Origin of the sequence: Clostridioides sp. GD02377, from assembly GCF_045899875.1 — a bacterium.
Taxonomy (GTDB): domain Bacteria; phylum Bacillota; class Clostridia; order Peptostreptococcales; family Peptostreptococcaceae; genus Clostridioides; species Clostridioides difficile_A.
Window position 1 is genome coordinate 1 of record NZ_JBJODA010000020.1, and the last position, 85,124, is coordinate 85,124.

The following is an 85,124-nucleotide window of genomic DNA, read 5'->3' on the forward strand; positions in this document are numbered from 1 at the left end:
AGGCGGCGACATAGCCAAGTGGTAAGGCAGTGGACTGCAACTCCTTGATCCCCAGTTCGAATCTGGGTGTCGCCTCCAATAAAAATGCGCTCATAGCTCAACTGGATAGAGTGTCTGACTACGAATCAGAAGGTTAGGGGTTCGAGTCCCTTTGGGCGCACCATATAAACATCGAGGGATTATAGCTCAGCTGGGAGAGCACCTGCCTTACAAGCAGGGGGTCACAGGTTCGAGCCCTGTTAATCCCACCAGTGCAAACCTCTAGTAATTTTACTAGAGGTTTTATTTTTGATTAAAAAAGTTTTTATATTTTGGAGGTAAGGAACTTGTATATAATAATAGGAAATGAAATAGTTGATAGCGAAGAACTAAAAGTAACTATAGATAAAAATAGCAAATTTAAAGTTGAAAAAGATTTAAGTAAAAGTACAAAGAGGGAAGATGTAATTGCGTATCAGTTAAGTATAGATTTGAGTTACTTAGATACTATAATAAGTGAACAATATGATTCTGTTAACTTATCTGATGAAGAAAAATTTGATGAATATATGACTTTATCTGATGAACTTGCACTAGACTTAGAAGAATTTATGCCAAAATACACAATAATAAATGCTAGAGCATATAAATTAGATGAGGTAGATGGAGTCGTAAAAATAATATTGGCTATAGCTTATGCAGATTTAGGTTATTTAAAACTTTCAGATGTAGTGAAGAGGGTATCTAGACAAATAGATTAGGGTATGAACGATATTAAAAAAATATATAAAATCTTACGTAAAGATGAAAATAATTATGTAAACAGAAGAAAAAACAGTATAAAATCAAGTCAATTGTAGAAATTTTCACATAAATTTGCCTGAAATTCCATAAAAAATGCCTTAATTTTAGTGAGGTAAATTGAGTTTACACAGTCTAAAAATTACTTATATTTATAAATTTATCTTATTAATTAAGGAACTTGCTTAAACATCTTCAAAAATAAAGTATTTTAGTCTATAATCTTTAATATTACACAAACAATAAAGGAGAAGAATAGAGTATGCTTAAAAAGTTTAATAAAATACTAGTAGCTAATAGAGGCGAAATAGCTATAAGAATATTTAGAGCCTGTTCAGAATTGGGGATAAAAAGTGTTGGTATATATAGTAAAGAAGATAAATATGGATTATTTAGAACAAAAGCAGATGAATCATATCTGATAGGGGAAGGCAAAGGTCCAATAGATGCATATCTAGACATGGATGGAATAATTGACTTGGCGAAGAGAAAAAAAGTTGATGCGATACATCCAGGATATGGTTTTCTAGCAGAGAATGCAGAGTTTGCTCGTAAATGTGAAGAGAATGGAATTACTTTTATAGGACCATCATCTAAAGTAATGAATATGATGGGAGATAAGATAAATTCTAAGAAAATCGCAAAAGAAGTTAATGTTCAAACTATACCAGGTGTAGAAAAAGCAATAAAAAGTACTGAAGAAGCAAAAGAAGTTGCAAATAAAATAGGTTATCCTGTTATGATAAAAGCATCTAACGGTGGTGGCGGTAGAGGTATGAGAATTGTACACCGCGAAGAAGACTTAGAGATTGAATATGAGACTGCTTGTAGTGAATCAAGAAAAGCTTTTGGAGAAGATATCATATTTATAGAAAAATATATAGCTGATCCAAAACATATAGAAGTTCAAATATTAGGAGATAACTATGGAAATATAGTTCATTTATACGAAAGAGACTGTTCTGTTCAAAGAAGACACCAAAAAATAATAGAATATGCCCCAGCTTTTTCACTAGATGATAAAGTAAGACAAGAAATATGTGAAGATGCAGTTAAATTATCAAAACATGTTGGCTATTCTAATGCTGGTACATTAGAGTTCTTAGTAGATGCTAATGGTGGACATTATTTTATAGAAATGAACACAAGAGTACAAGTTGAACATACTGTAACAGAGATGGTTACAGGAATAGATATAGTTCAAAGTCAAATACTAATAGCTCAAGGTTATAGTTTAGATAGTGAAGAAATAAATATAAAATCACAAGATGATGTAGAAATAAGAGGGTATTCTATCCAATGTAGAATAACTACAGAAGACCCTAAGAATAAATTTATGCCTGATACAGGAAAAATTCAAGTTTATAGAACTGGTTCAGGATTTGGTATAAGACTAGATGGTGGAAATGGATTTACAGGTGCAAATATAAGTCCTCACTATGATAGTTTGTTAGTTAAAACAATTTCTTGGGATAGAACATTCCAAGGAGCTATAAATAAAACTATAAGATCAGTAAAAGAGCTTAGAGTTAGAGGAGTTAAAACTAATGTAGGATTCTTAGTTAATGTTTTAAATAATCCTATATTCTCAAATGGTAAATGTAGTACTAAGTTTATAGATGAAAATCCAGATTTATTTGAAATAACAGAAAGTAAAGATAGAGGTACAAAATTACTTCAATTTATAGGGGATGTAATTGTAAATGATAATGCTTGTAAAGAAAAACCACTATTTGATGCGTTACATGACCCAAGAATGGATAAAGATGGTTCAAAGGCAGAAGGAAGCAAAATACTTTTTGATAAGTTAGGTAAATCTGCATATATAGAAAAGATAAAAAATGATAAGAAATTATTGCTAACAGATACAACAATGAGAGATGCACATCAATCATTATTAGCAACAAGAATAAGAACATATGATTTATTAAAAGCTGCTCAGCCAACAGAAAAATATCAAAAAGATTTATTCTCACTTGAAATGTGGGGTGGAGCTACTTATGATGTTGCATATAGATTTTTAAAAGAATCACCTTGGCGTAGATTGCAAAAGCTAAGAGAGGAAATACCAAGTATAATGTTCCAAATGTTGCTTAGAGCATCAAATGGAGTTGGATATAAAAACTACCCAGATAATGTAATAGAAGAATTTACAAAAGAATCTGCTAGACAAGGTATAGATGTATTTAGAATATTTGACTCATTAAACTGGGTTGAAAATATGAAACCATCTATAAATACAGCTTTAGAAACTGGAAAAATTGTTGAAGCAACTATGTGTTATACAGGTGATATACTAGATAAGACTAAAACTAAGTATAATCTAGAATATTATATTAAGATGGCACAAGAATTAGAAAGTTTAGGAGCAGATATAATAGCAATAAAAGATATGTCAGGACTTCTTAAACCATATTCAGCTTACACTCTAGTTAAAGAGCTAAAGAAAAATATAAAAGCACCAATACATTTACACACTCATGATACAAGTGGAAATGGTGTAGCAACTTGTTTGATGGCATCAGAAGCTGGTGTAGATATAATTGATGCTGCATTAGAATCTATGGCAGGGCTTACAAGTCAACCGTCACTTAATGCGATAGTAGAAGCTCTTAAAAATACAGAAAGAGATACGGGTATAGATTTATTTGGATATGATGAGTTAGGTAAATATTATAAGGATTTAAGAAAAGTTTATAGCAAATTTGAAAGTGATTTAACTAACTCTTGCGCAGAAATATATAATTTTGAGATACCAGGTGGTCAATATACAAACTTAAAACCTCAAGCTGATAGTTTAGGATTAGTTAATAGATTTGACGAAGTTAAAGAAAAATATAAAGAAGCTAATGAAGTAGTAGGAGATATAATAAAAGTTACTCCATCTTCAAAGGTTGTAGGAGACTTAGCTATCTTTATGACTAAAAATAAATTAGATAAAGACAATATAATTGAAGAAGGTAAAAACTTATCATTCCCAGATTCTGTTGTGGACTACTGTAAAGGTATGATTGGTCAACCAGAAGGTGGAATACCAAAAGATTTACAAGAAGTAGTTTTAAAAGGCGAAGAAGCTATTACAGTAAGACCTGGTTCATTATTACCAGCAGAAGATTTTGATGAAATAGCTAAATATCTAGATGAGAAATATGATATAAATGCTAATATAAGAAATGTTATAAGTTACGCTTTATATCCAAAAGTTTATGAGGATTATATCAAGCATTTACAACACTATAATGATATATCTAAACTTGAAAGTGATGTATTCTTCTATGGTTTAAATAAAAATGAAGAATGTGAAGTAGAGATAGAAGAAGGTAAAGTATTAACAATAAGATTAGTTGAAATCGGTGAAGTTAAGGAAAATGGATTTAGAACTATAGGATTTGAATTGAATGGAATGGTTAGAGAAGTAGAAATAAAAGATAGAAACTTCTCTGGTAAAATTCATAATGTTGAGAAAGCGGATATGAATGACCCTCTTCAAATTGGAGCAAGTATACCAGGAAAAGTTATAAAAATAATGGTTAAAGAAGAGGATGAAGTAAAAGCTAATCAACCACTAATAGTTATAGAAGCTATGAAAATGGAGACTATAATAGTTGCTAAGACTGATGGAGTAATTAAGTCAATCAAAGTAAAAGAAGATGATATGGTTGAAGATAAACAATTATTAATGATAATGAAATAATTGAATTAAGATAATTAAAAAAACACTCTAGAACATTTAATAAAAAATGTTTTAGAGTGTTTTTATTTATTTAAATTAAATTTTTGTTAAAAAAAAGAGGAAAATTACATCCATATGTAGAAATAAAGCTAGTAAGGAAAATGTTATCTAAAAATTCTAAAAATAATAAACATTTTCTGGACTATTTCTTAGGAAATAACAGCTAAGAGAAAATACATAAATTTAAAAGGTGGGTGCTTATATGAAGGTTTATGATAGTAAAATGTTGAGAAATGTAGCGGTATTAGGACATAGCGGATGTGGAAAAACAAATCTAATCGAAACTATAGCTTACACAGCAAACACTAATAAGATACCTAAATTAACAGACAAGGTAAATATGACTTATAGTATGGGATTAATACCTATAGAGTATAATGATTATAAGTTTAACTTATTGGATACCCCAGGATATTTTGACTTTAGCGGAGACGTTGTATCATCTCTTAGAGCAAGTGATGCAGCAATAATAGTAATAGATGCAACAGCACCTATTCAAGTTGGTACAGAGAAATCATTGGAACTAACTGAGAGTATTCCTAAGATAATGTTTATAAATAAAATAGATAATGAAAAAGCAAGATATAAAGACGCAATAGCAATGTTAAGAGAAAAATACAACAATAAGATAGTTCCTATGATAAGTCCTATATATAAAGATAAAAACTTTGTAAAGTTACATAATGTATTTGAAAACATAGATGATTTAGAAGGTGAATTCAAGGAACAAGCTATGAGTGTTAAAGAAGCATTAATGGAACTTATAGCAGAGACAGATGACCAAATATTAGATAAATATTTTAATGGTGAAGAATTAACTACAGAAGAAATACAAAAAGGTATTGTTATAGGGATACAAAGAGGTGATATTATACCTGTAATATGTGGTTCAACTATAAATAATATAGGAACAAAAGAAATATTAGATACTATATCAAATTACCTAGAACCTATTTTTACAGAAGAAAGTAAACCATTTAGAGGATTAGTATTTAAGACTATGGTTGACCCATTTGTTGGTAAAATGTCATATATAAAAATTACTGAAGGTGTACTTTCTAAAGATAAAGATATCTTTAATATAAATAAAAATGTAAAGGAAAAGATAGCTAATATATATACATTGAAAAATAGTGAATTAGTGGAAGTAGAAAAAGCTAAAGCTGGAGATGTAGTAGTAGTAACTAAAATTAACTCTCTAAAAACAGGAGATACCATATCTATAGATAAAGATGCAGAAGCTTTGGAAAATATAGATTTCCCTAAGCCACAGATATACTATGCAGTAACTCCTAAGAATAAAGGTGATGAAGAAAAAGTAGCATCTGTATTAAATAAACTAGTAGAAGAAGACCCTACATTACATTCTTATAGAAATACAGAGACAAAACAAGCCCTTTTAGGAGGACAAGGAGAACTTCATATAAAAACAATTAAAAATAAAATGAAAGATAAATTTGGTGTTGATGTTGAACTAAATGACCTTAAAGTACCTTATAGAGAAACTATAAAAGGGACAGCAGATGTACAAGGAAAACATAAAAAACAATCAGGTGGTCATGGTCAATATGGAGATGTAAAAATAAGATTTGAAAGATGTGAATCTGATTTTGAATTTACAGAAGAGATATTTGGAGGTTCTGTACCAAAACAATATATACCTGCAGTTGAAAAAGGTCTAAAAGACTCTATGCAAAAAGGTGTATTAGCTGGTTATCCTGTTACAAATATAAAAGCTACACTTTATGATGGTTCATATCATGATGTAGACTCTTCTGAAATGGCCTTTAAAATGGCAGCAAGTGCAGCTTTTAAAAAGGGTATGGAAGAGGCTCACCCAATACTACTAGAACCTATAATGAAATTAAAGATAACTGTGCCAGAAGAATATATGGGAGATGTTATGGGTGATATAAATAAGAGAAGAGGAAAAATATTTGGAATGGAGCCAGATAATAAAGGTAAACAAATAATATTTGCAGAAGCACCACAGGCAGAAACATTTAAATATGCAATAGATTTAAGAGCAATGACACAAGGTAGAGGATACTTTGAAATGGAATTAGCAAAATATGGAGAAGTACCATCACAATTTGCAGAAAAAATAATTGGATTAGCTACTGCAAAATAATAAGCAAAATATAATAGTAAATAATTAATAGGATACTATTAAAAATATTTTTTGTATTTAAACTAGGTATAGGTTTTTTAGACAAACATATACCTAGTTTTTTATGTATTTTTAATGGATAAAAAATAAAAAGTACTTTCTTAAAAGGTTTAATAAAAAGAAAGTATTTTTTTATTATTATTTTTTAGAAATGTTTAATAATAAAAGTGAGAAGGTATATTTAAAATATAGAAGATATATAAAAGTATTGAGACCTAATAAAGCAAAAGTTTTAAATTTATTTATTATAAGTATAATAAATAAAACCTTACAATCAGTGAAGTCATAAACTCATATCTAGATTGTTATAAAAAATATAAAAATATATAATTTAGGGCTTTAAAAATTTAAATAATAGGTGTAAAATAATAGTCAAAGAAAGTCAAAATTAAAAAGGTGTGTGGTGATATTAATGGCAACTATGACAGATATAATTGAAAAATTTATTAAAGATTTGATGGAAGAAGATAATAGCATACAAATTCAAAGAAATGAACTAGCAAACTTGTTTAGTTGTGCACCATCACAAATAAATTATGTGTTAACAACAAGATTTACAATAGATAAAGGATATTATATTGAAAGCAAAAAAGGTGGCGGAGGATATGTTCAGATAGAAAAAATACGAAAAAGTAAAGATGGGCATATTAGAGAACTTTTAAATGAAAAGATAGGAAATCAAATATCATATAAAAAAGCAAAAGAATTATTGGAAAGTTTAAAAGAGTCAGGTCTAATTAGTGAAAGAGAATTAAAATTAATATTATATGCAATAGATGATAAATCATTATGTATGCCAATATATGAATTAAAAGAGAAGGTAAGGTCTAACATTCTAAAGAATATAATAATAGGGTTATTTAGTATAGAGGAGTGATAGTTTATGCTATGTCAAAAATGTAATAAGAATAAAGCATCCGTATATTATAATAAAATAGTCAATGGAGAAAAGACAGAAATGTACCTATGCAGTGAATGTGCAAAAGAGAATACAGAAATGAATTTTAATTTAGATATGCCTTTTTCAATGATGGATATATTCTCTAACTTAGGATTTCAACCAAAAAAAGAACTTGAAGAAAAGTTAGTTTGCCCAAACTGTAATATGACATACAGTGAATTTAAGAATAATGGAAGGTTTGGATGCAGTGAATGCTATAATGCATTTAGTAGTCAAGTAAATCCTATGCTTCAAAATATACATGGACATATAGAACATACAGGTAAGGCACCTAAAAAATCTTTTTATAAGATAAGTGTAGAAAATGAGATTAAGGAATTAAAAGAAGACTTAGATAGAGCTATAAAAAATGAGGAGTATGAATTGGCTGCTCAGTTTAGAGATAAAATTAAATATTTAAAAGGTTCTATTGACTAAGATTGGAGTGATATTATGAGAGAAAACATAGTCATGAAATCAAGAGTTAGGCTAGCTAGAAACTTAAATAATTATCCTTTTCCAAATAGATTAGATAAAGAAAGTGCTATGGAAATAATAGAAAAAGTAAAAAATGTATTTATGAATTCTAGTTTAGAACAAAAAGAAGAGTTTGATTTCTATAAAATTGAAGATTTAGATGAATCTAAAAAAATGCTTATGGTTGAAGAACATATAATAAGCCCTGATTTAGTGGAAAATGATAAAAGTGCAGTTATAGTAAAGAAAGATAAAACTGTAAGTATAATGATAAATGAAGAGGACCACATAAGAATACAAACTATGTGTGATGATTTAAATTTAGAATATGCATATAACATAGCAAATGAGATAGATGATTTGTTAGAATCAAGTTTAGAATACGCATTTAGTACAAAGTTAGGTTATCTTACATCTTGCCCAACTAATACAGGTACAGGAATGAGAGCTTCTGTAATGATGCATTTACCAGCATTAAGTCAACTAGGTTATATGGATGAACTTTATAAAATATCCTCACAAATAGGGATAGCTATAAGAGGTATATATGGAGAACGAACAGAAGCATTAGGAAACATATATCAAATATCCAATCAACTTACACTTGGAAGAACAGAATCTAACATCATAGAGAATGTAAGTGGTCTTACAAAAGATGCAATTTCAAAAGAAATAAAATCAAGAGAAATATTGCAAAAAAAATTAGGTATAAAATTAGAAGATAAAATATTTAGGTCAATAGGTATTCTTGAAAATTCAAGAGTAATGAGTAGCTCAGAGGCTATGAGTCATCTATCAAATATAAAAATGGGCATAGAAATGAATTATATAGATAAATTAGATTTAAAAGCTATAGAACAACTTATGATAGGTATACAACCAGCACATCAGTCAATAATGTATAAGAGTGATGATGTTGAGAATAGAGATATAAATAGAGCAACATACATTAGAGAGACTTTGGAAAAATTAAGAGGAGGGATAAATTATGAACTTCAATAGATTTACACAAAGAGCTAAGAAGGCAATAGATTTAGCATTTGAATCAGCTAAAACCTTAGGACATAATATTGTTGGAAGTGAACATATACTTCTAGGTCTTTTAAGAGAAGAAGAAGGTATAGCTGCTAAGGTTCTAAGTAAAGTTGGATTTACAGAGGCTTATTTAGAGGGTAAAATAATTGATATGGAAGGCAAAGGAGACGGGATTCCAGAGGATATAGTATTAAGTCCAAGAAGTAAACAAATACTAGAACTATCAGGAATGTTTGCAAATAAATTAAAAACAAATTATATTGGAACTGAACATATACTATTATCTATCATTCAAGAAGGTGAAGGAATAGCTAATAAGATTTTAAATTATGCAGGAGTAAATGATAGAACTCTTGCCCAATTAACAATTGATATGATGGGAATTAGTGATAAAAATCAATATAAAGCAGAAAATAGTTACACGAGCAACCAAAATCAAGTGGAGTCTAAGGTACTTGATAAGTATGGAAGAAACCTTACTCTATATGCAAAACAGAATAAAATAGACCCAGTAATAGGTAGAGAAAAAGAAATACAAAGGGTAATACAAATATTAAGTAGAAGAACAAAAAATAATCCAGTGTTAATAGGAGACCCAGGAGTGGGTAAAACAGCTATAGCGGAAGGTTTAGCAACAAATATAGCTCTGGGAAATGTACCAGAAACATTAAAAAATAAAACATTATACTCTTTAGAAATGGGTTCTTTATTAGCAGGTGCTAAATATAGAGGAGAATTTGAAGAGAGAATCAAAGAAGTTGTAGATGAAGTTGTTAAAAATGGAAATATAATTTTATTTATAGATGAAATGCATACTATAATAGGAGCTGGGTCTACAGGAGAAGGCTCTATAGATGCATCGAATATATTAAAGCCAGCTTTAGCAAGAGGGGAAATACAAGTTATAGGTGCAACTACAATTGATGAATATAGAAAGCATGTTGAAAAAGATTCTGCACTAGAAAGAAGATTCCAACCAGTTATGGTAGATGAACCAAGTAAAGAAGATTCAATAAAAATATTAGAAGGATTAAGGGATAAATATGAAGCTCATCATAAAGTTAAGATAACTGACGATGCTATAAAGTCAGCTGTAGAATTATCAACTAGATATATATCAGATAGATATCTACCAGATAAAGCTATAGACTTGATTGATGAAGCCGCATCAAAAGTAAGATTAAAGGAAAACACACCTCCTTCAGAAATAAAAAAATTAGAACTAGAAATAGAAAATATAGATAAAGAAAAAGAAGAAGCTGTAAGATGCCAAGATTTTGAAAAAGCAGCAAAAATAAGAGATGAACAAGGTCTACTTAAAAAACAATTAGAAGATGTAAGAGAAAGATGGAATAAATCATCTAAACATTCTGATTTAGTTGATGGAGAAGTTATTGCTGAAGTAGTTGGCTTATGGACAGGAATACCTGTTAATAAAATTCTTGAAGAAGAAGCTGATAGACTTCTAAGACTTGAAGAAATCTTACACAATAGAGTCATAGGTCAAGAGCAAGCAGTAAAAGCTATCTCAAAGGCAATTAGAAGGTCAAGAGCAGGTCTTAAAGACCCTAATAGACCAATTGGTTCGTTTTTATTTTTAGGTCCTACAGGAGTAGGTAAAACGGAGTTATCTAAGGCATTAGCAGAGGTACAGTTTGGAGATGAAAATCAAACAATAAGAATAGATATGTCTGAATATATGGAAAAACATGCTGTATCAAGAATGATAGGTTCACCTCCAGGTTATGTTGGCCATGATGAAGGTGGGCAATTAACTGAAAAGGTAAGAAGAAATCCATATTCAGTTATTTTATTTGATGAGATAGAAAAAGCTCATCCAGATGTATTTAATATTCTATTACAAATCTTAGATGATGGTAGATTGACTGATTCAAAAGGAAGAACTGTAGATTTCAAAAATACTATCATAATAATGACATCAAATGTTGGGGCATCTACGATTGGAAGACAAAAAACTTTAGGTTTTAGTATAGCTAAAGGAGATGAAGAAGAAAAGTCTCAATATGAAAAAATGAAAGAAAATATAATGGGTGAATTAAAACAGAGATTCAGACCTGAGTTTTTGAACAGAATAGATGATATAATTGTTTTCCATTCATTAAATGAAAACCACATATCAAAAATAATACTTTTAATGGTGGCTAAGTTACAAGAAAGACTAAAAGAAATGGATATAAAATTAGAAATGAGTGACGAAGCCGTTAAATTAATTTCTAAATCTGGATTTGATTTAGAATATGGAGCAAGACCTCTTAAAAGAGCTTTACAAAAAGAGTTAGAAGATGAATTATCTGAAGCAATATTAAAAGGTGATGTGAAAAAGGGAAGTAATGTAGTAGCAAAAGTAAAAGATGAAAAAATAGTTTTTGAAACTAAATAATTTAATAGAGTTGCATTTTAAAATCTTGTAGATACAAGTTTTATAACTTAAACAAAATTTTAAGGGCAATGAATCTATAATAATTCATTGCCCTTAATTATTTTATTTAATCTTTACATATTGTCTTTCACATATGCTAAAATTATAGTATATAATAATAAATTAAGGATGATAAAAGTATGGCAAAAATAAAAACAAAATATGTATGTCAATCTTGTGGATATGAAACAGCTAAATGGCTTGGAAAATGTCCTGAATGTACAAAGTGGAATACATTTGTAGAAGAAGTAGACCAAAAAAGCACAAAAAAAGAGGTCTTTATAATAGATAAATCTTCATCTAAACCAGTTAGTATAAATTCAATAGAAAGCAAAGAAGAAGAAAGATTTACAACCGATATAAATGAACTGGATAGAGTACTTGGAGGAGGTATAGTTAAAGGTTCCTTAGTACTTGTTGGTGGAGACCCTGGTATAGGTAAGTCGACACTCTTAATTCAAGTTTCTAGTAACGTTGCTAATTTGGGAAAAACTGTTTTATATATAACTGGAGAAGAATCAGAATCTCAAATAAAAATGAGAGCTAAAAGATTAGGAATTAACTCAGAAAATCTGTATATATTTGCTGAAAATAATTTAAGCATAATTGAATCTTATTTAGAAAGTGTAAATCCAGAATTAATAATTCTAGACTCAATTCAAACTGTCTTTAGTCCAGAAATATCCTCGGCACCAGGAACTGTCAGCCAAATTAAAGAAGGTACTTCAAAATTTATGAAAATTTCTAAAAAAATGGGTATTTCAACATTTATAGTTGGTCATGTGACAAAAGAAGGCTCACTAGCAGGGCCAAAATTATTAGAGCATATGGTTGATACTGTTCTATATTTTGAAGGTGAAAGATATAATACTTATAGATTAGTGAGAGCTGTCAAAAATAGATTTGGCTCAACGAACGAACTTGGAGTATTTGAAATGAGAGATTTAGGATTAGTAGAACTTGATAATCCATCTAAAATTTTAATATCTGAGAAACCTAAAGATGTGGCAGGGTCAGTAATAATATCTACTGTAGAAGGTACAAGACCGATGTTACTTGAATTACAGGCATTAGTTTCACCTACAAGTTTTGGTATACCAAAGAGAACATCTACAGGTGTAGATTATAATAGAGTAGGTATGTTATTAGCAGTATTAGAAAAACGTGTAGGATTGCAAATACAAAATCAAGATGTCTATATAAACATAGTTGGAGGGATAAAAATAAATGAACCTTCAATTGATTTAGGAATAGCTATTTCTGTAGCATCTAGTTTTAGAAATATACCTATAGATGAAGATATAGCTGTTACAGGAGAAGTGGGTCTTACAGGAGAAGTTAGAGCAGTAAGTTTTATAGAAAAGAGAATAGCTGAATGTAAAAAACTTGGATTTAAAAAGATAGTAGTTCCTAGAAGTAATTATGAGGTTGTAAAAGACACCAAAGGTATAGAAATATGGCCAGTAGATAACTTAAGACAAGCCATAAATATAGTGCTTGGGAGGAATCAATAAATATGGAGAACTTTCTAGATAATAAAAATATGTTATATGCATTAAAAATGATATCTCCTGGAACTCCACTTAGATTAGGTCTAAACAATGTACTAAGAGCTAAGACAGGTGGCTTAATTGTAATTGCAACTAACGAAGATGTAATGAAAATAGTAGATGGTGGATTTGCTATAAATGCAGAATATTCGCCATCATATTTATATGAATTAGCTAAAATGGATGGAGCAATAGTTTTAAGTGGTGATATAAAGAAAATACTATTTGCTAATGCACAACTTATACCAGATTATTTTATAGAGACATCAGAAACTGGAACAAGACATAGAACAGCTGAAAGAGTAGCAAAACAGACTGGTGCTATAGTCATAGGAATATCACAAAGAAGAAATGTTATAACAGTTTATAGAGGAAATGAGAAGTATGTGGTCGAAGATATATCTAAGATATTTACTAAGGCAAATCAGGCTATACAAACTCTAGAAAAATATAAGACCGTATTAGATCAAGCTATAACAAATTTAAACGCTTTAGAGTTTAATGATTTGGTAACTATTTATGATGTTGCATTAGTCATGCAAAAAATGGAAATGGTAATGAGAGTTACAAGTATAATTGAAAAATATGTGATAGAATTGGGTGATGAGGGAACTTTAGTAAGTATGCAATTAGAAGAATTAATGGGTACAACTAGAATAGATCAGAAATTAATATTCAAAGATTATAATAAAGAAAATACAGAAATAAAGGAACTTATGAAAAAAGTTAAAAATTTAAATTCAGAAGAACTAATAGAATTGGTTAATATGGCAAAACTATTAGGGTATAGTGGTTTTTCAGAAAGTATGGATATGCCTATAAAAACAAGAGGCTATCGAATTCTTAGTAAAATACATAGACTACCAACAGCAATAATAGAAAACTTAGTAAATTATTTTGAAAACTTCCAGCAAATATTAGATGCGTCTATTGAAGAATTAGACGAAGTTGAAGGAATAGGTGAAATAAGAGCAACATATATAAAAAATGGACTCATAAAAATGAAACAATTAGTATTATTAGATAGACACATATGATGAATTTTAAATGAATTTTACTACTTTTTTCTTGAATATAATATACACTTTGGTCTATAATAGATAAGTATAACTAGGGGGTGAAGCATTGATAAGGAAAGTAACAAGGATATTGTTTATTTTACTTGGATTTACGATAGGTATAACGACCTATTTAACATTAATGAAAGATTTTGAAATATTAACATTTGGGAAAGAAACATATGGTTATATCGCAGCTGTAGTAGCAGGTATAATAATAGCCATTTTAGGATATCTTATAGAACCATGGGTTGTAAATAGAGTAAAAGAAATTGCTAAAATAGTGGATAAAGAATTATCAAAATATCCTCAAACTGATATATTGTTAGGGTCTATGGGGCTTATAGTAGGATTTGTGATTGCATATTTATTAAGTGGATTAGTAAATAGAATACCAATAGTAGGTGGGATACTATCTTTACTATTATATTTATTCCTAGGATATCTTGGAATGAAAGTTGCGCTTAAAAGTAAAAATGATTTATTTAATATTGGAAAATTAGGAAGATTAGCAAATCCTATTAAAGATAAAGATAAGGACAAAGAAAATAAAAAAGATATAAAAGCAATTCCTCCAAAAGTATTAGACACAAGTGTAATAATTGATGGAAGGATAGCAGATATTTGTAAAACAGGATTTATAGAGGGAAAACTTATTATTCCTGCTTTTGTTTTGGAGGAACTAAGACACATTGCAGATTCTTCAGATGATTTAAAAAGAGTAAGAGGTAGAAGAGGTCTGGATATATTAAATATAATTCAGAAAGAATTAAATATAGAAGTTGAAATAAGTGAGAGAGACTTTGACGAAATAGCTGAAGTTGATAGCAAATTACTAAAGCTTGCTCAAGTTTTAAATGGAAAAGTTGTTACTAACGATTATAACTTAAATAAAGTTGCTCAATTCCAAGGTGTTGAAGTATTAAATATAAATGAGTTAGCTAATGCCATAAAACCAGTTGCGATACCAGGTGAAGATATGGTTGTTCAAGTGGTTAAAGAAGGAAAAGAGGCTCAACAAGGTGTTGCATATCTAGATGATGGAACTATGATAGTTGTTGATGGAGGAAGAAAGCATATGAATGAGACTATAAAGGTGCTTGTGACATCTGTTCTTCAAACTCCTGCAGGTAGAATGATATTTGCAAAACCTAAAAATTAATATATTCAAATAAACCAATAGTTTGGGCTGTTTATTTTAAATAGATGGTCCAAATTTATTTATTTATAACGACAATGTTTAATGTATTCTTAAAGGTGAGGATTTAAATCAGAAAGCAGGGAGAATTTATGAGAAAAAAAATTATATCTTTCTTAGCAACATTTATCATAATATTAACATCGATGAGTCAATATAGTTTTGCAGATGATATGCCAACATATGGAAAAGTAGTATTTATAGATATGAATAGAACTAGTATGAGCAATATGTTGAGAATAAAATCATTGAGAGAAGAACTAGATAATAGAGGATATATCGGTCTAATGAACATAAGAGGCGATAAGGGTAGTGATGACAGACGGTCATATGCTAGCATGGGTGCTGGTGGAAGAGCTAATGTAGCTAATGAAGAAGATATTAATTTTGAGAGCTCAAGTAAAGATAGGGACATAGTTTTTAAAGCAGCTACAGGAAAAAATGCAAAAGGTATAAATAACTTAACCATAAATAAGTCTATAAATGAAAATTTAAATTTTGGGGAGTATGGTTCTGTACTAGGGTCATTAGGTCAAAGTTTATCTGATAATGGACTAAAAACATCTGTGTTGGGAAATGCAGATATAATTGAAAATGGTCAACTCATAAAAAATAGAAACTTATGCCTAGTTGCAATGGATGAGTATGGGAGAATTCCTAATGGAAATGTAGATAATATAAATAAGAAAGATTTATCTATGCCTTATGGAATATCAACTGATTATAATAAATTGATTACAGAGACTAGAGAAGCTTACAAAAACAATGATGTAGTTTTTGTAGAGCTTGGAGATACATATAGATTAGATTTATATAAACCAAATCTAACTGAAGAAACATATGCGAGCATAAAAAATAACATAGAAAAAAATATAGATGTATACTTAAAAAATGTATTTTCTATGATTGGAGAGAATGACACTGTTTATATATCAAGTGCATTTCCAAGTGACTTAGATTACAAAAATAAAAGAAGGCTTTCTCCAATAATAAAATTAAATGGTAATGGAAAAGGGATGTTATCATCTTCAACTACTAGAAGAGAAGGTATTGTGACTAATCTAGATGTTGGAGCTGAGATATTAAATAACTTTGATATAAAAAATCAAAATATGGTTGGAAAGAAGTATGAACTTATTAACAGAGATGATAATAAAGAATATTTGATGGATGAGTACCAAAAGATAGTATCTGTTTCAAGTATAAGGTCTATAATACTTAATGGATTTGTAAGTATAGTCTTCTTGTCGTGGATAGTTGCTATGATTCTAATTTTATTTAGAAAGCATATATCAAAAAATCACAAAGAAACAATATTTTTTATATTAAAAGAATTTCTAAAAATAGGAATAGTAATGCCATTATCATTTATGATAACTCCAATAATGAATTTTAAAACACCAGTAGCAATATCTTTAGGAATAATTATAATAACGCTTACTATATACTTAATAAGCAAAGTTTTAATAAAGAATGATTTAAAAAACATGTTATTCTTTACAGGTTTAACCATATTGATTATGGTTATTGATTCTGCATTTGGTTCATATTTAATGAAAAGTAATGTAATGAGTTATGATTGTATAATTGGAGCTAGATACTATGGAGTAGGTAATGAATATCAAGGAGTAGCAATAGGTAGTGCGATACTTACGTTTGCAGTTTTACTTACATATAAAAAGATACCAAAATGGTCTGTGATAGTTTTTTCTTTAGTTATATTAATTACAAGTGCATCTCCAATTATGGGAGCAAATGTTGGAAGTGCTATTTCTGAATGTGTTGCATTTTTACTATTTATACTATTGATATACAATGTAAGAATAGACTTTAAAAAAGTTGTGCTATTAGGTATAGCTGTATTGATTGTTTTAGGAATTTTTGTAGCTATAGATATGATTTCAGGAAGTAACTCACATTTAGGTATGTTTGTAAAAGAAATTTATACTAATGGACCAGGAGAAATAATACAAACATTTAGTAGAAAGATAGAGATGAACTTGAAGCTAGCTCAAACCAGTGCATGGGTAAATATACTACTAACTGGGATAGGAGTTATCTTAATTCTTATGATTAATCAGATTAGATATTTTAAACAATTAATTGATGAATACCCAATTGTATTTAAAGGCTTTATAGCGTCAATAGCAGGATGCTTTGTAACTCTTTTAGTAAATGATTCTGGAATTGTGTCATCAGCTACAGCTTTTATTTATGTAATTGTGGCTATGATTATATTAAGCATAAATCTGATAGTATTAAAAGAATAAGTTATATAGGCTCTATATGAATATTGATAATAGATTAATTTGAATTTATTTTGACTAAATAACTTTAAAGAAGAAATTTTATAAAAATTAATTATTACACAAAAATCCCAAGTTTATTTTAACTTGGGATTTTTGTGTAATAATTTTTTAGTTATGCAAAAAAACAGTTGACTTTTTATATGAATCCCTTCTATAATGTTACTGAAATTAAGTAAAATGATTGAACAAATGTAAAGATAATTAAAAAAGCTTGATTTTGGAGGAAAGCAAATGAAAAAAATTGGAGACCTAAGGTTAATGATGAAGTGTTGTTCACTTTATTATGAAGATAATTTAAATCAGCAAGAAATAGCAAATCAATTGGGAATATCAAGACCAACAATATCAAGAATATTAAAAGAAGCTTTTGAGCAAGGCATAGTAAAAATACAAATAGTTGATGTTTTGAAAAATGACTACCAAAAAATAGAGAGAAGTTTAGAAAGAAAATATAAATTAAAAGAAGTAATAGTAGTAGATGATAAACAGGATTCACTAACACAAAAACAAGAATTAGCAAGAGCTGTATCTGAATATTTAACCAGAGTAGTAAAGGAAAATGATATAATAGGAGTTTCAATAGGAACTACACTAAAAGAAATACCTAGATATGTGGAAAAAAATAACTGTAAGAATGTTACATTTATACCTCTATTAGGTGGGATTGGAGACAATGAAATAGATATTCACGCAAATCAAATAGCAGTAAGTTTAGCAAGGGCTTTTGGAGGAGATTTTAAACTATTACATGCTCCAGCTGTTATGTCTGATTTATCTACAAAAGAAAAACTTTGCAAAGACGAAAAAATTAAAGAAGTGCTAGATTTAATAGATAAAACGACTATAGCAATCGTAGGTATAGGAAATCCAATGAGCTTAAACTCAACAATAATGGCTTCTGGGTATATGAATGAGGCAGATATAGAAGATTTGAAAAAATATAATTCAATAGGTGCGATTTGTTTGCAAGCCTTTGATAAAGAAGGAAAAACTTCTATACTTGAATTTAATCAAAGAGTACTAGGAGTAAAGCTAGAAGATTTAAAAAAGATAAAAAGGACTATAGGTGTAGCTTCAGGAGATGAAAAAATAGAAGCAATAAAGGCATCATTAAAGGCAAAGTTTATAAATAGTTTAGCAATTAATCACAGTTTAGCAATTAAATTATTAGAAGATTGTGACTAATGGAAAGATAGATAAAAGTTAACAGGAGGGAATGTATATGTCAATATCAAAAGAAACATTACTTGAAATGTATAAGAGAATGAATCAGGCTAGAAAATTTGAAGAGAAAGTTAGTTGGTTTTTTGCAAGAGGTATGGTTCACGGAACAACTCATTTATCTGTAGGTCAAGAGGCATCAAGTGTGGCAGCTGTAATGGCTTTAGAAAAGGGAGACTTGGTATCATTGACTCATAGAGGACATAGTCAATTTATAGGAATGGGGATAGACCTAAACAAAATGATGGCTGAACTTATGGGCAAAGAAACTGGATTTTGTAAAGGAAAAGGAGGCTCAATGCATATAGCAGATATTGAGTCAGGTAATTTAGGAGCAAATGGAGTTGTAGGTGGAGGTCTTACAATAGCACCAGGAGCTGCACTTACACAACAATATAAAAAAACAGGCAAAATAGTTTTGTGTAGTTTTGGTGATGGAGCATCAAATGAAGGTACTTTTCATGAAGGAATAAATTTATCTTCAATATGGAAGTTGCCAATAATATTCTACTGTGAGAATAACTTATACGGAATGTCAACAAGCATAAAACGCCATATGAATATAGAAAGTATTGCTACTAGAGCAGCTTCTTATGGAATAGAGGGAATATCAATAGATGGGTATAATCCAATAGAAGTATATGAGACAGTACAAAAAGCTGCTGAAAAATGTAGAAGAGGAGAAGGTCCTGTATTGATTGAAAGTAGAACTTATAGATGGTTAGGTCACTCAAAGTCAGATGCAAATGTATATAGAACAAAAGAAGAAATAGAATCATGGAAAGCAAAGGACCCTATTGAATTTTTAAGAAATTATCTTATCGAAAAGAATATCTCTAATGAAAATGAATTAGATAAAATTCAAGAGTTTGCCAAACAATCAATAGAAGAGGCAGTGGAATTTGCTCAAAATAGTCCAAATCCAAAGATAGAATCTTTATTAGAGGATGTATATGCAGACTAAAAATGGTAAAGGAGGAAGAAAAAAATGAGTACAAGAGAATTAACATATGCACAAGCGATAAAGGAAGCAATGTCAGAAGAAATGAGAAGAGATGAAAATGTAATATTTATGGGAGAAGATATAGGAATATATGGAGGAGCATTTGGTGTATCAGTTGGAATGATAGATGAATTTGGACCAGAAAGAGTAAGGGATACTCCTATATCAGAAGCAGCTATAGCAGGAGCAGCAGCAGGAGCAGCAGCAACTGGTCTAAGACCTATTATGGAAGTAATGTTTATGGACTTTGTGACAATCTCTATGGATGCAATTGTAAATCAAGCAGCAAAAATGAGATATATGTTTGGTGGAAAAGCACAAGTTCCAATGGTTGTTAGATGTCCTGGTGGCTCTGGGACTGGTTCAGCAGAACAACATTCACAGAGTTTAGAAGCTTGGTTTTGCCATGTTCCAGGAGTAAAAGTAGTTGCACCTTCTACACCAGCAGATGCTAAAGGTTTATTAAAAGCAGCTATAAGAGATAATAATCCAGTTATATTTGTTGAAAATAAATTGTTATATAGAAAAAAAGGTATTGTACCAGAAGGCGATTATGTAATTGAAATTGGAAAGGCAGACATAAAAAGAGAAGGAACAGATGTTACAGTAATCACTTATGGAAGGATGTTACAAAGTGTTGAGGAAGCAGCAGAGACATTATCAAAAGAAAATATAAATGTAGAAATTATAGATTTAAGAACCTTATATCCATTGGATAAGGAGACTATAGTTAAAAGTGTATGTAAAACTGGAAGAGTTCTAATTTGTCATGAAGCAGCTAAGACTGGTGGACTAGGTGGAGAAATATCAGCCTTAATAACAGAAAGTGAATCATTCGATTATTTAGATGCACCAGTAAAAAGAATATGCGGAAAAGATGTGCCAATACCATATAATCCAGAGTTAGAAAAAGCAGTTGTCCCAAGAGTTGATGAAATAGAAGAAGCAATAAAATCTTTGATTGTTAGATAAGGAGGGATAGATATGGTGGCAAATAAAGTAAAGGCCACACCAGCAGCTAGAAACCAAGCTAGAAAAGACAACATAAAACTAGATAAGCTGATTGGAAGTGGAGAAAATGGAAGAATTCATTTAGTTGATGTGTTAAATTACTTAAAAGATAGTAAGGTAAATACTACCCCTTTAGCTAAAAGAATAGCGGAAGATTTAAATATAGATTTAGAAACTATTGTAGGTACTGGATATAATGGAAAAATAAGAAAGTATGATGTGGAAAGAGTAAATACACAAGAGGCTGTTGTGTCAACTAACATATCTAAAACTAATGATACAAAGGAGATAAACACGAGAAGTGAAAATTCAAGTATGTTTAATACAGTAGAAGGAGAGTTTGAAAAACCAAATCCAATGAGAGCTACTGTAGCAAAACGAATGTCAGAAAGTTACTTTAGTGCTCCTGTATTTACATTCAACATAGAGGTAGATGCTACAGAATTGAAGTCACTCAGAGCAAAATTAATAGATACAGTAAAAGAATCAGTTGGAGTAAAATTGACTATGACAGATTTAATAGTAATGGCAGTGTCTAGAATACTTCCAAAGCATAAAGCATTAAATTCTGCTTGGACAGATGAGGGAATATTTAGATACAAAGATATAAATATAGCTATTGCAGTTGGCCTAGATGAAGGTCTATATGTCCCAGTAGTAAAGAACGTAAATAAAAAATCTTTAAAAGAAATAGCAAAAGAAAGTAAAGAGCTTGCTGAAAAAGTAAAAACAGGGAAACTTCTACCAGCAGACCAAGAAGGGAATACATTTACTATAAGTAATGTCGGAATGTATGGTATAACTACATTTACACCTATAATAAATATGCCTTCAAGTGCAATATTAGGGGTAGGTGCTACACAAGATAAGTTTGTTCCAGTAAATGGAGAGGCTAAAATAAAACCTATAATGAACTTATCATTGACATCAGACCATAGAGTGATAGATGGAACAGTAGCAGCAAAATTCTTAAAAGAGTTAAAAGAATTGTTAGAAAATCCTTTATCAATGCTTGTATAGGTTTTGATGTTTCTTTATTGATATAATAGTTTGAATAGGTTACATAGTTATAATTATTTAGGTGAATTTAAAACCTTTATATATTTAGCATTATTTTTAAAGTGAACTATATGAATATAAATTGATTAATGAAAATATATGAAAATAAATAGGAGGAGAGCCTATGTCAGTAGAAGTTATAATGCCAAAAGCAGGAGTAGCTATGGAAGAAGGTACCATAGTATCTTGGCTAAAACAAGAAGGCGAAGAAGTAAAAATTGGAGAACCTATATTAGAAATAACAACAGATAAAGTAAATATGGAAATAGAATCAGAGGGAGAAGGTACACTGGCTGTAATCATACATAAAGAAGAAGGTGAAGTATTACCAGTATTTACAGTAATAGGTGTAATAGCAGAAAAAGGTGAAAATCAAGAAGAAGTAAAAGCTAAATATTTATCTGGAGATGTGCCAAAAGAAGATGCTATTGAAGAAAAGCAAAGCGTGGAGGATAAAGAAGAAAAAGTAAATAAAAAAGAGTGTAATCATGACTATGATGTAGTGGTAATAGGTGGAGGACCTGGGGGGTACTTAGCAGCATTAAAAGCAGCCCTGTTAGGAGGAAAAGTTGCATTAGTTGAAGAAAATGTATTAGGAGGAACTTGTTTAAATAGAGGTTGCATTCCTACAAAAACTTATATAAAAACAGCAGAAATATTAGAGGAGATTGACCAGTTATCAAAAAGAGGTGTAAAAGTAACTGTAGATAAAGAGCAAGACATCAAGAAGGCAATAAAATATAAAAATAGAGTAGTTAAAAAACTTACTGCTGGTGTTGGTGGTCTATTAAAAAGCAGAAATGTAGAAGTATTTAATCTTAAAGCTAGTGTTAAAGAAGAGCATAAAGTAATATTATCTGATGGAAAAGTTCTAGATACAGAAAATATAATAATTGCAACAGGCTCTAAAGTAAGGGTATTGCCTATAAAAGGAATAGAATCGAATTTGATAATAACTAGTACAGAGGCTTTAGACTTAGAGACAGTACCAGAAGAATTAGTAATAATCGGTGGTGGAGTGATAGGTTGCGAATTTGCAGAGATATTCAATTCAAGAGGCTCTAAGGTAACTATTGTAGAAATGGAAGATAGAATAATCCCAAGAATGGACAAGGAATTAAGTGAATCTTTGAATTATTCTCTTAATAAAAAAGGCATAAATGTATTAACTAAAAAGAAAGTTTCTGAGTTTAAAGAAGAAGGCAATAAAATATTAGTTTGTATTGAAGGTGAGGAGACAATAAAAGCAGATTTATGTCTATATGCTATAGGAAGACAAGCTAATCTTTCTGGTATAGAAGATTTAGACATTAAAATAGATAAAGGTTCTATATCTGTAAATAGCAAAATGGAAACAAGTATACCAAGTATATATGCAGTAGGTGATGTTACTGGAGGTGTAATGTTAGCTCATGCAGCATTTAAAATGGGAGAAGTAGCAGCTTCAAATGCTTTAGGTATGAATGAAGAAGTTGATTTAAGTGCATTACCTAGTTGTGTTTATACAATTCCAGAAGTAGCATCAGTTGGGCTTACAGAGGAAGATGCTAGAAAGAAACACAATGTAAATGTGGGTAAATTTAACTTTGCTGGGAATGGAAGAGCTTTAGCTTCTGGACAAGAGCAAGGATATGTAAAAGTGATAGCAGATGCTAAATATGGAGAAATTTTAGGTGTGCATATGTTTGGTTGTGGTGTAGCAGAACTTATAAATCATGCAGCATCATTTAAGGCATTAGAAATACCTGCTGATGAAGCTAGTGAGTTGATATTTGGTCATCCATGTACTTCAGAAGCTTTGATGGAAGCTTTGGCAGATGTAAGTGGAGAATGTTTACATTTACCTAAAAAATAAATTAGAAGAATAAAATATTAAAGTAAGTCTATTATTAATATAAATTTATTTTATAAAATATTAAAATGCTTATTTAGCCATACTCTTTCTTGTATAAATGCATGTATTTGTACAAGAAGGAGTATTTTTTATGGAAAAATACAGAATCGGAGTATTTGTAGTTTTTGTTGTACAAAAAAGATAGTAATATAAAATAACAATGCCATTTTAGATTGATTTTACTTGAAATTAGAAAAAAAGACTTTTTTGTTTTTTTTAAAGTATTATTTGTAAAATACCTAAAAAAATTTTCTTAATATTTTAATAAAAGAATAGCTTAATTTAAATGTTGTGGTTTTATGCACTAATAATAAACACAAAAAAAACAATATATGGCATATAAGTTGCTATATAAATAATAAGGAGGGAACAACTATAAATGAGGCAAAGAATAAAAACACTAATTGAAAATGAGGATAAGAAAAATCCTTTAACAGATGAAGCTATTTCAAACATGTTAAATGTTCGAAGAGAAGATGTTACCTTTTTAAGAAATGAGTTAAAAATAGAGGATTCAAGGCAAAGAAGAAAAATTGTTTTGATTAAAGCTATAAAAGATATTTTAAAAGAAGAAAAAAGCATAAATAAAAATGATATAACAAGAAGATTAAATAGCATTGGATTTACAGTATCAAGATTTACAGTTATACAATATTTAAAAGAGATTCAAGATTCTGATGAGTTAAAGGATGATAAAGAAGGTGATGATAAAAAAGAAGAGATAAACAATAATGGGGAAAATACAGATATAGCATTTGATAAATTAATAGGTAGTAGTGGTAGCTTAAGTACAATTATAAAACTATCTAAAGCAGCAATACTCTATCCACCTCATGGTCTTCATACTATTATTATGGGCCCAACCGGTGTTGGAAAAAGTGAGCTAGCAGAATGTATGTATAAATTTGCAGTAGAATCATCTAGATTCCCTAAGAATGCACCATTTATAATTTTTAATGCAGCAGACTATTCAGAAAATCCACAGCTTTTATTATCTCAATTATTTGGTCATGTCAAAGGTGCTTTTACAGGAGCTGATGAGACTAAAGAAGGACTAGTATCAAAAGCAGATGGAGGAATATTGTTTATAGATGAAATACATAGATTACCTCATGAAGGTCAAGAGATACTATTCCAACTGATTGATAAAGGTATGGTAAGAAAGTTAGGAGAGACTAGATTAACAAATAAAATAGATGTAATGATTATTTCAGCAACTTCTGAACCAGTAGATTCTCATCTACTTAACACATTTAAAAGGCGTATACCTGTAACAATTGAAATACCAGAATTAGTTGCAAGACCATTAAATGAAAGGTTTGATATTATAAATAACTTCTTCTTGATAGAAGCTCAAAGAATGGGAACAAGCATACATATAAAATCTGATGTATTAAAAGCTCTTATGCTTTATGATTGCATAGGAAATGTTGGTCAGCTTAGAAGTGATATTCAAGTAGCTTGTGCTAGGGGATTATTAAATCAACTTACCAGCAAACAGAAAGAAGTAAATATAAATATATCAGATGTACCTGGATATGTTAAACAAGGTCTTATGAAAATCAGAAATTGTAGAGATAAAATAGAAAATTATGTAGATGGAGACTTAATTATAGATTCAAATTTTCAAGGGGAGATAGAAAAGAAAAATGAAGATATATATACTTTTCCTGATGAAATATATAAGCTTACAGAAAGAAGACATATTGATTTGTTGGAGCAAGGTTTAGACTTCGATGTTATAAATAGAATTGTTGGAGGAGAGTTAGAAAGTTGTATTCAAAAATATATAAAGCAAGTTAAAAAAGTTTCTATTAATGATAATATTCCAGATATAAGTCCAATTGTTGGAAAATATATTGTAGAACTTACTTATGAAGTAATCAAAATAGCATCACAATATCTTACTTCATTAGAACCAAATCTACATTTATGCTTAGCAGTTCACTTAAAAGCAGCTTTTGAGAGATTAAAAGAAGGTAAAGTAATATCAAATGCTCATTTAAAAGAAATAATAGGAAATTATCCATTAGAGTATTCTGTAGCAGAAAAGGTAGCTCAATATCTAAAGGAAAGATATAATATAAATTTGCCAAAAGAAGAAATAGGTATAATAGCAATATATTTTAAAATGAGTAGTAGAAGAGATATATCTGAACAAAAAAAGATAGGTGTACTTCTTATGGCTCATGGAAGAGTGGCCTCATCTATATGTGAAGTTACAAATAAATTATTAGGAATTAACCATGCAAGATATTTAGATATGCCATTTGAAAAGAAACCAGAAGACATGATTGAAGAAGCTACTACAATAGTAAAAGATATCGATGAAGGTAGAGGAGTGATTATATTAGTTGATATGGGTTCGCTTTCATACTTTGGGGATATCATCTCTGGGAATACAGGGATTAATATAAGGACAATATGTAGATTTGATACTTTACTATCAATAGAAGTTATACGAAGAGCAGTTTTGCCAGATTTAACAATAGATGAAATAGTAGATGAAGTTAAAAGTATAGAACCACAAGTAAAGGAAAGAGCTAATAATTATAACAACACGAAATTGGATTCTAGAAAACCTATTATTTTAACATTATGTATCACTGGATTAGGGGGAGCTTGTAAGATAAAAGAAATCTTAGAAGAAAATATTAAAGGAATAGACGAAAAGATTGACATAAGACCTATAGGTATGATTGAATATCCAAGTCTTGATTTGGAGATAAAGCAAATAAGTAATGATAAGAATGTAATTGCTATAGTTGGAACAATTGACCCACAGATAGCAAACATCCCTTTTTTTAGCCTAGTAGACATAAATGATAAAACGAAATTAAATCAAGTAAATAATTTAATTGATACTAACCAAATTATTGAAACAAATAAAAAATATGAGTTATCAGATTTAATACATAAAGAAGATATATTTATAGATTTACAAGTTAAATCAAAAGAAGAAGCTTTAAAGTACATGAGTAAAAAACTTAGAGAGAAAGGTTATGTGACGAAAAATTTCTATAAAAAAGTAGTGGAAAGAGATAACCTGTTTCCAACTGAATTGTCAGATGGAATAGCAATACCTCATACAGATGGAATTGATGTGATTAGACCAGTTATAAGTATAGCTATTTTAAAAAATCCTATTATATGGAGTAAAAATAGAGTAAAAATAATACTTTTATTAGCTGTAGACCAAAAATGTTTTAATCCATTAAATACTCTACTTACATTTATAGAAACAGATGAATTTAAAGAGATAAAAAACATTAAAGATAGAGATTTTATTAGGGAGATGATATTAGATGGAGTCAATGCAAATAATTAGTAGCAATTTGATTTTTAAAGATATTGAGGTATCAAACAATGAAGATGCATTAAAATTTTTAGGACAACGTTTATTTGATAAACAGTATGTAAAAGAAAGTTACGTAGAAGCTGTTATAGCAAGAGAAAAAAAGTATGCTACAGGATTACCAACAGAAATCTATGGAGTGGCTATACCACATACAGACATAGTACATGTAAATGAGCCAGGTATAGCGATTGGTATACTGAATAAACCTGTAAAATTTATAATGATGGGTACAGAAGATACTGAAATTGATGTAAAAGTTGTATTTATGTTAGCAGTAAAAGAGCCAAAGGAGCAATTACAATTATTAGAAAAGCTTATGACTGTATTTCAAGATAAGAGTATGTTAAATAATATTGTCAACTTAAATGAAGAAAGCATGAGTGACTTATTAAACTCTAAACTGAAAAATTAAAGTTGTGAAAGGAATTAAAAATATAAAAATGCCATTGAAGATTTCTAACTATAGATATCTTTAAAATAAAATAATTTTAACGGGGGTGAATAATGTGGCTAAAAAAATATTAGTTGCATGTGGAACAGGAGTATGTACTTCAACAATTGCTATAAACAAATTAAAGAAAGCACTTCAAGACCTTGGTAAATTGGATATGGTCAACATTACACAATGTAAAGTAGTGGAAGTTGCATCAAAAGCACCTGATTATGATTTGATAATTTGTACTACACAAGTGTCTAGTAGCATAAAAACACCTGTAATAAATGGATTACCTTTTTTAACTGGTGTGGGAATGGGCAAATTAATTGAAGATGTATTGGAAAAATTAGAATTATAATTTGAACTTTTAAAAAATATAGTCTCTAAAATTATAAGTTTTAGAGACTGAAAATTAAATAATGGAGGGTCTTTAAATGGAGATATTAAATTTCATTGTTAGTTTAGGTGCACAAGTAATGATGCCAATAATAATATGTATTTTTGGTTTGATATTAGGTACAAAACTTGGAAAATCATTAAGAGCTGGTTTAACAGTGGGAGTTGGATTTATAGGTCTTAATACTATTATAGCTTTACTGACAGATAACTTAGGACCAGCAACGCAACAAATGGTTAAGAATTTAGGATTAAACTTATCTATAATAGATGTAGGATGGCCAGCAGCATCAGCTATAGCCTTCGCATCAACAGTAGGAGCTTTAATTATTCCAATAGGTCTTGTAGTAAATATAGTTATGCTAATTACTAATACTACCCAAACTGTTGATGTAGACATATGGGATTACTGGCATTTCGCTTTTACAGGTGCTTTAGTAGCAGGAGCTACACAAAGTGTGGCATGGGGAGTGTTTGCGGCAGTAGCAAATATGGTAATTGTATTGGTAATGGCAGATTTAACTGCTCCAGGTATAGAGAAATATTTGGGTATGCCAGGAATATCTCTTCCTCATGGATTTACACAGGCATTTGTTCCAATTGCTATAGTTGTAAATAAACTATTAGATTTAATACCAGGTATAAATAAGATTGAGATAAATGCTGACACATTACAGAAAAAATTTGGATTATTTGGAGAACCTTTAATAATGGGGTCTATAATAGGTATAATAATTGGTATTGCAGCGAAATATGATATAAAAGGTATATTACAGTTAGGTGTAACTATGGGAGCTGTATTGATATTAATTCCAAAGATGGCAGCATTATTGATGGAAGGATTATTACCAGTATCAGAAGCAGCGCAGGAATTTATTGAGAAGAGATTTAAAAATAGAGGAAAGATTTATATAGGTTTAGACTCAGCAGTAGGGATAGGTCATCCTGTCACATTATCAGTTGCATTAGTATTGGTACCTTTAACTATAGTTATAGCAGCTATATTGCCAGGAAATAAAGTTCTGCCATTTGCAGATTTAGCAGTAATTCCATTTGCACTTGTTTTAATTGTACCAATTACAAAAGGGAATGTGTTTAGGACATTAATAATAGGAATATTCATAATTACTTCTGGATTATTAATTGCAACTAATTTAGCTCCTCTATTTACTCAAATGGCTTTAAATGCTAGCTTCAAAATGCCAGAGGGAGCAACTATGATTTCAAGTATTTGTGATGGTGCAAATCCATTAAGTTGGATATTTGTAAAGATTATGAATTATAAAGTTATTGGAGGAGTGTTTTTTGGAGTTATAGCTTTAGGAATGGCTATTTACAATAGAAATAGAATAATAAAGGAAAATAAAAAATTATCTCTTGAAGAAGAAATCTAAAAATGATTTTATTGAGGAGTATATGAATTATGAAAAAATATAAATACGATTCTATAAGATACTCAATTAATGTGATAATACCAGGATTTTTTATGATTTTAATATTGCTTTACGCTCTGTTTAATAACTATGAAAATTTTAGTGTAAACATATATAGTTTGTTGATAATCATCTGTATATATGGGATATTCAATACTTTTATATCATCAAGTAATCCTAAAGAAATTATTATTGATAACAAATGTATACATTTTATCTCATTTATTACTACACATAATTATGAAATTAAAGATATCGAAAAAGTAAGAATACGAGAGTTTTATAATAAAAATCTTTATCTAAAAATTAATGACGGAAGCCTTCTTAAAGGTAGATATTGGATAAGAACAAATATGTTTAATAATGATTTAGAATTATATGATTATCTTATTGAGTTAGAGGAATCTTTATATCCAGAATCATTAAAATTTAGAAATGAAAGATTAGAAAATAAAGGTATATAAAGATAAAAAATTTAAAATAGAAGTAGAATAATTTCTATTGATAAAATGGAGATATACGCTTTACACTAAATTTTTTGAATTTTCAAATTAAGATTAAAGATAGTGTTTAGAAGATATGGTACTGCTAATATATATAAGATTATATCTATAATAGATAGGAGGATTTAACTAATGTTATTGGAAAAATTGAGAAAAGAAGTATTACAAGCATCTCTAAACCTTTTAAATTATAACTTGGTGACATTAACAGGTGGGAATGTGAGTGGGAGAGATGAAGAAACAGGATATATAGCAATTACCCCAAGTGGAATGGACTATAGAGACCTTATACCAAGTGATATTGTTATAGTAGATATAGATGGAAATGTTATAGATGGCAAATGGAAAGCATCTGTGGATTTACCAGACCATTTATATATATATAAACATAGAGAAGATATAAATAGCATAATACATACACATTCTACATACTCAAGCTGTTTTGCTATTTTGAATGAACCTATAGCATGTGCAAGTACAACTCTTGCAAATGAAGTAGGAGGTGAAGTACCTGTTGCAAAGTTTTCACCACCAACATCTAACAAAATGGGTAAATGTGTTATTGAAGCAATTGGAGATAAAAGAGCATGTCTTTTAGCAAACCATGGTGTAATAGCAGTTGGTCCTTCTGTAGGGCATGCTCTTACAGCTGCTGTAATGTTAGAGGATTCAGCAAAAGTATATTACTTGGCAAAATCAATTGGAACACCAGTATTATTACCAAACGAAGAAATTAAAAGAGCTAGAGATGTATTTTTTAATGTATATGGTCAGGATAAATAAACTAAACAAAACTTTTAAATTAATGTAGAAATATAGATATTCTATAATATTAGGGCGTTTTATAATGATATAATAAGTTTAATAGTTAAGAAATGAAAATAGAAAATCTAATAGTATATAAAATTGTCTGAGTCTAAAATAAGCAATAAGATAAAATAAAAAAGGAGTCTGTATTTCTATGTATTACTTATTAAACAAAAGCACAAATCCTTACTTTAATTTAGCATTAGAAGAATATCTGTTTTTAAATGAGAAATATAATGATGATATTATAATCATATGGAGGAATGAGGAATCTATTTTTATAGGTAAAAATCAAAACCCATATCAGGAAATACATCATGATGTTATTGAAAAGGGAGAAATTCCTATTTTAAGAAGAATATCTGGAGGAGGTACTGTTTATCATGATTTAGGAAATATCAATATGTCATTCATACAAAAAGATAGACAACTTCATGAAATAGATTTTTTGGAACATACTAAGTTTATGCAAGATATGCTATTAAGCTTAGGTCTAGATATATCTATAACTGAAAGAAAAGATTTATTTTTGAAAGGGAAAAAAATTTCAGGCTCTGCCCAGTCTATAAAAAGAAAAAATTCTCTTTATCATGGAACTCTTCTTTATGATTCGGATTTAAATAAATTAACTAAATATCTAAATTCAAATAAGTCAACTGAGTCAAAGGCTACGAAGTCTGTCTCAAGTAAAGTAACCAATATTAAATTCTTATTTGAAAAAGATATAGATTACTTTTTGGACTATTGTGTTAAGTATTTAGAATCCAAGATAAAGGATATAAAAGAACTTAAATTAGACAGTGATGATATCAAAAATGTATACAATCTAGTAGAAGATAAATATAAAAAGATGGAGTGGACATATAGTAAAACACCTAAATTTCAAATAGTACTTCCATTTAATGATGAAAGTGAAGTCAATATACATGTAAGTAAGTGGAAGGTATCAAAGTTTTTTATATCTTATAAAGATGATGTAATTAATATGGATAAGTTATTAAATGTGGACTTTTTTAAACGAGAAATAAGAGATAGTATTTTAGAAAATTACCCACATTATATAGATTTAATTAATTTAATATTTTAATATAAGGCCTCTTGTTTGATAAAATCTTATTATATCAAATTAGAGGCCTTGAATATTTTTTGCAAGTTTAGAAACTGTTACAAAGTTGTAAAATTAAAAACATCGCTATTGAAAAATCAATATATATAGAATTAAATATACATGTTTTTAACTGAAAAATAGATATTAACTGTTTATACAACTGAAAATTTAATATATAATTAATCAGATGGTTAAAATAAAAGAATATTAAGAGTTTTAATAAATTATGGTTAAAAATAAAATACGAGGTGATACCATGTATAGTGTTATAATTGTTGCTGCAGGAAGCGGAAGGAGAATGAACCTAGACATAAATAAACAGTTCATAAAATTAAGAGAAAAAGAAATTATTGCTCATACAATTCAAGTTTTTTATGAAAATATAAATATAGATGAAATTGTGGTATGTATAAAAAAAGAGGAAGAAGATTTTTTTAAGGAAAACATAATAAATAAGTATAATTTTAAAAATATAAAAATAGCATATGGTGGAAAAGAAAGACAGGATTCAATATATAATGGATTAAAAAAATTAGATGAAAATTGTAATATAGTACTCATTCATGATGGGGCAAGACCATTTGTAGACCATAGAATAATTAATGAATCCATAAAGGTGGCTAAAGAAAAAAAAGCTGTAGTTGTAGGTGTGCCAGTAAGTGATACTATAAAGATAGTGTCGGATGGAACAGTACAAGAAACTCCAGAGAGAAGTCTATTGTGGGCAGCTCAAACTCCTCAAACTTTTGAGTATAATCTCATAATAAATGCTTATGAACAAGCTTATAAGAATAATTATTATGGTACTGATGATTCAATGTTGGTTGAAAATATAGGGCAAAGCGTTACTATGGTGATGGGCTCTTATGAAAATATAAAGATAACTAGTCCAGAAGATTTAAATATAGCAGAACAGATATTAAATATGGAAAAAAGAGATGAAGTTAATAGCAGAAGGAGAATTATATGAGAATAGGATTAGGATATGATGTACACAAATTAACAGAGGATAGAAAACTTATAATCGGTGGGGTAGAGATACCACATGATAAAGGTTTATTAGGTCATTCAGATGCTGATGTATTAATACATGCAATAATGGACTCCATTTTAGGAGCCTTAGCTCTAGGTGATATAGGTAAGCATTTCCCAGATACAGATGAAAAATATAAGGGAGCAAATAGTATGAAATTATTAGAATATGTACATAATCTAATAACAAGCAAAGGGTATAAGATTGGGAACATAGACAGTACTATAATTGCTCAAAGCCCTAAGATGGCTCCACATATTGAAAGCATGAGAAAAAATATATCAAAAGTCTTAAATACAGATATTGATAATATAAACATAAAGGCAACTACTGAAGAAGGTCTTGGCTTTACAGGAGCAAAACAGGGTATAGCATCACAAAGTATTTGTTTATTATTGTTGACAAGTCAGAATAATTAATATATTATTAGTAATAAGTTTATTGGATATCAAAGAATAGGCCTATATAGAATATCTATAATATGTGAATTTAAGTGAAATTAATATAAATATAAAACTAGCTATGATAAAGAAATAGTAAAACTATGAAATCTTTACAGAGAGAAAACGTTGGTGAGAGTTTTCAAGAGGAAATGTTTGAACCTGTCTTTTAGCTTAAAGGTATAAAAATCTTTACGGTAGGAACCGTTACATTCCCAAAAGAGAGCTATTTACATAGCTAACTAGAGTGGTACCGCGGAAATTAAACCTTTCGTCTCTATACTTGTATAGAGATGAGAGGTTTTTTATATTTTCAAGAAATTAATATTCAGGAGGAATTTATTAATGAAAATGTCTAAAATGTTTATGCCGACATTAAAAGAAATCCCAGCAGATGCTGAGATTACAAGCCATCAATTAATGGTTAGGTCAGGAATGATAAAAAAAATGACTTCAGGGGTTTATAATCAATTACCGATGGGATTAAGAGTGTTCAAAAAGATTGAACAAATAATTAGAGAAGAACTAAATAAAAAAGATTGTCAAGAAATACTTTGTGCGGCTTTACTTCCTTCTGAATTATGGAAAGAGTCTGGAAGATGGACTGCTATGGGTGAAGAAATGTTTAGGCTTAAAGACAGAACAGAAAGAGAATACTGTCTTGGACCAACACATGAAGAAGCATTCACTGATATAATAAGACAAGAAATTACTTCATACAAACAATTGCCATTAAACTTATATCAGATACAAGTAAAATATAGAGATGAAAGAAGACCAAGATTTGGTGTTATGAGAACTAAGACTTTTACAATGAAGGATGCATACAGTTTTGATGTAGATAATGAAGGTCTGGATAAATCATATCAAGATATGTTTGATGCATATGTAAGTATATTTGACAGATGTGGACTAGAGAATAGTCCAGTGCAAGCAGATTCAGGAGCTATAGGAGGCTCTATATCAGCTGAGTTTATGGTTAAGTCAGAAGTTGGTGAAGATGAAGTTGTATTCTGTAGTGGATGTGATTATGCAGCCAATGTAGAAAGAGCAGAATCTTGTAATGTAGCATCAGAAAAAGAAGATATGAAAGACCTGGAAGAGGTTCACACACCAGGAGCAGCTACAATAAAAGAACTAGAGGAATTTTTAAAGATTTCTCCAGATAAATTTGCTAAAACTTTAGTATATGAGGCAGATGGGAAAACAGTTGTAGTTGTTGTAAGGGGAGATAGAGAAGTTAATGAAGTTAAAGTATCTAATGCTATAGGCTCTGTTATAGAATTTGCACTTGCTACAGATGATGTAGTTAGAAAAGTAACTAATGCAGAAGTAGGATTTGCTGGACCAATAGGTATAAATGCTGACTATGTATTTATAGATAAAGAAATTGTTGAACAAAGAAACATAGTTGTAGGGGCTAATAAAACTGAATATCATATAAAAAATGCTAACTATGGAAGAGATTTTGAAGGAATAGTTGGAGATTTTAGAAATGTTCAAGAAGGTGACAAGTGTATAGTATGTGGGAAACCACTTGAAATAGCTAGAGGTGTTGAAGTAGGTCACATATTCAAACTAGGAACTAAGTATTCAGAATCTATGAATGCGAATTTTATAGATAAAGATGGGAAATCAAAACCTATAGTAATGGGATGTTATGGAATAGGTGTTGAAAGAACAGCAGCAGCTATAATTGAACAGCATAATGACGAAAAAGGCATAATATGGCCTTTATCAGTAGCTCCATACCATGTTGTGATAGTTCCTGCAAACATGAAAAATGAGGAACAAGTATCAATAGCTGAAAAGATATATAATGATTTACAAGCTATGGGTGTAGAAGTTTTATTAGATGATAGAGATGAAAGAATAGGTGTTAAATTCAATGATTCAGAATTAATAGGAATACCTATGAGAATTACAGTAGGTAAAAATATTAGTGAAGGTAAAGTAGAGTTTAAATTTAGACATAAAGAAGATAAAGAAATAATTGACATAGAAGAAATAAATGAAAAAGTAAAGGCAGAGTTTATCAAAAATAATGTTAGATTAGGATAGTAACTTAAAAAACTATTGTATAGATAATCAGAGTTGTACTTTATAAACACCATTTTATCTATATATAAGGAGATAAAGTGGTGTTTTTTTATAAAAACATAATAAATTGAGGAGGTAGTTGAAATGGCAAAAAATGAAAAACAATTTGTTGAAGAAATAACAAAGATGGAAGATGATTTCCCACAATGGTATACAGATGTAATAACTAAGACTGACTTAGTTGATTATGCACCAGTCAAAGGTTTTATGGTTGTAAAGCCATATGGATATGCATTATGGGAAAAGATGCAAGAATTTATGGATAAAAGATTTAAAGAAACTGGACATAAAAACTGTTATTTCCCATTATTGATACCAGAAAGTTTATTAAATAAAGAAGCAGAACATGTAGAAGGTTTTGCTCCAGAAGTTGCATGGGTAACACATGGTGGAAATAAAAAATTAGAAGAGAGATTATGTGTAAGACCTACTTCTGAGACTATAATATGTACAATGTATGCTAAGTGGTTAAAATCATATAGAGAATTACCATATCTTTATAATCAATGGTGCTCAGTTGTTAGATGGGAAAAATCAACTAGACCTTTCTTAAGAACATCTGAGTTTTTATGGCAAGAAGGTCATACATTACATGAGACAGCAGAAGAAGCCCAAGAAGAAACAATACAACAATTAGAAATATATAAAGCTTTATGTGAAGAATTACTTGCAATGCCAGTTGTATCTGGTCAAAAAAGTGAAAGTGAGAAGTTTGCAGGTGGTGAAAGAACATATACTATAGAGGCTATGATGCATGATGGTAAAGCATTACAATCAGGTACAAGTCACTTCTTAGGTCAACACTTTACAAAAGCTTTTGATATTACTTTTGCAGATAGAGAAGGAAATTTAGCTAATCCATACCATACATCTTGGGGAGCATCTACAAGACTTATAGGTGGACTTATAATGACTCATAGTGATAACAGAGGTCTAGTATTACCACCAAGAGTAGCTCCAATACAAGCTGTTATAGTTCCTATAGCTGCTAAAAAAGGAAATGTAATGGAAACAGTTGATAAAATATATGCTGATTTAAAAGCTAAAGGAGTAACTGTTGAAGTTGATGATAGAGATAACTATACAACTGGATGGAAGTTTAATGAGTGGGAAATGAAAGGTGTTCCAGTAAGAATTGAGATTGGACCAAAAGATATAGAAAATAATCAAGCTATGATATTTAGAAGAGATACTTTAGAAAAGAGTTCTATGCCTTTAGAAGGATTAGCTGATGCTATATGTGATTTATTTGATGTTATACACAACGATATGTTCGAAAAAGCAAAAAAACATAGAGAAGACAATACATCTATAGTTGAAAATATGGATGAGTTTAAAAAGGCTTTAGAAGAAAAGCCAGGATTCATAAAAACTATGTGGTGTGGAGATGCAGAATGTGAAGCTAAGATTAAGGAAGAAACAGGAGCAACTATAAGATGCTTACCTTTTGAACAAGAAAACTTAGGTCACAAGTGTGTATATTGTGGAAAAGAAGCAGATAATATGGTAGTAATGGCAAAAGCTTACTAAAATAAGATGTTTAAATAAAAACTGGGGTGATGAGTATTTGATACTTTTCATCCCAATTTTATTTTAAGTTTTATTTCCTTATATATATTTATTATTAGTGTACATACTTACTTTGTAGAACAGTTACTATATAAATATTCCATAAAGTAACCAATAAATACAAATATAGCAATAGGGAGTGCTTTTAATTTTCAGCAAATAAATGGATTAAAAGAAAGATTTATGAAATTAAAACTAAGATTTTCTGCTATAATAAACATGTGTATTTTTAAATAAATAAGGATATTATTATTAGATTTGATAAAAGTTAGGACTTATGGTTCTTACATATGTTATTTAAAAATAGATATAAAAACCTTTAAAATACTTGTTTAAAAAAATTTACCTTGTTAATATTAGGATGGGTGGAAAAATCAGAAAATCAAGTAAAGTGAGGTGATAGTAGAGGAAAAAGCATATAAGTTTAGAATATATCCAAATAAAAAACAGCAAGAGCTAATTAACAAAACTTTTGGATGTTGTAGATTTGTATATAATAAATCAATTAGAATACAAGGCTAATTGGTATGGTAGACAAATTGTAAAGGTAGGTAAATTCTTTGCAAGTTCACACATATTTAATAAATGTGGATATAAAAACGAGGAAATGAAGAATTTAAATATAAGAGAATGGATTTGTCCTTGTTGTAATGAAGCTCACGATAGAGATATAAATGCGAGTATAAATATACTATAAGAAGGATTAAAACTAATAACAGTTTAAAATAGATAACGTATGTAAGAACCGTAGGAACTACGGGGATAGCCTGTGGAGAATTAGTAAGACATATTTTAGTATGCAAAATTCTATGAAACAGGAACCCTGTGACTTTAGTCATGGGAAGTTCAGTAAAAATAAACTTGCAAAACAATGTACTAGTTTAATATTATAGTTATATTGAATAAAATATCAGGAGGAAGTAAAAATGAATGTAAGAGTAAGATTTGCACCAAGTCCAACAGGATTTGTACATATAGGTAGTTTAAGAACTGCTTTATATAACTATTTATTTGCAAAAAAAATGGGCGGAGAATATATATTAAGAGTAGAGGACACGGACCAAAGTAGATTAGTAGAAGGTGCTATAGAGAATATGCTTAATGCTATGAAATGGGCTGGTGTCAATCATGATGAAGGTGTTATATTAGATGATACTGGAAAAGTAGTACAAAAAGGAGAATATGGTCCATATATTCAATCTCAGAGATTAGATATATACCAAGAATATATAAAACAACTTTTAGATAGTGGAAAGGCTTATTATTGTTTCTGTACAAAGGAAAGACTAGATGAAGTAAGAGATGCTCAAAGGGCAGCAGGAGAAACAGCTAAATATGATGGCCATTGTAAGAATCTTTCTAAAGAAGAAGTAGAAGCAAATATAAAAGCAGGAATACCATACGTTATAAGATTAAGATTACCAGAGAATCATACAATTAAGTTTACAGATTTAGTTAGAGGAGATATGGAATTTAATACCAATGATTTAGATGACCAGGTACTAATGAAAACAGATGGATTCCCAACTTATCACTTTGCTGTAGTTGTAGATGATTATTTAATGAAAATCACACATGTAATAAGAGGTGAAGAGTGGGTATCATCTACTCCAAAACATGTCTATTTATATGAAGCTTTTGGATGGGAAGCACCTGTATTTGTACATTTACCAAATATACTTAATAAAGAAAAGAAAAAATTAAGTAAGAGACAAGGTGATGTGGCAGTTGAAGACTTTAAGAAAAAAGGATATTTACCAGAAGGTTTAGTAAACTATGTAGCATTAGTTGGATGGTCTCCAGAAGATAATCAAGAATTGTTTACAATGGAAGAATTGGAAAAAGCATTTTCTGTAGAAAGAGTATCTAAAAGTGGTGGAGTATTTGATACTGAAAAGCTAAATTGGGTTAATCAACACTATATAAAAGATGGTGATGATACTTACTTAACAGATTTAGCAATACCATTCTTGATAGAAGATGGATTTATAACAGAAGAAGAAGCTACTAGTAAGTATGAGTTTTTAAAGAGTATGATATCAGTACTTAAAGAGAAATTACAATATGTAAAAGAAGTTACTGATCATGCAAGTATATTCTTTGGAGATAAAATAGAAGTAGAGACTGAAGAAGGAAGTGAATTCTTAAAGCTAGAACACATACCTACTTTAATAGATGCTCTACAAGAAAAAATAGAAAAAGCAGACTTATTAAATGCTGAATTTGTTCAAGCTATGCTTAAAGAAATTCAAAAAGAGTATAAAATAAAAGGAAAAAATTTATTTATGGGCTCAAGAATAATTTTGACAGGGCAAATGCATGGACCAGATTTACCAAAAGTAATGGAGGTTTTAGGAAAAGAAACTTGCTTAAATAGAATAGCTTATGTAAAAAATAATATATTATAGTCATAAAAGTCCGCTAATTTAGAAGCGGACTTTTTTTGTGTTAGTATTTGGTGAAAATATCTAGTTAAGAAAATGAAGGTATTTAGGGCAATAAATTTAATATATAAAAAGCAAAGCAAAAATATAAATAAAATATTAATAATAAACTAATAAAAATATTAAGCATAGAAGAAGGAAATCTATTATTTTAGTTTGATTTAATTATTAAGGGGGTAATTACTATGTATAGTAATATGGATGATGTTAAAAAGGAATTAAAGGAGCTATGCTTAGAATATGTTACAATTTTAGAAAAATTAAAAGATGAAAAAATGATTACAGAAGAAACTTTTGAAAAATGTTCTTCTCAAAAAAAGATATTTTTAGAAGAGCAATAGATAATAACATGGGTATTGTTATTATGTAGTTTATAAGGATAGTACTAAAAATGATAGTAGTACTATTATTTATTGCAATTTTCAACTATAATATAATATATAATGTTAAGAAAATAATTTATAAAAATATGGTGAGGTGATGAGTGTGAAAGTTTATAATACATTGACTAGAACAAAAGAAGAATTTGTTCCATTAGAAGAAGGAAAGGTAAAAATGTATGTGTGTGGTCCAACAGTCTATAACTATATACATATAGGTAATGCAAGACCATTTATAATATTTGATACTCTAAGAAGGTATCTAGAGTATAGAGGATATGATGTAACTTATGTACAAAACTTTACAGATGTTGATGACAAAATTATAAATAGAAGCCATGAAGAAGGAATATCTCCAGAAGAAGTTGCTACTAAGTATATAAAAGAATATTTTGTAGATTGTGATGGACTAGGAATTAAAAGAGCTACTGTTCATCCTCAAGTTACAGATAATATACAACAAATTATAGATTTTATAAAAGAATTAGAAGATAAGGGATATGCTTATGCAGTAAATGGTGATGTGTATTTTGATACAAACAAGTTTGAGGGATATGGGAAACTTTCAGGTCAAAAGCAAGAAGACTTAGAAGCTGGAGCTAGAATTGAAGTTAATGACCAAAAAAGACATCCTATGGACTTTGTTCTTTGGAAGGCTAAAAAAGAAGGTGAACCAGGATGGGATAGTCCTTGGGGAGAAGGTAGACCTGGATGGCATATAGAATGTTCTGTTATGTCTAAGAGATATTTGGGTGAGACGATTGATATACATGCAGGTGGTCAAGACTTAACATTCCCACACCATGAAAACGAGATAGCTCAAAGTGAAGCTAGAAGTGGAAAAACATTCTCAAAATATTGGATGCATAATGGATATATAAATATAAATGATGAAAAAATGAGTAAATCTAAAGGTAATTTCTTTACAGTAAGAGATATATCAAAATTATATGATTTAGAAATAGTAAGATTTTTCATGTTATCAGCACATTACAGAAATCCAGTGAACTTTAGTGATGAGATGCTAAATCAAGCTAAAGCTGGTCTTGAAAGACTATATAATACTAAAGAAAAATTAGAATTTACATTAAGTAATCTAAAAGAGTCTACTTTAACAGAAAAAGAAGTAGAACTTGTTAAAGAATTAGATAACTTCAGACAAAAATTTATCGATGCTATGGACGATGATGTCAATACAGCAGATGCAGTGAGTGTAATATTTGAGTTAGCTAAGTTAATAAATTCTAATGTAGATGAAAACTCTTCTCTAGAATTTGCTAAAAAGTGCTTAGATGAATTTAATGAGCTTACAAAGGTATTAAATATTGTAAATAAGAAGAAAGATACTGTACTAGATAAAGACATTGAAGAACTAATACAAAAAAGAACGGATGCAAAGAAAAATAAAGAGTTCCAATTAGCAGATGATATAAGACAACAATTATTAGATATGGGAATTGTATTAGAAGACACAAGACAAGGTGTTAAGTGGAAAAGGGTATAAAAAATGGAAAAAACTGAATTAGTTACTATGTCACCACTAGTTTTAGCATACTTAGGTGATACAGTGTATGAGACATATATAAGAGAACATTTAATTAGACAGAATACACAAAGAAAAGTTAATGATTTGCATAAATTAGCTATAAAGTATGTAAAAGCTAAAGCTCAGGCAACTATAATTCATGAAATTGAAACTGAATTAACTGAGGAAGAGAGCAAAATATACAAGAGGGGAAGAAATCAAAAATCAAATACTTCTCCTAAAAATGCAGATATTATAGACTATAAACATGCAACTGGATTTGAGGCCTTGGTTGGATATTTGTATTTAAATAATGAAATAGAGAGACTTCAATATATTATCAATAAAGGAATCAAAATTATTGAAAGAGATATGTAAATATTAGAGAGTGTTGTCTTAATAATAATCAATAAGGCAACACTTTTTTTATAACTAATGTATAATAAATATATAGAAATTAGTCATGAGAAAGGATAAAAATTTATGAAAGTAAAATTAATATCACATACACCTGAACCAGAAAAAGTAATAGCTATGGCAGCTAAGCTATGTTATTCACCAGTTGGGACAGACGAAATAGAAAAAGACTTAACAGATGAAAGTATAGAGAAGTTTTTAAATATGTTATTAAGTATAGGTCATGGGTCAATATTAGAACATGCTTCATTTACATTTTCAATAGAAGGGATATCAAGAGCTTGTTCACATCAAATTGTTAGACATCGTATAGCTAGTTTTTCACAACAGAGTCAAAGATATGTTAAATTAGAGCAATTTGAGTACATAATTCCTCCAGAAATAGAAAAAATAGAAAAAGCAAAAGAGTTATTTATAAATTCAATGAAAAAAGACCAAGAGGCTTATGATAACTTAGTAGAGATATTATTTGAAAATCATTATAATGAATTAATAAAAGATGGTAAAAATGAGAAAGCAGCAAAAAGACAAGCTGAAAAGAAAGCAATAGAAGATGCTAGGTATGTATTTCCAAATGCATGCGAAACAAAAATGGTATTTACTATAAATGCTAGAAGTTTATTTAATTTCTTTGAACATAGATGTTGTGAAAGAGCACAGTGGGAAATAAGAAATCTAGCTGTAGAAATGTTAAGAGAAGTTAAAAAGGTTGCTCCAATACTATTTAAAAAGACTGGACCAAGTTGTGTAAATGGTAGTTGTCCAGAAGGAACTATGACTTGTGGAGATATAGTTCAAGTTAGAGAAAAATTTAAGGCCTTGTAGGAGGTGAATCATTTGGCAAGTATAGAAGGAAGAAATCCAGTAATAGAAGCTATAAAAAGTGATAGAGAAATAGATAAAATATTAATTTCAAATTCAGCTAAAGAAGGTTCAATTAAAAAAATAATAGGAATGGCTAAAGAGAAGAACATAATTATACAATATGTTGATAAACATAAATTAGATGAGGTAAGTACAAGCCATTCACATCAAGGCGTAATAGCTTATGCAAGTGAATATAAGTATTACGAATTGGATGAGCTAATAGATTTAACAAAAAACAAAGATGAAGACCCATTTTTCATTATATTAGATGAGATAACAGATCCACATAATCTAGGTTCAATAATAAGGACAGCAGATGCAGTAGGAGCACATGGAGTTATTATTCCTAAAAGAAGGTCTGTACACATAACACCTGTAGTTGCTAAAGCGTCTGCAGGAGCAGTAGAGTATATGCCAGTTTGTAAGGTAACCAATATAGTTAATACAATAAAAAGATTAAAAGATGAAGGGCTGTGGATTGCAGCTGCTGATATGGATGGAGAAACTTTTTATAAACAAAATCTTACAGGTCCTCTTGGTGTGGTAATTGGAAGCGAAGGTTTTGGGATATCTAGATTGGTTAAACAAAACTGTGACTTTATAGTAAAAATGCCAATGATAGGTAATGTTACATCTTTAAATGCATCCGTGGCGGGTGGAATACTTTTATATGAGATATTCAGACAAAGACTGGATAAAAGTAAATAACCATGAAAAAAAATATAAATCATTACTTAATAATAGATGGCTACAATATTATAAATGCGTGGGATAATTTGAAAGAACTGGCTAAAGATGATTTAGAAGATTCTAGAGAAAAGCTTATTGATGATATTATAGAATTTTCTGAGTTTATGGGTTATAAGACTATAATAGTTTTTGATGCTTATAATGTTAAGAATTCACGAGAAAAAGTTGAGAAAAGAAAACACATAACGATAGTTTATACGAGAGAGCACCAAACAGCAGATAGTTATATAGAGAAATTTATAACTTCTTTATCAAAGTATGATGATGTAAAAGTAGCTACTAATGACTATGCAGAGCAACAAATGATTTTAGGAAAAGGTGCTACAAGAATGTCTGCAAGAGAATTAAAGTTAGAGTTAGATCGTTCCAAGAATAAAATGAAGGAAAAAAATATCGGTTTGAGGAAAAAAATTCAGCGAAATTGGTTGGAGGAAAGGTTAGATAAAGAAACATTGTCGAAACTTGAGAACATTCGTAGAAAGCGTTGAAATTACTAGCTTCTTTAGACTATAATATACCTATAAATTTGTTTTATATATGGGGGAGATTTACATGTTGGTAGCAAAAGAAAAAAGTTATGAGTTAATAGACAATTGTCAGCAGGATGAGTATAACATTGTATTAAGAGCAAGTGAAGGGGATAAAATAGCACTAGAGTACATTATTACCAAATACAGAAATTTTGTAAAGGCAAAGGCAAAATCCTATTTTTTAATTGGAGCAGATAAAGAAGACATAATACAAGAAGGAATGATAGGCCTTTATAAGGCAGTTAGAGATTTTGATGGAAGTAAGACAAATTCGTTTAAATGTTTTGCAGAGATATGTATAACAAGACAAATAATAACTGCTATAAAAACTGCAACAAGACAAAAACATATACCTTTAAATTCATATGTTTCTTTGAACAAACCAATATATGATGAAGAGTCAGACAGAACACTTTTAGATATTATAGCTACAAGTATAGTAACAGATCCAGAAGAACTTATAATTAGTAAAGAAGAGTTAAAAAATATAGAATCAAAGATGAACGAATTATTAAGTGACTTGGAATTAGAAGTCCTAGAATTATATTTAAATGGAAAGTCATACCAGTTTATAGCGGACAAGCTTAAAAGAGATGTAAAGTCAATAGATAACGCTTTACAAAGGGTTAAGAGAAAATTAGAAAAACATCTTGAAAACAGAAATGATTAATAGTAAAATACTTACCATAAGCTTATTGTGAGCAAAATTAATTTATATCGAAAGATAAGGGAGGAAATTCAAAATGGCTAAAGCTAAATACGAAAGAACAAAACCTCATGTTAATATAGGTACAATAGGACACGTTGACCACGGTAAAACTACATTAACAGCAGCAATAACAAAAACATTATATGACAGATATCAATTAGGAGAAGCAGTAGATTTCGCAAACATAGATAAAGCTCCAGAAGAAAGAGAAAGAGGAATCACAATATCAACAGCACACGTTGAGTATGAAACTCCAAACAGACACTACGCACACGTTGACTGCCCAGGACATGCTGACTACGTTAAGAACATGATAACAGGAGCAGCACAAATGGACGGAGCAATATTAGTTTGTTCAGCAACAGATGGACCAATGCCACAAACAAGAGAGCATATACTATTATCAAGACAAGTTGGTGTACCATATATAGTAGTATTCTTAAACAAATGTGACATGGTAGATGACGAAGAGTTATTAGAACTAGTAGAAATGGAAGTAAGAGATTTATTAACAGAATATGATTTCCCAGGAGATGATACTCCAATAATAAGAGGGTCAGCATTAATGGCATTAGAAGATCCAAAGAGCGAGTGGGGAAATAAGATAGTAGAATTATTCGAGCAAATAGATGAGTATATACCAGCTCCAGAGAGAGATACAGATAAACCATTCTTAATGCCAGTAGAGGACGTATTCTCAATCACAGGAAGAGGAACAGTTGCAACAGGAAGAGTAGAAAGAGGAGTACTAAAAGTACAAGACGAAGTAGAATTAGTAGGATTAACAGAAGCACCAAGAAAAGTAGTAGTAACAGGAGTAGAGATGTTCAGAAAATTATTAGACCAAGCACAAGCAGGGGATAATATAGGAGCATTATTAAGAGGAGTACAAAGAAGTGAGATAGAAAGAGGACAAGTACTAGCAAAAACTGGATCAGTAAAGGCACACACAAAGTTTACAGCAGAAGTATATGTACTTAAAAAAGAAGAGGGTGGAAGACATACACCATTCTTTGATGGATATAGACCACAATTCTATTTCAGAACAACAGACGTAACAGGAGCTTGTAAATTACCAGATGGAATAGAAATGGTAATGCCTGGAGATAACGTAACAATGGAAGTAGACTTAATAAACTCAATAGTTGTAGAAGAGGGACTAAGATTCTCAATAAGAGAAGGTGGAAGAACAGTAGCTTCAGGAGTTGTTGCTACTATAGTAGAGTAATCTTTTATTAAACTGATGGATTAAAAAGAATAATAAAAAGAGGGGTTATGCTCCTCTTTTTTTAACATAGAAATACAAAAACATTGACACAGCATAGGATTTTGTGATAACTTATACAAGGTAATGATTATAGGAAGTTAATAATATCTTGAATACTGTAGATTTTTAATAAATACATATTTTAAAGGTATTATATTCACATATATTAACAATATATATTATTGTATTACAAAGTTGGAGGTGTATCAGATGAGAGTTAAAGTAACTTTAGCATGTACAGAGTGTAAGCAAAGAAACTACAACACTACTAAGAATAAGAAAAATAATCCAGACAGAATAGAATTACAAAAATATTGTAGATTCTGTAAAAAGCATACAACTCATAAAGAAACAAAATAGTTTTTTATAAGGATGTGAGTATGGAATGGCTGCCCAAAAAAATGACGGTGCAAAAACTAAAAAAAGGTTTAGTTTATTTGGATATCTAAAAGAAACTAAGCAAGAATTAAAAAGAGTTACATGGCCGACAAAAAAGGAACTGTTTAAAAACACAAGTATAGTTTTAACTGTAGTTATTTCATGCACTATATTAGTATGGGGTATAGACACTATATTATCTGGTGCACTAGCGTTATTACTAAAATAGACGAAAAGAGGTAAGTTAAATGTCAGAATTACAAGAAGCAAGTTGGTATGTAGTTCATACCTATTCGGGACATGAAAATAAAGTTAAAGCTACAATTGAGAAAGCAGTTAAAACAAGAGGTATGGAAGACTGCATAAGACAAGTAGTTGTTCCAACAGAAGAGGTAGTGGAAACTACTAAAACTGGAAAAGAAAAAACTAGACAACGTAAAGTTTATCCAAGTTATGTCTTGGTTAAAATGATAATAACTGATGAATCTTGGTATGTAGTAAGAAATACTAAGGGAGTTACAGGTTTCGTTGGACCTGGTTCAAAACCAGTACCATTAAGTGAAGATGAAGTCAAAGCTATGGGGATAGATACAACAGACCCTAAAGTAGTAAATAGTGATATTGATTTTGAAATAGGAGACACAGTAAAAGTATCTCAAGGACCATTTAGTGGACAAATAGGTAACATAGAAGAAATTGACTTAGAAAATAGAGAAGTCAAAGTATGCATAAATGCATTTGGTAAAAGGACTCTATTTGTAATAGAGCTTGAAGGTATAGAAAAAATCTAATACTATTATTATAGAAAAATCTGAGGAGGTGCGCTCAAAATGGCTAAAAAAGTTATAGGTCAAATAAAATTACAAATACCTGCAGGAAAGGCTACTCCAGCGCCACCAGTTGGACCAGCATTAGGACAACATGGTGTTAATATAATGGGATTCACAAAAGAATTTAATGCTAAAACTGCAGATCAAGCTGGAATGATAATACCAGTTGTTATAACTGTATATCAAGATAGATCATTCAGTTTTATAACAAAAACTCCACCAGCTGCAGTTTTAATTAAAAAAGCATTAAACTTAAAATCAGGTTCTGGAGAACCAAACAAAAAGAAAGTTGCTAAAATAACTTCAGCTCAAGTAAGAGAAATAGCTGAGTTAAAAATGCCTGACTTAAATGCTGCATCAGTAGAAGCAGCTATGAGTATGATAGCGGGTACTGCTAGAAGCATGGGTGTTGTAGTAGAAGACTAATTAAAAGATACACTTTTTTTTATAAAGTGGGAGGCGAAAAGCCGAAATTAACCACGAGGAGGAAAATAAAATGGCTAAAAAAGGTAAAAGATATGCAGGTGCATTAGAAAAAGTAGATAGAACTAAATTTTATGATGCATCAGAAGCATTAACATTAGTTTCAGATATAGCTGGAGCTAAATTTGATGAGACAGTAGAAGCACACATTAAATTAGGTGTTGACTCAAGACATGCTGACCAACAAGTAAGAGGTGCAGTTGTATTACCTCACGGAACTGGTAAAACTAAAAGAGTTTTAGTTTTTGCTAAAGGTGAGAAAGCTAAAGAAGCTGAACAAGCTGGTGCTGACTTTGTAGGAGCTGAAGAATTAGTTCAAAAAATACAAGGTGAAAACTGGTTTGAATTTGATATAGTAGTTGCTACTCCAGATATGATGGGTGTAGTAGGTAGATTAGGTAGAGTATTAGGACCTAAAGGTTTAATGCCAAACCCTAAATCAGGAACAGTTACATTTGATGTAGCTAAAGCTATAGATGAAATAAAAGCTGGTAAAGTTGAATACAGATTAGACAAAACTAACATAATACACGTTCCAGTAGGAAAAGTATCATTTGGTGGAGAAAAATTAGCTGAAAACTTTGCTGCATTAATGGATGCTATAATAAAAGCTAAACCAGCTGCTGCTAAAGGACAATATTTAAGAAGTGTAACAGTAGCTTCTTCAATGGGACCTGGAGTTAAAATAAACCCAGCAAGAACAGCTGAATAATAAAACTGTTGACACAGGTTGACAAAAATGTTATTATATCACTTGTCAATGTAAAAAAGAATAGATTTGCCGTAGATAGTGGGTGCGAGAGCTTAATATCCCGCCGAGGTTTTAGATAAATTGAGATTACTAAAGCTTTTGATGTCTACTTTTGGCAACAAAAGCTTTTTATAATGTTGCGGTAAATACTAAGCCTATTTGGTGAAGGAGGTGCACATCTATATGAGAAAAGCTATAGAAATTAAATCAGAAGTTGTTTCTGAGATAGTTGAAAAGTTACAAAAATCTTCTGCTGCTGTTGTTGTAGATTACAAAGGATTAACAGTTGAAGAGGTAACTGAGTTAAGAAAACAAATGAGAGAAGCTGGTGTAGATTACAAAGTATATAAAAATACTTTAGTTAGAAGAGCAGCTAAAGAAGTTGGTATAGAGCAATTCAATGATGAATTATTAGTTGGAACTAATGCTATAGCATTTGGATATGATGATCCAGTTGCTCCAGCAAGAATATTAAAAGGATTCATGGATTCTCATCCAAAGATGAAATTAAAGATGGGTATTGTGGAAGGTGCATTCTACGATGAGTCTAAAATTGTTGAAATGGCTAACATACCATCAAGAGAAGTTCTTATCGCTAAATTACTTGGTAGCTTAAAAGCTCCAGTATCAAACTTTGCATATTTAATAGATGCAATAGCGAAAAAGGCAGAAGGTCAAGAAGAAGCTTAATAGCTTAATTAAAAAATTATAAATATTAATTTGAAATAAAATTCGGAGGTGCTAAAAATGACAATAGAACAAATATTAGAAGCTATAGAAAATATGAAAGTTTTAGAATTAAATGAATTAGTTAAAGCTGCTGAAGAAAAATTCGGTGTATCAGCTTCAGCTCCAGTAATGGTAGCTGGTGCAGCTGCTGGTGGACCAGCTGCTGAAGAAAAAACTGAATTTGATGTAGTATTAGCTGAAGTTGGTTCTTCAAAAGTTGGAGTTATAAAAGCAGTTAGAGAAATAACAGGATTAGGATTAAAAGAAGCTAAAGAAGTAGTTGATAACGCTCCTAAGACAGTTAAAGAAGGAGCTTCTAAAGAAGAAGCTGACCAAATAAAAGAAAAATTAGAAGCTGCTGGAGCTAAAGTAGAAGTTAAGTAGTTTCTTTAAAAAGATACCCTATGGGTATCTTTTTTATTTGCAAAAAATCATAGAATTTATCTAGAATTATAAAGAAAATATTTTTATAAAATGCAAAAAATATATATAATAGTATTAAATTAAGGGTATCATATAGTATGTAATGATATATTAATTTAATACTATTATTAAATTAATATATAAACAATTATTGTAATGTATATATATAGGCTATATAATTAAATGGAACTGTAAAAAATTACATATTATTTTAAAAAAATACATGAATAATTTAGAAATAAAATGTAATAAATAATTAATTAACAAATATAAATTTTAAAATGAACTAAGTATTAAAAAAATCGAAATTTGTAGACTTTGAAGGATGTATTTAAGGAGGAATTAATAATGGAAAAATTACAAGGAAAAATTGCAGTAGTTACTGCTGCAACAAAAGGTATTGGATTAGCTTCAGCAGAGATATTAGCAAAGAATGGAGCAATTGTATATTTAGCAGCTCGTTCAGAAGAATTAGCTAATGAAGTTATAAATAAAATAAGTGCAGAAGGTGGTTGTGCTAAGTTTGTTTACTTTAATGCTCGTGAAGAAGAAACTTTTACTTCAATGATAGAAGACGTAGTTAAAAAAGAAGGTAAGATAGATATACTTGTAAACAATTTTGGTTCAACAAACCCTTCTCTTGACAAAGACCTTGTAACTGGGGATACAGATAATTTCTTTGACACAGTAAATACTAATTTAAAAAGTGTGTATTTACCATGTAAAGCAGCAATTCCTCATATGATAAAGAATGGAAAAGGCAGTATAGTAAATATATCAAGTATAGGTTCAGTATTGCCTGATTTATCTAGAATAGCTTACTGTGTATCAAAAGCAGCAATCAATTCATTAACTCAAAACATAGCAACACAATATGCAAAAAATCATGTTAGATGTAATGCCGTACTTCCAGGACTTATTGCAACTAAGGCAGCATTAGATAATATGTCTCCAGAGTTCATAAAAGAGTTTTTAAAGCATGTTCCTTTAAATCGTATAGGGGAACCAGATGATATAGCAAAAGCCGTTCTATTCTATGCTAGTGATGACTCATCATTCATAACAGGGGATTTACTTGAAGTTGCAGGAGGATTTGGTTTACCTACTCCACAATTTGCAGATAACATATTAGGATAATCAATACACTAATATATAAAGAAAATTTATATATTAGTTATGTTAGAAATTCTATTTTTATAAAGACCATAGATATAATTTACATTGGAAAAAGTTTAAGACTAAAAATTCCAAGTTAAATTTATCTATGGTCTTTATTTTGTATATTTAATAAATTGTATATACTTGTATAAATCTAATTATTTACAACTATTTCATCATGGAATTATAATTAAATAGGGGAAGGGTATTTGTATAGAAGTTTATATAGAAAATTAGACCTATAAATGAAAAATATGGATTTTATATTAAGAAATTGTACATAATACATAATATATGCTAAAAATAATTTATAAAAAATCAAAAATAATGCATAGTTTACATATAAGATAAAAAATATATTGAAAAATACTTGACAATATGCTAAAATTATTAGATGCGTTAGAATGAACTATTGTTTTATTTTTAATTATTGAGAGGTGAAAAGTGAATGCCACATCCTGTCACGATAGGTAAAAGAACTAGAATGAGCTTTTCTAAAATTAAGGAAATAGCTGATGTGCCAAATCTTATAGAAATTCAAGTAGATTCCTATGAGTGGTTTTTAAAAGAAGGTTTAAAAGAAGTGTTTGATGATATTTCACCAATAGAAGATTATACTGGTAATCTTATATTGGAATTTGTTGACTATTCTTTAGACGATAAACCAAAGTACGATATAGAAGAGTGTAAAGAGAGAGATGCTACATATTGTGCACCTCTAAAAGTTAAGGTAAGACTTATAAATAAAGAAACAGGCGAGATAAAAGAACAAGAAGTATTTATGGGTGACTTCCCTTTAATGACAGAAAGAGGAACTTTCGTTATAAATGGAGCAGAAAGAGTTATAGTAAGTCAATTAGTTAGATCTCCTGGTGTTTACTATGCGGAAGAAAGAGATAAAACAGGTAAGAGATTGATTTCATCTACTGTAATTCCTAATAGAGGAGCATGGTTAGAATATGAGACAGATTCTAATGATGTAATTTCTGTAAGAGTTGATAGAACAAGAAAACAACCAGTTACAGTTTTACTTAGAGCTTTAGGGATAGGAACAGATGCAGAGATAATTGACCTTTTAGGAGAAGACGAAAGATTATCTGCTACATTAGAAAAGGATAATACTAAATCAGTAGAGGAAGGTCTTGTAGAGATATACAAAAAATTAAGACCAGGTGAACCTCCTACTGTAGAAAGTGCATCATCTTTATTAAATGCTTTATTCTTTGATCCAAAAAGATATGACTTAGCAAAAGTTGGTAGATATAAATTTAATAAGAAACTTGCTTTATGTTATAGAATAATGAATAAAATTTCAGCACAAGACATAATAAATCCAGAAACTGGGGAAGTATTTGTAAAAGCTGGAGAAAAAATAAGTTATGAGTTAGCTAAAGATATACAAAATGCAGGTATAAATGTAGTAAATCTACTAATGGATGATGATAAGAAAGTTAGAGTTATAGGAAATAATTTCGTAGATATTAAGTCTCACATTAATTTTGACATAGATGATTTAAACATAAAAGAAAAAGTACATTATCCGACTTTAAAAGAAATTTTAGATGGATATAGCGATGAAGAAGAAATAAAAGAAGCTATAAAATCAAGAATTAAAGAACTTATACCAAAACATATATTATTAGATGACATAATAGCTTCAATAAGTTATGAGTTCAATATATTCTATAATATAGGAAATATTGATGATATAGACCACCTAGGAAACAGAAGAATAAGATCTGTAGGTGAATTATTACAAAATCAAGTTAGAATTGGTCTTTCAAGAATGGAAAGAGTTATAAAAGAAAGAATGACAGTTCAAGATATGGAAGCTATAACGCCTCAAGCGTTAGTTAACATAAGACCAGTTTCTGCTGCAATAAAAGAATTCTTTGGTAGTTCTCAGTTATCTCAGTTCATGGACCAAACAAATCCACTATCTGAGTTAACACATAAGAGAAGATTATCAGCTCTTGGACCTGGAGGTCTTTCAAGAGAAAGAGCTGGATTCGAAGTGCGTGACGTTCACCATTCGCACTATGGTAGAATGTGTCCAATAGAGACTCCAGAGGGACCAAATATCGGTCTTATAAACTCTCTAGGAACTTATGCAAAGATAAATGAATTTGGATTTATAGAATCACCATATAGAAAATTTGACAAAGAAACAGCAACAGTTACTGATGAAATACATTATTTAACTGCTGATGAGGAAGACTTATTTGTAAGAGCTCAGGCAAATGAGCCATTAACAGATGATGGAAAGTTCGTAAACCATAGAGTTGTTTGTAGAACTGTAAATGGTGCTGTTGAAATGGTTCCTGAAAGCAGAGTAGATTACATGGATATATCTCCTAAGCAAGTTGTATCTGTTGCAACTGCTATGATACCTTTCCTAGAAAATGATGATGCCAACCGTGCTCTTATGGGAGCGAACATGCAGCGTCAGGCAGTGCCTCTAGTTAGAAGAGAAGCGCCAATTATAGGAACTGGTATAGAATATAGAGCTGCAAAAGACTCTGGAGCAGTTGTTGTTGCTAGAAATTCTGGTATAGCAGAAAGAGTAACAGCAGATGAAATAATTATAAAAAGAGAAGATGGAAACAGAGATAGATATAATCTACTTAAGTTTAAACGTTCAAACTCAGGTACTTGTATAAATCAAACACCTATAATAAGTAAAGGTGAAAAGATAGAGAGAGGCGATGTTATAGCAGATGGTCCAGCAACTGATTTAGGTGAAGTTGCACTTGGAAGAAACTGTCTTATAGCATTCATGACTTGGGAAGGTTATAACTACGAGGATGCCATATTAATAAATGAAAGATTAGTTAAAGAAGATAGATTATCAACAATTCATATAGAAGAATATGAATGTGAAGCTAGAGATACAAAACTAGGACCAGAGGAAATAACTAGAGATATACCTAATGTTGGAGATAGTGCAATCAAAAACTTAGATGATAGAGGTATAATAAGAATAGGTGCAGAGGTAGATTCAGGTGATATACTAGTTGGTAAGGTAACTCCAAAAGGAGAAACTGAACTTACTGCTGAGGAAAGATTACTTCGTGCAATATTTGGAGAAAAAGCTAGAGAAGTTAGAGATACTTCACTTAAAGTACCTCATGGTGAATCTGGTATAATAGTTGATGTAAAAGTATTTACTAGAGAAAATGGAGATGATTTATCTCCAGGAGTAAATGAATTAGTAAGATGTTATATAGCTAAAAAGAGAAAGATAAAAGTTGGAGATAAAATGGCTGGTCGTCATGGTAATAAGGGGGTTATCTCAAGAATATTACCAGAAGAAGATATGCCATTTATGGAAAATGGAACTCCTCTAGATATAATACTTAACCCACAAGGTATACCATCACGTATGAACATCGGTCAGGTTCTAGAAGTACATTTAGGACTAGCTGCTAAGACATTAGGATGGTATGTAGCAACATCAGTATTCGATGGTGCTAATGAGTACGATATAATGGATGCTCTTGAAGATGCTGGTTATCCTAGAGATGGTAAATTAACTTTATACGATGGTAGAACAGGTGAGACTTTTGACAACAGAATAACTGTTGGATATATGTATTACTTAAAACTACATCACTTAGTAGATGAAAAGCTACATGCAAGAAGTACTGGACCATACTCATTAGTTACTCAACAGCCACTAGGTGGTAAAGCACAATTTGGTGGACAAAGATTTGGAGAGATGGAGGTTTGGGCTCTAGAAGCATATGGAGCTGCTCACATACTTCAAGAAATACTTACTGTTAAGTCTGATGATGTTGTAGGACGTGTTAGAACTTACGAAGCTATAGTTAAAGGTGAAAACATACCTGAGCCAGGAATCCCAGAATCATTTAAGGTTCTTATAAAGGAACTTCAAAGTTTATGCTTAGATGTAAAAGTGTTGACAGATGAAGACCAAGAAATAGAAGTGAGAGAATCTGTAGATGAAGATGATACAATAGGTGAATTTGAGCTAGACGTTGTAAATCATATGGGAGAAGTTGAAGAAAGTAACATAATAGAAGAAATTGAAGATGATTTTGCTGAAAACGCAGAAGATGAGGATATAGAGAATTTAGAAGAATTCACTGAAGATGATTTATTTGAAGAAGAAATAGATTTTGAAAGTGATGACTTTGATATGTAAATTTAATTAATGTAAATCTCAAATAGAAGGGAGAGAACTCCTTGTTTGAATTAAACAATTTCGAGTCGATAAAAATAGCATTGGCTTCTCCAGAAAAAATAAGACAATGGTCTAGAGGAGAAGTTAAAAAGCCAGAAACTATAAATTACCGTACTTTAAAGCCAGAGAAAGATGGTCTTTTCTGTGAAAGAATATTTGGACCACAAAAAGACTGGGAGTGCCATTGTGGTAAATATAGAAGAGTTAGATATAAAGGTGTAGTTTGTGATAGATGTGGAGTAGAAGTAACTAAATCAAAGGTAAGAAGAGAGAGAATGGGACATATAGAGCTAGCAGCTCCTATGTCTCACATCTGGTACTTCAAAGGTATACCAAGTAGAATGGGACTTTTACTTGATATGTCACCAAGATCATTAGAAAAAATATTATACTTTGCTTCATATGTAGTAGTTGACCCTGGAGAAACTGGATTGAATGAAAAACAGTTACTTACAGAAAAAGAGTACAGAACTGCTCTTGAAAAGTATGGATATACTTTTACTGTAGGAATGGGTGCTGAAGCTGTAAAGATATTACTACAAAATATAAATTTGGAGCAACAAAGTAAAGACTTAAGAGCGGAATTAAAAGATAGTACAGGACAAAAGAAAGTTAGAACAATCAGAAGATTAGAAGTTGTAGAGGCATTTAAAAAGTCTGGAAATAAACCAGAATGGATGATTTTAGATGCAATACCAGTAATCCCACCAGATTTAAGACCAATGGTACAACTTGATGGTGGAAGATTTGCGACTTCAGACCTAAATGATTTATATAGAAGAGTTATAAATAGAAATAATAGACTTAAAAGACTATTAGAGCTTGGAGCTCCAGATATAATTGTAAGAAATGAAAAAAGAATGCTTCAAGAAGCAGTTGATGCATTAATAGACAATGGTAGAAGAGGTAGACCTGTAACAGGTCCTGGAAATAGACCACTTAAATCTTTATCAGATATGCTAAAAGGTAAGCAAGGTCGTTTCCGTCAAAACTTACTTGGTAAGCGTGTTGACTACTCAGGACGTTCTGTTATAGTTGTTGGACCAGAACTTAAATTCTATCAATGTGGACTTCCAAAGAAAATGGCGTTGGAATTATTCAAGCCGTTTGTTATGGATAAATTAGTTAAAGAAGGTTATGCACATAATATAAAGAGTGCGAAATCTATAGTAGAAAAAGTTAAGCCAGAAGTTTGGGATGTTTTAGAAGATGTTATAAAAAGTCATCCAGTTCTTCTTAACCGTGCACCGACTCTACATAGATTAGGTATACAAGCATTTGAACCAATCTTAGTTGAAGGTAAGGCTATAAAACTACATCCTCTTGTATGTACAGCTTATAATGCAGACTTCGATGGTGACCAAATGGCAGTCCATGTACCTTTATCAGTAGAAGCACAAGCAGAAGCAAGATTCTTAATGCTTTCTGTAAATAATATCCTTGCTCCTAAAGATGGTTCACCTATAACTACTCCATCTCAGGATATGGTTTTAGGTTGCTATTATCTAACAATAGAAGCACAAGATGGAGCTAAAGGAACAGGAATGGTATTTAAAGACTTTAATGAGCTATTACTTGCTTATTATAATAAATCAGTTCATCTACATGCTTTAGTAAAATTAAAGGTAACACTTGAAGATGGAAGCAGCTCATTAGTTGAAAGTACTGTTGGTAGATTTATATTTAATGAAAATATACCTCAAGATTTAGGTTTTGTAGATAGAAAAGAAAACCCATTTGCACTTGAAGTTGATTTCTTAGCAGATAAAAAATCTCTTGGTAAAATAATAGATAAATGTTTTAGAAAACATGGAAATACAGAAACAGCTGAATTATTAGATTATATAAAAGCTCTAGGATTTAAATATTCTACACTAGGTGGAATAACAGTTGCTGTTGATGATATGAGTGTACCAGAAGAAAAGAAAGTATTTATATCTGAAGCAGAAGCAAAAGTTGATAAATATGAAAAAGCGTACAGAAGAGGTCTAATATCTGATGAAGAGAGATATGAGAAAGTCATAGAGACATGGACAGAAACAACTGATAAAGTTACTGATGCTCTTATGGGTGGACTAGACAGATTAAATAATATATATATAATGGCACATTCAGGAGCCAGAGGTTCTAAAAACCAAATTAGACAGCTGGCAGGAATGCGTGGTCTTATGGCCAATGCGTCTGGTAAAACAGTTGAGATACCAGTTAAATCTAATTTCCGTGAAGGTCTATCAGTACTAGAATACTTTACATCTTCACATGGTGCCAGAAAAGGTCTTGCTGATACCGCTATACGTACAGCTGAATCTGGATACTTAACAAGAAGACTTGTTGATGTAAGTCAAGATGTTATCGTAAGAGAAATAGATTGTGGAACAGAGGATACTACAGAAATTTATGCTATAAAAGAAGGAAATGAAGTTATAGAAGAGATATATGATAGAATTGTAGGAAGATATACTATAGACCCTATATTAAATCCTGAAACTGGTGAGGTTATAGTTGAAGCTGATGCTATGATACAAGAAGATGAAGCAGAAACTATAGTAGATTTAGGGATTGAAAAAATTAGGATAAGAACAGTTCTTAACTGTAAAACTAATCATGGAGTTTGTTCTAAGTGCTATGGTAGAAACTTAGCTACAGGAAAAGAAGTTAATATAGGTGAAGCAGTTGGTATAATAGCAGCTCAATCTATCGGTGAGCCGGGTACTCAGCTTACAATGCGTACATTCCATACTGGAGGAGTTGCAGGAGCCGATATAACTCAAGGTCTTCCAAGGGTTGAAGAATTATTTGAGGCTAGAAAACCAAAAGGATTAGCCGTAATAACTGAAGTATCTGGTAGAGTTGAAATAGACGAAACTGGAAAGAGAAAAGAAGTAAATGTAATACCAGCAGAAGGCGAAACTCAAACATATGTGATACCATATGGTTCTAGATTAAAGGTTAAACAAGGTCAAATGTTAGAAGCTGGAGACCCATTAACACAAGGGTTTATAAATCCTCATGATATAGTAAGAGTAAATGGTGTTAAGGGAGTTCAAGAATATATAGTTAAAGAAGTTCAAAGAGTGTATAGACTTCAAGGGGTTGACGTTAACGATAAGCATATAGAAGTTATAGTAAGACAAATGCTATCTAAAGTTAAAGTTGAAGACCCAGGAGATACAGATTTATTACCAGGTGGATATGAAGATGTATTAACATTCAATGAATGTAATAAAGATGCTGTAGCCAAAGGTCTAAGACCAGCAGTTGCTAAAAGAGTTTTACTTGGTATAACTAAAGCGTCTCTTGCAACTGATTCATTCTTATCAGCAGCTTCATTCCAGGAGACAACAAGAGTATTAACAGAGGCAGCAATAAAAGGTAAAGAAGACCACTTAATAGGACTTAAAGAAAATGTTATATTAGGTAAATTAATACCAGCTGGAACAGGAATGAAGAAATATAGAAATATAGCTGTTGAAAAAATTGAAGATTAATGGCAGATAGAGTAAAGAAATCTTGACAACCATTATTTGTGGTGTTAAAATAGTAAAGTGTGTTGTTTAAAAGTGCACTAAGGGCTTGAATAAGCTCTTAGTGACTTTTAGATGGCAATAAATAAAAACTAAAAAGCATCAAGCTAGAAAAATGCTAATATCACATATTTATGTGTTATAGACATTAAATTGTAAGTAACGTATGTTACAATCAGTCAGTATGAATATTCATATTGATGTAGTTGGCGGTCACTGATAAGATCGAAAATTTGGAAGGAGGTGCAGATGATGCCAACAATTAACCAATTAGTTCGTAAAAGTAGAAAAGCGGTAGAGAAGAAATCTACTGCTCCAGCATTACAAAAAGGTTACAACTCTTTAAACAAGAAAGTAACTGACGCTAGTGCCCCACAAAAAAGAGGGGTTTGTACTTCAGTAAAAACAGTTACTCCTAAGAAACCTAACTCAGCTTTAAGAAAAGTTGCCAGAGTTAGATTAACTAATGGTATAGAAGTTTCTGCTTATATACCAGGAGAAGGACACAACTTACAAGAGCATAGTGTTGTTCTTATAAGAGGAGGAAGAGTAAAAGACCTTCCAGGGGTTAGATACCATATACTAAGAGGTACTTTAGATACAGCAGGTGTTGATAAGAGAAGACAATCAAGATCTAAGTACGGTGCGAAGAGACCTAAAGAAGCTAAAAAGTAAAAACAATTAATGATTGATTATAGTTCGGTGCTTTAAATATATATATTTATGGCATCACGGCATTAAGTGAATTATGTCGAGTACCTATGATTTAAGTTAAATAATTAAGGAGGGAAGCGAAATGCCAAGAAAAGGTAATGTTCCAAAAAGAGAAGTTTTACCAGATCCTATGTATGGGAGTAAGGTAGTTACTAAATTAATAAATAATCTAATGGTAGACGGAAAAAAAGGAAAGTCTCAAAGTATAGTTTATGATGCTTTCGCAGTTATTGCTGAAAAGACAGGAGAAGAAGCTTTAGAAGTATTTAATAAAGCAATGGACAATATAATGCCTGTTTTAGAAGTAAAAGCAAGAAGAGTTGGTGGAGCAAACTACCAAGTACCAATCGAAGTTAGACCTGAAAGAAGACAAACATTAGGTTTAAGATGGCTAGTAAAATACACTAGAGCTCGTGGAGAAAAAGGAATGGTTGATAAGCTTGCTAAAGAAATAATGGATGCAGCTAACAACACTGGAGCTTCAGTTAAGAAAAAAGAAGATACTCATAAAATGGCAGAGGCTAACAAAGCATTTGCTCATTACAGATGGTAGGATATATAGATATCTTATAAAATTGAGGATATCATAAGGAGGATAACCATGGCTAGAAAGTTTCCTTTGGAAAGAACTAGGAATATAGGAATCATGGCTCATATAGATGCAGGAAAAACTACTACTACAGAAAGAATTCTGTTTTATACTGGGCAAACTCATAAAATAGGAGAAACTCATGAAGGAGCTTCTCAAATGGACTGGATGGAGCAAGAAAAGGAAAGAGGTATAACAATAACTTCTGCCGCTACTACTGCTTCATGGAAAGACCATAGAATAAATATAATAGATACTCCTGGACACGTGGACTTCACAGTTGAAGTTGAAAGATCTCTAAGAGTTCTTGACGGTTCAGTTGCTGTATTCTGTGCAAAAGGTGGAGTTGAGCCTCAATCAGAAAATGTATGGAGACAAGCTGAAACTTATGGAGTACCTAGAATAGCTTTTGTAAATAAAATGGATATATTAGGTGCAGATTTCTACAATGTTGTAAGCATGATGAAATCTAGATTAAATTCTAATGCAGTTCCTATGCAATTACCAATAGGTAAAGAAGATTCATTCATAGGTATAATAGACTTATTAAAAATGGATGCTGTTATATACAAAGACGACCTAGGGGTTGAAATGGAAGAAACAGATATACCAGAAGACATGAAAGAATTAGCCACTGAGTGGAGAGAAAAATTAGTTGAATCAGTAGCTGAAACTGATGAAGAACTAATGATGAAATATCTTGAAGGTGAAGAGCCTACTATAGAAGAATTAAAAGTTGCTATAAGAAAAGCTACTATAGCTTGTGAAATGAACCCAGTTTTCTGTGGTACAGCTTATAGAAATAAAGGTGTTCAGTTAGTAATAGATGCAGTTTTAGATTACTTACCAGCACCAACAGATATAGCAGCTATAAAAGGTATATTAGAAGATGGAGAAGAAGCTGAAAGACATTCTTCTGATGAAGAGCCATTCTCTGCACTAGCATTCAAAATAATGACTGACCCATTCGTTGGAAAACTAGCGTTCTTCAGAGTTTACTCTGGAACATTAGAATCTGGTTCTTATGTTTTAAATGCAACTAAGAATAAGAGAGAAAGAATTGGTCGTATATTACAAATGCATGCCAATACAAGAGAAGAAATAACTAAAGTTTATGCTGGAGATATAGCAGCAGCAGTAGGATTAAAAGATACTACTACTGGAGACACATTATGTGACCCTGCTAATCCAATAATACTTGAATCTATGGAATTCCCTGAGCCAGTTATATCTGTTGCTATAGAGCCAAGCTCTAAAGCAGCTCAAGAAAAAATGGGTATAGCTCTTCAAAAATTAGCTGAAGAAGACCCAACTTTCACAGTTAAGACTGACCAAGAAACAGGACAAACTATAATATCTGGTATGGGTGAGTTACACTTAGAGATAATAGTAGATAGATTATTAAGAGAATTTAAAGTAGAAGCTAAAGTTGGTGCACCACAAGTTGCATATAGAGAAACTATAACTCAACCAGTTGATGTTGAATACAAGTACTCTAAGCAATCAGGTGGTAGAGGACAATACGGTCACGTTAAGATTAGAGTTGCTCCTCAAGAGCCAGGTGAAGGATACAAGTTCACAAACAAAACTGTTGGTGGATCTGTACCAAAAGAATATGTTGGTCCAGTTGACATGGGTATACAAGGAGCTATGCAATCTGGTATAGTTGCTGGTTATCCAGTTGTAGACGTTGCTGTTGAGTTATATGATGGTTCTTACCATGAGGTTGACTCTTCTGAGATGGCGTTTAAAATGGCTGGTTCAATGGCATTCAAAGATGCTATGAAGAAAGGTAATGCAGTTCTTTTAGAGCCTTACTTCAAAGTAGAAGTTGTTACTCCAGAAGATTACATGGGAGATGTTATGGGTGACTTAAACTCAAGAAGAGGATTAATCCAAGGTATGGAAGCTAGAAGTGGTGCACAAGTTATAAATGCATTCGTTCCACTTTCAGAAATGTTTGGATACTCAACAGACCTAAGATCTTCAACTCAAGGTCGTGCAACTTATACAATGATATTCGATCACTATGAGCAAGTTCCAGCTTCAGTTGCTAAGAAAATAGCTGAAGGAAAATAATTTAAAAATAATTAATAATATAAATATAAAAAATAATCAGCGATATGAGATATATCTCATATCGCACAAGATAAAGGGAGGAAATTCAAAATGGCTAAAGCTAAATACGAAAGAACAAAACCTCATGTTAATATAGGTACAATAGGACACGTTGACCACGGTAAAACTACATTAACAGCAGCAATAACAAAAACATTATATGACAGATATCAATTAGGAGAAGCAGTAGATTTCGCAAACATAGATAAAGCTCCAGAAGAAAGAGAAAGAGGAATCACAATATCAACAGCACACGTTGAGTATGAAACTCCAAACAGACACTACGCACACGTTGACTGCCCAGGACATGCTGACTACGTTAAGAACATGATAACAGGAGCAGCACAAATGGACGGAGCAATATTAGTTTGTTCAGCAACAGATGGACCAATGCCACAAACAAGAGAGCATATACTATTATCAAGACAAGTTGGTGTACCATATATAGTAGTATTCTTAAACAAATGTGACATGGTAGATGACGAAGAGTTATTAGAACTAGTAGAAATGGAAGTAAGAGATTTATTAACAGAATATGATTTCCCAGGAGATGATACTCCAATAATAAGAGGGTCAGCATTAATGGCATTAGAAGATCCAAAGAGCGAGTGGGGAAATAAGATAGTAGAATTATTCGAGCAAATAGATGAGTATATACCAGCTCCAGAGAGAGATACAGATAAACCATTCTTAATGCCAGTAGAGGACGTATTCTCAATCACAGGAAGAGGAACAGTTGCAACAGGAAGAGTAGAAAGAGGAGTACTAAAAGTACAAGACGAAGTAGAATTAGTAGGATTAACAGAAGCACCAAGAAAAGTAGTAGTAACAGGAGTAGAGATGTTCAGAAAATTATTAGACCAAGCACAAGCAGGGGATAATATAGGAGCATTATTAAGAGGAGTACAAAGAAGTGAGATAGAAAGAGGACAAGTACTAGCAAAAACTGGATCAGTAAAGGCACACACAAAGTTTACAGCAGAAGTATATGTACTTAAAAAAGAAGAGGGTGGAAGACATACACCATTCTTTGATGGATATAGACCACAATTCTATTTCAGAACAACAGACGTAACAGGAGCTTGTAAATTACCAGATGGAATAGAAATGGTAATGCCTGGAGATAACGTAACAATGGAAGTAGACTTAATAAACTCAATAGTTGTAGAAGAGGGACTAAGATTCTCAATAAGAGAAGGTGGAAGAACAGTAGCTTCAGGAGTTGTTGCTACTATAGTAGAGTAATCTTTTATTAAACTAATGGATTTAATATAGAAAAAGAGGGGATAACACCTCTCTTTTTTGTTTTTTGTTGACAAGTAGCACTAAAGCATATATACTAAACTAGTGCCTTGAGATAGATTAACAATCAAGTTTGAGGTTATGCTGTTGTAATAGAAAATAAAATTGAAAAAAATATAAAAAAAACTTGAAAAAATGTAACAGATGATATAAAATATAATAGTGTGCTTGAGAGATTAAGAAAATAAGAATTAAATCCTAGTGAAATACGAACTAATATCGATTTGAAAGTTACAACACACCCGGAGCAGTGTATCGGTATTGGTTGTACGCAACTTGAAAATTAAACACGTGATAAAGGAGGGAAAACAAAATGGCTAAGAATGAAAAAATAAGAATAAGATTAAAATCATATGATCACAAATTATTAGATTTTTCAGCAGGGAAAATAGTTGAAACTGCTAAAAAGGCTGGATCACAAGTTTCAGGACCTGTGCCTCTACCAACAGAAAAACAAATTGTAACTATATTAAGAGCTGTACATAAGTACAAAGACTCTAGAGAACAATTTGAAATAAGAACTCATAAAAGACTAATCGACATAGCTAATCCAACACCTAAAACAGTTGACTCATTAATGAGATTAGACTTACCAGCAGGTGTAGATATAGAAATAAAATTATAAGAACCCCTAAGATATTATCCTATAGATGATTATCTTAGAATGATTACTCTAAAAGATGTAATCCGCTGTAAGAATTATAGGAGGTGCTAATATGAAAGGAATATTAGGCAAAAAAGTTGGTATGACTCAAATATTCACTGATAAAGGTGTAGTTATACCTGTAACAGCTGTTGAAGCAGGACCTATGGTCGTTACTCAAATAAAAACAGTTGATAAAGATGGATACAATGCTATACAAATAGGTTTTGAAGATGCTAAAGAAAAAGCTTTAAACAAACCTAAAAAAGGACATTTAGCTGCTGCTAATGTTTTAAAGAAACATTTAAAAGAATTTAGAGTAGATTCTGTAGAAGGATACACAGTAGGACAAGAAATAAAAGCTGATGTATTTGAAGCAGGTGCAAAAATAGATGTTACTGGAATAAGTAAAGGTAAGGGATTCCAAGGTCCGATAAAAAGACATGGACAAAGTAGAGGTCCTGAAACTCACGGTTCTAGATACCACAGAAGACCAGGTTCAATGGGAGCTTGTTCTTACCCTGGTAGAGTATTTAAAAACAAAAAATTAGCTGGACACATGGGAAGCGTAAAGGTAACAGTTCAAAACTTAGAGGTTGTTAAAGTAGATGCTGATAAGAACCTTATATTAGTTAAGGGAGCTATACCAGGAGCTAAAGGTTCAGTAGTAACTATAAAAGAAGCTGTAAAGGTTTCTAAATAATGACTAACCTAGAGAAAGGAGGAATAACAATGCCAAAATTAAATGTACTAAATGTTAGTGGACAAAACGTTGGAGAAATAGAATTATCAGATTCTATATTTGGCGTAGAAGTTAATGGACATGTTTTATACGAAGTTGTAAAAAATCAATTAGCAAATAAGAGACAAGGAACTCAATCTGCTAAAACTAGAGCAGAAGTTAGAGGTGGCGGAAGAAAACCTTGGAAACAAAAAGGAACAGGTAGAGCAAGACAAGGTTCTACAAGATCTGTACAATGGGTAGGTGGAGGAGTTGCTTTTGCACCTAAGCCAAGAAGCTACAGATATACATTACCTAAGAAGGTAAGAAGATTAGCTATGAAGAGTGCTTTATCTTCAAAAGTACAAAATAGTGAAGTTATAGTATTAGATGCATTAAACATGGATGCTCCTAAAACTAAAGAATTTGCTCAAATATTAAATAATATAAATGCTGCTAAAAAAGCTTTAGTAGTTATAGCTGACAAAAACGATAACGTAATAAAATCAGCTAGAAATATAGAAGGTGTTCAAACTGCATTAGTTAATACTATGAACGTATATGATATATTAAAATATGATTCATTTATAATAACTACAGATGCTGTTAAAAAAGTGGAGGAGGTGTACGCATAATGACTAATCCACATGATGTAATAATAAGACCAGTTGTAACTGAGCACAGTATGGCTGAAATGGGTGAAAAAAAATACACTTTTGTTGTGGCTAAAGATGCGAACAAAACTGAAATAAAAAAAGCAGTAGAAAAAGTATTCGGAGTTAGTGTTGATAAAGTAAATACTTTAAACTACGATGGAAAAGTTAAAAGAATGGGTAGAACTCAAGGAAGAACATCAAGCTTTAAGAAAGCAGTAGTTAAATTAACTGCTGATAGTAAAGAAATAGAATTCTTCCAAGGAATGTAGTATTATAACAAACGAAGGAGGGAAAACAGATGGCTATAAAAAAGTTTAGACCAACTTCTCCTGCCTTAAGACAAATGACAGTTTTAGTTTCTGATGAAATAACATGTAATCAACCAGAGAAATCTCTTTTAGTTAACTTAAAGAAAAATGCTGGTAGAAACGTACATGGTAGAATAACTGTTCGTCATAGAGGTGGAGGACAAAAAAGAAAATATAGAATAATAGATTTTAAAAGAGATAAAGATGGTATACCTGCTAAGGTTGCTACTATAGAATATGATCCAAACAGAACTGCAAATATCGCATTATTAAACTATGCTGATGGTGAAAAAAGATATATATTAGCTCCAGTTGGAATTAATGTTGGAGATACTATATTATCAGGATTAGGTGCTGATATAAAGCCAGGAAACTGTTTAGCATTAAAAGATATGCCAGTTGGTACTATCATTCATAATATAGAATTAAAGCCAGGAAAAGGAGCTCAATTAGTTAGATCTGCTGGAGTTTCTGCACAATTAATGGCTAAAGAAGGAAAAAATGCTTTATTAAGATTACCATCAGGTGAGATGAGATTAGTAAGTATAAACTGTAAAGCTACTATAGGACAAGTTGGGAATATAGAGCACGGTAACGTAGTTATCGGTAAAGCAGGAAGAAAAAGACATATGGGAATAAGACCTACTGTAAGAGGTTCTGTAATGAACCCTAATGACCATCCACACGGTGGAGGGGAAGGTAGATCTCCAATAGGTAGACCATCTCCTGTTACTCCATGGGGTAAACCAGCTCTTGGATATAAAACTAGAAAGAAAAATAAAGCTTCAAATAAATTAATAGTATCAAGAAGAACTAAGTAGTAAATTTATTTTTGCTCGGAAAGGAGGAATATAAATGTCAAGATCAACTAAAAAAGGGCCTTTTGTCCATGCAAGACTTTTAAAGAAGATAGAAGCTATGAATGCTAGTGGAAGTAAAGAAGTTATAAAAACTTGGTCAAGATCTTCAACTGTATTTCCACAAATGGTAGAAAACACTATAGCTGTTCATGATGGAAGAAAACATGTTCCAGTATATATAACAGAAGATATGGTTGGACATAAATTAGGTGAGTTCGTTCCTACTAGAACTTTCAAAGGACATAAGGATGACGAAAAATCTAATAAGAGAAAATAATTAAATTATGACTAAGAAAGGAGGAATAACAATGGAAGCAAAAGCTACTGCTAAATACGTACGTGTATCACCAAGAAAAGCAGGCCAAATATGTGACCTTGTTAGAGGAAAGAATGTTGATGAAGCATTAGCAATATTAAAGTTTACTCCAAGAGGAGCAGCTTCAATAATAGCTAAGGTTGTAAAATCAGCTAAAGCTAACGCAGAAAACAATCACGAAATGGATACTGAAAAATTATATATAGCATCAATAGTTGCTAATCAAGGGCCAACAATGAAGAGATTCATGCCTAGAGCTATGGGTCGTGCAACTACAATAAGAAAAAGAACTTCTCATATAGAGGTTGTTGTTAAAGAGAAAAAATAATTAATAGATAGGAGGGAAAGTAATGGGTCAAAAGGTTAATCCACACGGCTTAAGAGTCGGTGTTATAAAAGATTGGGACTCAAGATGGTTCGCTACTGATAAAAAAGAGTTCGGAAACTTATTATTAGAAGACCATAATATACGTAAATTCTTAAAGAAAAGATTATACTCAGCTGGAGTTGCTAAGATAGAAATAGAAAGATCAGCTAATAAAATAAAAATGGACTTACACGTTGCTAAGCCAGGAGTAGTTATAGGAAGAGCTGGTGCAGGAATCGAAGCATTAAAAGTTGAATTAGAAAAAATGACAAAGAAAACTATAATAGTTAATATAGTAGAAGTAAGAAGTACAGATAAAAATGCTCAATTAGTAGCTGAAAATATAGCTTTAGCTATAGAGAGAAGAGTTGCTTTCAGAAGAGCAATGAAACAAGCTATACAAAGAGCAATGAAATCTGGTGCTAAAGGAATAAAAGTTTCTGCTTCTGGAAGATTAGGTGGAGCTGAGATGGCTAGAACTGAAGGTTATAGTGAAGGAAATGTGCCACTACAAACTTTAAGAGCAGATATAGATTATGGTTTCGCTGAAGCTGATACTACTTATGGAAAAATCGGTATAAAAGTTTGGATATGTAATGGTGAAGTTTTACCAACTAGAGACGGTGTAAATCCAAGAGAAGAAAGCAGAAAGAGCGATAGAAGAGACAATAAGAGAGATAACAGAAGAAACGATAGAAGAGGAAATGACAATAGAAACTATAGAGGAAATGATAATAGAGGAAATGATAACAGAGGAAACTACAGAGGACAAAGACCTCAAGGTGGATCAAGACCTCAAAGAACTGAAAACAAAGGAAATTAATAATAGTTAGGTTCAAGGAAGGAGGAAAAATACTCATGTTAATGCCAAAAAGAGTAAAGCGTCGTAGAGTTCATAGAGGAAGTATGGCTGGGCAAGCTCATAAAGGTAACAAAGTTACTTATGGTGAGTTTGGATTAGTAGCCTTAGAAGCTTCTTGGATAACTTCTAATCAAATAGAAGCTGCCAGAATCGCGATGACTAGATATATAAAAAGAGGGGGAAAGGTTTGGATAAAAATATTCCCTCATAAACCAGTAACAAGAAAACCAGCAGAAACTCGTATGGGTGCAGGGAAAGGTTCTCCAGAATATTGGGTAGCTGTAGTTAAGCCAGGAAGAGTTATGTTTGAATTAGCGGGTGTTTCTGAAGATAAGGCAAGAGAAGCTATGAGACTTGCTGCACATAAATTACCAATCAAATGTAAATTTGTGAAAAAAGAAGATTTAGAAGTAAAGGGTGGTGAATAGGATGAAAGCTAAAGAATTAAGAGATTTAACAAGCGAAGAGCTAATGAACAAATTAAACGACTTCAAAAGTGAATTATTTAGCTTAAGATTCCAATTAGCTACTGGTCAATTAGAAAATACAGCTAGAATAAAGTTTGTTAAGAAGGATATAGCAAAAGTTAAAACTGTTCTTGCTGAAAGAAAGTTATACGAAACTAGAGCTTAATTTGGAAAGGAGGCTTTTTAAACATGGAAAGAGGAAGAAGAAAAGTTAGAATAGGCCGTGTTGTTAGTGATAAGATGGATAAAACAATAGTAGTAGCTGTTGAAGAGTTTGTACGTCATCCACTATATAATAAACGTGTTAAGAGAACTAAAAAATTCAAGGCTCATGATGAAAAGAATATATGTAACATCGGAGATAGAGTTAAAATAATGGAAACTAGACCTTTATCAAAAGACAAGAGATTTAGACTAGTTGAAGTTGTTGAGAAAGTGAAATAGTTTTTGAAGAAGGAGGGATTACGATATGATACAACAAGAATCACGTCTAAGAGTTGCTGATAACTCAGGAGCTAAAGAAATTTTATGTATACGTGTTCTAGGCGGAAGTAAAAGAAGATATGGTAACATAGGTGACGTTATAGTTGCTACTGTTAAAAGTGCAACACCTGGTGGAGTTGTAAAAAAAGGTAAAGTTGTTAAAGCTGTTATAGTGAGAACTAAACAAGGCATGAGACGTAATGATGGAAGTTATATTTCTTTTGATGAGAATGCAGCTGTTATAATAAAAGACGATAAAACTCCAGTAGGGACTCGTATATTCGGGCCTGTTGCTAGAGAGTTAAGAGACAATGAATTCATGAAAATAGTTTCTCTTGCTCCAGAAGTACTATAATTAAGGAGGTGCAATAGGACATGATGCGTGTTAAAAAAGGTGACACTGTTGTAGTTATAGCAGGTAAAGATAAAGGTAAAAAAGGTTCAGTTTTAAAGGTATATCCTAAAGCTAGCAAAGTGTTAGTTGAAGGTGTAAATGTAATAACTAAACATCAAAAACCAAGTGCTATGAACCAACAAGGTGGAATAATAAATAAAGAAGCCCCAATACACATATCTAATGTAATGCCATTTGATCCTGAAACAGGAAAAGGCGTTAGAGTAAGATATGAAGTAAAAGATGGGAACAAAGTAAGAGTATCAGCAAAGAGCGGAAAAGAATTATAATAAATATTGCTTGAAAGGAGGGACCTTAAATGGCTTCTAGATTACAAGAAAAATACATGAAAGAAGTTGCTCCTGCTTTAATGGAGAAATTTGGATACAAAAACGTAATGGAGATACCTAAGTTAGATAAAATAGTTATTAACATGGGTATAGGTGACGCTAGAGAAAATCCAAAAGGATTAGAAAAAGGCGTTGAAGAATTAGAAATAATATCAGGACAAAAGCCTGTTATAACTAAAGCTAGAAAATCTGTTGCTAACTTCAAATTAAGAGAAGGAATGCCAATAGGAACAAAAGTTACATTAAGAGCTGACAAAATGTTCTACTTTATGGACAAACTAGTTTCTGTTTCTTTACCAAGAGTTAGAGACTTTAGAGGAGTTAACCCTAACGCTTTTGATGGTAGAGGAAACTATGCTTTAGGAGTTAAAGAACAATTAATATTCCCTGAAATAGAATATGATAAAATAGATAAAGTAAGAGGAATGGATATAATATTTGTTACTACAGCGAAAACTGACGAAGAAGCTCGTGAATTATTAAAATTATTAGGAATGCCATTTTCTAAGTAAGCAAAGGAGGGATTCCCGTGGCTAGAAAAGCGATGGTTGTTAAACAACAAAGAAAGCAAAAGTACGCTACTAGAGAATACACTAGATGTACTATATGCGGAAGACCGCATTCAGTTTTGAAAAAATTTGGTATATGCCGTATATGCTTTAGAGAATTAGCTTATAAAGGTCAAATACCTGGTGTTAGAAAAGCAAGCTGGTAGAAGCTTGATTAGAATGGAAGGAGGGCAACAAAATGACAATGACAGATCCAATTGCAGATATGCTTACTCGTATAAGAAATGCTAATGTTGTTAAGCATGAAACTGTAGATGTTCCAGCTTCTAATATTAAGAAAGAGTTAGCTAGAATCTTATTAGAAGAAGGTTTCATAAGAGGTTATGATGTTATAGAAGACGGAAAACAAGGTATCATAAGAATACAATTAAAGTACGGACAAGAAGGCGAAAGAGTTATAACAGGTCTTAAGAAAATATCTAAGCCTGGTATGAGAGTTTACGCTGCTAATCACGAGATACCAAAAGTATTAAACGGATTAGGAATATCAGTTATATCTACTTCAAAAGGAATATTAACTGACAAGCAAGCTAGAAAAGAAAATGTTGGTGGAGAAGTAATCTGCTACGTTTGGTAATTAATATGAACAATGTAAGGAGGTGCGACCATGTCAAGAATAGGTGTTAAGCCAATAATAATACCAGCAGGTGTTGAAGTTACTATAGCTGAAGGAAATTTAGTTACAGTAAAAGGTCCAAAAGGAACTTTAACTAAACAATTAAGTGCTGAGTTAAACATAAAAAAAGAAGAAAATACAATAATGGTTGAAAGACCAACTGATAATAAAAAACATAGATCTTTACACGGATTAACTAGAACTTTATTAGATAATATGGTTGTAGGTGTAAATACTGGTTTCGAAAAGAAATTAGAACTAAAAGGTGTTGGATATAGAGCTCAAAAACAAGGAAGTAAATTAGTTATGAACTTAGGTTTCTCTCATCCAGTTGAAATGGAAGATCCAGAAGGAATAACTGTTGAAGCTCCAAACCAAACAGAGTTAATAGTAAAAGGTATAGACAAGCAATTAGTAGGAAATTATGCTGCTAAGATAAGAGCTTGGAGAAAACCAGAGCCATACAAAGGTAAAGGTATAAAATACGTTGATGAAGTAATCAGACGTAAAGAAGGAAAAACTGGTAAAAAATAATACCAAAACTTAAACGCTAGAAAGGAGTGAGCTAGGTGTTAAAAAAAGCTGATAAAAATGCTAATAGACTTCAAAGACATAAGAGAGTTCGTAGAAAAATAAGCGGTACTTCTCAAAGACCAAGATTATGTGTATTTAGAAGTGCTAATAATATATATGCTCAAATAATAGATGACACAAACAGAGTAACTCTAGTTGCTGCATCTTCTTTAGAAGCAGAAGTTAAGAGTGCTGTCAATCATACAGGAAACAAGGAAGCAGCTAAGAAAGTTGGAGAATTAGTTGCTAAAAAAGCTGTTGAAAAAGGAATCACTGAAGTTGTATTTGACAGAGGTGGATACTTATATCATGGAAGAATTCAAGAATTAGCTGAAGGTGCTAGAGAAGCTGGTCTTAAGTTCTAATACGAAGGAGGGAAAAATACATGCTACGTCGTAAGCCGATAGATGCAGGACAACTTGACTTACAAGAAAAAGTTGTTGAAGTAAGACGTGTTACTAAGGTTGTAAAAGGTGGTAGAAACTTCAGATTTGCAGCGTTAGTAGTTGTTGGAGATGAAAACGGACACGTTGGTATAGGTGCTGGGAAGGCAATGGAAGTACCAGACGCTATAAAAAAAGCAGTTGAAGATGCTAAGAAAAATCTAATAGTAGTGCCAATAGTTGGGACTACAATTCCTCACGAAGTACGCGGACACTTTGGTGCTGGAAATATATTAATAATGCCTGCTGTAGAAGGTACAGGAGTAATAGCTGGGGGACCTGCTAGAGCCGTACTTGAGCTAGCTGGACTAAAAGACGTTAGAGCTAAGTCTTTAGGATCTAACAATCCAAGAAATATGGTAAATGCTACAATAGAAGGACTTAATTCTCTAAAAACAGTTGAAGATATAGCTAAACTTAGAGGTAAAAAAGTTGAAGAACTTCTAGGGTAAGGAGGTAGTGTAAAATGGCTAAATTACAAATAAAGTTAGTTAGAAGTGTTATAGGAACTACTCCTAACCAAAAAAAGAATGTTGAAGCGTTAGGATTAAGAAAAAGAGAACAAGTTGTTGTAAAAGAAGACAATGCTCAAACAAGAGGTATGATAAATAAAGTGAGTCACTTATTAGAAGTAACTGAAATAGCTGAATAATTTTTATAAAGTAGTGCAAGGAGGTGCAATCCATGAAGTTACATGAGTTAAAACCTGCTGAAGGTGCAGTAAGAGCTAAAAGAAGATTAGGTAGAGGTACTGCAACTGGACAAGGTAAAACTGCAGGACGTGGACAAAAAGGTCAATGGTCTCGTTCTGGTGGTGGAGTAAGAGTAGGATTTGAAGGTGGACAAATGCCACTAGCTAGAAGACTTCCTAAGAGAGGTTTCAATAACATATTTAAGAAAGTTTACACAGAAGTTAATGTGGAAGTTTTAAATAGATTTGAAAATGGAACAGAAATAACTGCAGAATTATTAAAATCTACTAAAACTATAAGCAAGATAGGTAAAGATGGAATCAAAATCTTAGGTGAAGGTAATTTAGAGAAAGCTTTAACTGTTAAAGCTGCTAAATTTACAGCTTCAGCTCAAGAAAAAATAGAAAAAGCTGGTGGAAAAGCAGAGTTAGTATAATAACCTGCTAATCTCCTAGCCAGTACAGGCGGGGTGAATTAGCGTGCTGTCAAAATTAAAACAAGCTTGGAAGATTAAAGCAGTAAGAAAAAAAGTAATGTATACACTTATGATGATCGTGATATTCAGAATAGGTACTACTATACCAGTTCCAGGCATAGACACTAGTATTATACAAAAGATGGTAGGCGGCAATAGTCTACTTTCTCTGTATAATATGTTTACTGGTGGAGCATTTAGTAACTTTTCACTATTTGCTTTAGGTATAAGTCCATATATTACTGCATCAATCATAATACAACTTCTAACAGTAGGTTTTGAGAGTCTAGCAGAACTTCAAAAATCTGGTGAAGAAGGAAAGAAAAAAATTAATAAGTACACTAAATATACAGCACTAGCTCTAGCAGTTGTACAAGCTTTGGGAATTACATTAGGAATTGTAAGAAGTGCTTTAATATCAAATAGTGTGTTTTTTATATCAACTGTTGTAATAACATTAGTTTCAGCAAGTATGTTAGTAATGTGGATTGGGGACAAAATTACTGAAAAAGGAATCGGTAATGGTAGTTCAGTGATAATATTTGCAGGTATAATATCAAGAATACCAACAGATGTTATTAAAATCGCGCAACAAGTTAAATCTGGTCAAGTTGCACCTTGGGTTATAATACTTCTAATTGTAGTTATATTACTTACAGTTACAGGAGTTACATTCATACAAGAAGCAACTAGAAAGATACCTGTACAATATGCTAAAAGAGTTGTTGGAAGAAAGATGTATGGAGGACAAAGTTCTCATATACCAATGAAAGTTAACCAATCAGGAGTTATGCCTATAATTTTTGCTAGTTCACTTTTAGCTTTTCCTCAAACAATAGCTATGTTTATGGGACCAAATGCTCAAGCTTTTGTTCAAAAATACTTAAGTATGGCAACAGAACAAGGATTTTGGACATATAGATCAATTGAGATTCTACTTATAATTTTCTTCTCATATTTTTATACAACTGTATCATTCAATACAGAAGATATATCTAAAAATATGAAAAACAATGGTGGATTTATACCAGGTATAAGACCAGGTGAACCTACTATGGATTATTTAAATAGAATTTTAACTAGATTAACTTTAGCTGGAGCAACTTTCTTAGCAATAATTGCTATGGTACCAGCTCTTACAACACATTATATGAAAGTAAATATGAGTCTAGCTGGGACTTCATTGCTAATCGTTGTTGGGGTTGCTTTGGAACTTAAGAGACAGTTAGAGTCAAACTTAGTTATGAGAAGCTATCAAGGTTTCTTAAAATAAAATGGAGATGGATAATATGAGAATAATATTACTTGGACCTCCAGGTGCTGGTAAAGGTACTCAGGCGGCAGGAATAGTAGAAAAATACAATATACCTCATATATCAACAGGAGATATATTCAGAAAGAATATAAAAGAGGGAACAGAACTTGGAAAAAAAGCTAAAGAATACATGGACCAAGGTTTATTAGTACCAGATGAGTTAACTGTAGGTTTAGTTACTGATAGAATATCTCAAGAAGACTGTAAAAATGGATTTATGTTAGATGGATTTCCAAGAAATGTAGCACAAGGAGAACACTTAGATGTATTCTTAAAAAATACTGGTATAGAACTAGATAAAGTTGTTAATATTGAAGTTGACAAGAGCATACTAGTATCTAGAGCAGTTGGTAGAAGAATATGTAAGTCTTGTGGAGCTACTTACCATGTTGAGTTTAATCCTCCTAAAGTAGAAGGTGTATGTGATGTATGCCAAGGAGAATTATATCAAAGAGCTGATGATAATGAAGAAACTGTATCTAAGAGAATACAAGTTTATCTAGATGAAACAAAACCTTTAGTAGACTATTATGGCAAGCAAGGTATAATAGCAGATATAAAAGGTGACCAAGCAATAGATAAAGTATTTGAAGATATTGTCTCAGCTTTAGGAAGTGGAAAATAAATGATTATATTGAAATCAAAAAAAGAAATAGAACTTCTAAGAGAAGCTGGAAAAATTGTTGCTGATACTCATGAAGTTTTAAGAAAAGCTATTTCTCCGGGAATATCTACTTTAGAATTAGATAAAATAGCTGAAGAGAATATAAGAAAATATAATGCAGAACCTTCTTTTAAAGGATATGGAGGTTTTCCAGGAAGTATATGTGCTTCTATCAATAGAGAAGTAGTACATGGGATTCCAGGAGAAACCATATTAAAAGAAGGAGACATTATAAGCTTAGATATAGGAGCCTATTATAAAGGATATCATGGTGATTCTGCGAAAACTCACGGAGTAGGCATGATATCTGAAGAAGATAGGAAATTGATAGAAGTAACTAGAGAAAGCTTCTATGAAGGAATAAAATTTGCTAAATTAGGATATAGACTTTCAGATATCTCACACGCAGTACAAACACACGTTGAGAAACATGGTTTCTCAGTAGTTAGAGATTTAGTGGGTCATGGAGTTGGAGCAAATCTTCATGAAGATCCACAAGTACCTAATTATGGACTCCCAGGAAAAGGACCAAGACTTAGAGAAGGAATGGTTATTGCTATAGAGCCAATGGTTAATGCAGGTCGTTATCATGTAAAGACTCTATCAGATGGGTGGACGACTGTTACAATAGATGGAAAAAAATCAGCTCATTATGAGCATACGATAGCAATTACTGAACATGAACCTTTGATATTGACAAAGTTGTAATTTAAAAAGTAGGTGAAAAAAGTGCTATCAGATAATTTAAGTATAGGTCAAGTTGTTAAAGTTTCATTAGGACGAGACAAAGGAAATTTATTTTTCGTAGTCAAAATAGTTAATAATGAATATGTATTAATAGCTGATGGAAAGAAAAGAAAACTTGACAAACCTAAGTTAAAGAAAGTGAAGCACTTAAAAAAATATAATTTTATTAATGATGAAGTTAGAAAAAGAGTAGTATCTGGACAAGAAATTACAGATTCTTTTTTAAGAGCTGAACTTACTAAGTTAAATTAGATGATTTAACTTATTGAAATGGAGGGCTGGTTAGTTAATGGCCAAAAAAGATGTTATAGAATTAGAAGGTACAGTTTCAGAAGCTTTACCTAATGCTATGTTCAAAGTTAAACTAGAAAATGGACATGAGATATTATGCCACATTTCTGGAAAGCTAAGAATGAACTTCATAAGAATTCTTGAAGGTGACAAGGTGAATGTTGAACTTTCTCCATATGACCTTACAAGAGGAAGAATTACTTGGCGTAAGAAGTAGACTATATTAATATTTAGTCTAAGGAGGGATTAATAATGAAGGTTAGACCATCAGTAAAACCAATATGTGAAAAATGTAAAGTAATAAAAAGAAAAGGAAAAGTAATGGTTATCTGTGAAAATCCAAAGCATAAGCAAAAGCAAGGATAAGAAATTATTACTAGTATTTTGTTAAAATTTATAGTATAATACTATATTGTGATGTTAACAAAAGAACGTTAAAATCGTTGAACAATCTGGCGTAGGATTGGTATATGATACGAAGTTTTAAACACTAAAAACTATGTGTAGGAGGTGCGATCATGGCAAGAATAGCTGGGGTAGATTTACCTAGAGAAAAAAGAGCGGAGATAGGCTTAACTTATATATATGGTATAGGTAAAGCAACTGCTAACGAAATATTAGCTAAGGCTGAGATAAATCCAGATACTAGAATAAAAGATTTATCAGAAGATCAAGTTAATGATTTAAGAAAAGTTATAGATGACGATTTCTTAGTTGAAGGTGACTTAAGAAGAGAAATTGCTTTAAACATAAAGAGATTAAGAGATATAAAATGTTATAGAGGAATAAGACACGCTAAAGGTCTTCCATTAAGAGGACAAAGAACTAAGACTAATGCTAGAACTAGAAAAGGTCCTAGAAAAACAGTATCTCGTAAAAAGAAAAAATAAATAAATAATAATTAGATGAAGGAGGGAAAAGGAAAATGGCTAAACCAAAAAAGAAAGTTACACGTATTAGAAGAAGAGAACGTAAAAATATAGAACGTGGTCATGCTCATATACAATCAACTTTCAATAATACAATAATAACTTTAACTGACGTTCATGGAAATGCTATATCTTGGGCAAGTTCTGGACAATTAGGATTCAAAGGATCAAGAAAATCAACTCCATTTGCATCTCAAATGGCTGCTGAAACAGCTGCAAAAGCTGCGATGGAACACGGACTAAAAAGTGTTGAGGTATTCGTAAAGGGGCCAGGTTCAGGAAGAGAAGCTGCAATAAGAGCTTTACAAGCAACTGGACTAGAAGTAACTATGATAAAAGACGTTACTCCAATCCCACATAACGGATGCAGACCACCAAAGAGAAGAAGAGTGTAATTAAGAAGAGTACAAATAGGAGGTGTAGATAAATGGCAAGATATACAGGTGCATCATGTAGACAATGCCGTAGAGAGGGAATGAAATTATTCCTTAAAGGTGATAGATGTTATACAGATAAATGTGCTATAGTAAAAAGAAACTATGCTCCAGGTCAACATGGCCAAGGGAGAAAGAAAGTTTCTAACTATGGATTACAATTAAGAGAAAAACAAAAAGTTAAAAGAATATATGGAGTTTTAGAAACTCAATTTAGAAACTTATATGAACGTGCTGAAAATATGCCTGGTAAAGCAGGTGAAAACTTATTAAGTTTATTAGAGAGAAGATTAGATAATGTAGTTTACAGAATGGGACTAGCATCTTCTAGAAAAGAAGCTAGACAATTAGTAGCTCATGGTCATTTCACTTTAAATGGAAATAAAGTAGACATACCTTCATTAGTAGTTAAAGTTGGGGATGTTATAGAAGTTAAAGAGAAATCAAGATCTTCTGCAAAATTCAAAAATTTAGTAGAAGTTAACTCAAGAATAGCTCCTAAATGGTTAGAAGCTAATGTAGAAGGAATGACAGCAAAAGTAGTTGGTGTTCCAACAAGAGAAGATATAGACCTTGAGATAGCTGAACACTTAATCATAGAACTTTACTCTAAATAATAAGCACACTTTTAAAAATTATTTTAAAATTTTGTTTACCCTCAGTGGATTACTGAATTTTAAGGAGGGTTTTGTCCATGATAGAAATAGAAAAGCCAAAAGTAGATATAGTTGAGCTTAGCGAAGACTATAGATATGGTAAGTTTGTTATAGAACCTCTAGAAAGAGGATATGGAATAACTATAGGTAACGCATTAAGAAGAATATTATTATCATCATTACCAGGTGTAGCAGTAAATGCTATAAAAATAGATGGAGTTCTTCATGAATTCTCTACAATACCTGGTGTTAAAGAAGATGTTACTGAGATAATATTAACTTTAAAAGAGCTTTCAGCAACTATAGATGGTGAAGGAAGTAGAACACTTAAAATAGAGGCTCAAGGACCATGCTCTATCACAGGTGCAGATATAATCTGTCCTCCAGATGTTGAAATATTAAGTAAAGATTTAGCAATAGCTACATTAGATGATAATGCTAAACTTAATATGGAGATATTTGTAGATAAAGGTAGAGGATATGTTTCTGCTGAAGAAAATAAAACAGAGAATGTTCCAATAGGTGTTTTACCTGTGGATTCAATATATACTCCTGTTGAGAAAGTTAGTTATCATGTGGAAAACACAAGAGTTGGTCAAAAAACAGATTATGATAAATTAGTGCTAGAAGTATGGACTAATGGTAGTATAAATCCTCAAGAGGGTATATCATTAGCTGCGAAAGTATTAGTTGAGCATTTAAATCTATTTATAGACTTAACTGAACATGTAAGTAGTGTTGAAATCATGGTAGAAAAAGAAGAAGATCAAAAAGAAAAAGTTCTTGAAATGACTATAGAAGAATTAGATTTATCAGTTAGATCATATAACTGTTTAAAGAGAGCGGGAATTAATACAGTTGAAGAATTAGCTAATAAATCTGAGGATGATATGATGAAGGTTAGAAACCTAGGTAAGAAGTCATTAGAAGAGGTAATACAAAAACTAGAGGAACTTGGACTAGGATTAAAACCAAGTGAAGAATAGCGAGCAAAGGAGGGATAAGAATGGCTAAGTACCGTAAATTAGGACGTGAAACAGCTCACAGAAACCTTATGTTAAGAAACTTAGTAACTTGCTTACTAAGAAGTGGAAGAATAGAAACTACAGTGACTAGAGCGAAAGAAACTCGTAGAATGGCTGAAAAGATGATAACTCTTGCTAAAAGAGGGGATCTTCATGCTAGAAGACAAGTTTTAGCTTATGTTATGGATGAAACAGTAGTTAATAACTTATTCACAGATTTAGCTCCAAAATATGCTGAGAGAAATGGTGGATACACTAGAATAATAAAAATAGGGCCAAGAAAAGGCGATGCTGCTGAAATGGCTTTTATAGAATTAGTATAGTAAGGAAAGGATTAGGCTTGATGGCTTAATCTTTTTTTTATTTTTTTGACTCAGGTGTGATATAATAATGTGTAAAATGATTTTTATAAGTTATTGCTTACTAAAAGGAGTATGAATTAATGGATAATATAGTAAAGGTAAATAATATTTCGTTTGAGTATATTACAGATGAAGCAAAACTTAAAGCAATAGATAATTTAAGCCTAGATGTTAAAAAAGGAGAATTTGTTGCGATAATAGGACATAATGGTTCTGGTAAGTCTACTTTATCTAAAAACTTAAATGCAATTCTTATGCCTACTGAGGGAAACATTCTTATTGATGGAATGGATACTAAGGAGGAAGAACGATTATGGGATATAAGACAAACTGCAGGCATGGTATTTCAAAACCCAGATAATCAAATAGTTGCTACAATAGTAGAAGAAGATGTTGCGTTTGGACCTGAAAACTTAGGTGTAGAGCCTAAAGAAATAAGGCGTATTGTAGAGGAATCTTTAAAGAGTGTAGGTATGTATGATTTAAGAGGTAGACAACCACACTTGTTATCAGGTGGTCAAAAACAAAGAGTTGCAATAGCGGGAATTATTGCTATGAGGCCTAAATGTATAATATTTGATGAAGCAACAGCAATGTTAGACCCATCTGGAAGAAAAGAAGTTATGAAAACAATAAAAAGACTTAATAAAGAAGAAAATATAACTGTTATACATATAACACACTTTATGGAAGAAGCAGTAGAGGCAGATAGAGTTGTGGTTATGGAAAAAGGGAAAAAAATCTTAGAGGGAACTCCTAGAGAAGTATTCAGTGAAATAAAGATGCTAAAGGAAATCGGTTTAGATGTACCTTGTATGACAGACTTATCTAGTTTATTAATAGAAGAAGGAATGAATATTAGTAGTGATATATTAACTGTGGATGAGATGGTGATGGAATTATGTCAATTATAGTAAAGAATTTAACACACATATATAATGAAGGGATGCCTTTTGCAAGTAAGGCACTTGATGATGTTTCTTTTGAGATTAAAGATAGAGATTTTGTTGGTCTCATAGGTCATACAGGTTCAGGAAAATCTACATTAATACAACATTTAAATGGATTATTAAAGCCTTCCTCAGGAGAAATATTTATAAATGATTTTAATATAACAGATAAAAACTTGAATTTAACTGAGATTAGAAAAAGGGTAGGTGTTGTATTTCAATATCCAGAATACCAATTGTTTGAAGAAACGATTGATAAAGACATAGCCTTTGGACCTGCTAATTTAGGCTTAGAGGAGTCTGAGATACATAATAGGGTAAAAGCATCAATGGAAGCTGTAGGACTTGATTATGAGGAATTTAAGGATAAATCTCCTTTTGAATTATCTGGTGGTCAAAAGCGTAGGGTAGCAATTGCTGGAGTTATAGCTATGAACCCAGAAATTCTTATACTGGATGAACCTACTGCTGGTCTTGATCCTGGAGGAAGAGATGAAATTTTTAATTTAATAAAGGATTTACATGAAAAAAACAATATGACTATAATACTGTCATCTCATAGTATGGATGATATGGCAAAACTAGCAAAGACTTTAATTGTTATGAATCATGGTAGAATAGAATTTATGGGAACTCCTAGAGAAGTATTTAAATCAAATGCTAGTAAATTGAAAGAGATAGGATTAGATATTCCACAAGTTTTAGAGCTTGCATTGAAATTGAGACAAAAAGGATTTAACATCAGAGAAGATATATTGACTTTAGAGGAAGCAAAACAAGAAATATTAAAAGTTGTGAGAGGACGAGGATTATGTTAAAAGATATAACTATAGGGCAATACTACCCAACAAGTTCTGCTATTCATAAATTAGATCCAAGGATAAAACTTGTAGCAACAATTGTATTTATGGTGTCTATATTTGTAGTAAATAAATTTTGGCCTTATATAGTAGTTTTATTATGTTTATTAGGTATGATAAAGTTAGCTAATATACCAGTTAAGTATATTATTAAAGGTGTAAAGCCTCTTAAATGGATTATTTTATTTACATTTCTTATAAATATTTTTTTCTTGCCAGGTGATGAAATATGGTCATTTGGATTTTTGGCAATAACAAAACAAGGTCTAAGACAAGCAATTTTTATGGCAATAAGACTTATATTTTTAGTGGTTGGGACATCTTTACTTACTCTAACTACTTCTCCAATAGAATTAACAGATGGTATAGAAAGATTGCTTAACCCATTTAAAAAAATTGGTTTACCAGTACATGAGCTTGCAATGATGATGACAATTGCTTTACGTTTTATTCCTACATTATTGGATGAAACAGATAAAATAATGAAAGCTCAAATGTCTAGAGGAGCAGATTTTGAAAGTAAAAACCTTATAAATAGAGCTAAGAACTTAGTGCCTCTTTTGGTGCCATTATTTGTGAGTGCGTTTAGAAGAGCTGATGAATTAGCTATGGCCATGGAAGCTAGATGTTATAGAGGTGGACACAATAGAACTAAAATGAGAGAGTCTGTCATAGCAAAGGGAGACTATATAGCATGTGTATTCCAAGTTGTTTATTTAGGCGTGATTATAGCTACTAGATTTATAGTAATTTAATAGAAACATAGATATAAACGAGGTAAAGTATGAGAAATATAAAAATTACAATCCAATATAATGGCAGTAATTATTGTGGATGGCAAAAACAACCTGATTCTTTAGGAATACAGGGTACAATAGAAAAGGCTATATATGATATAACAAGGGAAGAAGTTAAACTCATAGGGTCAGGTAGAACTGATTCAGGAGTTCATGCTATTGGTCAAATTGCAAATTTTAAAATTAATTCAGACATAAATGCAGAAAGTATACCAATGGCTTTAAATGCTAAGCTACCAAAGGATATATCAATTATAAAAGCATGTGAAGTTAAGGAAGATTTCCATTCAAGGTATAGTGCAAAAGGTAAAACATATAAATATTTAATATATAATAGCAAGTTTAGAAATCCGATACTTAGTGATATATCGTATCAAGTAAAATATGAACTTGATTTTGATAAAATGTGTTTAGAGTCAAAGAGTATTTTAGGAACACATGACTTTAAAGGTTTTATGAGTACTGGTTCATCTGTAAAAGATACAATTAGAACTATATATGATATTGATATCAATAAAAATGATGACTTAATTGTCATAGAAATTAGTGGAAATGGATTTTTATATAATATGGTAAGAATTATTGTTGGAACACTTATTGATATAGGTCGTGGTAGGATTAATGAGTCATTTTTAGATATAATAGAATCTAAAACTAGGTCAAAATGTGGACATACAGCTCCAGCACAAGGATTATTTCTTAAAAAAGTTCATTATTAACTTGACACACCAGGCTACATGTATTAAAATATATGAGAATGTGTTAATAAGTCCACTTGCCCCGGACTTGACATAAACGGTAAAAAATTTTATGAGAAATAGTTAAGGAGGGACAGTTATGAAAAGTTATATAGCTAAGCCAGCTGATGTACAAAGAAAATGGTACTTAGTTGACGCTGAAGGTAAAACACTAGGTCGTTTAGCAACAGAAATAGCGACAGTATTGAGAGGTAAACATAAACCAACATTTACTCCTCACGTTGATGGTGGAGATTTTGTTGTTGTAGTAAATGCAGGAAAGATAGTTTTAAGTGGTAAAAAATTAGATCAAAAATATTACAGATACCATACTGGTTATGTAGGTGGATTAAAAGAAATATCTTACAGAGATATGATGGATAAGAAACCAGAAGAAGTTATAGCACATGCTGTAAGTGGTATGTTACCTAAGAACAAATTAAGAAGCAGAATGATGACTAGATTAAGAGTATTCGCAGGTGCTGAACACACTCATGCAGCTCAAAATCCAGAAGTTTTAAACTTTAAGTAAGATTAATAGGTGAAAGGAGGAGTTTATAATGGCTAACGTTCAATATTATGGAACTGGAAGAAGAAAAAGTTCTGTTGCTAGAGTAAGACTAGTTGCAGGTGAAGGAAATATATTAGTAAATGGAAGAGCATTAGAAAATTATTTTAACTATGAAACACTAATAAGAGATGTTAAACAACCATTAGTTTTAACTGGAAATGAAAATAAATATGATGTTATAGTAAAAGTTGAAGGTGGAGGATTCACTGGACAAGCTGGAGCTATAAGACATGGTATATCTAGAGCTTTATTAAAAGCTGATTTAGATTTAAGACCTGCTTTAAAGAAAGAAGGTTTCTTAACTAGAGATGCAAGAATGAAGGAAAGAAAGAAATACGGATTAAAAGCAGCAAGAAGAGCTCCACAATTCTCAAAAAGATAATTACTTATTTTTTTGGAAAAACAAAATACTTTATATATTTTTATTTGAAAAGTATTTGTATGTTAAAAATGTTGGGTTTGAATTAAGAGTGATATACAATAAAATAATAAGATATTTTATTAGGATGTTTTTCTGTAGGGAAAGCATCCTTTTTTATTTATATAATGGAAAGACTATGCATTAGATTTATTTAATGCAATAGCATTATTAACAAAAGTAGTTTATATATTAATAATTAAAAATTTTATATACTATAATAACATAGTCTATGAATATACATTAGTATAATTCGTAGACTATGTTATTATAAATTATATGATTTGTTGTCAAAATAATAGTTATTCAATAGTAGATAAGAGTATTAAATTAAAGAGGTTAATAATATATAATATTGTAAAGCACATATATCGATATTGATAAATCAATATAATAAATGGAAATTGATAATTAGAAAAGGAGAATTTAAATGTTTGTACTAATATTTGGAATATTATAGTGTTTTTATAAGTATACATATACAGGGTGATGTTGTGAGAAAGTACATAAAACATATAATTTTTAGTTTTGTTATGGTGTGCCTAGTAATAGTGTCAATATTTGAAGTGAAAAATATATCTGAAGATGTTATTAAGTATATGCCAGTAACAAATAAAACAATAATTTTAGATGCTGGTCATGGGGGTATTGACCCAGGTGCGTTAAATAAGGATAAGAGCACATCTGAAAAGGATATTAACTTAGCTATAACACTTAAGCTTAGAGAGCTTATAGAATCAAGCGGAGGTCTTGTAATATTGACTAGAGAAGATGATAGTAGTCTTTACAAAGAGGGAAATAATAAAACAACAAGACAAAAGTATAATGAAAATTTGAAAAATAGGAAAGAAATGATATCCAATTCTAATGCTAACATGTTCGTCTCCATACATCTCAATGCATTTGAACAATCAAAATACTATGGAGCTCAAACTTTTTATCCTAAAGACAAACAAGATAGTAAAGAGCTATCAAAGTGTATTCAAGAAGAACTTAAAAGAGTAGTAGATAAAACAAATAATAGAGAAGTCAAGCCTAGAGATGATATATATCTTTTAAAAGAGAACAATATTCCATCAGTACTAATAGAGTGTGGTTTTTTATCGAATGAAAAAGAATGTAAACTTTTGACTGATGAAACATATCAAGAGAAGATAGCATGGGCGATATACATAGGAATACAAAAATATCTAAGTTAAAGTTACTATATAAATAAATCTGAATATGTAAATAGCTTGTATTAAAGCAGTTAAAATGCATTAATATAGGCTATTTTTGTTTTGACAAAAAATATTTAAAATAAAAGTTAAAAAAGCGTTGACTTGAAATCATATAGATGGTATTATATATGAGTGCCCAAAAGGAGCACAAAAATACGACAAAAGAACTTTGAAAATTAAACAGTAGGTTAATTTATAAA

Annotated in this window: 89 protein-coding genes, 3 tRNA genes, 2 pseudogenes and 2 other annotated features; all 94 genes and pseudogenes read left to right on the forward strand. The window is 31.0% G+C overall.

Annotation, left to right across the window (positions count from 1 at the left end; all coding sequences use genetic code 11):
* Positions 1-4: 4 nt before the first annotated feature.
* The 94 genes and pseudogenes from Q3304_RS16460 (at position 5) to cwlD (ending at position 84,903) form a co-directional block, all read left to right on the forward strand.
* Positions 5-78 (forward strand) — tRNA-Cys (locus Q3304_RS16460).
* Positions 79-86: 8 nt separating this feature from the next.
* A tRNA-Arg gene (locus Q3304_RS16465) sits at positions 87-163 on the forward strand.
* A 12-nt stretch (positions 164-175) separates the two neighbouring features.
* Positions 176-251, forward strand: a tRNA-Val gene (locus tag Q3304_RS16470).
* A gap of 75 nt (positions 252-326) precedes the next feature.
* Entirely contained in the window at positions 327-740 is a 414-nt protein-coding gene (locus Q3304_RS16475) for a hypothetical protein (RefSeq protein ID WP_407814742.1), read from the forward strand.
* Positions 741-1,042: 302 nt separating this feature from the next.
* The gene (locus Q3304_RS16480; RefSeq protein WP_054268640.1) at positions 1,043-4,474 is read left to right on the forward strand and encodes a pyruvate carboxylase; all 3,432 of its coding nucleotides are present in this window, start codon (positions 1,043-1,045) and stop codon (positions 4,472-4,474) included.
* Positions 4,475-4,715: 241 nt separating this feature from the next.
* Positions 4,716-6,644: a translation factor GTPase family protein gene (locus Q3304_RS16485; protein WP_054268641.1), complete on the forward strand. Its 1,929-nt coding sequence runs from the start codon at positions 4,716-4,718 to the stop codon at positions 6,642-6,644.
* A 451-nt stretch (positions 6,645-7,095) separates the two neighbouring features.
* The gene (locus Q3304_RS16490; protein WP_054268642.1) at positions 7,096-7,560 is read left to right on the forward strand and encodes a CtsR family transcriptional regulator; all 465 of its coding nucleotides are present in this window, start codon (positions 7,096-7,098) and stop codon (positions 7,558-7,560) included.
* Between the two features lie 6 nt (positions 7,561-7,566).
* On the forward strand, positions 7,567-8,061 hold the full coding sequence (locus Q3304_RS16495; protein WP_044211945.1) for a UvrB/UvrC motif-containing protein: 495 nt from the start codon (positions 7,567-7,569) through the stop codon (positions 8,059-8,061).
* Between the two features lie 15 nt (positions 8,062-8,076).
* Positions 8,077-9,102 (forward strand): protein arginine kinase, encoded by a 1,026-nt coding sequence (locus Q3304_RS16500; protein WP_407814741.1) that lies wholly within the window; start codon positions 8,077-8,079, stop codon positions 9,100-9,102.
* Complete coding sequence (locus Q3304_RS16505) at positions 9,089-11,536, forward strand: ATP-dependent Clp protease ATP-binding subunit (RefSeq protein WP_054275550.1); 2,448 nt, start codon at positions 9,089-9,091, stop codon at positions 11,534-11,536. The genes Q3304_RS16500 and Q3304_RS16505 overlap by 14 nt, the downstream gene beginning before the upstream one ends.
* Positions 11,537-11,715: 179 nt before the next feature.
* Entirely contained in the window at positions 11,716-13,089 is a 1,374-nt protein-coding gene (gene radA, locus Q3304_RS16510; RefSeq protein ID WP_054268645.1) for a DNA repair protein RadA, read from the forward strand.
* 2 nt (positions 13,090-13,091) lie between these two features.
* Positions 13,092-14,162 carry a DNA integrity scanning diadenylate cyclase DisA gene (gene disA / locus Q3304_RS16515; protein WP_054268646.1) on the forward strand — a complete coding sequence of 357 codons (1,071 nt, stop codon included), beginning with the start codon at positions 13,092-13,094 and terminating at the stop codon, positions 14,160-14,162.
* Between the two features lie 88 nt (positions 14,163-14,250).
* Complete coding sequence (locus Q3304_RS16520) at positions 14,251-15,345, forward strand: PIN/TRAM domain-containing protein (protein WP_021382466.1); 1,095 nt, start codon at positions 14,251-14,253, stop codon at positions 15,343-15,345.
* Between the two features lie 128 nt (positions 15,346-15,473).
* Complete coding sequence (locus tag Q3304_RS16525; RefSeq protein WP_407814740.1) at positions 15,474-17,651, forward strand: hypothetical protein; 2,178 nt, start codon at positions 15,474-15,476, stop codon at positions 17,649-17,651.
* Positions 17,652-17,921: 270 nt separating this feature from the next.
* Positions 17,922-18,875, forward strand: coding sequence for a sugar-binding transcriptional regulator (locus Q3304_RS16530; protein ID WP_263322656.1), 954 nt, complete (start codon positions 17,922-17,924; stop codon positions 18,873-18,875).
* A 37-nt stretch (positions 18,876-18,912) separates the two neighbouring features.
* Positions 18,913-19,875 carry a thiamine pyrophosphate-dependent dehydrogenase E1 component subunit alpha gene (locus tag Q3304_RS16535; protein ID WP_054268653.1) on the forward strand — a complete coding sequence of 321 codons (963 nt, stop codon included), beginning with the start codon at positions 18,913-18,915 and terminating at the stop codon, positions 19,873-19,875.
* 24 nt (positions 19,876-19,899) lie between these two features.
* Positions 19,900-20,886 (forward strand): alpha-ketoacid dehydrogenase subunit beta, encoded by a 987-nt coding sequence (locus Q3304_RS16540; protein ID WP_074179369.1) that lies wholly within the window; start codon positions 19,900-19,902, stop codon positions 20,884-20,886.
* Between the two features lie 12 nt (positions 20,887-20,898).
* The gene (locus tag Q3304_RS16545) at positions 20,899-21,945 is read left to right on the forward strand and encodes a 2-oxo acid dehydrogenase subunit E2 (RefSeq protein WP_407814739.1); all 1,047 of its coding nucleotides are present in this window, start codon (positions 20,899-20,901) and stop codon (positions 21,943-21,945) included.
* A 163-nt stretch (positions 21,946-22,108) separates the two neighbouring features.
* Positions 22,109-23,839: a dihydrolipoyl dehydrogenase gene (lpdA, locus tag Q3304_RS16550; protein ID WP_407814738.1), complete on the forward strand. Its 1,731-nt coding sequence runs from the start codon at positions 22,109-22,111 to the stop codon at positions 23,837-23,839.
* A 418-nt stretch (positions 23,840-24,257) separates the two neighbouring features.
* Positions 24,258-27,206, forward strand: coding sequence for a sigma 54-interacting transcriptional regulator (locus Q3304_RS16555; RefSeq protein ID WP_407814737.1), 2,949 nt, complete (start codon positions 24,258-24,260; stop codon positions 27,204-27,206).
* Positions 27,184-27,648: a PTS sugar transporter subunit IIA gene (locus Q3304_RS16560; RefSeq protein ID WP_407814736.1), complete on the forward strand. Its 465-nt coding sequence runs from the start codon at positions 27,184-27,186 to the stop codon at positions 27,646-27,648. The genes Q3304_RS16555 and Q3304_RS16560 overlap by 23 nt, the downstream gene beginning before the upstream one ends.
* A 94-nt stretch (positions 27,649-27,742) precedes the next feature.
* Positions 27,743-28,030: a PTS sugar transporter subunit IIB gene (locus Q3304_RS16565; protein WP_176702504.1), complete on the forward strand. Its 288-nt coding sequence runs from the start codon at positions 27,743-27,745 to the stop codon at positions 28,028-28,030.
* Between the two features lie 76 nt (positions 28,031-28,106).
* Positions 28,107-29,462, forward strand: a complete 1,356-nt coding sequence (locus tag Q3304_RS16570; protein WP_407814735.1) for a PTS galactitol transporter subunit IIC — start codon at positions 28,107-28,109, stop codon at positions 29,460-29,462.
* Positions 29,463-29,491: 29 nt separating this feature from the next.
* Positions 29,492-29,965, forward strand: coding sequence for a hypothetical protein (locus Q3304_RS16575; protein ID WP_407814734.1), 474 nt, complete (start codon positions 29,492-29,494; stop codon positions 29,963-29,965).
* Positions 29,966-30,136: 171 nt separating this feature from the next.
* Positions 30,137-30,787 (forward strand): class II aldolase/adducin family protein, encoded by a 651-nt coding sequence (locus Q3304_RS16580; RefSeq protein WP_054268662.1) that lies wholly within the window; start codon positions 30,137-30,139, stop codon positions 30,785-30,787.
* Positions 30,788-30,965: 178 nt separating this feature from the next.
* Complete coding sequence (locus Q3304_RS16585) at positions 30,966-31,898, forward strand: biotin/lipoate A/B protein ligase family protein (protein ID WP_407814733.1); 933 nt, start codon at positions 30,966-30,968, stop codon at positions 31,896-31,898.
* Positions 31,899-32,175: 277 nt separating this feature from the next.
* Positions 32,176-32,889 (forward strand): 2-C-methyl-D-erythritol 4-phosphate cytidylyltransferase, encoded by a 714-nt coding sequence (gene ispD / locus Q3304_RS16590; RefSeq protein WP_407814743.1) that lies wholly within the window; start codon positions 32,176-32,178, stop codon positions 32,887-32,889.
* The gene (ispF, locus tag Q3304_RS16595; protein ID WP_054268665.1) at positions 32,886-33,371 is read left to right on the forward strand and encodes a 2-C-methyl-D-erythritol 2,4-cyclodiphosphate synthase; all 486 of its coding nucleotides are present in this window, start codon (positions 32,886-32,888) and stop codon (positions 33,369-33,371) included. The genes ispD and ispF overlap by 4 nt, the downstream gene beginning before the upstream one ends.
* A 94-nt stretch (positions 33,372-33,465) precedes the next feature.
* Positions 33,466-33,674, forward strand: a binding site (T-box leader).
* 63 nt (positions 33,675-33,737) lie between these two features.
* Positions 33,738-35,453: a proline--tRNA ligase gene (locus Q3304_RS16600; RefSeq protein ID WP_407814732.1), complete on the forward strand. Its 1,716-nt coding sequence runs from the start codon at positions 33,738-33,740 to the stop codon at positions 35,451-35,453.
* Positions 35,454-35,576: 123 nt separating this feature from the next.
* Positions 35,577-37,022: a proline--tRNA ligase gene (gene proS / locus Q3304_RS16605; protein ID WP_054268667.1), complete on the forward strand. Its 1,446-nt coding sequence runs from the start codon at positions 35,577-35,579 to the stop codon at positions 37,020-37,022.
* A 435-nt stretch (positions 37,023-37,457) separates the two neighbouring features.
* A pseudogene (locus Q3304_RS16610) lies at positions 37,458-37,529 on the forward strand (helix-turn-helix domain-containing protein); the annotation flags it as partial.
* Positions 37,522-37,758: pseudogene (locus Q3304_RS16615) on the forward strand (zinc ribbon domain-containing protein); the annotation flags it as partial. The pseudogenes Q3304_RS16610 and Q3304_RS16615, both read left to right, overlap by 8 nt.
* 229 nt (positions 37,759-37,987) lie before the next feature.
* Positions 37,988-39,469, forward strand: coding sequence for a glutamate--tRNA ligase (gene gltX, locus Q3304_RS16620; protein WP_054268668.1), 1,482 nt, complete (start codon positions 37,988-37,990; stop codon positions 39,467-39,469).
* Positions 39,470-39,690: 221 nt separating this feature from the next.
* Entirely contained in the window at positions 39,691-39,846 is a 156-nt protein-coding gene (locus tag Q3304_RS16625) for a hypothetical protein (protein WP_021382499.1), read from the forward strand.
* Between the two features lie 145 nt (positions 39,847-39,991).
* On the forward strand, positions 39,992-41,389 hold the full coding sequence (cysS, locus tag Q3304_RS16630) for a cysteine--tRNA ligase (RefSeq protein ID WP_021382482.1): 1,398 nt from the start codon (positions 39,992-39,994) through the stop codon (positions 41,387-41,389).
* 3 nt (positions 41,390-41,392) lie between these two features.
* Positions 41,393-41,788, forward strand: a complete 396-nt coding sequence (locus Q3304_RS16635) for a Mini-ribonuclease 3 (protein WP_054268669.1) — start codon at positions 41,393-41,395, stop codon at positions 41,786-41,788.
* Positions 41,789-41,893: 105 nt separating this feature from the next.
* Positions 41,894-42,652 carry an FAD-dependent thymidylate synthase gene (thyX, locus tag Q3304_RS16640; protein ID WP_054268670.1) on the forward strand — a complete coding sequence of 253 codons (759 nt, stop codon included), beginning with the start codon at positions 41,894-41,896 and terminating at the stop codon, positions 42,650-42,652.
* 12 nt (positions 42,653-42,664) lie between these two features.
* The gene (gene rlmB / locus Q3304_RS16645) at positions 42,665-43,402 is read left to right on the forward strand and encodes a 23S rRNA (guanosine(2251)-2'-O)-methyltransferase RlmB (protein ID WP_054268671.1); all 738 of its coding nucleotides are present in this window, start codon (positions 42,665-42,667) and stop codon (positions 43,400-43,402) included.
* 2 nt (positions 43,403-43,404) lie between these two features.
* Positions 43,405-43,932, forward strand: a complete 528-nt coding sequence (locus Q3304_RS16650; RefSeq protein ID WP_054268672.1) for an NYN domain-containing protein — start codon at positions 43,405-43,407, stop codon at positions 43,930-43,932.
* A 64-nt stretch (positions 43,933-43,996) separates the two neighbouring features.
* Complete coding sequence (gene sigH, locus Q3304_RS16655) at positions 43,997-44,644, forward strand: RNA polymerase sporulation sigma factor SigH (RefSeq protein WP_021382468.1); 648 nt, start codon at positions 43,997-43,999, stop codon at positions 44,642-44,644.
* A 73-nt stretch (positions 44,645-44,717) separates the two neighbouring features.
* Positions 44,718-45,911, forward strand: a complete 1,194-nt coding sequence (gene tuf / locus Q3304_RS16660; protein ID WP_074179359.1) for an elongation factor Tu — start codon at positions 44,718-44,720, stop codon at positions 45,909-45,911.
* Between the two features lie 249 nt (positions 45,912-46,160).
* Positions 46,161-46,310 (forward strand): 50S ribosomal protein L33, encoded by a 150-nt coding sequence (rpmG, locus tag Q3304_RS16665; protein WP_003421192.1) that lies wholly within the window; start codon positions 46,161-46,163, stop codon positions 46,308-46,310.
* A 25-nt stretch (positions 46,311-46,335) separates the two neighbouring features.
* The gene (gene secE / locus Q3304_RS16670) at positions 46,336-46,557 is read left to right on the forward strand and encodes a preprotein translocase subunit SecE (RefSeq protein ID WP_003429494.1); all 222 of its coding nucleotides are present in this window, start codon (positions 46,336-46,338) and stop codon (positions 46,555-46,557) included.
* Between the two features lie 19 nt (positions 46,558-46,576).
* Entirely contained in the window at positions 46,577-47,119 is a 543-nt protein-coding gene (gene nusG, locus Q3304_RS16675) for a transcription termination/antitermination protein NusG (protein WP_003421190.1), read from the forward strand.
* A gap of 39 nt (positions 47,120-47,158) precedes the next feature.
* Positions 47,159-47,584 carry a 50S ribosomal protein L11 gene (rplK, locus tag Q3304_RS16680; protein WP_054268674.1) on the forward strand — a complete coding sequence of 142 codons (426 nt, stop codon included), beginning with the start codon at positions 47,159-47,161 and terminating at the stop codon, positions 47,582-47,584.
* 70 nt (positions 47,585-47,654) lie between these two features.
* Entirely contained in the window at positions 47,655-48,353 is a 699-nt protein-coding gene (gene rplA / locus Q3304_RS16685) for a 50S ribosomal protein L1 (protein WP_054268675.1), read from the forward strand.
* A gap of 51 nt (positions 48,354-48,404) precedes the next feature.
* Positions 48,405-48,533 (forward strand) — a sequence feature (ribosomal protein L10 leader region).
* A gap of 42 nt (positions 48,534-48,575) precedes the next feature.
* Positions 48,576-49,082: a 50S ribosomal protein L10 gene (gene rplJ, locus Q3304_RS16690; protein WP_003421187.1), complete on the forward strand. Its 507-nt coding sequence runs from the start codon at positions 48,576-48,578 to the stop codon at positions 49,080-49,082.
* 57 nt (positions 49,083-49,139) lie between these two features.
* Complete coding sequence (rplL, locus tag Q3304_RS16695; protein ID WP_021382505.1) at positions 49,140-49,505, forward strand: 50S ribosomal protein L7/L12; 366 nt, start codon at positions 49,140-49,142, stop codon at positions 49,503-49,505.
* A 387-nt stretch (positions 49,506-49,892) separates the two neighbouring features.
* The gene (locus Q3304_RS16700; RefSeq protein WP_054268676.1) at positions 49,893-50,681 is read left to right on the forward strand and encodes an SDR family NAD(P)-dependent oxidoreductase; all 789 of its coding nucleotides are present in this window, start codon (positions 49,893-49,895) and stop codon (positions 50,679-50,681) included.
* Positions 50,682-51,150: 469 nt separating this feature from the next.
* Positions 51,151-54,867: a DNA-directed RNA polymerase subunit beta gene (gene rpoB, locus Q3304_RS16705; protein ID WP_054268677.1), complete on the forward strand. Its 3,717-nt coding sequence runs from the start codon at positions 51,151-51,153 to the stop codon at positions 54,865-54,867.
* A 41-nt stretch (positions 54,868-54,908) separates the two neighbouring features.
* Entirely contained in the window at positions 54,909-58,394 is a 3,486-nt protein-coding gene (rpoC, locus tag Q3304_RS16710) for a DNA-directed RNA polymerase subunit beta' (protein ID WP_054268678.1), read from the forward strand.
* 288 nt (positions 58,395-58,682) lie between these two features.
* On the forward strand, positions 58,683-59,105 hold the full coding sequence (gene rpsL / locus Q3304_RS16715; RefSeq protein WP_021382501.1) for a 30S ribosomal protein S12: 423 nt from the start codon (positions 58,683-58,685) through the stop codon (positions 59,103-59,105).
* A 121-nt stretch (positions 59,106-59,226) separates the two neighbouring features.
* Entirely contained in the window at positions 59,227-59,697 is a 471-nt protein-coding gene (gene rpsG / locus Q3304_RS16720) for a 30S ribosomal protein S7 (protein WP_021382504.1), read from the forward strand.
* Positions 59,698-59,745: 48 nt separating this feature from the next.
* Positions 59,746-61,812, forward strand: coding sequence for an elongation factor G (gene fusA / locus Q3304_RS16725; RefSeq protein WP_021382502.1), 2,067 nt, complete (start codon positions 59,746-59,748; stop codon positions 61,810-61,812).
* A 90-nt stretch (positions 61,813-61,902) separates the two neighbouring features.
* Entirely contained in the window at positions 61,903-63,096 is a 1,194-nt protein-coding gene (tuf, locus tag Q3304_RS16730; RefSeq protein WP_074179359.1) for an elongation factor Tu, read from the forward strand.
* A 370-nt stretch (positions 63,097-63,466) separates the two neighbouring features.
* The gene (gene rpsJ, locus Q3304_RS16735) at positions 63,467-63,778 is read left to right on the forward strand and encodes a 30S ribosomal protein S10 (protein ID WP_054268679.1); all 312 of its coding nucleotides are present in this window, start codon (positions 63,467-63,469) and stop codon (positions 63,776-63,778) included.
* Between the two features lie 91 nt (positions 63,779-63,869).
* Positions 63,870-64,499 (forward strand): 50S ribosomal protein L3, encoded by a 630-nt coding sequence (gene rplC, locus Q3304_RS16740; RefSeq protein WP_021386632.1) that lies wholly within the window; start codon positions 63,870-63,872, stop codon positions 64,497-64,499.
* Positions 64,500-64,528: 29 nt separating this feature from the next.
* The gene (rplD, locus tag Q3304_RS16745; RefSeq protein ID WP_054268680.1) at positions 64,529-65,152 is read left to right on the forward strand and encodes a 50S ribosomal protein L4; all 624 of its coding nucleotides are present in this window, start codon (positions 64,529-64,531) and stop codon (positions 65,150-65,152) included.
* Complete coding sequence (rplW, locus tag Q3304_RS16750; protein WP_003435681.1) at positions 65,152-65,442, forward strand: 50S ribosomal protein L23; 291 nt, start codon at positions 65,152-65,154, stop codon at positions 65,440-65,442. Before rplD ends, rplW begins: the two co-directional genes overlap by 1 nt.
* 29 nt (positions 65,443-65,471) lie before the next feature.
* Positions 65,472-66,302: a 50S ribosomal protein L2 gene (gene rplB / locus Q3304_RS16755; protein WP_003421168.1), complete on the forward strand. Its 831-nt coding sequence runs from the start codon at positions 65,472-65,474 to the stop codon at positions 66,300-66,302.
* 34 nt (positions 66,303-66,336) lie between these two features.
* Entirely contained in the window at positions 66,337-66,618 is a 282-nt protein-coding gene (rpsS, locus tag Q3304_RS16760; RefSeq protein WP_021386634.1) for a 30S ribosomal protein S19, read from the forward strand.
* A gap of 31 nt (positions 66,619-66,649) precedes the next feature.
* Positions 66,650-66,985, forward strand: a complete 336-nt coding sequence (gene rplV / locus Q3304_RS16765; protein ID WP_009887891.1) for a 50S ribosomal protein L22 — start codon at positions 66,650-66,652, stop codon at positions 66,983-66,985.
* Positions 66,986-67,007: 22 nt separating this feature from the next.
* A complete protein-coding gene (rpsC, locus tag Q3304_RS16770) occupies positions 67,008-67,847 on the forward strand; it encodes a 30S ribosomal protein S3 (protein WP_054268681.1) in 840 nt (279 codons plus the stop codon).
* Positions 67,848-67,882: 35 nt separating this feature from the next.
* Complete coding sequence (gene rplP / locus Q3304_RS16775) at positions 67,883-68,314, forward strand: 50S ribosomal protein L16 (RefSeq protein ID WP_003421160.1); 432 nt, start codon at positions 67,883-67,885, stop codon at positions 68,312-68,314.
* 1 nt (position 68,315) lies between these two features.
* Entirely contained in the window at positions 68,316-68,519 is a 204-nt protein-coding gene (gene rpmC, locus Q3304_RS16780) for a 50S ribosomal protein L29 (RefSeq protein WP_003421158.1), read from the forward strand.
* A 23-nt stretch (positions 68,520-68,542) separates the two neighbouring features.
* On the forward strand, positions 68,543-68,797 hold the full coding sequence (rpsQ, locus tag Q3304_RS16785) for a 30S ribosomal protein S17 (protein WP_003421156.1): 255 nt from the start codon (positions 68,543-68,545) through the stop codon (positions 68,795-68,797).
* Between the two features lie 25 nt (positions 68,798-68,822).
* Positions 68,823-69,191 carry a 50S ribosomal protein L14 gene (gene rplN, locus Q3304_RS16790; protein WP_021382511.1) on the forward strand — a complete coding sequence of 123 codons (369 nt, stop codon included), beginning with the start codon at positions 68,823-68,825 and terminating at the stop codon, positions 69,189-69,191.
* A gap of 23 nt (positions 69,192-69,214) precedes the next feature.
* Positions 69,215-69,520 carry a 50S ribosomal protein L24 gene (gene rplX, locus Q3304_RS16795; protein WP_021382513.1) on the forward strand — a complete coding sequence of 102 codons (306 nt, stop codon included), beginning with the start codon at positions 69,215-69,217 and terminating at the stop codon, positions 69,518-69,520.
* Between the two features lie 29 nt (positions 69,521-69,549).
* Positions 69,550-70,092, forward strand: coding sequence for a 50S ribosomal protein L5 (rplE, locus tag Q3304_RS16800; protein ID WP_021382514.1), 543 nt, complete (start codon positions 69,550-69,552; stop codon positions 70,090-70,092).
* Positions 70,093-70,109: 17 nt separating this feature from the next.
* Entirely contained in the window at positions 70,110-70,295 is a 186-nt protein-coding gene (locus Q3304_RS16805) for a type Z 30S ribosomal protein S14 (RefSeq protein WP_003421149.1), read from the forward strand.
* A gap of 32 nt (positions 70,296-70,327) precedes the next feature.
* The gene (rpsH, locus tag Q3304_RS16810) at positions 70,328-70,726 is read left to right on the forward strand and encodes a 30S ribosomal protein S8 (RefSeq protein ID WP_021382525.1); all 399 of its coding nucleotides are present in this window, start codon (positions 70,328-70,330) and stop codon (positions 70,724-70,726) included.
* 30 nt (positions 70,727-70,756) lie between these two features.
* Entirely contained in the window at positions 70,757-71,299 is a 543-nt protein-coding gene (gene rplF, locus Q3304_RS16815) for a 50S ribosomal protein L6 (protein ID WP_054268682.1), read from the forward strand.
* Between the two features lie 35 nt (positions 71,300-71,334).
* Positions 71,335-71,703, forward strand: coding sequence for a 50S ribosomal protein L18 (gene rplR, locus Q3304_RS16820; protein WP_054268683.1), 369 nt, complete (start codon positions 71,335-71,337; stop codon positions 71,701-71,703).
* A 20-nt stretch (positions 71,704-71,723) separates the two neighbouring features.
* The gene (rpsE, locus tag Q3304_RS16825) at positions 71,724-72,233 is read left to right on the forward strand and encodes a 30S ribosomal protein S5 (protein WP_003421138.1); all 510 of its coding nucleotides are present in this window, start codon (positions 71,724-71,726) and stop codon (positions 72,231-72,233) included.
* Positions 72,234-72,247: 14 nt separating this feature from the next.
* Positions 72,248-72,433 carry a 50S ribosomal protein L30 gene (gene rpmD, locus Q3304_RS16830; RefSeq protein WP_003421137.1) on the forward strand — a complete coding sequence of 62 codons (186 nt, stop codon included), beginning with the start codon at positions 72,248-72,250 and terminating at the stop codon, positions 72,431-72,433.
* A 32-nt stretch (positions 72,434-72,465) separates the two neighbouring features.
* Entirely contained in the window at positions 72,466-72,909 is a 444-nt protein-coding gene (rplO, locus tag Q3304_RS16835; protein ID WP_003421135.1) for a 50S ribosomal protein L15, read from the forward strand.
* A 43-nt stretch (positions 72,910-72,952) separates the two neighbouring features.
* A complete protein-coding gene (gene secY / locus Q3304_RS16840) occupies positions 72,953-74,221 on the forward strand; it encodes a preprotein translocase subunit SecY (RefSeq protein WP_054268684.1) in 1,269 nt (422 codons plus the stop codon).
* Between the two features lie 16 nt (positions 74,222-74,237).
* The gene (locus Q3304_RS16845; protein ID WP_054268685.1) at positions 74,238-74,888 is read left to right on the forward strand and encodes an adenylate kinase; all 651 of its coding nucleotides are present in this window, start codon (positions 74,238-74,240) and stop codon (positions 74,886-74,888) included.
* Entirely contained in the window at positions 74,889-75,635 is a 747-nt protein-coding gene (gene map, locus Q3304_RS16850) for a type I methionyl aminopeptidase (protein WP_021382516.1), read from the forward strand. It begins immediately after the preceding gene.
* A gap of 21 nt (positions 75,636-75,656) precedes the next feature.
* Positions 75,657-75,926, forward strand: a complete 270-nt coding sequence (locus Q3304_RS16855; protein WP_021382520.1) for an RNA-binding protein — start codon at positions 75,657-75,659, stop codon at positions 75,924-75,926.
* 37 nt (positions 75,927-75,963) lie between these two features.
* A complete protein-coding gene (infA, locus tag Q3304_RS16860; protein WP_003421127.1) occupies positions 75,964-76,182 on the forward strand; it encodes a translation initiation factor IF-1 in 219 nt (72 codons plus the stop codon).
* A 35-nt stretch (positions 76,183-76,217) separates the two neighbouring features.
* On the forward strand, positions 76,218-76,331 hold the full coding sequence (rpmJ, locus tag Q3304_RS16865; RefSeq protein WP_002509257.1) for a 50S ribosomal protein L36: 114 nt from the start codon (positions 76,218-76,220) through the stop codon (positions 76,329-76,331).
* 152 nt (positions 76,332-76,483) lie between these two features.
* Positions 76,484-76,855, forward strand: a complete 372-nt coding sequence (gene rpsM, locus Q3304_RS16870; RefSeq protein WP_021382517.1) for a 30S ribosomal protein S13 — start codon at positions 76,484-76,486, stop codon at positions 76,853-76,855.
* A gap of 35 nt (positions 76,856-76,890) precedes the next feature.
* Positions 76,891-77,289 (forward strand): 30S ribosomal protein S11, encoded by a 399-nt coding sequence (gene rpsK / locus Q3304_RS16875; protein ID WP_003421122.1) that lies wholly within the window; start codon positions 76,891-76,893, stop codon positions 77,287-77,289.
* A 32-nt stretch (positions 77,290-77,321) separates the two neighbouring features.
* Positions 77,322-77,945, forward strand: a complete 624-nt coding sequence (gene rpsD, locus Q3304_RS16880) for a 30S ribosomal protein S4 (RefSeq protein WP_021382518.1) — start codon at positions 77,322-77,324, stop codon at positions 77,943-77,945.
* Positions 77,946-78,022: 77 nt separating this feature from the next.
* Positions 78,023-78,970, forward strand: a complete 948-nt coding sequence (locus Q3304_RS16885) for a DNA-directed RNA polymerase subunit alpha (RefSeq protein WP_003427733.1) — start codon at positions 78,023-78,025, stop codon at positions 78,968-78,970.
* 20 nt (positions 78,971-78,990) lie between these two features.
* On the forward strand, positions 78,991-79,332 hold the full coding sequence (gene rplQ, locus Q3304_RS16890) for a 50S ribosomal protein L17 (RefSeq protein WP_003421117.1): 342 nt from the start codon (positions 78,991-78,993) through the stop codon (positions 79,330-79,332).
* Positions 79,333-79,451: 119 nt separating this feature from the next.
* Positions 79,452-80,285, forward strand: coding sequence for an energy-coupling factor transporter ATPase (locus tag Q3304_RS16895; RefSeq protein WP_407815020.1), 834 nt, complete (start codon positions 79,452-79,454; stop codon positions 80,283-80,285).
* Positions 80,273-81,139, forward strand: a complete 867-nt coding sequence (locus Q3304_RS16900) for an energy-coupling factor transporter ATPase (RefSeq protein WP_407815021.1) — start codon at positions 80,273-80,275, stop codon at positions 81,137-81,139. The genes Q3304_RS16895 and Q3304_RS16900 overlap by 13 nt, the downstream gene beginning before the upstream one ends.
* On the forward strand, positions 81,133-81,936 hold the full coding sequence (locus Q3304_RS16905) for an energy-coupling factor transporter transmembrane protein EcfT (RefSeq protein WP_054275571.1): 804 nt from the start codon (positions 81,133-81,135) through the stop codon (positions 81,934-81,936). The genes Q3304_RS16900 and Q3304_RS16905 overlap by 7 nt, the downstream gene beginning before the upstream one ends.
* A gap of 29 nt (positions 81,937-81,965) precedes the next feature.
* Positions 81,966-82,697 (forward strand): tRNA pseudouridine(38-40) synthase TruA, encoded by a 732-nt coding sequence (gene truA, locus Q3304_RS16910; RefSeq protein ID WP_407815022.1) that lies wholly within the window; start codon positions 81,966-81,968, stop codon positions 82,695-82,697.
* A 118-nt stretch (positions 82,698-82,815) separates the two neighbouring features.
* On the forward strand, positions 82,816-83,247 hold the full coding sequence (gene rplM, locus Q3304_RS16915) for a 50S ribosomal protein L13 (RefSeq protein WP_021382526.1): 432 nt from the start codon (positions 82,816-82,818) through the stop codon (positions 83,245-83,247).
* A 28-nt stretch (positions 83,248-83,275) separates the two neighbouring features.
* Positions 83,276-83,668, forward strand: a complete 393-nt coding sequence (rpsI, locus tag Q3304_RS16920; RefSeq protein WP_003421105.1) for a 30S ribosomal protein S9 — start codon at positions 83,276-83,278, stop codon at positions 83,666-83,668.
* A gap of 530 nt (positions 83,669-84,198) precedes the next feature.
* Complete coding sequence (gene cwlD / locus Q3304_RS16925; protein ID WP_074179374.1) at positions 84,199-84,903, forward strand: N-acetylmuramoyl-L-alanine amidase CwlD; 705 nt, start codon at positions 84,199-84,201, stop codon at positions 84,901-84,903.
* Positions 84,904-85,124: the final 221 nt, after the last annotated feature.

Excerpts from the sequence above, each read along its gene's own strand:
- rpsS (WP_021386634.1), top strand. The coding sequence starts at position 66,337 with ATGTCAAGATCAACTAAAAAAGGGCCTTTTGTCCATGCAAGACTTTTA.
- rpmC (WP_003421158.1), top strand. The coding sequence starts at position 68,316 with ATGAAAGCTAAAGAATTAAGAGATTTAACAAGCGAAGAGCTAATGAAC.
- Q3304_RS16500 (WP_407814741.1), top strand. The coding sequence starts at position 8,077 with ATGAGAGAAAACATAGTCATGAAATCAAGAGTTAGGCTAGCTAGAAAC.
- rplF (WP_054268682.1), top strand. The coding sequence starts at position 70,757 with ATGTCAAGAATAGGTGTTAAGCCAATAATAATACCAGCAGGTGTTGAA.
- map (WP_021382516.1), top strand. The coding sequence starts at position 74,889 with ATGATTATATTGAAATCAAAAAAAGAAATAGAACTTCTAAGAGAAGCT.
- Q3304_RS16575 (WP_407814734.1), top strand. The coding sequence starts at position 29,492 with ATGAAAAAATATAAATACGATTCTATAAGATACTCAATTAATGTGATA.
- rpsM (WP_021382517.1), top strand. The coding sequence starts at position 76,484 with ATGGCAAGAATAGCTGGGGTAGATTTACCTAGAGAAAAAAGAGCGGAG.
- Q3304_RS16495 (WP_044211945.1), top strand. The coding sequence starts at position 7,567 with ATGCTATGTCAAAAATGTAATAAGAATAAAGCATCCGTATATTATAAT.
- rplO (WP_003421135.1), top strand. The coding sequence starts at position 72,466 with ATGAAGTTACATGAGTTAAAACCTGCTGAAGGTGCAGTAAGAGCTAAA.
- rpmD (WP_003421137.1), top strand. The coding sequence starts at position 72,248 with ATGGCTAAATTACAAATAAAGTTAGTTAGAAGTGTTATAGGAACTACT.
- rpsE (WP_003421138.1), top strand. The coding sequence starts at position 71,724 with ATGCTACGTCGTAAGCCGATAGATGCAGGACAACTTGACTTACAAGAA.
- tuf (WP_074179359.1), top strand. The coding sequence starts at position 44,718 with ATGGCTAAAGCTAAATACGAAAGAACAAAACCTCATGTTAATATAGGT.
- rplX (WP_021382513.1), top strand. The coding sequence starts at position 69,215 with ATGCGTGTTAAAAAAGGTGACACTGTTGTAGTTATAGCAGGTAAAGAT.
- ispF (WP_054268665.1), top strand. The coding sequence starts at position 32,886 with ATGAGAATAGGATTAGGATATGATGTACACAAATTAACAGAGGATAGA.
- Q3304_RS16545 (WP_407814739.1), top strand. The coding sequence starts at position 20,899 with ATGGTGGCAAATAAAGTAAAGGCCACACCAGCAGCTAGAAACCAAGCT.
- Q3304_RS16480 (WP_054268640.1), top strand. The coding sequence starts at position 1,043 with ATGCTTAAAAAGTTTAATAAAATACTAGTAGCTAATAGAGGCGAAATA.
- Q3304_RS16895 (WP_407815020.1), top strand. The coding sequence starts at position 79,452 with ATGGATAATATAGTAAAGGTAAATAATATTTCGTTTGAGTATATTACA.
- nusG (WP_003421190.1), top strand. The coding sequence starts at position 46,577 with ATGTCAGAATTACAAGAAGCAAGTTGGTATGTAGTTCATACCTATTCG.
- rplK (WP_054268674.1), top strand. The coding sequence starts at position 47,159 with ATGGCTAAAAAAGTTATAGGTCAAATAAAATTACAAATACCTGCAGGA.
- rplJ (WP_003421187.1), top strand. The coding sequence starts at position 48,576 with ATGAGAAAAGCTATAGAAATTAAATCAGAAGTTGTTTCTGAGATAGTT.
- disA (WP_054268646.1), top strand. The coding sequence starts at position 13,092 with ATGGAGAACTTTCTAGATAATAAAAATATGTTATATGCATTAAAAATG.
- rpsK (WP_003421122.1), top strand. The coding sequence starts at position 76,891 with ATGGCTAAACCAAAAAAGAAAGTTACACGTATTAGAAGAAGAGAACGT.
- rplC (WP_021386632.1), top strand. The coding sequence starts at position 63,870 with ATGAAAGGAATATTAGGCAAAAAAGTTGGTATGACTCAAATATTCACT.
- rpsI (WP_003421105.1), top strand. The coding sequence starts at position 83,276 with ATGGCTAACGTTCAATATTATGGAACTGGAAGAAGAAAAAGTTCTGTT.
- Q3304_RS16535 (WP_054268653.1), top strand. The coding sequence starts at position 18,913 with ATGTCAATATCAAAAGAAACATTACTTGAAATGTATAAGAGAATGAAT.
- Q3304_RS16600 (WP_407814732.1), top strand. The coding sequence starts at position 33,738 with ATGAAAATGTCTAAAATGTTTATGCCGACATTAAAAGAAATCCCAGCA.
- thyX (WP_054268670.1), top strand. The coding sequence starts at position 41,894 with ATGAAAGTAAAATTAATATCACATACACCTGAACCAGAAAAAGTAATA.
- sigH (WP_021382468.1), top strand. The coding sequence starts at position 43,997 with ATGTTGGTAGCAAAAGAAAAAAGTTATGAGTTAATAGACAATTGTCAG.
- rplA (WP_054268675.1), top strand. The coding sequence starts at position 47,655 with ATGGCTAAAAAAGGTAAAAGATATGCAGGTGCATTAGAAAAAGTAGAT.
- fusA (WP_021382502.1), top strand. The coding sequence starts at position 59,746 with ATGGCTAGAAAGTTTCCTTTGGAAAGAACTAGGAATATAGGAATCATG.
- rplD (WP_054268680.1), top strand. The coding sequence starts at position 64,529 with ATGCCAAAATTAAATGTACTAAATGTTAGTGGACAAAACGTTGGAGAA.
- Q3304_RS16505 (WP_054275550.1), top strand. The coding sequence starts at position 9,089 with ATGAACTTCAATAGATTTACACAAAGAGCTAAGAAGGCAATAGATTTA.
- rplQ (WP_003421117.1), top strand. The coding sequence starts at position 78,991 with ATGGCTAAGTACCGTAAATTAGGACGTGAAACAGCTCACAGAAACCTT.
- Q3304_RS16845 (WP_054268685.1), top strand. The coding sequence starts at position 74,238 with ATGAGAATAATATTACTTGGACCTCCAGGTGCTGGTAAAGGTACTCAG.
- Q3304_RS16700 (WP_054268676.1), top strand. The coding sequence starts at position 49,893 with ATGGAAAAATTACAAGGAAAAATTGCAGTAGTTACTGCTGCAACAAAA.
- rpsG (WP_021382504.1), top strand. The coding sequence starts at position 59,227 with ATGCCAAGAAAAGGTAATGTTCCAAAAAGAGAAGTTTTACCAGATCCT.
- gltX (WP_054268668.1), top strand. The coding sequence starts at position 37,988 with ATGAATGTAAGAGTAAGATTTGCACCAAGTCCAACAGGATTTGTACAT.
- Q3304_RS16900 (WP_407815021.1), top strand. The coding sequence starts at position 80,273 with ATGTCAATTATAGTAAAGAATTTAACACACATATATAATGAAGGGATG.
- proS (WP_054268667.1), top strand. The coding sequence starts at position 35,577 with ATGGCAAAAAATGAAAAACAATTTGTTGAAGAAATAACAAAGATGGAA.
- ispD (WP_407814743.1), top strand. The coding sequence starts at position 32,176 with ATGTATAGTGTTATAATTGTTGCTGCAGGAAGCGGAAGGAGAATGAAC.
- rplW (WP_003435681.1), top strand. The coding sequence starts at position 65,152 with ATGACTAATCCACATGATGTAATAATAAGACCAGTTGTAACTGAGCAC.
- rpsH (WP_021382525.1), top strand. The coding sequence starts at position 70,328 with ATGACAATGACAGATCCAATTGCAGATATGCTTACTCGTATAAGAAAT.
- secE (WP_003429494.1), top strand. The coding sequence starts at position 46,336 with ATGGCTGCCCAAAAAAATGACGGTGCAAAAACTAAAAAAAGGTTTAGT.
- rplM (WP_021382526.1), top strand. The coding sequence starts at position 82,816 with ATGAAAAGTTATATAGCTAAGCCAGCTGATGTACAAAGAAAATGGTAC.
- tuf (WP_074179359.1), top strand. The coding sequence starts at position 61,903 with ATGGCTAAAGCTAAATACGAAAGAACAAAACCTCATGTTAATATAGGT.
- rpsQ (WP_003421156.1), top strand. The coding sequence starts at position 68,543 with ATGGAAAGAGGAAGAAGAAAAGTTAGAATAGGCCGTGTTGTTAGTGAT.
- Q3304_RS16885 (WP_003427733.1), top strand. The coding sequence starts at position 78,023 with ATGATAGAAATAGAAAAGCCAAAAGTAGATATAGTTGAGCTTAGCGAA.
- infA (WP_003421127.1), top strand. The coding sequence starts at position 75,964 with ATGGCCAAAAAAGATGTTATAGAATTAGAAGGTACAGTTTCAGAAGCT.
- Q3304_RS16625 (WP_021382499.1), top strand. The coding sequence starts at position 39,691 with ATGTATAGTAATATGGATGATGTTAAAAAGGAATTAAAGGAGCTATGC.
- radA (WP_054268645.1), top strand. The coding sequence starts at position 11,716 with ATGGCAAAAATAAAAACAAAATATGTATGTCAATCTTGTGGATATGAA.
- Q3304_RS16570 (WP_407814735.1), top strand. The coding sequence starts at position 28,107 with ATGGAGATATTAAATTTCATTGTTAGTTTAGGTGCACAAGTAATGATG.
- Q3304_RS16490 (WP_054268642.1), top strand. The coding sequence starts at position 7,096 with ATGGCAACTATGACAGATATAATTGAAAAATTTATTAAAGATTTGATG.
- rpsJ (WP_054268679.1), top strand. The coding sequence starts at position 63,467 with ATGGCTAAGAATGAAAAAATAAGAATAAGATTAAAATCATATGATCAC.
- rpsL (WP_021382501.1), top strand. The coding sequence starts at position 58,683 with ATGCCAACAATTAACCAATTAGTTCGTAAAAGTAGAAAAGCGGTAGAG.
- Q3304_RS16905 (WP_054275571.1), top strand. The coding sequence starts at position 81,133 with ATGTTAAAAGATATAACTATAGGGCAATACTACCCAACAAGTTCTGCT.
- truA (WP_407815022.1), top strand. The coding sequence starts at position 81,966 with ATGAGAAATATAAAAATTACAATCCAATATAATGGCAGTAATTATTGT.
- lpdA (WP_407814738.1), top strand. The coding sequence starts at position 22,109 with ATGTCAGTAGAAGTTATAATGCCAAAAGCAGGAGTAGCTATGGAAGAA.
- rpoB (WP_054268677.1), top strand. The coding sequence starts at position 51,151 with ATGCCACATCCTGTCACGATAGGTAAAAGAACTAGAATGAGCTTTTCT.
- rplE (WP_021382514.1), top strand. The coding sequence starts at position 69,550 with ATGGCTTCTAGATTACAAGAAAAATACATGAAAGAAGTTGCTCCTGCT.
- Q3304_RS16525 (WP_407814740.1), top strand. The coding sequence starts at position 15,474 with ATGAGAAAAAAAATTATATCTTTCTTAGCAACATTTATCATAATATTA.
- Q3304_RS16560 (WP_407814736.1), top strand. The coding sequence starts at position 27,184 with ATGGAGTCAATGCAAATAATTAGTAGCAATTTGATTTTTAAAGATATT.
- rplL (WP_021382505.1), top strand. The coding sequence starts at position 49,140 with ATGACAATAGAACAAATATTAGAAGCTATAGAAAATATGAAAGTTTTA.
- Q3304_RS16485 (WP_054268641.1), top strand. The coding sequence starts at position 4,716 with ATGAAGGTTTATGATAGTAAAATGTTGAGAAATGTAGCGGTATTAGGA.
- rplV (WP_009887891.1), top strand. The coding sequence starts at position 66,650 with ATGGAAGCAAAAGCTACTGCTAAATACGTACGTGTATCACCAAGAAAA.
- Q3304_RS16555 (WP_407814737.1), top strand. The coding sequence starts at position 24,258 with ATGAGGCAAAGAATAAAAACACTAATTGAAAATGAGGATAAGAAAAAT.
- rplN (WP_021382511.1), top strand. The coding sequence starts at position 68,823 with ATGATACAACAAGAATCACGTCTAAGAGTTGCTGATAACTCAGGAGCT.
- Q3304_RS16585 (WP_407814733.1), top strand. The coding sequence starts at position 30,966 with ATGTATTACTTATTAAACAAAAGCACAAATCCTTACTTTAATTTAGCA.
- rpmJ (WP_002509257.1), top strand. The coding sequence starts at position 76,218 with ATGAAGGTTAGACCATCAGTAAAACCAATATGTGAAAAATGTAAAGTA.
- Q3304_RS16650 (WP_054268672.1), top strand. The coding sequence starts at position 43,405 with ATGAAAAAAAATATAAATCATTACTTAATAATAGATGGCTACAATATT.
- rpsD (WP_021382518.1), top strand. The coding sequence starts at position 77,322 with ATGGCAAGATATACAGGTGCATCATGTAGACAATGCCGTAGAGAGGGA.
- Q3304_RS16530 (WP_263322656.1), top strand. The coding sequence starts at position 17,922 with ATGAAAAAAATTGGAGACCTAAGGTTAATGATGAAGTGTTGTTCACTT.
- rpsC (WP_054268681.1), top strand. The coding sequence starts at position 67,008 with ATGGGTCAAAAGGTTAATCCACACGGCTTAAGAGTCGGTGTTATAAAA.
- Q3304_RS16540 (WP_074179369.1), top strand. The coding sequence starts at position 19,900 with ATGAGTACAAGAGAATTAACATATGCACAAGCGATAAAGGAAGCAATG.
- rplB (WP_003421168.1), top strand. The coding sequence starts at position 65,472 with ATGGCTATAAAAAAGTTTAGACCAACTTCTCCTGCCTTAAGACAAATG.
- rpmG (WP_003421192.1), top strand. The coding sequence starts at position 46,161 with ATGAGAGTTAAAGTAACTTTAGCATGTACAGAGTGTAAGCAAAGAAAC.
- Q3304_RS16580 (WP_054268662.1), top strand. The coding sequence starts at position 30,137 with ATGTTATTGGAAAAATTGAGAAAAGAAGTATTACAAGCATCTCTAAAC.
- Q3304_RS16635 (WP_054268669.1), top strand. The coding sequence starts at position 41,393 with ATGGAAAAAACTGAATTAGTTACTATGTCACCACTAGTTTTAGCATAC.
- rplP (WP_003421160.1), top strand. The coding sequence starts at position 67,883 with ATGTTAATGCCAAAAAGAGTAAAGCGTCGTAGAGTTCATAGAGGAAGT.